The sequence below is a fragment of the Kitasatospora sp. NPDC093806 genome (genome assembly GCF_040683335.1).
Lineage (GTDB): Bacteria > Actinomycetota > Actinomycetes > Streptomycetales > Streptomycetaceae > Kitasatospora.
On sequence record NZ_JBFBDO010000023.1, the window covers coordinates 1 to 92,002 of the forward strand.

A 92,002-nucleotide genomic window follows, 5' to 3' on the forward strand; every position below is an offset into this window, starting at 1 on the left:
AGCGGGCCGTCTTGAGCGGGCCGTCTCGGTCGGGCCGTCCCGTCAGTGGGCCGTCTTGAGCGGCAGCACGGCGCGGATCCGGAAGCCGCCGCCGGGGCGCGGCCCGACGTCCAGGCTGCCGCTGACCATGCCGACCCGCTCGCGCATCCCGATCAGGCCGTGGCCCTGGCCGTCGGTGCCGCCGGCGGCGAGCTGCTCGTCGGTGCTGCCGCGCCCGTCGTCCTCGACCAGGACGGCCAGCTCGCGCTCCCCGAAGTCGACCGCGACCCGGGCGTGCACGTCCGGCCCGCCGTGCTTGCGGACGTTGGTCAGCGCCTCCTGGACGATCCGGTAGACCGTCAGCTCGACGCCGCGGGGCAGCTCGCGCGGGTTGCCCGAGGTCGCGAAGTCCACCTGGAGGCCGGCCGTGCGGACCTGGTCCAGCAGCTCGGGCAGCTCCTCGACGCCCGGCTGCGGCACGTACTCCTCGCCGCGGCTGTCGGAGGTGCGCAGCACGCCGAGCAGCCGGCGCATCTCCACCAGCGCCTGGCGGCCGGTGGAGGCGATCGTGCCCAGTGCCTCCTTGGCCTGCTGCGGCGAGTTGTCCAGCACGTAGGCGGCGCCGTCGGCCTGGACGATCATCACCGAGACGTTGTGCGCGACCACGTCGTGCAGCTCGCGGGCGATCCGGGCCCGCTCGGCGGCGACCGCCACCTTGGCCTGGGCGTCCCGCTCGCGCTCCAGCCGGGCCGCGCGGTCCTCCAGCTCGACCAGGTAGGCGCGGCGGACCCGGGTCAGCCGGCCCCACGCCCAGCAGAGGATGAACGGGGTGGTCATCAGCCCGCCGATGAGCAGCGACTCGGGGATCGAGTAGTCGACGTAGTCGACGCTGTCGGGGTGGACCTGGGCCTTCATCGGGTGGAGCCGCCAGAACACCAGCGGCCCGGCGAGCAGCCCGGTGGCCAGCGCCAGCCGGGACGTCCAAGCGGTGCCGAACGCGGCGCCGGTGTAGGCGAACACCAGGTAGGCGATGCTGGAGGCCGCCGGGTTGACGTTCAGGGCGACCTGGGCGAGGCCGACCGCGGCCGCGGCGGCCACCGTCGCGTCGGGGAAGCGGCGGCGGAAGACCATCAGCAGGGGCAGCACGATGGCGATGGCGAGCTGGACCCCGAACTTCCAACCGCCGTTGCCGCTCCCCTCCTCGGGCAGGACGCCGAAGAAGAGCACCAACGCGGCCCAGACGGAGTCGACCACCATGGGGTGACGGCGGAGCCAGGCGTTGAGTCGATGCACAGGTCAAGCGTAGGCAGTCGCGCCTCGTGCCCAGGTCCGCCGGGAGGGCGATCCGGCCTACTCCCTAGGTCGGAGAGCGCCACGTACCGATGCCGTACGGATTGGGCGGGCACGGATCGGGTGTGTAGCGTCCCGCCGTATGAGCTGGATGCGGTGGGCGCCCGCGATGGAACGGGCCCTCTACGACCCCGAAGGCGGCTTCTACCGCAGGCCGGAGGGCCCCGCCGGGCACTTCCGCACCTCGGTGCACGCCTCGCCGCTGTTCGCCCGGGCGGTGGCCCGGCTGCTGCTCGAGGTGGACGCCGCCCTCGGCCGTCCGGAGGAGCTGGCGTTCGTGGACGTCGGGGCCGGGCGGGGGGAACTGCTGGCCGGGGTGCTGGCCGCGCTGCCCGCGGCGGTCGGGGAACGGCTGCGGGTGTACGCGGTCGAGCTGGCCGCCCGCCCGGCCGGGCCGCCGCCGGGGGCTCCGGCGTTCGAGGCGCCCCGGTTGTCCACAGGCCTGTGGACGGCGGAGCGCTGGGACGCGGTGGTGTGGACGGACGCCGTGCCGCGCGGCGTCACCGGGCTGCTGTTCGCCAACGAGTGGCTCGACAACGTCCCGCTGGACAGCGGCGAACTCGACGAGGACGGGGTGCTGCGCTACGTCGAGGTGGACACCGCGACCGGCGTCGAACGCCCCGGCGGGCCGGCCTCCGCCGCCGACGCCGCCTGGGCCGCCCGCTGGTGGCCCGCCGAACACCCCGGGGACCTCGTCGAGTTCGGCGCCCCCCGGGACGCCGCCTGGGCGCACGCCGTCGCCGGACTGGACCGCGGCCTGGCCGTCGCCGTCGACTACGGGCACACCGCCGGACAGCGCCCGCCGTACGCCACCCGCACCGGCTTCCGGGCCGGCCGCGAGGTGCCCCCGGTGCCCGACGGCTCCTGCGACGTCACCGCGCACGTCGCGCTGGACGCGGTCGCCGCCCCCGGTCTCCACAGCCTGTGGACGACGCAGCGGGACGCCCTGCGCGCGCTCGGCGTCAGCGGCGACCGGCCCGCCCTGGCGCTGGCCACCACCGACCCGGCCGGCTACCTGCGCGCCCTCGGCGGGGCCGGCGAGGGCGCCGAGCTGACCGACCGGGCCGGCCTGGGCGCGTTCGGCTGGCTCGCGCAGACCGTCCGGATGCCGGTACCGGAGAGCCTGGAGCCGCTGCCGGGATGGCAGACTCTCACCCCATGAGGGAGACCACGGTCGGCATCGGGGCGGGAGCCGAGAACTTCACGGGCACGGCGGGCAGCACCGACATGGTGCTCAACATCGGCCCGCAGCACCCGGCCACCCACGGCGTGCTGCGCCTGAAGCTGGTGCTCGACGGCGAGCGCATCGTCAGCGCCGAACCGGTGATCGGCTACATGCACCGGGGCGCGGAGAAGCTCTTCGAGGCCCGGGACTACCGGCAGATCATCATGCTGGCCAACCGGCACGACTGGCTGTCCGCCTTCGCCAACGAGCTGGGCGTCGTGCTCGGCGTCGAGCGGATGCTCGGCATGGAGGTGCCCGAGCGCGCGGTCTGGATCCGCACCCTGCTCGCCGAGCTGAACCGGGTCCTCAACCACCTGATGTTCCTCGGCTCGTACCCGCTGGAGCTCGGCGGGATCACCCCGATCTTCCACGCCTTCTCCGGCCGCGAGGACCTCCAGCACGTGCTGGAGGAGGCCTCCGGCGGCCGCATGCACTACATGTTCAACCGGGTCGGCGGCCTCAAGGAGGACCTCCCGGCCGGCTGGCTCGGCCGGGTCCGGGCGGCCGTCGCGGTGGTCCGCTCCCAGCTGCCGGTCTTCGAGGACCTGGTGCTGGGCAACGAGATCTTCCGCGCCCGCACCGCCGGCGTCGGCGTCCTCACCCGGGCGCAGGCCGAGGCCTACGGCGTCAGCGGCCCCATCGCGCGCGCCAGCGGCCTCGACCTCGACCTGCGCCGCGACGAGCCCTACCTCGCGTACGGCTCGGAGGAGCTGCGGCAGGTGCTCACCGTGGTCACCCGCGAGGAGGGCGACTGCCTGGCGCGCTTCGAGTGCCTGCTGGAGCAGACCGTCAACGCGCTCGACCTCGCCGACGCCTGCCTCGACAAGCTCGCCACGCTCGCCCCCGGGCCGGTCAACCTGCGGCTGCCCAAGGTGCTCAAGGCCCCCGAGGGCAGCACCTACGCCTGGACCGAGAACCCGCTCGGCGTCAACGGCTACTACCTGGTGTCGCGCGGCGACAAGACGCCGTGGCGGCTGAAGCTGCGCTCGGCGTCCTTCAACAACATCCAGGCGCTGACGGAGCTGCTGCCGGGGACGCTGGTCGCGGACATGGTGGCGATCCTGGGGTCGATGTTCTTCGTCGTCGGGGACATCGACAAGTAAGGGGGCAGCTGCGCCCGGGAAGCTTCTTCCCGGGCGCAGCCTCTTTCGCGTTCGCGGGGAAGCTTCTTCTTCGGGGCAGCTTCTTCCCCGGAGAAGCCACTTCGCCGAGGAAGCTTCTTCCCCGGGGAAGAAGCTTCCTCGGGGCGGCTACTTCTTCGGGGACTTCGGCTTCTTCGTCGGGTCCGCCGGGTGCGGGGCCACCTTCCGGTCGCCCTTGGTGGCGATCCGCTCCTCGCACAGGCCGGCCAGCACCTCGTACGCCGCCTTGCCCATCAGCTCGGTGAGCTCGGGGCGGTAGCTGACGAACACCGGGTCGGCGCCCTGGTGCGCGTCCGGGCTGCCGGTGCACCACCAGTGCAGGTCGTGGCCGCCCGGGCCCCAGCCCCGGCGGTCGTACTCGCCGATGGTGACCTGGAGGTAGCGGGTGTCGTCCGGGCGGTCGATCCAGTCGTAGGTGCGGCGGACCGGCAGCTGCCAGCAGACGTCCGGCTTGGTCTCCAGCGGCTCGCGGCCCTCCTTGACGGCGAGCGCGTGCAGGGCGCAGCCGGCGCCGCCCGCGAAGCCGGGGCTGTTCACGAAGATGCAGGCGCCGTTGACCCGGCGGGTCTGCCGGTCGCCGTCCTCGTCGAACATCGTGATGCCGCCGTCGGCCTTGATCCGGCCCTTGGCGTCGGTGCCGTGCGCGAAGTTCTCCCAGATGTCCGGGGTCAGCCGGGCCGCGTGGGAGGCGACGCGCTTCTCGTCGTCCTTGTCCGAGTAGTGCGCGCCCAGCGTGCAGCAGCCGTCGGACTCGCCCCGGCCCTCGCGGATGCCCTGGCAGCCCTGGCCGAAGATGCACGACCAGCGGGAGGTCAGCCAGGTCAGGTCGCAGCGGAAGACCTGCTCCTCGTCGTCCGGGTCGGTGAACTCGACCCAGGCGCGCGGGAAGTCGAGCGGGACCTCGGGGCGGGGCCCGGTGGGGAGCTCGGAGCGGAGGGTCGGCATCGCGAGGTCGACGGTCGGACCGCCGGCCTTGGGCTTGGTCTTCTTGGCGTTCTTGGACGTGTCTGCTGCTGCCACTCGGCAAGGGTAGAGCCTTCGCGGTGGTGCGAACCGCCCGTGGCCACGGCATTTACGGTGAGTTCACCGTCCGGTGGCCGGCTGTGGACGGTCCCCGGCGGGTGGGTGGCCGTCGTGAAGGGCGGGTGAAGAGCCCGCCGGTCCGCGGGGCCGGAGGGCGGCCGCGGTTCTAGGATGGCGGCCGGTCCGCGACGGGGAGGTACGGGGATGGCCGGCGGCAACAGCTTCGTCATCAAGCCGTGGGAACTGCACGGTGAGGCCAGGGAGTTCGAGCGGATCGCGCAGGACTTCGGGAAGGCCGCCACCGCGCTGGAGCAGGGGCTCGCCGCGCTCGGCAGCCCGTGGGGGCTGGACCGGCCGGGCACCGGGTTCGCCACCGTCTACCGGGAGGCGCACGGCGGGCTGCTCGGCGGGCTGCGCGGGCTGGCCGGGCGGCTCGGACAGGTCGGCGCGGGGCTGCACGGCATGGCCGAGCGGACCGCCGACGCCGACAGCTCGGCGGCGAGCGGGTTCGGCGGGGGCGTCCCGGGTGCTCCGGGCGGGCCCGGTGTGGCCAAGGACCGGTCGGCCTGACGCGGTCGGCGGGGCCGCGCATCGATCGGGGCTCCGCGCGCGTCCTTCCGGGGAAGGCCCGTACGGCGACGGCCCGTGTGTCGCCGACCCGTACGTCGACGGCTCGTACGTCGATGGCCTGTACGCCGATGGCTCGTACGTCGAACGCCCGTACGTCGAAGGTCCGCATGTCGAAGGGGAAGCGCGTGGCCCGGAAGCTGTCCGAGGAACTCGTCCCGCTGCTGGCCCGGACCGGCCACCAGTGGCCGCAGGCCGACGAGGAGGGGCTGCGCAAGGCGGCCGGGCTCTGGCGCGAGTTCGGCAAGGAGGCGGAACGGCTCGCCAAACGCGGCGGTGAAGCCGCCGCCCGGGTCACCGGCGACAACTCCGGCCGCGCGGTGGAGGCCTTCGACACGTACTGGCGCGCGTTCCGCAGCGGTGGCAAGGGCCACCTGGACGACGCGCACTCCGCCGTCGGGCTGGTCGCCGGCGCCTTCGACCAGGCCGCCCGCGCCGTCGACGGCTGCAAGGCCGACATCGTCGCCACCCTCAAGGAACTGGCCGCCGAGCTGAAGAAGGCGGAGGAGCAGGCGGCCCGGGCCAAGGCCGCCGCCGCCCAGCTCGCCGCTGCCACCACCGCCCAACCTCCGTCGACGGGTACGGGCAGCACTGCGGGGGGCGTCTTCGAAGGGGTGCGGCAGAACGTCGCGGCGGCGTCCGCGGCGGTGCGGGACGCCGCCACCGACCAGCTCGCGCAGGCGGCGGAGGCCGCCGCCGTCGAAGCGGCCAAGCTGAAGATCGGCGGGCTGCTGGACGAACTCGGCCGGACGATGAAGGACGGTCTGGGCGGTGTGCTCCGCGAACCGGCCGTGATCGCGCTGCTCCGCCTCGGACCGGGCCTCGGGGGCGGTGTCGGTGCCGGTGTCGGCGGGGGCGTGCGGACGGCCGCGTACCTTGGCGTCGGCGGCGCCTTCGACCCGTCGGCCGTCGGACTGCCCGCCGTCCTCGGCGAACCGGGCGTGCTCGGCGGCGCGGGCGGTGCCGGCCTCGCGGTGGTGCTCGGCCCGGACGGCCGGCCGGTGGTGGGCGTCCCCGGGTTGGCCGTGAAGCTCGACGAAGCCGGCCGGCCGGTGCTGGACGAGCACGGCAGCCCGGTCATCGTCCGCTCCGACGGCACGCCGGTGGCGGACGCGAGCGGGCTGCTCGTCGTGCCCGGGGCGGACGGTCGGCCGGTGGTCGGGGTGGAGAACCTGGCCGTGAAGCTGGACGAGCACGGGCGGCCGGTGCTCGGCAAGGACGGGCAGCCGGTGCTGACCGGGCAGGACGGCAGGGAGATCACCGGGGTCCCGCTGGCCGGACTCGCGGCAGCTGCGGCGGCCGCGGACCCGGACGGGCGGCACGGGCACGGCGCCCCGGGTGGCGGGTCGGGTGGCGGGTCGGGCGGTGAGCCGGGTGCCGGGGAGGGCCGTGGGCACGGGCGCGGCGCGGACGGCGGGCCGGTGGGCAGGCTGGTGGGCGGGCCGGTGACGGTGGTGTCGGCGGTGGCGACCGGGGTGGACACGGTGGTGGGGGCGGGAGCCTCCGGCGTCCCGGGCCCGGGCCCGGGCGGGGGTGGGGGTGGGGGTGGCGGCGGGAGCGTCGGTGTCGCGGACGGTCCGACGGGCTGGCCCGGGCCGGTCGCGGGCCCAGGCGGTTCCGGTTCCGGTGGCGGGGGCGGCGGTGGCGGGGACTGGGCCCCGTCCCGACACGGCGAGGGGCGTCCGGTCGTCCCCGGTCCGGCTCCGGCCCACCACGCCGGCGGGTCCGGCGGCGGTTCGGGGGGCTCGGGCGGCTCGGGCGGTGGCGACTACCTGCTGCCGCCGGCCGTCGGCCCGGCACCGTCGCCGAGCCCCGGACACAGCGGCGCCAGTGGCGTTGGCGGGGGCGGCGGGGCCGCCGGGGGTGCTCCGGTGACCGTCCGCACCGACTCGGTGCTCGCGCCGCCCGCGCCCCATCCCGGCTACGACGCGCCGACGACGGGCCCGGGCGCCGGCTGGTCCGCCGGGCCGTCCGCCGGGACCCACTCCACCAGCGGCAACTCCGGCGCGTACGGCGGACCGGTCGGCCCGGGACCGCTGGCCGTCGGGGCGCCCGCCGCCCCGTTCGCGGCCGCACCCGGTGGCCCGCCCGGCGCCGGTGGGCACGGGCCCGCCCCGTTCGGCAGCGGCATCGGCGCGGGCGCTCCCGTCGGCGCGCCCGCCCCCGTACCCGGCGCGCCTGCGGGCCCCGTCGCCGGACCTCGCCCGGCCACCGGCTCCCCGCACCCGTTCGCGGGCCCCGTGGTCACCCCGGTGCCGTTGCCGCCGACCGCCCCACCGCCCCCGACGGCCCCGCCGTCGGTCGGCCCGGGGACGACGCCCGGCCCCGGCCCCGGCCCCGGCCCGCTGCCCGGTACCGGCGCGGGGCCCGTCCCCGGGCGGCCCGACGACCACCCGGACCATCACCCGCACCGCCGCCCGGACGGCGCGCCCGCCGACGGCCGGTCCGCACTCGTCTGGGGCGTGGTCCCGGTGGCCACCGCGCACGCCACCGCCCTGCACCTGGCGATGCGCACGCTGCACGGCGGGGCCGCGCCCGGCGAGCCCGTGGTCGGGCTGCGGACCATCGCCGACAGCCGCCCGACCGGGTCGCCCGGCGGGCTCGGCCCGGTCGACCCCGAACACCAACGCGAGCTCGAACGCCGGGTGCCCCGGGACGCCGATGGTCTGCCCGTCCGCCACCCCGACCCGGCGGCCGGCGGCTGGACCGAGGTCGTCAACGACGGCGGCCACCGCGCACCGGGGCGGGCGAACAACAGCCTGGAGATCGCCCTGTCCGCCGTCGACACCTTCACCGGCCGGCCGACCTGCGCCGCCCCGCGGATCGCCACCGAGGGCGACGCGGGCGAACGCGGCGGCCGCGACCGCGCCGAACGCGAACTCGGCGCACCCTTCCGCGACCTCGGCGACGGCGCCCAGGCCTTCGACCGCCTGGCGGGCGAACTCCGCCGGGCCGGCCACGGCGCCCAGGCCGTACTGCTCACCCTGGACGGCCACGGCCGCCCGCACGCCTGGAACGCCGTCAACCACCGGGACAGCGTCACCTACCTCGACCACCAGGCGGGCCGTCAGGCGGCCGACCCCCTGCACCCCGCCGACCACGGCCTCTGGGCGATCGCCCTCACCCCCGAAGGCCGCCCCCTCGACCTCCTCGCCCCCACCCCGTGAACCCCGCGCGGTCCCGGTCGGCTCCCAAGTTTTATGTAGACCGGTCGACAGATTTCCCAGATGTAGACCGGTCTACATATTCGGGGTGGGGAGAACGGGGAGAGCGACGGCGAGGGCGGCCGGCGGCTCGGGATTATGTAGACCGGTCTGCCGATTTTTCGCATGTAGACCGGTCTACATATTCGCCGGGCCCGCCGCCGCTCCCGTTGCTCCCTCTACTCCCGCTGCTCCCGCTCCGGGCGGGAGCAGCGACGGCGCAGGGGCGGGAGCGTGGCAGGACGGCCTATGTAGACCGGTCGGTAGATTCCTTTTCTGTAGACCGGTCTGCATATTTCCCAGGTGGCCTGGGGTGTGGAGCGAGGAGGCAGCAGTGGGTGCGGTGGAGCTGACGCGGGCGGCGGCGATCGAGGCGGCGCACCGGTGGATCAACGGGGACCTGCCGACGGGGCGGCCCCGGCGGGTGTGCGCGCACGAGTTCGAGCTGGGCTGGGTGGTCTGGGCCGAGCCCCCGCCGGTGCGGGTGGACCCGTTGACGGGCGAGCGGCGGGCGCCCGAGGAGATCGGGGCGGCCTGCGCCGTCGTGGACCGGGTGGACGGCCGGTTCACGGTGTGGCCGTCGGTACCGGTGGCCGAGGTGGTCGAGCTCTACCGGGACTTCGTCGGCGCGGGCGCGTACGACCCGGCCCGGCCGCCGGCCACCGGTCGCGGCACCAGGGCGGAGCTGACCTACCGTGACGGGCTCGGCCGGGAGCGGGTCCTGGCGCTGCGTTCGGCCCCCGGTCTGCCGCATCCCGCGCTGCGCGGCTGGTGGTGGCTGCGCGAGCAGGGCGTACGGGCCGAGGACGTGCTCGCCGTCCACACCGATCTGCGGCTGAGCGCCCTCCCCGGCGGCTACTGGGCGTACGCGCTGGCGGCCGAACTGCCCGCCGCGCGGATCGGGTTCGACCTGCCGTACGGCCCCCGGTTCGAGCACCGGGCGGCGGCCGTCCGGGCACTGCCGGTGGAGCCGGGCACCGCCGGGCCGGCCCGCAACCGGGTGCCGTTCCCACGCGCCCTACCGTCCCGCCCGGCTGAGCCCCCGTTCGTCGACTCGCCGCCCGCCGAGCGGCTGCCCGCTGAACCGGACGCCCAGGTGGAGCACGCCCTGGCGGAGCGGTTGGCGGCGCGGTTCGGGCCGGGCGGCGTCCGGCGGTTCGGGGCGGCGGACATCACCCGGGCCGACCTGCGGGCGGACGACGCCCGGGTGTTGCTGACGGTCGGGGTGCCGGTGGCGGTCGACGGCTACTTCGCGCTGCACGACCCCCGCCCGGACGCCGTCCTCGGCGGCGCCCACTCCACCGCCGCCCACCCGACCACCGCCGCCCACCCGACCGCTCCCGCGTCGCTGCTCCCGCCGGTGGCCGAGTACCTGGCGGCGGCGGGCCGGGGCAGCCGGGTGGCCGAGCGGGAGCGCCGGGCGCTGGCCCCGCAGTTGGTGCTGGGGACGGACGGCTGGGCGCTGATCACCCTGGACACCGCCTGCGGGGCCGTCCGCGCGGTCGACCCCGACTACGGCACGGCCCGGCACTGCAACGGTTCGCTCGCCGCCTTCGTCCGCTCCCTCGAACTGTTCGCCGGCCGGCTGCCGGGCCTGCGCGGCCTGGACCCGGAGGCCGCCGGGGCGGCGGTCGCCGAGTTGCAGCGCGGGCTGGCCGCGGTGGACCCGGAGGTCTTCGCCGATCCGGAGAACTGGTGGGCGGTCATCGTCGAGCAGCTCTGGGACGGCCTGCTCTGACGCCCGCGCCGGAGCAGGCGCTGACGCCCGCTCGCCCCGCCCTGAAACACCCCCGCCCACCCCTCGTGAACGCCGGAACAACTCCCTCCGAATGCCCGGAGAACGCCCCGCCGCACCACCCCGCCGCCGCGATCGGCACCCCGACCAGGACCCGGACCAGCACGAACACCGGCAGAGCCGGTCTCTCCCGGCCCCGGATCGCGTAGCGTGGAGAGTTATGCGACTCGGTGTGCTCGACGTAGGTTCCAACACGGTCCACTTCCTCGTGGTGGACGCCCATCCGGGCGCCGCCCCGCTGCCCGCCTACTCCCACAAGGCCGAACTGCGGCTCGCCGAACTCCTCGACCAGCAGGGCGCGATCGGCGCGGACGGGGTGGAGAAGCTGGTCGGCATGGTCGCCTCCTCGCTGCGCGTCGCCGAGGACAAGGGCGTGGTCGACATACTGCCGTTCGCGACCTCCGCCGTGCGCGAGGCCGCCAACGGCGAGGAGGTGCTCCGCCGGGTCGCCGAGGAGACCGGCGTCGAGCTGCGGGTGCTCTCCGGGCAGGACGAGGCCCGGCTGACCTTCCTGGCGGTGCGCCGCTGGTTCGGCTGGTCGTCCGGCCGGCTGCTCAACCTGGACATCGGCGGCGGCTCGCTGGAGATCGCCTGCGGCCTGGACGAGCAGCCGGACGTGGCCTGTTCGCTGCCGCTCGGCGCGGGCCGGCTGACGGCGGCGTGGCTGCCCGGCGACGTCGCCGACCCGGACCGGCTGCGCGAGCTCAGACGCCACATCCGGGCCGAGATCGCGAACGTCGTCGGCGAGATCTCCCGGCTCGGGGCGCCCGACCACGCCGTCGCCACCTCCAAGACCTTCAAGCAGCTCGCCCGGATGACCGGCGCCGCCCCGGCCGACGCCGGCCCGTACGCGGACCGCCGGCTCACCCGCAGCAACCTCTCCGCCTGGCTGCCCCGGCTGTCCGCGATGACGGTCGCCGAACGGGCGCAGATCCCGGGGGTCTCCGAGGGCCGGGCCAAGCAGCTACTGGCCGGGGCGCTGGTCGCCGACGCCGCGATGGACCTGTTCGGCCTGGACGAGCTGGACGTCTGCCCGTGGGCGCTGCGCGAGGGCATCATCCTGCGTCGGCTGGACGCCATGGACAGCCCCGCCGACCGCCGCCGGCCCGCGCTCACCCCCTGACGGCGGGGCGCGCGGCCGCCCGCGCGCCCGCCGATCGGCTCCCCGTTCCGGGCGCGGTCCGCTTACGCTGTCTCCCGTGGTGCAACCAGCGGGCGAGGACGGTACGCGGGAGGGCCGCGCTCCCGAGGACGGGCAGCCGCGGCGGGAAACCTCGGCGGGCCCGGACGGCCCTGCCGCATCCACCTCACCGGGCCCATCCACTTCACCCGGCGCACCCGCTGTACCCGCCGCATCCGCCCGCAAGCTCGGCAAGGCGGTGAAGGGCGTCCGCGCGGCGAAGGAGGCCGCGGGCGGCGTCGCCGAGAAGGCGGCCCGCAAGGCCGCGACCAAGGCGATCGAAGCGACCAAGGCCGGCAAGGCCACCAAGGCCGGCAAGGCCACCAAGGCCGGCAAGGCGACCAAGGCCGCCGCCAAGGCCGCGAAGACCACCGGAACAGCCACCGGAACGCCCACCGCTACGCCCGCCAAGACGACCGCGAAAGCGTCCCGCAAAGCCCCCACCGCAGAGCCGCCCCAGCCCACCCGCACCGCCCGCGCGGCCGGCGCCGCCAAGGCCGCCGTCCAGTCGGTGAAGTCCGTCAAGGCCGCCCGCCAGGCCGCCGCCCGCCCCCCGCTGCTGCGCACCACCGACCGCCTGGTGCTGCCCCCGCACCCGACCCTGCACATCCCGGACACCAAGGTGGCCCTGTCCACCGCCTCGGTCTACCCGGCGAACACCGCGATCGCCTTCGAGCTCGCCGCCAGGCTCGGCTACGACGGCGTCGAGGTGATGGTCTGGAACGACCCGGTCAGCCAGGACATCGAGGCGCTGCGCCGCCTCTCCGACGCCCACGGCGTCCCGATCCTCGCCGTGCACGCGCCGTGCCTGCTGATCACCCAGCGGGTCTGGACGACCGACCCGTGGACCAAGCTGGTCCGGGCCCGGGCGGCGGCCGAGAAGCTCGGCGCGAGCGCGGTGGTCGTCCACCCGCCGTTCCGCTGGCAGCGGCAGTACGCGCGCGAGTTCGTCGAGGGCGTCCACCGGATGGCGGGGGAGACGGACGTCCGGTTCGCGGTCGAGAACATGTACCCGTGGCGGTACAAGGACCGGGAGATGCTGGCGTACGCGCCGGGCTGGGACGTCACCGAGGAGGAGTACCGGCACTTCACCATCGACCTGTCGCACGTCGCCACCTCGCGGGTGGACGCGTTCGAGATGGTCGAGCGGATGGGGGACCGGCTCGCCCACATCCACCTGGCGGACGGCTCGGGCTCCGGCAAGGACGAGCACCTGATCCCGGGCCGGGGCAAGCAGCCCTGCGCCGAGCTGCTGGAGCACCTCGCCCGGACCGGGTTCGACGGCCACGTGGTGCTGGAGGTCAACACCCGCCGGTCGGCGTCGCCCGCCGAACGCGAGGCCGATCTGGCCGAGGCACTGGCCTTTACCCGCTTGCACCTCGCCACCCCCGCCCGCGTACGCTGACGGCACACGAACTGCCGTACTCAGGGGGAGACATGGCGAACGGAACCGACAGCACGGACAGCAGCACGAACAGCAGCACGGACAACCCGGACCTCAAGCACCTGGCGCTGTCCTTCGGCTCGGTGGCGGCGGAGTACGACCGGGCGCGGCCGTCGTACCCGGACGCGCTGTTCGACGAGCTGGAGCGGCTGGCGGGGCGCGCTCTCAAGGGCGCCCGGGTGCTGGACGTCGGGGCGGGGACGGGGATCGCGACCCGGCTGCTGGCCGGGCGCGGCGCGGACGTGGTCGCCGTCGAGCCGAGCGACGGGATGGGGGCGCAGTTCCTGGCGAGCAGCCGGGGCCTGCCGCTGGTCCGGGGCACCGGCGACGAGCTGCCGTTCCACGACGACTCGGCCGACCTCATCACCTACGCCCAGGCCTTCCACTGGACCAGGCCCGAGCTCTCGATCCCGGAGGCGGTCCGCGTCCTGCGGCCCGGCGGGTCCATCGCCGTCTGGTGGAACGTCAAGGACGAGACCGTCCCGTGGGTCCGCGCCCTGGACGGGCGGATGGCCGCGCGGCTGTCCGACCGGTACCACGGGTACGGCCGGATCGACGAGCACACCAGTCACTTCGCCCCGGCCGGTCTGGAGGCCGCCTCCGCCGTGCTGCGCTGGGAGCGGCAGATCACCGTCGACGACCTGCTCGCGGACCTCAGCTCCCGCTCCTACCTGGCCTCGCTCGACCCCGCGCGCCGCGCCGCCGTGCTCGCCGACGAGCGGGTCGCGCTGCTCGCCGAGTTCCCCGACGGCCGGCTGACCGAGCCCTACGTGCTGAGGCTCACCGTGGCCCGCACCCCGGCCTGACCCGGGCCGTCGCGCGCACCACGCACGGAGCACAGAGCTCGAAGCACAGAGCCCGAAGCACACAGCACGCAGCACGTAGCACAGAGCCTGAAGCACAGAGGGGGAGACATGGCAGGAGACCAGGAGTTCCGCGACCTCGCCGGGCACTTCGGCGCGGTGGCGGCGGAGTACGAGCGGGCACGGCCGTCGTACCCGGACGCGCTGTTCGACGAGCTGGAGCGCCTCGCGGGCCGCCGCCTCGCGGGCGCCCGGGTGCTGGACGTCGGGGCGGGGACGGGGATCGCGACCCGGCTGCTGGCCGGGCGCGGCGCGGACGTGGTCGCCGTCGAGCCGAGCGACGGCATGGGGGCGCAGTTCCTCGCCGCGAGCCCCGGCCTGCCGCTGGTCCGGGGCAACGGCGACGAGCTGCCCTTCCACGACGACTCGGCCGACCTCATCACCTACGCCCAGGCGTACCACTGGACCAGGCCCGAGCGCTCCGCCCCGGAGGCGATCCGGGTCCTGCGGCCCGGCGGCGCCCTGGCCGCCTGGTGGAACGTCGCGGACCCGGAGGTGCCCTGGGTGCGGTCGGCCAACGAGCGGCTGTCCGAGCTGCTGCCCGAGGCGTACCGGCAGTTCGACGAGCTCAACAGCGTGGCCGAGCAGTGGGCGCCGTACGGGCTGGAGGTCGACACCGTGGTGCTGCGCTGGGAGCGCCGGGTCACCGTCGACCATGTGATCACCGACCTGTCCTCGCGCTCCTACGTCGCGGCCCTGGACGCCGACCGGCGCCGCGCCGTGCTGGAGGGCGAGCGGGAGGCGTTGCGCGCGGAGTTCCCGGACGGCTGGGTCACCGAGCCGTACCTGCTCGACCTGACCGTCGCGCGCACCCCGCGCTGAGCGCGGCCCGGCCCACCCGCGCAGACGCCCCGCCCCGCCCACCGGCCGACCGCATCGCGGACACGGCGTCCGCCGCCCGGACGGCGGGCGTAGGCTCGACAGACACAGTGTGGCTCCGCACCCTCCATCCGCGCGGGGCCGCCAGTCAGCCTCCGAAGGAGTGGAGCACAGTGCCCGAGCTGAGGTCCCGTACGGTCACCCACGGTCGCAACATGGCAGGCGCCCGGGCGCTTCTCCGGGCGGCCGGCGTAGCCCGCGAGGACTTCGGCAAGCCGATCATCGCGGTCGCCAACTCCTTCACCGAGTTCGTCCCCGGCCACACCCACCTCCAGCCGGTCGGCCGGATCGTCTCCGAGGCGATCAAGGAGGCGGGCGGCATCCCGCGCGAGTTCAACACGATCGCGGTGGACGACGGCATCGCGATGGGCCACGCCGGCATGCTCTACTCGCTGCCCTCGCGCGACCTGATCGCCGACTCGGTCGAGTACATGGTGAACGCGCACTGCGCCGACGCGCTGATCTGCATCTCCAACTGCGACAAGATCACCCCCGGCATGCTGATGGCCGCGCTGCGCCTGAACATCCCGACGGTGTTCGTCTCCGGCGGCCCGATGGAGGCCGGCAAGGCCACCCTGGTCGACGGCACGGTCCGCAAGCTGGACCTGGTCGACGCGATCTCCCAGGCGGTCAACGAGAACGTGTCCGACGAGGACATCGCGATCATCGAGGAGAACGCCTGCCCGACCTGCGGGTCCTGTTCGGGCATGTTCACCGCCAACTCGATGAACTGCCTCACCGAGGCGATCGGCCTGTCGCTGCCCGGCAACGGTTCCGTCCTCGCCACCCACACCGCCCGCCGCGCCCTCTACGAGAACGCCGGCCGGACGGTCGTCGAGATCACCAACCGCCACTACGGCCAGGACGACCCCTCCGTCCTGCCCCGGGCGATCGCCACCCGCGCCGCGTTCGAGAACGCGATGGCCCTCGACATCGCCATGGGCGGCTCCACCAACACCATCCTGCACCTGCTCGCCGCCGCCCAGGAGGCCGAGCTGGACTTCGACCTGCGGGCCATCGACGCGATCTCCCGCCGGGTGCCCTGCCTCTCCAAGGTCGCGCCCAACGGCTCGTACTACATGGAGGACGTGCACCGGGCCGGCGGCATCCCGGCGATCCTCGGCGAGCTCTACCGGGGCGGGCTGCTCAACGAGGACGTGCACACCGTCCACTCCGACTCGCTCGCCGAGTGGCTGAAGACCTGGGACGTCCGCGGCGGCTCGCCGTCCGCCGAGGCCGTCGAGCTGTGGCACGCGGCCCCGGGCTGCGTCCGCTCCGCCGAGGCGTTCTCGCAGTCCGAGCGCTGGGAGTCGCTGGACACCGACGCGGCCCGGGGCTGCATCCGCAGCGTCGAGCAGGCCTACTCGGTCGAGGGCGGCCTGGCCGTGCTGTACGGCAACCTCGCCGAGGACGGCTGCATCGTGAAGACCGCCGGTGTCGACGAGTCGATCTGGACGTTCAGCGGCCCGGCCGTCGTCGTCGAGTCGCAGGAGGACGCGGTCGAGGCGATCCTCACCAAGCGGATCAAGGAGGGCGACGTCGTCGTCATCCGCTACGAGGGGCCCAAGGGCGGGCCGGGCATGCAGGAGATGCTCTACCCGACGTCCTTCCTCAAGGGCCGGGGCCTGGGCAAGGCCTGCGCGCTGGTCACCGACGGCCGCTTCTCCGGCGGCACCTCGGGCCTGTCGATCGGGCACGCCTCCCCGGAGGCCGCGTCCGGCGGCACGATCGCGCTGGTCGAGGACGGCGACGTGATCGCCATCGACATCCCCGGCCGGACGATCTCGCTGGAGGTCCCCGCCGAGGTGCTGGACGAGCGCCGGCGGGCGCTGGAGGCCGGGGGCGGCTACCGGCCGAAGAACCGCGACCGCCAGGTCAGCCAGGCCCTGCGCGCCTACGCCGCGATGGCGACCTCCGCGGACAAGGGCGCCGTCCGGGACGTCAGCAAGCTCGGCTGACCCTCCCCGCATCGACGAGGAGCCGTCCCGGCCACCGGGACGGCTCCTCCGCGTCCACCGGCCACCGGGTGATAATCGGCCGTGTGACCGAGGAACCCACCCCCACCACCTCCCAGCCCGTCGGCGGCGCCCCCGAGCCGGAGCCGATCCGCTGGTTCGGCACCAGCTGGGTCGACCGCGGCGGCGACTACCGGCTGCGCCGCGTCCTGGTACCGGTCGGCGCCCTGCTCGCGGCCGCGGCCGGGGCCTTCGTGCTGCGGCTCGCCGTCGACGGCATCCGGGTGGCCGACAACGGGGGCTTCCTGAACACCCTGCTGGTCGCCGCCGTCGCGGTCTGCTCGCTGCTCGCCGCGCTCCGCACCTGGAAGCTGCTCACCGAGGGCAAGGACCGGCTGACCGGCTGGATGGCGGAGGACAAGTCGCTCGGCGTGGTCTGGGTGATCGGCGGCGTCGGCGCCCTGCTCGCCTACTTCGTCCGCAGCCTGCGCGAGGCGCCGGGCGAGGCGGTCCAGCGGGCCCGCTACGAGCAGGCGCTCGCTCAGCACGATCGCCGTCAGGCCAACCGCAGCGGCCGGCCCGGCACCAAGGCGCCGGGCCGGACCAAGCGCAGGCGCTGAACCCCGGACGGGGGCCGGCCGCCGTCGGTCAGCTGCGGCTGACGGTGCCGCAGACGCCGTCCTCGCGGAGCTCCCGGCTGCGGTCGTACGGGTCCTCGGTCGGGCCGGACCGGTTCGGGTCCGGGGCCTCGACGACGGCGAACTGGTCGAACTGCGGGTGGTAGTAGCCGTCGGTGGCGCCGCACTCGCTGTTGCCGGACTCCGACTGGCCCGACTCGAAGTAGATCTTCTTCGACTCGACCTCGAACTTCGCCGGGTCGTGGAAGCGGAAGGTCTCGACCCGCCGCACGATGGTCCGGGCGGTCCAGGTGTCCCCGGCCACGTCCGCGACCGTCGTCACCGAGCCGGCCGGCGTCACCAGGCCGACCGGCTTCGCGGTGCCCGTGCCGCCACCCGTGCCGCCGCCCGTACCGCCGGGCTGCTGCGGCGGGGCGGACTTCTTCGGCGCGGCGGCCCGCTTGGCGGCGTCCGGTCCGGGCCGCAGCGCGTACACGTAGGTGAAGTCGGTGTGCACCAGCAGCCCGCGCTTGCCGTCGCCCTCGAAGCTGATCGAGCCCTGCGTCTTCACCGTCTCGGTGACGGGGATCGCGTCCCGCCCGTCGAAGCGGCTGAACCAGGCGGTCGGGTCGGACTCCGCCGTCGGCTTGGCGAGCGCCGCCTCGGCCTTCTCCCGGGAATCGGAGTTGAGCAGGGCGAGCCCCGCCTCCGGGCGGCCGCCGGCGATCACCTTCGGGTCCAGGTTGCTGGCCGCCAGGTAGTCCCGGACCAGCTGGAGCTTGGCGGCGACCTGGTCGGCGTTGAACACGCCGGTGGCGGCGGCCGGCGGCAGGACGTACGCCTCGGCGCCGTTCGGCCAGCCCTCGGCGGGGGAGCCGGCCCACGGGCGGTCGACGGTCGGCTGCTTGGGGTCGACGGCCGGCGGCGCGGCGGTCGGCCGGGCGGTCTCCGGGGCGACGGTCGGCGCCGGGCCGGGCGCGGCGGCCGTGTCGCCGGACCCGTAGTGCGTCTGGTACCAGGACCGCAGGCCGTCGACGTTGAGCGCGGCGAGCACCAGGGCGACGGCCAGTGCCACGAACAGCGGCGTGCGCCACTCGGGCCGACGGCGCGGCGCCGCGTTGCCCCACGGGTCGACGGGGCGCGGCTTGCGGCCGAATCGTTTCTTCGGCCGCGGGCCGTCGTTCACCGAGCGGCGGCCGCCCGGGTCGACCGGCGGGGTGTGCTGCCACTGGGCGGCGAGCATCCGGGTGCGGCCCGACTGCTCCTTGACGGCGGCACCCTTGACGAACTCCTCGTCGAGCACGAGGTCGGCGAACGGGTCTCTCCCGTCCTCCCCGGACGGGGTGGTCCCGCCCGGTTCCCGGCCCTCGGACGGGCGCGGTTCTGGGTCTTCGGCGATCGGCATCGCGCCAGTATGCCGACGGGGTGTGACGGGTGGTCGATCGGGGGCACACCGTCCGGTGAACGACCGCACGGTGTGCACGGATCAGCCCGAAATGTCCGCCCGCTGACCCCGGCTCAGCCCTTCTCGCGGGCCCGTTTCACCGAACCGACCACCCCCGCGACGGTCACCAGCAGGGCGGCCGGGAACAGCGAGACGAAGAAGGCCTCGAACAGGCCGGCGTCGCCCAGGAACAGCTGCGCCAGGGTGTTCAGCAACAGCAGTCCGCCACCCGCCGGCAGCGCCGCCTGCCACGGGTGCTCGTTCGCCCACTTGTGCAGCCGCCGGTCGCCGGTGTCCCGGCGCAGCCGGCCGCCGACCGTGCCGACCAGGAAGAAGAAGAACAGCGCGAAGCCGGCCGGACCGGCCAGCATGCCCAGTGACCAGTCCCCGTCGATCAGATCGATCACCAGGTCCGTCACCCCCACCACCGCACCGACCCCCGCGGCCGTCCGCCACGGGCCCAAGGTCGCCGCGGCGACGGCGACCTGCCGGTTCTCACGTCGGGACATCTCTCCGTGTGCCATGTCTCCACGGTGCGCCCGCGCCCATCCCCGGGCCATAGGGGAGAACCCGGGTTTTCGCCCAAGGCGCCCCCCTAGGGGTCCTCACCTCCCCGGCCCCGCGCGGGCCTTCCGCGGGCCTTCCGCAGAGTGGACGGTCCCGCCGCCGGCGGGCTGGTGGTGCGAGGATGGCCGCGGTGCCGGAACGCGGCACCGGAGGCAAGGAGCGGCCATGACCAGCAGCGCGGCGCGCGCACAGAAGATCGCCTTCCTCGGCACGGGCAAGATCGGAGAGGCCCTGCTCTCCGGCCTGCTGCGGGCCGGCAAGGACCCGGCGGACGTCCTGGTGACCGCCCGCCGTCCGGACCGGGCCGCCGAACTGGCCGCCCGCTACGGGGTCGGGGTGGTGGGCAACGCCGAGGCGGCCAAGCTCGCCGACACCCTGATCCTCGCGGTGAAGCCGCAGGACATGGGCGCCCTGCTGGACGAGCTGGCCCCGCACGTCGACCCGGACCGGCTGGTGATCTCGGCGGCGGCCGGCGTCCCCACCGCCTGGTTCGAGGAGCGGCTGGCGCCCGGCACCCCGGTGGTCCGGGTGATGCCGAACACGCCCGTGCTGGTGGACGAGGGGATGAGCGTCATCTCGGGCGGCTCGCACGCCACCGAGGCGCACCTGGAGCGGGCCGAGGAGATCTTCCGCTCGGTCGGCAAGGCGCTGCGGCTGCCGGAGTCCCAGCAGGACGCGGCGACCGCGCTCTCCGGCTCCGGCCCGGCCTACTTCTACTTCCTGGTCGAGGCGATGACCGACGCGGGCATCCTGCTCGGGCTGCCCCGGCAGGTGGCGCACGACCTGATCGTGCAGTCGGCGATCGGCGCCTCGGTCATGCTCCGGGACTCCGGCGAGCACCCGGTGAAGCTGCGCGAGGCGGTCACCTCGCCGGCCGGGACCACCATCGCGGCCATCCGGGAACTGGAGAACCACGGGGTGCGGGCCGCCCTGCTGGGCGCCCTGGAGGCGGCCCGGGACCGCTCCCGGGAGCTGGCCTCCGGCGGCAAGTGACCCGTGCCGCGGTCCCGGTAGGGTCGAACGCATGGCCTACGACCTGGTGATCTTCGATAACGACGGCGTCCTGGTGGACAGCGAGCCGCTCTCCAACCGGCTGCTCGCCGAGTACCTGACCGAGCTCGGCTACCCGACCACGATCGAGGACTCCTACCGGGACTTCATGGGCACCGCGGCCCACCGCGTCCACGACGTGATCGCCGAGCGGCACGACGGGGCGAGGCTCCCGGAGGGCTTCGACGAGCTGTTCCACGGCCGGGTCTTCGACGCCTTCGCCGCCGAACTCGCCGCCGTCCGGGGTGCGGAGGCGCTGCTGAAGGAGCTTCAGCGGCGCGCCGTGCCGTACTGCCTGGCCTCCTCGGCGCACCACTCCTGGATCCGCTCCGCGCTGGACGTCACCGGACTGCGCGGGCACTTCCCGGAGGAGCGGATCTTCAGCGCCCAGGACGTCGGCGTCGGCAAGCCTGCCCCCGACCTGTTCCTGCACGCGGCCCGCACCCTCGGCGTCGACCCGGCGGCCTGCCTGGTGCTGGAGGACAGCCCGAACGGGGTGCTCGCCGCCCGCGCCGCCGGGATGGACGTGTACGGCTACACCGCGCTGACCGACCCGGCGAAGCTGACCGCGGCGGGCGCCACCGGCCTGATCGCCGACCTCGCGGAGGTCCCCGCCCTGCTCGGCTAGGTCTCGGCCAGGCCCCGGCCAGGGCTCGCTCCGGTCCCGGCCGGGGCCGGAACCGCCCGACCGGGTGTGTGCGCACCCCCTCCCGCGATCGCCCGGTACCGCCTACGCTCTCCGCCACCACCGCCGTACCGGCCAGTAGTGAGGTGCATGTGCGTACCGAGAGTGCCGCGATCACGCCCCGGCTGCGAGCCGGACGGGCCGCGCTGGCCGCGGCCTTCCTGCTCCAGGGCGTCACCTTCGCCCTGCTGGTGACCTGCATCCCGGAGCTCCAGGACCGGTACGGGCTGGGCGACGCGCTGCTGCCGCTGTTCCTGGCGGCGGTGCCGGTGCTGGCCGGGGTGGGCTCGATCGCCTCCGAGCGGCTGGTCCGGCGGACGGGCGCGCGGGCCGTGCTGCGGGTGGTCCAGCCGGCCGTCTGCGCCACCCTGGCGGCCGCCGGCCTCGGTGACGAGCTCTGGCAACTGGCCCTCGCACTGGGGGCGTTCGGACTGCTGGTCGGCGCGCTGGACGCCAGTATGAACATGCTCGGGGTCGGCCTGCAGCACCGCTACGGGCGCTCGGTGATGCTCGGCTTCCACGCCGGGTTCAGCCTCGGCGGCATCCTCGGCGCCGCCGTCGCGGGCCTCGGCGCGCACGCCGGGCTCGGCCTGCCGGTGCTGTTCGGGACGGCGGCCGGGGTGATCGCCCCGCTCGCCCTGCTGGCCGGCACCCGGTTCCCCGGGCCCGCCGAACTCGGTGACGCGGTCCGCGCGGCGGCCGAGGCGGCGGCCCGGTCGGTGCCGTGGCGTCCGCTGCTGCCGCTCTGCCTGGCGATGGCCTTCGCCTACATCGCCGACGCCTCGGTCTCCAACTACAGCGTCAAGTACCTGACCGACGGCCTGCACAGCCCCGAGGACCTCGCCAAGCTCTCCTACCTGGGCTACATGGTGGCGATGCTGCTGGGCCGGGCGCTCGGCGACCGCGCGGTGCAGCGCTGGGGCGCCGTCCCGGTGGTCCGTTCCGGCGCCGCGCTGGCCGCGCTCGGCTTCGCGCTGGCCGCGGCCGCGCCCGGTGCCTGGGCCGGGATCGGCGGGTTCACCGTGCTCGGCTTCGGGATCTGCGCGATCATCCCGCAGGTGTTCGCGGCCGGCGGGCGGCTCCTCCCGGCCGATTCGGACGCCGCCGTGGCCCGGCTCAACCTGTTCAACTACGTGGGTTTCCTGATCGGTTCGCCGCTGGTGGGCGCGCTGGCGGAGGCGAGCTCGTACCGCTGGGCGCTGCTCGCGCCGATGCTGCTGGTGCTCGCCGTCCTGCCGCTCGCCGACCGCTTCGCCCCGGCCCCGGCGGTCCTCGCCCCGGCCCGGGCGAACGCCTAACCCGGAGGGGTCTCCCGGATCTCCTCCAGCGACTCGTGCAGGACCGCCTTGGCGCGGGTGAACCAGTCGGCGATGACGGCGACCTCGTCCGGGGTGTAGTCGGCGAAGAGGCCGCCGATCCGCTGGTAGAACGGCCCGTACACCTCCAGGATCCGGGCCTGCGCGTCGGCGGCCAGGACCACCCGCACCCGTCGGCGGTCGCCGGGGTCGGCCTCGCGCCGGGCGTACCCGGCCTTCTCCAGCCGGTTGAGCACGCCGGTCACCGCGCCGGTGGTCAGCTGGGCGCGCTCGGCCAGGTCGCCGGCGGCCAGGGCCTCGCCGGCCAGCGCGGCCTCGATCACGAAGCCGAGGCAGGTGAGGTCGGTGACGTTCAGCCCGAGCCGCGACGCGATGTCCTGCTGGCCGAACTGCGCGAGCGCGATCATCCGGTCCATCGCGTAGAGCGCCTGCTCGGCCGTCGCCTGCGGGCGCGGCTTGCCCTCCACGGGAGATCTCCTTAGCATCTAAGTTACTTATCTCGTGAGATAAAACATCTGGGCGCGGGACACGGGCCCGCGCACCCACCCATCTCACCAAACGAGGAGGAGACATGGGCGCACACGGTGATCACGACATGGGCCACACCGTGGCCGGCTGGACCGGGACGGCCGTCACCACCCTGGGCTCCGCCGTCGCCGGCGCGGCCTTCGTGGCCGGCTCGGCCCCCGGCCTCTGGGCCGGCGGGGTGCTGGCCGCGCTCGGCGGGGTCGCCGCCTGGGTGCTCCACCTGGCCGGCTGGGGCAAGGCCACCGGTCCGCGCCCGCCCGGCGGGCGGCACTGGCGCACCCCGGACCCGGCCGGCCGCCGCGGCCACCCCGACTGCCTCGGCTGCCGGCTGGCCGGCCGCCGCCCCGGCCCGGCCCCCATGCCCACCCCTGCGGTCGCACCTTCCCCGGCGGTAGTCCCCGGGAATGCCCGGAACTGACCCCCGGCCGACCGGCGGCCTCCGTACCCCCGTCGTTCAAGCCCCCGTTGCCCGGCCGCACCGCCCCCACCCACTACGGTGGAGGCCATGCCCGAAGCCGAGCGTGACACCCCCTGCGGCCTGCACCTCTTCTGGGACGAGGCGGTCACCGCCTACGACTTCGGCCCAGGCCACCCGATGGACCCGGCCCGGCTGGCGCTCACCATGCGCCTGGTGGAGTCCCTCGGACTCGACGGCGGCCCGGGCGTCACCGTCCGGTCCGCCCCGCCCGCCGGCGAGTCCACCCTCCGCCTGGTGCACACCGCCGAGTACGTCGACGCGGTCAAGTACGCCGCCGCCCACCCCGAGCGGCAGGACCCGAGACACGGCCTCGGCACCGACGACAACTGGGCCTTCCCCGCCGTCCACTCCGCCTCCGCGCTGATCGCCGGCCAGTCGGTCGCGGCCGCCGAGGCGGTCTGGCGCGGCGAGGCCCCGCACGCCGTCAACTTCGCCGGCGGCCTGCACCACGCCATGCCCGACAAGGCCTCCGGCTTCTGCATCTACAACGACCCGGCGCTCGCCATCGCCCGGCTGCTCGAACTCGGCGCCGAGCGGGTCGCCTACGTCGACGTCGACGTCCACCACGGCGACGGCGTCCAGCAGGCGTTCTGGGACGACCCCCGGGTGCTCACCGTCTCCCTGCACGAGCACCCCGCCACGCTCTTCCCGCAGACCGGCTGGGCCACCGAGACCGGCGGCCCCGGCGCCCCCGGCTCCGCCGCCAACCTCCCGCTGCCGGCCGGCACCGGCGACGCCGGCTGGCTGCGCGCCTTCCACGCCCTGGTGCCCGAGCTGCTCGCCGCCTTCCGCCCCCAGGTCCTGGTCACCCAGCACGGCGCCGACACCCATCTGGAGGACCCGCTCGCCCACCTCGCGGTCACCGTGGACGCCCAGCGGGCGATCGCCCAGGAGCTGCACGAGCTGGCCCACGAGCACGCCGACGGCCGCTGGATCGCCCTCGGCGGGGGCGGCTACGCCGTCGTCGACGTCGTCCCGCGGAGCTGGACCCACCTGGTCGCCACCGCCGCCGGCCGGCCGGTCGACCCGGCCACCGAGACCCCGGAGTCCTGGCGCGCCGAGGTCTACCGGCGCACCCGCCGCCCGGCGCCGCTGCGGATGACCGACGGCGCCCGGCCGGTCTGGCGCGACTTCGACGCGGGTTACGATCCGGCCGACCGCCTCGACCAGGCGATCCTGGCCACCCGCCGGGCCGTCCTGCCGCACCACGGGTTGATGCCCTGACCGGCCGCCCGACCGCTCCCGAACCGGGGCCCCCGGTTGTGGAGGACCGGTGCCCGAGGGCGCCGGGTGCGCACAGGCCCTAGTGCAGACCGCCGATCGGCTACGTACTGCAACGGGCTTATCCCTCACCGTACGAGGACTGCGCTTCTCCCTCTTCCCACTGGTACCACCCATAACTACTCTGGGGATACACGTGTGCCGGTGGAGTCACCGGAGGGGAAGCCGGTGCCTTGCACACGGGTAAGGGTCGGGTGATGGTCATGAGTTCCGGCGAACGCCCCTTGCAGGACGTCGTCTTCCTGACCGTGGCCGAGGTGGCCGCGGTCATGCGGGTCTCCAAGATGACGGTCTACCGGTTGGTGCACAGCGGCGAGCTGCCGGCCATCCGGGTCGGCCGCTCGTTCCGGGTGCCCCAGCAGGCAGTGCACGAGTACCTCAAGGAGTCCTACGTGCGGCTTGAGAGCGCGTAGGCAGGCCGGCCGGAGCGGGGCCCGTCACGACGGGCCCCGCTCCCGTTCGCCCCGGATTCGCCGCCCGTTCGCCGGCTCCGGGGGCCACGATTACGGCCCTGGGCGAGTGGACGGTAGGCTAGGCCCTCCGTCAGTCGTATGGACTCCGTCTCTCACGGGCGAGAGTCTCAGTGAGCGAGGGTTGTTCCGTGGGCTCTGTCATCAAGAAGCGTCGCAAGCGTATGGCCAAGAAGAAGCACCGCAAGCTTCTGAAGCGGACCCGCGTTCAGCGTCGCAACAAGAAGTAAGCGCCCTCGGTCGCGCCTTGCGCGCCAAGCGCTTCGCACCGCCCGTCCAAGCCCTCGCGGCCTGGGCGGGCGGTGTCGTTTCCCGGCCCGCCCGGGCGGCACGGTACGGTGCACGCAGGTCGCCGGGGCCGAGGAAGCGGGGTGCAGCGCGGTGGGAACGGTCGTGCTCGTCACCGGCGTGGCCCGGCACCTGGGCGCCCGCTTCGCCGCCGAGCTGCGCCGCCGGCCCGGCGTGGACCTGGTGGTCGGCGTGGACGTGCAGCCGCCGCGCCCGGCGCTGCGCGCGCTCGCGGAGCCGGACGGCCCCGCCGCGCCCTACCGCTTCCACCAGCTCGACCTGCGCCGTCCCGCCGTGGCCCGGGTGATCGCCGAGCACGGCGTCGACACCGTCGTCCACCTCGCGGTCAGCGCCACCGGACTGGGCTCCACCAACCGCTCCGCGGTCAAGGAGTCCAATGTGATCGGCACCATGCAGCTGCTGGGCGCCTGCCAGAAGGCGCCGGGGGTGCGCCGGCTGGTGGTGAAGTCGACCACCGGCGTGTACGGCTCGGCGCCGCGCGATCCGGCGGTGTTCACCGAGCGGACCCAGCCCAAGAACCTGCCGGGCGGCGGCTTCGCCAAGGACGCGGTCGAGGTGGAGGGCTACGTCCGCGGCTTCGCCCGCCGCCGTTCCGACGTCGCGGTGACGGTGCTGCGGTTCGCCAACATCGTCGGCCCGGGCGCCGACACCCCGCTCGGCGAGTACTTCGGGCTGCCGGTGCTGCCGACCGTGCTCGGCTACGACCCGCGGCTGCAGTTCGCGCACGAGGACGACGTGGTCGAGGTGCTCTGCCGGGCCGCGTTCCCGGCCGAGCCGGGCACCGTCAACACCGGCACCTTCAACGTGGCGGGGGAGGGTGTGCTGCTGCTCTCCCAGTGCGCCCGCCGACTGGGTCGGCCGACCCTGCCGCTGCTGCTGCCGGCGGTCAGCTGGATGGCCGGGCTGGCCCGGCAGACCCGGCTGCTGGACGTCTCGCCCGAGCAGCTGCGGCTGCTCACCCACGGCCGGGTGGTGGACACCGCGCGGCTGCGCGAGACCTTCGGCTACCGGCCGGCGTTCACCACCCCGGAGGCCTTCGCCGACTTCGCGGCCGCCCAGGCGCCGGGCCTGCTGCCGCCCGGGCGGCTGACCGCCGTCACCGACGGCCTGGCCGCGCTGCTCGGGCCGGAGGCCGGCCGCCGGGGTGCCCCGTCCGCCCCGTCCGATCCGGACACCCCCGCCCGACCGCACCGACCGAGGAGCTGAACCCGCATGAGTGCCGCCGCCGAGAACGCGCCGGGCGAGGCGAAGGTCATCCCGATCGAGTCCGCCCCCAGCTGGACCGAGCCGCCGGCCGCCCCGGCCCTGGCCGACCGGGTCGCCGACGCGGTCGGCGGCGCGCTGGCCGGGCGGCTCGGACCGGCCGCGACCCGGCTGTTCGGCAAGGGCTGGGAGGGCCGGGCCGCCGACGGGCTGGCCTTCCTGCGCCGCCGGATCACCGGCGACTACGAGGTGGACGAGTTCGGCTTCGACCGGGAGCTGACCGAGGAGGTGCTGCTCGGGCTGCTCCGGCCGCTGGCCGAGAAGTACTTCCGGGTGGAGGTGCGCGGGATCGGGAACATCCCGGCCGAGGGCGGCGCGCTGATCGTCGCCAACCACTCCGGGACGATCCCGCTGGACGCCCTGATGACCCAGGTGGCGATACACGACCACCACCCCCGGCAGCGCCACCTGCGGATGCTCGCCGCCGACCTGGTGTTCGTGCTGCCCGGCGTCAACGAGCTGGCCCGCAAGGCCGGGCACACGCTGGCCTGCAACGAGGACGCCCAGGCGCTGCTGGAGCGCGGCGAGCTGGTCGGGGTCTGGCCGGAGGGCTTCAAGGGGATCGGCAAGCCGTTCGCCGACCGGTACAAGCTGCAGCGGTTCGGCCGCGGCGGCTTCGTCTCCTCGGCGCTGCGGGCCCGGGTGCCGATCGTCCCCTGCTCGATCGTCGGGGCGGAGGAGACCTACCCGATGATCGGCAACTTCAAGACCCTGGCCCGGCTGCTCGGTCTGCCGTACGTGCCGGTCACGCCGACCTTCCCGTGGCTGGGGCCGCTCGGGGCGGTGCCGCTGCCGACCAAGTGGATCATCGAGTTCGGCGAGCCGATCCCGACCGACCGGCACCCGGTGGAGGCGGCGGACGACCCGATGCTGGTCTTCGACCTGGCCGACGAGGTGCGGGAGACCATCCAGCACACCCTCTACCAGCTGCTGGTGCAGCGGCGCTCGGTGTTCTTCTGACGGTCGCCGGCCCCCCGGCGGCCGCGGCCCCTCCAGTGATCGCGGGAATGGGCCCCGGCGGACGCATCGTCCGCCGGGGCCCATTCGCGTGCTCGACCCGCTCAGCCGCTCGACCGCTCAGCCGCCGAGGATCCGCAGCCCGGGCAGCAGGCCGGGGATCAGCGGCGGCACCTCGACCCCCTGCGGCTGGCTGCCGCCGGTGGTCGCGCTGGGCGCCTCGGAGGGCTGCGCCGGGGCCTGGTCCGGCGCCGGCGCCGGGGCGGCGTCCGCGCTGGGCGAGGGCTTGGACCCGGTGAGCCCGCTGGTGAGGTTGTCGACCAGCCCGCCGACCGGGGCCGGGACGACGTTGGGCTCGCTGCTCGGCTGCGGCGCGGCCGGGGCACCGGGCGCCGCAGGGGCGGCCGGCGCGGTCGCGGCCGGGGCCTGCGGGACGGCGCCCGCCTTGCCGCCGTTGGCGCCGGCGGCCGGTCCACCGCTGGAGCCGCCCTGGACGGGGGCGCCGGCGGGTGCCTGGTTGCCGCCCGCGGCCGGGGTGCCGACCTGTCCTGCGGAGCCCGCCCCGCCCTGGTTCGGCGTGCCGTCGCCCGCCCCGCCGCCGGCCGTCGCACCGCTCTTCGCGGGCGGCTCGGCCATGCGCAGGGGCGCGACGTCCTGGCTTATGTCGTCGAACAGCTGCTCCACCAGGTGGGCCTGCGGGGTCAGCTGGACGGGCAGCTTGGACTGGACCTCGGCCCAGGTGCCGTCCTCGTCCTGGGCGAAGCCGGCCAGCGCGCGCATCGGGTCGAGCGACCCGTTGTTGCGGTAGATGGCGCGCAGCAGGTCGCGGCCCTTGAGCGCGTCGGCGTGCATGTCGTCGAGGGCCTTGCGGACCTGGTCGACGGTGCCCGGGCTGAGCGAGCCGCCGGATCCGGTGCGGCCGATCAGCGACCGGGCCTCGCCGAGCCGGGTGGCCGCGTTGTCGAGGAGCAGTTCGCCGCGCTCGCTGTCGGATTCCGCGAGGTTGAGCCGGAGGCCCTCCAGGCCGCGCTTCATGCCGTACAGCGGGTCGCCGGGAAGGGCGTTGGCACTGGCGGCCGCGGCACCGGTGAGGCTGCCGACGGCGAGCCCCGCGACCAGTCCGCCGATCGCGAACCGGCGGCTCCACCGGCCGCGCGGCGCGGTGCGGATCGCCCGGTGGCGGCGCTGGCGGGGCACGGTGGCGCCCGGACCGCCGGCGAAGGCCTGCTCGAACGCGGCCATCAGCTGGGCGCGTTGGACCGTCCTGGCCTCGCGGTCGAGCTCCGGACCGGGCAGCGAGCCCAGCGCGCCGACCATGTCGATGAGTTCCGCCATCGCGGCCGAACCGGCTTGTCCGGCCGTGGTGTTGGCCGTTCCGCCGCCGTCGGTGGCGCGTTGCTCCGCCTGGTGGGCCTCCAGCGCCTCGGCGAAGGCCTTCGCCCGCCGGTGCTCCAGCACGTTTGCCGTCACGGGCCACACCTCCCTTCGTCGTTGTCGACACCCCGGCCTGCCGGACGGTTGCCCCGGCAAGCCAAAGCCACTCCATCGGGTGAGAGGTCGCAATTCGACTTGACCGTACGCCTGGTGGAGGCTTGCACGCTGGCCAACGAGTGGTGCGGGCGGTCGGTTACGCACGGCTGATCATCGGACCGACCGTTCACCCGGACGTGTCGGGCCGCCGTCGAGGGTGACGGCCCGCTTCCTATCTCCCCCGCCGCTTCCCCGGAGCCCTCCCCGGCCCGCCGCCGGCTCACCGCGCGTCGGGCGGGAGGAGGCGGGCCAGGGTGCGCACCGCGCGGTACTGGAGGGTCTTGATGGCACCCTCGTTCTTGCCCATGATCCGGGCCGTCTCGGCGACCGACAGGCCCTGCAGGAAGCGGAGCGTCACACACTCCTGCTGCTGCGGGTTGAGCCGGCGGACCGCCTCCAGCAGGGCGGCGTTGGAGAGCGACTCCAGCACCGAGTCCTCGGGGCTGCGCTCGCACTCGTTGGAGTCGAGCATCTCGCCGGTGGTGACCTCCAGCCGGAAGCGGCTGGACTTGAAGTGGTCGGCGACCAGGTTGCGGGCGATGGTCACCAGCCAGGCGCCGAAGTCCCGGCCCTGCCAGGTGAACGTGCCGATCCGGCGCAGCGCGCGCAGGAAGGTCTCGCTGGTGAGGTCCTCGGCGGTGGCCCGGCTGCCGACCCGGTAGTAGATGTAGCGGTAGACGGTGTCCGCGTAGTGGTCGTAGAGCCGGCCGAAGGCCTCGCTCTCGCCGGCCTGGGCGCGCTCGACCAGCTCCATGATCGGGTTGTGCTCGGTCTCGTAGCCGGGACCGGTGGTGGTGCGGGCGCGGCTGCGGCCGCCCGTGCCGGTGGTCCCGGTCCGGCCGCGCGAGCCGGTGCCGGCCGAGCCGGCGGCGGTGGTGCGCAGCAGCGGGCCGCCGCCCGGGTGGGGCTGGCCGGCGCCGAACGGGACTCCGGCGGGCACCAGTTGGGGCGTCGCGGCGAGCTGGCTGCGGAGCAGGGTGCGCAGCAGGTCCAGGCCGGTGGAGATCTGCCGGGGCGGCACCGGGCGGCCGCGGAGGCTGGTGCGGGAGCGCAGGGGCGCGGACGACGGGCGGGAGGGTGCAGGCGCGTCGTTCCGGACGGGTGGGTACACGGGACTCCCAGAGGCAGAACTGTGGACGGATCACCTCCGCCTGCGCGGAGAGCACGGCCGAACCGCCCGGTCGTGCTGGGTCGGGTGGGTGACGTGCATCCAGGAGAGAATAACGCTTTGTGCAATGACAGCTACACCGTGTGGTCGAAGTGGTCGTTTGGGATCCGCATTGGGTGCATAAACGGCCGACACTGACCGAACATGCCATCGATCGTCTGGCTCAACGTGACAGAAGCAGTGCGCCAGGTGACCAATTCGGCGGTGTCACGGGCGGTTTCCCAGTCTCGGGCCCGGATAACCCCTGACTTTCCCGGACTGGCGAACGATCAGAACCGGTCACCGGCAGGCGAGTTCGGTCCACTGCGGCGGATCCGCCTCCGCCGCGCCCGAGTTCGCCCGTACGAGCGGCCTCGTCAGCGCGCGAATTGACCGGACTCACCCCGGTGGGGCCCGGATCGGACGGTCGGGGGGCGCGGTGCGTCAGGCGCGGTGCCGGCGGTGCAGCGCGACCCCGGCCGCCGCCGCGCCCGCGGCCACCCCGAGCGCGGCCGCCGCCGGCAGTCCCACCCGGGCCGCCTTCCGCCCGGTCCGGAAGTCCCGGACCCGCCAGCCCTGCGCGCGGGCGTGCCGGCGCAGCGCGCCGTCCGGGTTCACCACGTACGGGTGGCCGACCAGCGAGAGCATCGGGATGTCGTTGGCCGAGTCGCTGTACGCGGCGCAGCGGTCCAGGTCCAGCCGCTCCCGGCGGGCCAGCGCGCGGACCGCCGCCGCCTTGGCCGGGCCGTGCAGCAGCTCGCCGACCAGCCGGCCGGTGTACGCGCCGTCGCGCGCCTCGGCGACGGTGCCGAGCGCGCCGGTCATGCCCAGCCGGGCCGCGATGATCCGGGCCACCTCCACCGGCGCGGCGGTGACCAGCCAGACCCGCTGCCCGGCGTCCAGGTGCATCTGGACCAGCGCGCGGGTGCCCGGCCACACCTTGTCGGCGATGACCTCCTCGAAGACCTCCTCGCAGAGGGCCTCCAGGTCGGCGGTCCGCTTGCCCGCGACCAGGCCGAGCGCGGTGTGCTGGGCGTCGGCCATGTGGTCCGGGTCCTCGGCGCCGTGCACCCGGAACCAGGCCTGCTGCCAGGCGAACCGGGCGATGTCGCGGCGGGTGAGGAAGCCGCGGCGGTAGAGGCCGACCCCGAGGTAGAAGATCGCCGCCCCGCGCAGGATGGTGTTGTCGCAGTCGAAGAAGGCGGCGGCGCGCGGGTCGTCCGGCTCGGGGGTGTGGTTCCCGGCGGGCGCCTTGGGGGTCCGGCCGCGCCTGGCGGGCGGCTCCTCCTCGGCGGCGGGCGGCTCGGGTGCGGCCCGCAGGGCGGCCTCCGCGGCTTCGGCGGCGGCCTCGCCCGCCAGGGCGGTCCGCGAGCTGGTGGAACGCCTTGCCTGGGTGAGCCTTCGGAGCACGGCCATGTCATCGAGCATAGCCAGCGACTCGCGGAGCAGCCGTGACGACGGCGTGCCCGCCGGGTGAACAGAGCGGCGCACTTCCTCCCCGTAAGGGCGGCGCACAATGGCGGGGTGAGCCCACTGCTGCGACGTGACAAGAACCGGGGTCCGAAGCCCGCCGAGCGGACCGTGACCCTGGTGGCCAAGCCCGGCTGCCACCTGTGCGACGACGCCCGGGAGGTGATCGTCCGGGTGACCGGCGAGCTGGGCGCGAGCTTCGAGGAGAAGGACATCACCCAGGACGAGGAGCTCTACCGGCGCTACTGGGAGCAGATTCCGGTCACCCTGATCGACGGCCGCCAGCACGACTTCTGGCGGGTGGACGAGAAGCGCCTCCGCACCGCCCTCGGCGCCTGACCCTCCCACCCCGGCCCCACCTCGCCGGAGGCGAGCCCGTCCCACCCCGGCCGCCCGCCACTCCCGGCCGGAGGCGCGCCGCCCCCCGCCATCCGGCGGGGGCGGTTCGCCGAATCGTTGTGAAGAATCCCCGCGCCCGGCTTGGGGCGCCCCCCGCGGATCGGCTTACGATCGAACTCGTTTGCGCCCATGGGGGGCTGAGCACGCGAGGAGTGCCGCCATGCTTCCCGGCCCGCCCCCAGGCACGCCCGCCGACCCGTCGGCCGGCCGCGGGGGCTTCGCCGTGGTGGACGTGGAGGCGACCGGCCGCAGCCCCTGGCGGCACCGGGTGGTCGAGGTGGCCGTGGTGCTGCTCGACGAGCGGCTCCGCCCGGAGGGCGAGTTCTGCACGCTGCTGGACCCGCTCGGCCCGGTCGGCCCGACCCATGTGCACCGGATAGCGCAGGAGGACGTCGAGGGCGCCCCGCGGTTCCGCGAGATCGCGCCGCGGCTGCTGGAGCTGCTGGCGGGCCGGGTGCTGGTCGGCCATCACGTCACCTGCGACCGCGCGTTCCTGGATCGCGAGTTCGCCCGGATCGGCGTGGCGCTGCCGCCGGTGCCGCTGCTGTGCACCATGCGGCTGGCCCGCGACCGCCTGCCGGAGGCCGGCGGCTTCGGCCTGGCGGCCTGCGTGGAGGCGGCCGGGCTGGGCTCGTTCGCGGCGCACACCGCGCTGGGCGACGCGCTGGCCACCGCCCGGTTGCTCCGGCACTGCCTGTCCGCGCCGTCCGACGGCCCGGACACCCCCGGCGCCCCCGGTGCCACGGGCCCCTCCGGCGAGTGGGCGGAGCCGTTGCGGGAGGCGGCCCGGCTGCCGTGGCCGCGGCTGGGGCGGGCGCGTTCGCGGCCGTCCGGCGAGCCCGTTCCGCTGGTGCCGCGGGGGGCGCCGAACCGCCTGCTGTACGGGCCCAGGACACCCCCCGCACCGCCCCCGGCGCCGGTCCGGAAAGCGAGCGGTGCTATGGGGTCTTCGGCGTGATGCGCATCACTGTGCGGGGACAAATCGGACACCATCTTTGTGCACACGTTCACAAACGCATAGCCTGGCTGCCAAAGCCCAGCTTCACCCACAGGAGCACCGTGGCAATCGGCCGATCACCACAGAGCAGTTCGCAGACGCCCGACCAGGGCGCCGCGCGCCGACCCTCGCGTGCCCGGGGAATCCCGGAGGCGACGGTCGCGCGCCTGCCCCTCTATCTGCGCGCGCTCACCGCGCTCTCCGAGCGCTCGGTGCCGACCGTCTCCTCCGAGGAACTCGCCGCCGCCGCCGGCGTGAACTCCGCCAAGCTGCGCAAGGACTTCTCCTACCTGGGTTCGTACGGCACCCGCGGGGTCGGTTACGACGTCGAGTACCTCGTCTACCAGATCTCCCGCGAGCTGGGCCTGACCCAGGACTGGCCGGTCGTCATCGTCGGCATCGGGAACCTCGGCCACGCCCTCGCCAACTACGGCGGCTTCGCCTCCCGCGGGTTCCGGGTCGCGGCCCTGCTGGACGCCGACCCGTCCGTGGTCGGCAGCACCGCGGCCGGCCTGCCGGTGCGCCACATGGACGAACTGGAGTCCATCGTGGAGAGCCAGCACGTCTCGATCGGCGTCATCACCACCCCGCCCGGCGCGGCCCAGCAGGTCTGCGACCGGCTGGTCGAGGCCGGTGTCACCAGCATCCTGAACTTCGCCCCGACCGTGCTGACCGTCCCGGACGGCGTGGACGTGCGCAAGGTGGACCTCTCCATCGAGCTGCAGATCCTCGCCTTCCACGAGCAGCGCAAGGCCGGCGACGAGCCGGACCGCACCGAGTCCGTGCTCGACCGCGCCCCCGGCCCGGTCCGCGCCGCCGCGGCCAAGCTGCGCCGCGCCGCCGGCGGCGGCACCGGCAAGCCCCGGACCGGCGCCGAGCCGGCGAAGGACGGCGACCCGGCGGCGAAGACCAAGCCCGGCAAGCCCGGCGAGGGCGATCTCTCCGCGGTGATGCCGGCATGAGCACCGAATTTCGTGGGACCAGGGGGCGGGCGTGAGTCTTCTCGTCGTAGGGCTGAGCCATCGCACGGCCCCGGTCGGCGTGCTGGAGCGGGCCGCGCTGACCGGTGAGGTGCCGACCCGGCTGCTGCACGACGCGGCCGCGTCCGCGACCGTCGCCGAGGCCGCGCTGCTGAACACCTGCAACCGGATCGAGCTGTACGCGGACGTGGACAAGTTCCACGCCGGCGTCGCCGAGCTGTCGCTGCTGCTCGCCCACCACAGCGGCGTGGACCTGGAGGAGCTGACCTCGCACCTCTACGTCCACTACGAGGACCGCGCCGTCCACCACCTGTTCTCGGTGGCCTGCGGCCTGGACTCGATGGTGGTCGGCGAGGGCCAGATCCTCGGTCAGCTGCGCGACTCGCTTGCCCGGGCCCAGGAGGAGCACACCGCCGGGCGCGGCCTGAACGAGCTGTTCCAGCAGGCGCTGCGGGTCGGCAAGCGGGCGCACAGCGAGACCGGCATCGACAAGGCCGGCCAGTCGCTGGTGACCTTCGGCCTGGAGCAGGTCGCGGCCGGCGCGGGCGCGATCGCGGGCAAGCGGGCGCTGGTGGTCGGCGCGGGCTCGATGAGCTCGCTGGCCGCCGCCACCCTGGTCCGCTCGGGCGTGACCGACCTGCTGATCGCCAACCGGACGCCGGAGCGCGCCGAGCGCCTGGTCGAGATCCTCGGCGGGGACGTCGCCCGCACGCTGGAGCTGGCCAAGGTGCCCGAGGCGCTGGGCGACGTCGACCTGGTGATCTCCTGCACCGGCGCGGCTGGCGTGGTGATCAAGGCCGAGGACGTCGCCGCCGCCGTGGCCTCCCGCACCGCGGCCGAGCCGCTCGCCTTCCTCGACCTGGCCATGCCGCGCGACGTCGACCACGCCGTGCACGAGCTGCCCGGCGCGCTCCTGGTCGACCTGGAGAGCCTGTCGCACGCGCACGCCGCCACCCCCGGCGCCGGTGACGTCGACGCCGTCTCCGGCATCGTCGCCGAGGAGGTCACCGCCTTCGGCGCCGCCCAGCGGGCCGCCCGGATCGCCCCGACCGTGGTGGCGCTGCGGGCGATGGCCTCCGAGGTGGTCGCCGCCGAGCTGGGCCGGCTGGACTCCCGGCTGCCCGGCCTGGACGAGCGCTCCCGCGCCGAGATCAGCCAGACCGTCCGCCGCGTGGTCGACAAGCTGCTGCACGCCCCCACCGTGCGGGTGAAGCAGCTTGCCGCGGAGCCCGGCGGCGCCTCCTACGCGGACGCGCTGCGCGAGCTGTTCGACCTCGACCCGGCGGCCGTGCACGCGGTCTCGGGCACCCCGATCGGCGCCCAGCAGCCTGCGGGCGGAGGCGCCAGATGACCCGTCCATCCCACGAGTACCACCGGGACGATCACCCCATGAATGGTCAACCGCTCACCGGCCAGGCTCCGGACGCGACCACGGCACCGCTGCGGCTCGGCACCCGGCGCAGCGCGCTCGCCATGGCCCAGTCGGGCATGGTCGCCCGCGAGGTGACCCGCCTCACCGGGCGCCCCGTCGAGCTGGTGGAGATCACCACCTACGGCGACACCTCCCGCGAGGCGCTGGCCCAGATCGGCGGCACCGGCGTGTTCGTCTCCGCGCTGCGCGACGCGCTGCTGGAGGACCGGATCGACTTCGCCGTCCACTCGCTGAAGGACCTGCCCACCGCCGCCCCCGAGGGTCTGGTGCTGGCCGCCGTCCCCGAGCGCGAGGACAGCCGCGACGCCCTGGTGGCGACCGAGGGCCTGGCCCTCGGCGAGCTGGTGGAGAAGCTGGCCGGAGCCGGTCGCCCGGCCCGGATCGGCACCGGGTCGCCGCGCCGGATGGCGCAGCTGAACGCCTGGGCCCGGGCCCGCGGCGCCCAGCTGGAGACGGTCGCGATCCGCGGCAACGTGGACACCCGGATCGGCTTCGTCACCTCCGGCGAGCTGGACGCGGTGGTGCTGGCCACCGCCGGCCTGAACCGGCTCGGCCGGGACGCCGAGATCACCGAGCACCTCGACCCCGAGCTGATGATCCCGGCCCCGGGCCAGGGTGCCCTGGCGGTCGAGTGCAAGGCCTCGGACGTCGCCCTGGCCGCCGCGCTGTCGGCCCTCGACCACGCCCCCACCCGGGTCGCGGTGGCCGCCGAGCGCGCCCTGCTGGCCGCCCTGGAGGCCGGCTGCTCCGCGCCGGTCGCGGGCCTGGCCACCTGGGGCCACCGATACGAACTGCGGCTGGAGGGCGTGGTCGGCACCGTCGACGGCGCCACCCTGCTGAAGATGTCCGCCAACGGTCCGATCGTCCTCGACGAGACCGCCGAGCAGCAGGCGGCGGCCCTCGGCCGCGCGCTGGCCGCCCGGCTGCTCGACGCGGGCGCGGCCGCCCTGATGGGGGAGCGAGCCCGATGAGCCCCACCGCCGCCACCGACAGCCCGTTCCCGGCCGACAGCCCGTTCGGGGGCGTGCTCCCCGCCGAGGGGCGCTGCACCTTCCTGGGCGCCGGTCCCGGTGACCCGGGTCTGCTGACCCTGCGCGCGGTCGAGGTGCTCGGCTCGGCCGACATCCTGGTCGCCGACCCGCTGACCGCCGCCGCCGTGCGCAGCCACTGTCCGTCCGGTGTGCAGGTGCACACCCCGGGCGCCGAGGGCCCGGACTTCGTGCTGGCCGAGCTGGTCGGCGAGGCCGTGCGGTCCGGCAAGCACGTGGTGCGCACCGTCGACGGCGACCCGGGCCTGGACGGCTGCGCCGCCGAGGAGATGCTCGGCTGTGCCGGCGCCGGGATCGCCTTCGAGGTGATCCCGGGGGTCGCCCAGTCGGTCGGCGTGCCGGCCTACGCGGGCGTGCCGCTGCGCGGCGCGGCCGGTACCGACGTCCGGTTCGTGGAGGGCGCGGCGCTGCTGGCCGGCTCCCCGGTGGACCTGGGCGCGCCGGAGACCACCCTGGTGGTCCGCACCACCCTGGGCCAGCTGCCGGCCACCGCCAACGCGCTGGTCTCCAACGGCCGCAAGCCGGACTCGGCGCTGAGCGCGACGCTCTCCGGCACCACGACCCGTCAGCGCACCTTCACCGCGACGCTGGCCACCATCGCGGCGGACCTGAAGACCGCCCGGGTGCTGCCCTCGCCGGTCTCCGCCCCGGTGGACCCGGCGACCCCGGTGATAGCCGTGGTCGGTGAGCAGGTCGCCCACCGGGCCTCGCACTCCTGGTTCGAGACCAAGCCGCTGTTCGGCTGGAACGTCCTGGTGCCGCGCACCAAGGAGCAGGCGCACGGCCTGTCCGAGCAGCTGCGCTCGTACGGCGCGGTGCCGCAGGAGGTGCCGACCATCGCGGTCGAGCCGCCGCGCACCCCGCAGCAGATGGAGCGGGCCATCAAGGGCCTGGTCACCGGCCGCTACGAGTGGATCGCCTTCACCTCGGTGAACGCGGTGCGCGCGGTCCGGGAGAAGTTCGAGGAGTACGGCCTGGACGCCCGGGCGTTCGCCGGGATCAAGGTCGCGGCGGTCGGCGAGACCACCGCGCAGGCGCTGGTGGACTTCGGCGTGAAGCCGGACCTGGTGCCCTCCGGCGAGCAGTCCGCGGCCGGGCTGCTGGAGGACTGGCCGCCGTACGACCCGGTGTTCGACCCGATCGACCGGGTGCTGCTGCCGCGCGCCGACATCGCCACCGAGACCCTGGTGGCCGGCCTGGTCGAGCTGGGCTGGGAGGTCGACGACGTGACGGCCTACCGGACCGTGCGCGCCTCGCCGCCGCCGGCCGAGACCCGGGAGGCGATCAAGGGCGGCGGTTTCGACGCGGTGCTGTTCACCTCGTCCTCGACCGTGCGGAACCTGGTCGGCATCGCGGGCAAGCCGCACAACGTGACGGTCATCGCCTGCATCGGCCCGGCCACCGCCAAGACCGCCGAGGAGCACGGCCTGCGGGTCGACGTGATGGCCCCGGCGCCGTCGGCGGCCGCACTGGCCCAGGCGCTGGCAGACTTCGGGGCCAAGCGCCGTGACGCCGCGACCGCCGCCGGCGAGCCGGTCTACCGGCCCAGCGAGCGCCGTCCCGGCTCGCGCCGCAAGGCCGCGCGCTGACCACCCGCCGGGGGCGGCCCACCCCGTCGCCCCCGGCACCCCGACACACCGTTCGGAGAGAGAAGCCGTGTCCGCTGAATTCCCGTACGTCCGCCCCCGTCGGCTGCGCTCGACCCCGGCGATGCGCCGGCTGGTCGCCGAGACCCGGCTGCACCCGGCGGAGCTGATCCTGCCGCTGTTCGTCCGCGAGGGCGTCCGCGAGCCGGTCCCGGTCACCTCGATGCCGGGCGTGGTCCAGCACACCCGGGACACCCTGCGCAAGGCCGCCGTGGAGGCGGCCGAGGCGGGCCTGGGCGGCGTCATGCTGTTCGGCGTCCCCGAGGTGCAGGACGCGGTCGGCAGCGAGGGCACCAACCCGGACGGCATCCTGCAGCAGGCGATCCGGGACGTGGTCTCGGAGGTCGGCGACTCCCTGGTGGTCATGTCGGACCTGTGCCTGGACGAGTACACCGACCACGGCCACTGCGGCGTGCTGGCCGCGGACGGCTCGGTGGACAACGACGCGACGCTGGAGCGCTACGCCGAGATGGCCCGGGTGCAGGCGGACGCGGGCGTCCACCTGGTCGGCCCGTCCGGGATGATGGACGGCCAGATCGCGGTGGTCCGCAAGGCCCTGGACGAGGCCGGCCACCAGGACGTGGGCGTGCTCGCCTACACCGCCAAGTACGCCTCGGCGTTCTACGGCCCGTTCCGGGAGGCGGTCGGCTCCTCGCTGAAGGGCGACCGCAAGAGCTACCAGCAGGACCCGGCCAACGCCCGGGAGTCGCTGCGCGAGCTGGAGCTGGACCTCGCCGAGGGCGCCGACCTGGTGATGGTGAAGCCGGCCATGGCCTACCTGGACATCCTGCGCCAGGTCGCCGACGCCTCGCCGGTGCCGGTCGCCTCGTACCAGGTGTCCGGCGAGTACGCGATGGTGGAGGCGGCCGCGGCGAACGGCTGGATCGACCGGGAGCGGATGATCCTGGAGACGCTCACCTCGATCCGCCGGGCGGGCGCCGAGCAGATCCTCACCTACTGGGCGGTCGAGGCCGCCGCGATGATCAAGCAGTCCTAGCGCGCACGCCGAAGGCCGGGCCCCTCCTGCGCGGAGGGACCCGGCCTTCGGTGTGTCGCGGGTTACCAGCCGCCGATGTGGGCGAAGCCCTCCTCGCCGCCGACCAGGTCGGTGGCGGTGGCGGCGCCCCAGCCGTGCTCGCCGGTGTGGATGTTCGAGGTGTGGGCGATGCCCCACCACTCGCCGGCCGCGAACACCGGGTCGGCGGAGGCGACGAACTCGCCGCCGCCGGCCAGGCCGACGTGCGCGGACGCCGGGGTGGCGAGTCCGGCCAGCGCCAGCGCGCCGAAGGCGGTCAGCGCGACCTTGCCCAGCTTGCTCTTCATGGATCTGCCCTCTCTTCCGGAGCGTCCGGTCCGGACGCTCTGCGTCTGACGTGTGCTCTGCTCCGTTGCCGGGCAGGCGCCCTGACACGGGAACACACGGTGCCGTCCGCCGCGGCGCCCCACGCGCCGTGCCGACGGCCTGTCACCCGGCCGGCCCGCACCGGGGGAGCGGGCCGGCCGGACGTCTGGTCCGATACGCCCGGAGGGCCCGGGGACCAGACGTCCCCGGGCCCTCCGTCGCGCCGTGCGGCTGGGTCAGCCGATCAGGTGCGAGACACCCGCGTCGCCCGAGGACTGGGTGTTCTGGCCGACGTTGCAGATCTGCTTCGGGGTGCTGTTGAGGACCGGCACCTCGACCGGGACGGCCACGCCGAGGACGGCGACCGCGATGTTGTGGACCTCCGGCAGGCAGATGTTCGCGTTGTCGAGGGTGTGGAAGTTCGGGCTGTGGTCGCCGTGGGTGCCGGTCTGGTTGGTGCCGCCGTTGCCCTGGACCGAAACGGCCGAGCCGTCGGAGTCGGCGATGGCGGAGGCCGAGCCGGCGGACATCGCGATGGCGGCGGCGGCGAGGCCGGCGGCGGCGAGGGACTTCTTGATCATTTCTGTGTTCCTCTCAGGGGTGAATCGGGGAGCGATTCGAAGGTTGGTTCAGGAGGGGTGACGCAGCTTGGGACGAGCGGGTCAGCCGATCAGGTGGGAGACGCCCGAGTCACCCTTGGTCTGGGTGCCCTGACCCTGGGTGCAGTACTGCTTGCCACCGCTGTTGGCGATCGGGACCTCGACCGGGACGGCCACGCCGAGGACACCGACGGCGATGTTGTGGATCTCGGGCAGGCAGACGTTCGCGTTGTCCAGGAAGTGGAAGTTCGGGCTGTGGTCGCCGACGGTGCCGGTGAAGTTGGTGCCACCGTTGCCCTGGAACGACCCGGCGGCGCCGTCCGAGTCCCCGATGGCGGAGGCCGGCGCCGCGGTGGCCGCCAGGGCGGCGACGGCCAGGCCGGCGGCGGCGAAGGACTTCTGGATCATGGGGAGATCCCTCTCTGAAAAGCTCTCGGTTTCCGTGCGGTTTCCGTGCGATACAACGCGTACAACGCCCAGACCCGGTCTGCGGTCACTGACGTCCAGATCAAAGAATGACGGCACGGAAGGTTACGGGGATTTTTGAAAAGAGTCCGGGAGGCGCGGCGGCCGACGGTTTTCCGGTCGGATTATTAACCCGAACCGGTTAACCGCCGCAATCCGGGATCCCGGTGGATCGTTGAGCCCATTGCTTTCGGCTGCGCGCGCGCGGCCCTTCCCCCAGAGATCTCCAGTACGGACAGGCAGAACGGTGAAAAGCATGAGGTTCTCCAAGCGGGCCGGCGCGATGCTGCTGGCGGTCGGTGCGGGCGTGCTCGCGTCCCAGGGGGCGGCGTCCGCCGCCGCCCAGCTCAGCCCCGAGCAGGTCGGGGCGCTGGAGGACAAGCTGGCCACCCAGCAGGTCCCGCTGGACGTCCCGCTGGCCCCGCTCGACAGCCGGATCTCCGGCGGCATCCCGACCTCGCTGGTGATGCCCCCGGCGCCCGGTCACACCACCGGCGACGCGCTGATCCCGGAGCGGCTGGTGCCCGCCCTGGGCACCGGCAAGGTCGGTCCGACCGCCAAGGCCGAGCTGCCGCTGCCGCTGCTCGACCAGGGCGCCGACCTCGGCGAGCTGCTGCTGGACGCCCCGGCCGCGCCGCTGCACGCCGACACCCCCGGGATCGGCCTCGGCAAGCCGCTCGCGTACGCCCAGGACGGCACCGGCCAGCTGGCCGACGGCCGGATCAAGGTGGACGAGATCGACCCGCGGCTGGTGACCGGCGCGGTCCAGGCCGTCCCCGGCGCCAAGGCCACCCTCGGCACCGAGGACGAGCGGATCTCGGTCACCGACTCGGTGGACAACCTGGCCACCACCGCGACCGCCACCACCACCGGCGTCGTCCAGGAGACCGGGCTGGCCGGGCTCGCCCAGCTGTAGCCGCGGCCGGGACGCGCGCGAGCCCGGCACCTCCCGTCGCGGGGGAGGTGCCGGGCTCGCGCGTGCGTCCGGCGGGCCGGGCCGGGCTCAGCCGGGCAGGGTGCCGAGCAGTCCGCCGACCAGCGGCAGGTCGCGCGGTCCGCCGCCGGCGCTGAGCGGACCGGTCAGCGTGTCGGTGCCGATCGGGGCCAGGCCGGAGTTCTCCGGCTGGACGGTCGCGCCGTTGTTCAGCACGTCGGCCGAGGAGTTGGCCCACGGGTCCAGGCGGAGGTCCTTGACCGGCGCGACGGCGTAGCCGAGCCCGGCGGTCGTCCCGCCGAGCGCCTGGTTGACGTCGGTCTTCGCCAGGGCGGCGCCGCCCTCGTTCGGGGCCGCGTGCGCGGCGCCCGCGCCGGTGCCGAGCAGCACCACGGCGCCCAGGGCGGCGGCGAGGCCGGCCCCGCTCTTCTTCGAAACCATGCGGATCACCTTCGGGGGGAGTGGGTCCCGGGGCGACCGGACCGCGCCCGGGTACGCCGAACCGCCCCCCGGCCGGTGGGCCGGGGGGCAGTGCGGTCGGAACGCGTGCCGATCGGGGATCAGCAGTCGTCGTCGTGCTGGTGCTGCGGCGCCTCGGCGTTGATGCAGGTGTTGCCGAACGCCGGGTTCAGCAGGCCGACGATGTCGACGGAGTTGCCGCACAGGTTCACCGGGACGTGCACCGGGACCTGGATCTGGTTGCCGGAGACGACACCGGGCGAGCCGGCGGCGACGCCCTCCGCACCGGAGCTGGCGGCGGCACCGCCGGCCGCACCCAGCACCAGGCCGGCGGCGGCGGCGGAGAGGACGGCGGCCTTCTTCACGTTCTGCATGGGGGTTGATCTCCTCGATCACACACGGGTTGAGCGGGCCGCACCCCGCGGTCGGCGGGGTGCGGCACGAATGCGGTGGAACCGTGGCCGCCGGTGCGGCGGCCACGGTTCAGCCGGCGTTGACGCAGGTGTTGCCGAACGCCGGGTTCAGGATGCTGATGATCCCGATGGAGTTGCCGCAGACGTTGACCGGGACGTGCACCGGGATCTGGATCTGGTTGCCGGAGAGCACACCCGGAGAGCCGGCGGCGACACCCTGGGCGCCGGAGCTGGCGAACGCGCCGCCGGCCGCGCCGACCACCAGGCCGGTGGCGGCGAGGGACAGGGCGGCGGCCTTCTTGAGGTTACGCATGGTTCTTCCTCCGTTTTCTGCCCGACCGTCTGTGGAAAATAGTCGGGAGCCGGGCCAGGTGAAATCCTGGCCCGTTGGCTTCTGGGAATGCCGTGATTGTCACTCGGGCGGCCCAGATGGCGCGTGTCGCCCATGGCTCGGGCGATGAGTGGCCGCCGCGGTACCGGGCGTCGCGAACAATTCCCGCACGGCCGGGAAGAATTCGAATCGACGCGCGACCGGGAGGAATTCCGGACGGGCTTGGACCGGCGGCGGATCTCCTCGTCGTTGCGGGCGGGTGGAGCGTGTTCCGACAGGGAGAACGAGGCAGTGCGCGCGGGGAAACGGTCGGATGTGGTGATCACCCGAATGCCTGTCGGATGGGGTCCGTTCCTCCGGATGGGTGACAGTGGGGGTGCCCTAGCAACCGGGCTGATCGGGTCTCGTTGGAGATGTCGCACTCCCCGTGCATCTCTGTCGAACAGTCAGGAGGCTCCCATGAGCATCAAGAAGACGGCCGCCGTCGGCGCCGCTGTGGCCGGTCTCGTCGCGGCCGGTGCCGGCACCGCGATGGCCAGCTCCGGCGCGGAGGGCGTTGCCGCCGGTTCCCCCGGTGTCATCTCCGGCAACCAGCTGCAGGTTCCGATCCACATCCCGGTCAACCTCTGCGGCAACACCATCAACGTGATCGGCCTGCTGAACCCGGCCTTCGGCAACACCTGCGTCAACGCGGGCTGATCAGCGGCCGGCCCGGCCGGTGCGAGCCGCCGTCTCCGCGCTTCCCTCCTGGGGCGCGGGACGGCGGCTCTCGGCGTTCCGGCCCGTGTCCGGGTCAACTGCCGGTGCTGTCACGGGCCTTGTTGCGTTACTTGTCAGTACCTAGAATGTGAGACCTGCTCACCTTTCCTCGCTCCAGAAGAACTCCTCACCGTCCGGCGCCCCCGGCCGGGCGGCCCCCACCCGCAAGGAGTCGCGTGTGATCAGGTCACTCAAGTTCCTCGGGGCGCTGCGGCTGCTCGCGGCGGGCTCGCTCGTCGCCGCCCTCGGCCTGGCCGGCACCCCGGCCGCGCTCGCCGACGGAGCCCCCGCCGCCCCCGCGGCCACCGGCCGTCCGGCCGCGATCGTCGCCCTCGGCGACAGCGCCATCTCCGGGGAGGGCGCCGGCACCGACACCGGCGACGCCTACTTCCCCGAGACCGACAGCCCCACCAACTACTGCCACCGGCACCCCAAGTCGGAGATCTTCGTCACCGACATCCCCGGCGTCACCCCGATCGACCTCGCCTGCTCCGGCGCCCAGACCGGGGACCTGGTCAGCGACCCCGAGCTGGCGAAGATCACCGGCCCCGGCAGCGGCGACTTCGGCGAGCCCAAGCAGGACGTCCAGCTGGCCGGCGTGGCCGCCCGGTACGACGTGAAGCTGGTCGTGGTGACCATCGGCGCCAACGACGACTTCGACTTCAGCGGCATCATGATGCACTGCCTCGCGCAGTACTTCCCGGTCCCCAAGGACCAGGGCTGCCGCGACACCATCGGCAGCGCCGAGATCGCCCAGCGGGCGCAGCGGGTCCAGCCCAAGGTGGTCGCCGCGCTGCGGAACATCCGCCAGACCATGCGGACGGCCGGCTACGCCGACGACTCCTACCAGCTGGTCTACCAGTCCTACTTCAACCCGATCACCCCGGACATCCGGCGCAACGACTACCTCGGCAAGATCGCCGACGGCTGCCCGGCCTTCCCCGAGGACCTCGCCTGGGGCCACAACTACGTGGTGCCGCTCTTCAGCGACATGCTGCGCGGCGCGGCCGAACAGGTGCCCGGCGTCCGCTACCTCGACCAGCGCCGGGTCGCCTTCGGTCACGAGGTCTGCGCGGAGTGGACCAGCTCCCCGTACGAGTACACCAACGGGGACGTCATCAACCTCTCCGAGTGGGTCCGCAACGGCTGCGACCAGCAGATCGGCATCCCCGGCCTGTGCATGAACATGGTCCGCCAGTCGTACCACCTGCGGGTGGCCGGCTACCGGGGCGAGGGCGTCTGCCTCGGTCAGTTCTACGGCCGGACCGACCTGAGCCAGGCCTACTGCACCCTGAACCAGCGGAACACCACCTCCATCGAACCGCTCACCCCCGGCAAACCGATCGCCGACCTGCCCGAGGACGGCGCCTGGTACCAGCTCACCAACGCCGCCGACGGCCGGGCGCTGGACCTCACCGGCGGCGGGACGTACGGCGACGCGACCAACGGCCGGGCCGCCATCACCTATCCGGCCACCGGCGGGCTCAACCAGTCCTTCGTGCTGGAGGCCAAGGCGGGCGGCTCCTACGAGCTCGACTTCAGCGGCAACCGGGACATGTGCCTGGACGCCAACGGCGGCTCCACCGCCCCCGGCACCCGGATCCAGCAGTGGCGCTGCAACGGCGGCGGCAACCAGCACTGGGTGGTTCAGCCGGCCGGCGACGGCCTCTGGAAGCTCGCCGACTCCCAGGACCGGGGCAAGCTCGTCACCGCCACCGGCCGGTTCGACGCCAAGGGCAACCCGCTGGTCGAGCTCGCCGCCGACACCGGCGCCCCCGGCCAGCTCTGGCGGCTCACCAAGCTCGGCATCGTCTACCTGCACGGCTGATCCGCCCCGCTCCGCCCCGTTCCGCCCCGTTCCGCCCGGGGAGTCCGCCGCCGTCCACGCGGCGGGCTCCCCGGCTCCGCAAGGCCCCGGTGTCGTAGGCTCGGCCGGCGTCGCGGTCTCGCTCGGCGCACCGGTCACGACTGCGGCGGGGAGTCCAGAGCTGATGAGCACGGCATCGAGCACCGAGTCGGCGGGCGGTGGCGCGGGACTGCCGCCGTCCACCCCGTCGTCGCCCCCGCCGTCCCCGGAGACGGGGGAGCGGCCGGCCGGGACGGAACCGGTCCAGGGGCGGTTCGGTGCCCTGGTGGACCGCTTCGCGCCCGCGCTCGGCGCGTACGCGGTGGTCAAGGCGACCGGCCTGACCGTCTTCCTGCTGCTGCTCTCGCACACCGAGGACTTCCTGAAGAAGGACCCGGGCCGCGGCGGCGGCGCCCGCCCGTGGGACGTGCTCGGCACCTGGGACGGCATCTGGTACCAGCGGATCGCCGAGAACGGCTACGACCCGCAGCTGATCCCGCTGCACGGCTACCCGCTGGCCAGCTACTACGAGAACTCGGCCGCGTTCTTCCCGCTCTACCCCTGGCTGATGCGGCTGGTCGGGGCGGTCACCGGGCTCGGCCCGTACGGCTCCGGCATCGTCGTCTCGGTGCTGGCCTCGTTCGTCGCCGCGGCCGGGATCTTCGCGATCGCCGAGCGGCTCGGCGGCTTCCGCGCCGGGGTCACCGCCGCGGTGATCTGGGGGCTCTTCCCGGGCTCGGGCGTGGAGTGGGCGGTCTACTCGGACTCGCTGTTCGTCGCCCTCTCGGCCTGGGCCTGCTACTGCGTGATGACCCGCCGCTGGCTGACCGCGGGGACGCTCGCCCTGGTGGCCGGCCTCAACCGGCCGACCGCGGCCGCGCTGATCGCCGCCGTCTCGATCACCGCGCTGGTGGCGCTGATCCGGCGCACCGACGGGGTGGCCCGCCCGCTGACCGCGATGCTGATGACCCCGTGGGGCCTGCTCTGGTACGTCGCCTGGGTCGGCTACCGGATGGGCGACTGGACCGGGTACTTCAAGCTCCAGCGCGGGGCCTGGAACCGCTACTTCGACTGGGGCGCCTCCACCGCCCGCAGCACCCTGGACACCGTCACCGGGCACTGGACGTTCTGGCAGTCCAACCCGGCGCCGGACCTGATCGCGGTGGCCCTGCTGATCGCCCTGCCCGGGCTGCTGGTGCTGCTGCTGCGGCTGCGCCCGCCGCTGGTGCTGGTGGTCTACACGCTGCTGACCGTCTTCACCGCGCTGAGCAGCAACCAGATCTACGGCAACATCTCGCGCTACCTGCTGCCGGCCTTCCCGCTCTGCATCGGCCTGGCGGTGGCGCTGCGCCGGCTGCGCCCGACCACGATCGCCGGACTGTTCGCGATGCCGGCCGTGGCGGCCGGCTGGTACGCCGGCTACGCCCTGTTCGAGCTGGGCATTCCGTAACCGCACGGCCCGGGGCCGTCCCGCACGGGATCATCCGGCTACGGACGGCGTTGCTAACCTCGACGGCATGACGACCAGCCCGCCCGTGCGCCAGATCCGCGACATCTCCGGCCTGCTGGACCACGCCAGCCATGTGCTGGCGACCCGGATGGCGGCCGCCTTCACCGAGCTCGGCATCACCCCGCGCGCGTACTGCGTGCTCTTCCACGCGCTGGAGGCCGAGCGCACCCAGATCCAGCTGGCCGAGCTGGCCGACCTCGACAAGACCACCATGGTGGTGACCGTCGACGAGCTGGAGAAGGCCGGACTGGCCGAGCGCCGGCCGTCCGCCGCCGACCGCCGGGCCCGGATCATCTCGGTGACCGAGGCCGGCGGGGAGGCCGTCGTGCGGGGCACGGCGATCGCCGACCGGGTGCACCGGGAGGTGCTGGAGTCGCTGCCGGAGGACGAGCGGACCGTCTTCGTCTCCGCGCTGACCCGCCTGGTCGGCGGCCCGCTGGCGGAGCCGGTGGAGAGCGAACGGACGGTCCGCCGGGCCCGCCGCTCCCGGGGCTGACGACAGGAAGCAGAACATCCCCACAGGGATCTTCCGCAGAGAGATAGTCCACAACAAAATCATTTGTTAGTGTCTTACCCGGTACTCGACGAACCGGGAGACCTTCCATGACCACGCACGCGCCCGTCGCACCCGCGACCGGCCAGGACCGACCCCTCCGCTCCCGAGCGCTCGCCCTCGCGGTGCTCTGCGCGGGGATGCTGATGATCGTCCTGGACGGCTCGATCGTCACCGTCGCCCTGCCGGCCATCCAGCAGGACCTCGGCTTCACCCCCTCCGGCCTCACCTGGACGGTCAACGCCTACCTGATCGCCTTCGGCGGACTGCTGCTGCTCGCCGGCCGGCTCGGGGACCTCGTCGGCCGCAAGAAGGTGTTCGTCGCCGGACTCCTCCTCTTCACCGCGGCCTCGCTGCTCTGCGCGGTCGCCGCCGACCAGGGCACGCTGATCGCCGCCCGCTTCCTGCAGGGCGTCGGCGGGGCGCTGGCCTCCGCGGTCAGCCTCGGCATGATCGTCACGCTCTTCCCCGAACCGGGCGAGCGCGGCCGCGCCATCGGCGCGTTCAGCTTCGTCGGCGCGGCCGGCGCGTCCATCGGCCAGGTGCTCGGCGGCGTCCTCACCGAGGCGCTGGACTGGCACTGGATCTTCCTGATCAACCTGCCGCTCGGCCTCACCGCCGCTGGGCTGGCCGTCCGGGTGCTGACCGCCGACCGGGGCCCCGGGCTGCGGGCCGGCGCCGACGCCCTCGGCGCGGTACTGGTCACCGCGGCGCTGATGCTCGGCATCTTCACCATCGTCGGCACCGCCGAGCACGGCTGGACCTCCGCCCGCACCCTCGGCCTCGGCCTGCTCTCGGTCGCCCTGCTGGCCGGCTTCCTGGTCCGGCAGGCCCGCGCGGCCCACCCGCTGCTGCCGCTGCGGATGTTCCGCTCGCGCGCCGTCTCCGCCGCCAACGCGGTGCAGGTGCTGGTCATCTCCGGGATGTTCGGCTTCCAGATCCTGGTCGCCCTCTACCTGCAGAACGTGCGCGGCTACGGCGCCGCGGCCACCGGGCTCGCCATGCTCCCGGCCGCCGTCGCCATCGGCGCCGTCTCGCTGCTGCTCTCCGCCCGGCTGAACGCCCGGTTCGGCGAGCGCAACGTCCTGCTGGCCGGATTGGCCCTGTTGGTCGGCGCGCTCGGTCTGCTGCTCCGGCTGCCGGTCGAGGCCGGCTACCTCACCGACCTGCTGCCGACCATGCTGCTGATCGGCGGCGGCGGGCTGGTGCTCTCGGCCCTGGCCGGGCTGGGCATGTCCGGCGCGGGCGAGGCCGACGCCGGCACCGCCTCCGGGCTCTTCAACACCACCCAGCAGGTCGGTGCCGCGCTCGGGGTGGCCGTCCTCTCCACCCTGGCCACCTCCCGCGCCGACGCCCTGGCCGCCGCCGGCGAACCCCTCGCGGACGCCCTCACCGGGGGCTTCCGGCTCGCCTTCGCGGTGTCCACCGGACTGCTCGCGCTGGCCTTCGTGGTCACCGCGACGGTGCTCCGCCGGGCGAAGTGACACCCGGGGTGGGGTAGCGCGGGTTCCGGGGGGAGCCGGGGCGGATCCCGGGTGGGTTCCGGGGGGATCCCGGGGGCGGGACGGGTGCGTACGGGGGCGGAGGGCCGGTCGCCCGGCGCGGCGGTAGGCCGTTTCCGGTCGGCTTGTATGCTCCACCTGGCGCCCGGGGGGACCTCCAGGCCGCCGATCGTTCGATGGCACAGCCGTGAGAGGTGCGGGGATGTCGGGTCGCCGAGACAGGAGTCAGCCCAACGTGGCCCGGCCGCGTTCGGAAGGCTCGACCGGCTCGGCGGGCTCCACCGGCGCCCGGAGCGGCTCCGGCACGGGCTCCACGGGCTCCACGGCCGCGAAGGGCGGCGCCGCGGGCGCCGCCGGGTCCACCGGCTCGATCCCGGCCCCCCGGCCCGGCGGCCGGGCCGAGGCCCGGCGCGCCGCCCAGGGCAAGGCGGGCGCGGGCGCCGCGAAGGAGGCGCCCCCCGTGACCGGTGGCCGGGCGGCCGCGCGGGCGGCCAGCCGGAAGCCGAAGAAGAACGTCAAGAAGATCGTCGCCTGGTCGGCGGCCGGGGTGCTGGTGCTGATAGCCGGCACCGGTGGCGCGATCTACTTCAAGCTCAGCGGCAACATCAAGACCATCGACTCGGACGCGATAGCCAAGGACCGCCCGCCGGAGGCGCAGGCCGACGCCAACGGCAACAAGCCGGTGAACATCCTGCTGATCGGCTCGGACAGCCGCGGCGGCGGCAACTCGGACCTCGGCGGCGGCGACGCCGAGGGCGCCCGCTCGGACACCACGATCCTGCTGCACGTCTACGCCGACCACAAGAACGCGATCGGCGTCTCGATCCCGCGCAACACCCTGGCCACCATCCCGCCGTGCAAGCTGCCCAACGGGAAGTGGACCAAGGAGCAGAAGGGCGAGAACGTCCTGTTCAACGCCGCCTTCGAGGTCGGCGGCAGCCCCGACGGCAACCCGGCCTGCACCCAGAACACGGTCGAGAAGCTCACCGGGATCCGGGTCGACCACACCCTGGTCGTCGACTTCGCGGGCTTCGCGGCGATGACCAAGGCCGTCGGCGGCGTCGACGTCTGCCTGCCGAAGGCCATCTTCGAGGGCGACATCAACCCGAACCTGCCCAAGAAGGGCGCCCAGATCCTCCCGGCCGGCCGGCAGAAGGTGGAGGGCCAGAAGGCGCTCGACTACGTCCGGCTGCGGCACGGCCTCGGCGACGGCTCGGACATCGGCCGGATGAAGCGTCAGCAGGCCTTCATGAGCTCGATGATCAGCACGGTGAAGAAGAAGGGCCTCGAACCCACCACCCTGCTGCCGCTGGCGGACGCCGCCACCAAGTCGCTGCGGGTCGACGAGGGGCTCAACACGGTCGACAAGCTGATGTCCTTCGCGCTCTCGCTGAAGAACATCGACCTGCACGACCTCAAGTTCGTCACCCCGCCGTGGCGCTACCACGAGGCCAACCTCGACCTGGTGAAGCCGGACGTGGACAAGCTGTGGGAGGCCATCCGCGCCGACCGCACCCTCGACGGCAAGGACGCCACCGGCCAGCAGCCCGACGCGCCCGCGACCCCGGAGGCCCCGGCCACCCCGGAGGCCCCGCCGACGCCGACCCCGACGGCCGCGGCCCGCACCACGACGGCGGCCCCGGTCAAGGTGGCGGTCTACAACGGCACGACCGTCAACGGCCTGGCGGCCAAGGCGAGCGAGGCGCTGAAGGCGGCCCAGTTCACCGTCACCGGCACCAGCCAGGCGAAGAGCACCAACAAGGCCACCACCACGATCGAGTACGGGGCCGGGCAGAAGGCCAACGCCGAGAAGGTCGCCGCGCTGTTCCCCGGGGCCACGCTCACCAGCACCTCGGCGGCCGGCGTCAGCGTCGTCCTCGGCAAGGACTACGCCGACGCCAACGGCGGCGCCGCCACCCCGGGCGCCCCGGCGGCCCCCGCCGCACCCGCCCCGCTGCCCAGCTCGGTCACCGAGGAAGCCCGCTCGGCCGACGACGACATCTGCGCCAACACCACCTACGGCTCCGGCGGCTGACCCTCCGAAAGCTCACCGAAGGCTCACCGAAGCACCACACGCGGACCACGCGCAGGGCCCCGGCCGGGGAGGCCGGGGCCCTGCGCGCGTTCACGGCCGGCTCAGGGCCAGACCAGGCAGTAGAGCTGGTGGCCGGCCTCGTGCAGGCGGTTGGCGAAGTCCTGCCACTCGTGCAGCATGCTGTAGATCACGAAGGCGTCGCGCGGGCCGCGGCGGTCGGGGACCGTGGACCAGATGAAGGCGGCGGCGCCGAGCTCGGTCTCGTCCGCCTTGCGGAGCGGCTCGACCACGTTGTGCGGCAGCTGGACGACGGCGTAGTCCGGGTGCAGCACGACCAGCTCCAGCGGCGGCACCTGGTGCAGCGGCACGCCCTGGATGCCGGTGAGGACCATCGCGCTCATGGTCTCCGGCTTGATCTTGGTGGAGAGGTGGCCGTTGGGGGAGCCACTGGTCTCCATCAGGTCGCCCAGCCGGCCGAGCGAGCCGAGCTCGCCCGCGTCCAGCCCGAGGCCGCCCGGCCCCAGCGCGGTCGGGACCCGGGCCGCGGTCGCCCGGTCGGGTGCGCCGAAGTACTTGTACGTCACCCCCACGCGTCCCTCACCCCGCCTCTCGCGACCACGGCCGCCACGCCCCGTTCCCGCTCCCGTACCCCCGCGTGCGGCTTCGGCGGGCCGGCGGGGGCCACCCGCGGCCTCGTCGTAGCCGTCCTGCGCCTCGGACACTCGGACCATCCTCACCGGAATTCGCCGGAATCGACAGACCCCCGCACGCCCGGCGTCCCACCGGACGTGCTCCTTACCCGTCATGCGCCGCCGTACCCAGTCGCGGTACGCGGCAGTCCTCTCCACACCCCTGCATCGACCCGGAGTTCCGCCGACCCGTGCGGGCGGAGGGACTCCGGAGACACTCCGGGTACATAGTCTGACTGGTCCGGGGAGCCGGCGCAGCCAGGGGTCCCGTTGTACGGATAACCGTACAGACTCGGGCGCCCGGATCATCGTTCCAGATGATGAGGTCCGACATGCAGAGGTGAAGGACACGATTTGAGACCATGTCTCCCGTGAGCTACCCCTACGAAGCACCTCAGTCCCAGTCGCTCTTCGAGCGCGCCTCGGTCGTCACCCCCGGCGGCGTCAACTCCCCGGTGCGCGCCTTCCGCGCCGTCGGCGGTACGCCGCGCTTCATGGTGTCCGGTACCGGCCCCTACCTGACCGACGCCGACGGCCGCGAGTACGTCGACCTGGTCTGCTCGTGGGGGCCGATGATCCTCGGCCACGCGCACCCGGCCGTGCTGGACGCCGTCCAGCGGGCGGTGTCGCTCGGCACCTCCTTCGGCACGCCGGGGCAGGGCGAGGTCGAGCTGGCCGAGGAGATCGTCGCCCGGGTCGCCCCGGTCGAGCAGGTCCGCCTGGTCTCCTCGGGCACCGAGGCCACCATGTCCGCGATCCGGCTGGCCCGCGGCTTCACCGGCCGAGCGAAGATCGTGAAGTTCGCGGGGTGCTACCACGGTCATGTGGACGCTCTGCTGGCCGCCGCCGGTTCCGGCGTCGCCACCTTCGGCCTGCCGGACACCCCGGGCGTCACCGGCGCCCAGGCCGGCGACACCATCGTGCTGCCGTACAACGACCTCGCCGCCGTCGAGGAGGCCTTCCGGGCCCACCCGGGCGAGATCGCCTGCGTGATCACCGAGGCCTCGCCCGGCAACATGGGCGTCGTCCCGCCGCTGCCCGGCTTCAACGGGGGCCTGGCCCGGCTCTGCCGGGAGAACGGCGCGCTGTTCATCTCCGACGAGGTGATGACCGGCTTCCGCGTCTCCAAGGCCGGCTGGTACGGCCTGGAGGCGGCGAACGAGGGCTGGGCGCCCGACCTGCTGACCTTCGGCAAGGTCATGGGCGGCGGCTTCCCGGCCGCGGCCTTCGGCGGCCGCGCCGACGTGATGGCCCACCTCGCCCCGGTCGGCCCGGTCTACCAGGCCGGCACCCTGTCCGGGAACCCGATCGCCACCGCGGCCGGCTTGGCCCAGCTGCGGCACTGCACCGACGAGGCGTACGCGACCGTCGACCGGGTCGCCGCCGAGGTCTCCGGCCTGGTGGCCGCCGCGCTCGCCAAGGAGGGCGTGGCGCACCGGCTGCAGACCGCCGGGAACATGTTCTCGGTGTTCTTCACCGAGGACGCGGTCACCAACTACGCCGAGGCGAAGACCCAGGAGGCCTTCCGCTTCACCGCGTTCTTCCACGCGATGCTCGCCGCGGGCGTCTACCTGCCGCCGTCCGCCTTCGAGTCCTGGTTCGTCTCGGCCTCGCACGACGAGCGGGCGATCGAGCGGATCGCCGCCGCCCTGCCCGCCGCCGCCCGCGCGGCCGCCGAGGCCACGGCCTAGTCCACCCCTAGCCCAGGAGTACTGAGAAGTGAGCGCCAAGGACATCACCGTCGTCCACCTGATGCGGCACGGCGAGGTGCACAACCCGGAGGGCGTGCTGTACGGCCGCCTCCCGGGCTACCGGCTGTCCGAGCTGGGCAAGCAGATGGCCGAGCGGGTCGCCGAGGACCTGGCCGGCCGGGACATCACCCACGTGGTGGCGTCCCCGCTGGAGCGCGCCCAGGAGACCGCCGAGCCGATCGCCAAGGCGCACGGCCTGGAGGTGGCGAGCGACGGGCGGCTGATCGAGGCGGAGAACGTCTTCGAGGGCAAGACCTTCGGAGTGGGCGACGGCTCGCTGCGCAACCCGGGGTACTGGAAGTACCTCACCAACCCGTTCAAGCCGTCCTGGGGCGAGCCGTACCTGGAGCAGGCGGTGCGGATGATGGGCGCGCTGGCCGCCGCCCGGGACGCCGCGCGCGGGCACGAGGCGGTCTGCGTCAGCCACCAGCTGCCGATCTGGATCGTCCGCTCGTTCGTGGAGCGCCGCCGGCTCTGGCACGACCCGCGCAACCGGCAGTGCTCGCTGGCCTCGCTGACCAGCTTCACCTACGAGGGCGACCGGATCGTGTCGGTGGGCTACCGCGAGCCGGCCCGCGACCTGCTGCCGGCGCACCTGGTCGGCAAGGGCCGCAAGGGCGACAAGCCGGTGGGCAAGAGCTTCGGCGCCTGACCCGGGGCACGCCTGATCAGGGGTACGGCCGATTCCGGGGTACGCCCGGGTACGCCAAGGAGACCCTGGACGCGCGGGGCACCCCCAATGGTTCCCGATCCGGCGTAAAAGCGGTTTAAGTAAGACCTGGGTCACACCCCCGCGACACCCCGCGGAACGGTCCCGCCGCAGGTCAGAGGGGGTCCGGCAGACAATGTCGGACCCCCCCGATCCTGCCCGGGACTCCATGCGAAACTTTTCACATGTCTGGCATGACGCGCCCCCGCCCCCGTCTCGCCGCCGCGGCCGCGGTCACCGCCGCCGCTGCCGCGCTGGTCCTCACCGGCTGCAGCTCCTCCGGCTCCTCGGGCGGTGGCGAGGGTCAGATCGGCTTCGTCACGGCCAAGGGCACCAACATCTCGACCGCCGCCGTCGGCCACCGCCAGGACGCGCCGGACATCGGCGGCAACACCCTGGAGGGCACCCCGGCCAAGCTCTCCGACTACCGGGGCAAGGTCGTCGTGCTGAACGTCTGGGGCTCCTGGTGCGGCCCGTGCCGCTCGGAGGCCGACGACCTGCAGCGGGTCTGGGAGAAGTACCAGGGCCAGGGCGTGCAGTTCCTCGGCATCAACACCCGGGACACCGAGGTCAAGAACGCCATCCGGTTCGAGCAGGAGAAGGGCGTCACCTTCCCCAGCCTGTACGACCCGGCCGGCGCCGAGCTGCTCAAGTTCCCCAAGGGCAGCCTCAACCCGAACTCCATCCCGACCACCCTGGTGGTCGACCGGGACGGCAAGCTCGCCGCCCGCGCCGTCGGCGGCCAGACCGACGACGGCCTGGAGGCGATGCTCCAGCCGATCGTGGCGGAGCAGCAGCGGTGAGCGCGGCCGTCCAACTGGCCGACAACATCGGGACCATCCAGAGCGGCGCCCTGCTGGTCGCCGCGCCGATCGCGCTGGCCGCCGGGCTGCTGTCGTTCTTCTCGCCCTGCGTGCTGCCGCTGGTCCCCGGCTACCTCTCCTACGTGACCGGCTTCTCGGCCGCCGACCTCGCCGACGCGCGCGGGGCCCGGCGCGGCCGGATGCTGGCCGGGGCGGCGCTGTTCATCCTCGGCTTCACCGCGGTCTTCGTCTCCGGCGGGGCGCTGTTCGGCCAGTTCGGCGACACGCTGAAGGAGCACCAGGCGGTCATCAGCAGGGTGCTGGGGGCCGTCACCATCGTGATGGGCCTGGCCTTCATGGGCCTGGTGCCCGGGCTGAGCATGCGCGAGGTGCGCTCGCACCGCCGCCCGGTGATCGGCCTGCTCGGCGCGCCGCTGCTCGGCGTGGTCTTCGGGGTGGGCTGGACGCCGTGCATGGGCCCGACCCTGGGCGCGGTCACCAACCTGGCGCTCAACCAGGCCGACGCCCAGCGCGGTGCGCTGCTGATGTTCTTCTACTGCATGGGCCTCGGCGTACCGTTCATCGTGGCCGCGGTGGCCTTCCGCCGGGCGCTCGGCGCCTTCGGCTGGGTGAAGCGGCACTACCCGCTCGTCATGCGGATCGGCGGCGGCATGCTCGTCGCGGTCGGCCTGCTGCTGGTCACCGGGGTCTGGGACTCGATGGTGAACGAGCTGCAGGTCCAGTTCGGCGGCTACGAGATCGGAATCTGACCCGTGAGCAAGACCACGACCGACCGCGAGCCGCTCCCGGCCGCGGCCCAGGGCGAGGCCGAGGACGCGGCCGAGCGGCTCACCACCGCCCCGGTCGAGTCCGACGGCCCCACCGGCATCGGCGCGTTCGGCTGGCTGCGCTGGATGTGGCGCCAGCTGACCTCGATGCGGGTCGCGCTGATCCTGCTGTTCCTGCTGTCGCTCGCGGCCATCCCCGGCTCGCTGATCCCGCAGAACGGCCAGAACCAGTTCAAGGTCGAGACCTGGAAGGCGCAGCACACCACGGTCGCGCCGATCTACGAGAAGCTCCAGCTGTTCGACGTCTACAGTTCGGTCTGGTTCTCGGCGATCTACATCCTGCTGTTCGTCTCGCTGGCCGGCTGCATCGTCCCGCGCACCTGGCAGTTCGTCGGCGTGCTGCGCGCGCAGCCGCCGGCCGCCCCGCGCAACCTGACCCGGATGCCGGTGTACGCGGCCTGGCGGACGGACGCGGACGCCGCGGCCGTCAACGCCGCCGCGCACCGGCTGCTGCGCAAGCGGCGGTTCCGCGCGCACCTGGACGGCGGCGCCGTCGCCGCCGAGAAGGGCTACCTGCGCGAGGTCGGCAACCTGGTCTTCCACCTGTCGCTGTTCGCGCTGCTCGGCGGCTTCGCCTGGGCGAGCCTGGCCAGCGGCACCGGCGGCAAGCTGCTGGTCGAGGGCGACGGCTACTCCAACACCATCACGCAGCTGGACGACTTCACCGGCACCCGGTTCTACGGGCAGGACGACCTCGACCCGTTCTACGTGAAGCTGGCCGACTTCACCTCGAAGTTCCAGTCCAAGGGCAGCCAGATCGGCAGCGCCCGGGAGTTCACCGCGCACGTCGAGTACTACGAGGGCAGCGACTCCTCGAAGCTCAAGCGGGGCACGATCGAGGTCAACCACCCGCTGGAGATCGGCGGCAGCAAGTTCTTCCTGATCGGGCACGGCTACGCCCCGGTCATCACGGTGCGCAACGGGGCGGGCGACGTCGTCTACACCGGCGCGACGCCGTTCCTGCCGCAGGACGGCAACCTGACCTCCACCGGTGTCATCAAGGTCTCCGACTACGGCGCCAAGGACGGGCAGAAGACCCAGCTGGGCCTGTCCGGCTTCTTCCTGCCGACCGCCCCGGTGGCGTTCGACCGGAACACCGGCCCGCGCTCGCTGTTCCCCGGGGACGCGGACCCGGCGCTGGTGCTCAACGCCTACGCGGGAGACCTGGGCACCGACTCCGGCCTGCCGCAGAACATCTACCAGCTCAACACCAAGAAGCTGACCCAGCTCCAGCAGGACGGCGAGCCCGCCAAGGCGCGCCTGAAGCCGGGCCAGGGCTGGACCCTGCCGGACGGCTACGGGACGGTCACCTTCGAGGGCTACAAGCAGTGGGCCAGCTTCAACGTCTCGCACCGCCCGGGCAACGGGATCGCCTTGGTCGGCGCGGTGGCGGCGATCCTCGGGCTGATCGGTTCGCTGTTCGTGCAGCGGCGCCGGATCTGGGTCCGGGCGGTGGCCCTGCCGGACGGCGGGACGCTGGTCGAGCTGGCCGGGCTGGGCCGCAGCGAGTCGGCGAAGATCGCCGAGGAGCTGGCCGAGCTCGCGGTGGACCTCCAGGACGACGCGCCGGCGCTCGACGACGAGTCCGCCGAGTCCGCCGAGTCCGATGAGTCCGACCGCAGCACCACCGAGGCCGACGAGGCCTCCGCACCCTCCGCACCCTCCGAATCCGCAGTCCCCGCCGACCAGAACTCCAAGGAGTAGACGGTGCACCTCGCCTCGTCGGTCGACCCGCAGCTGGCCGACCTGTCCAACAAGCTGATCTATTCGGCGATGGCCGTCTACCTGATCGCCATGTTCGCCTACATGTTCGAGTGGACCTTCGGCTCGAAGGGCGCCGTCGCCGTCCGCTCCACCGAGCAGGCGGGCCTGGCCGGGACCCTCGCCGAGGCGGAGGCCAAGGCCAAGGGCGCCAAGAAGGTCACCGTCACCGTCGCCTCGGCGAGCGGCGGCACCACCACGCTCACCCGCACGGCGCTGGCCGGCGAGGGCGCGACGGTGGTGACCAGCGGGCGCGGCGAGGACGAGGTCGACGGCCCCGGCGCGGCCGGCACCAGCGAGAAGGCCGACCTGTCCGGCCGGATCGCGGTCTCGCTCACCGTGCTCGCCGCCCTGCTGCACGTGGGCGGCGTCATCACCCGCGGCCTCTCGGTGTCCCGCTGGCCGTGGGGCAACATGTACGAGTTCTCCTGCGCCTTCGCGCTCGCCATGACGGTGGCCTTCCTCGGCCTGCTGGCCGCGAAGAAGCCGGTCCGCTGGCTCGGCCTGCCGGTCACCCTGGCCGTCGTGCTCACCCTGGGCATCGCGACCCAGGTGCTGTACACCGAGTCCGAGCAGCTCGTCCCGGCGCTGCACTCGTACTGGCTGGCGATCCACGTCTCCACCGCGATCGTCTGCGGCGGCGCCTTCTACGCGGCGTTCATCACGACCCTGCTGTACCTGGGCAAGGACTCCTTCGACAAGCGGATGGCGGCAGGCCTGGCCAAGGGCCCGCTCGGCACCTCGCCGTCGATCTGGCGCCGGCTGCCCGCCGCGTCGACCCTGGACAAGCTGTCCTACCGGATCAACGCCCTGGTCTTCCCGCTCTGGACCTTCACCATCATCGCGGGCGCGATCTGGGCCGAGGCCGCCTGGGGCAAGTACTGGGAGTGGGACCCGAAGGAGACCTGGTCCTTCATCACCTGGGTCGCCTACGCGTGCTACCTGCACGCCCGCGCCACGGCCGGCTGGAAGGGACGCAAGGCCGCCTACCTGGCCCTCGCCGCCTTCGCCTGCTGGCTGTTCAACTACTACGGCGTGAACATCTTCGTCACCGGCAAGCACTCCTACGCGGGGATCTGACCGGAGAACGGAACCACCCACCGGCCCGGCGCTCCGCAGCAAGGAAGCCGGGCCGAGGTGTGACAGGGGTAGTTCGTGCCGGCCGCCCGGTCCGGCACGGGGAGGAACTGAGGAGGAAATCGCGCAATGGAGTGCGACGAGGTCATGCTGACCGTCCGAATCACCGCCGCCGAGCACCTGCTGCTCCGACGGCTCGCCCAGGGGCACCGGAGCGACGTGTCCGAGGTGGTGGCCGACGGGCTGCTGGACATCATCCCCACGTTCAGTTCGCCGGCCGACGCGTACCGGCTGCTGGGCGCCCTCGCGGCCCCCGCGCCGTGCGCGCTGACCGTCTGGCTGCCGACGCCGCTGGCCGACCTGCTGGTGCCCGGGGCGGCCCGGATCGCCCAGGTGACGCAGGTCCGGATCGGTTCGGCCAGCGCGATGCTGGGCGCCGCGCTGCGGCTCTGGCTGGCCCAGGACCCGGGGCGGCTGGCGGAGAACCTGAGCGTGATGCACGCCGGCCGGCCGTCGGCGCTGGTCGCGGCCTGAGAGCCGCTCGGCGGCCGGCTCGCCCGCCGGGTCGGCCGCTCGGTCGGTAGCCGGGCCGGGGGCCGGCCCGGTCGGCCATGGGGCGGCCCCGGTGGGTCGGTCAGCTGGCGAGCGGCAGGTTGCGGCGGGCCGGCGGCGCCGCGACCGGCCCGCCGTCGGCCGGCGCGGTGAGCAGCCGGCACTCGGCCACCGTCCGGCCGTCCTGCACCAGCATGACCCGGACGGGGGCCCGCCGGCCGGTGCCGGTCCCGCCGGTCCCGCCGGCCGGCTCCTCGCCGCCCTCCCGGACGGCGCGCACCACACAGGGGCGGTCCGGCGCGATCGGGTCGTGGAAGGACGTGACCAGGTCCACCGGAACCACCCGGTCCGGGTGGTTCAGCCGCTGCGCGGCCTGCCGGGCGGCCTCCAGGACGAGCATCCCCGGCAGGTGGTCGGGCGCCGGGTCCAGCGGGTCGAACAGCACCGGGTGGGCGGCGTCGGCGCGCAGCAGCCAGCTGCCGGGCAGCAGCGCCGGGCCGAGCACGACGTCGCCGGCCTGCTGGCGGCCGACCAGTTCCGGCGCGGTGGCCGAGTCCGGGACCCGGGGCCGCTGACCGGGCGGCCGGCCGGGGCCGCGCAGCCGGGCGTACGCGGCGGGGGAGAGCACCCGCAGCCCGCCGAAGCCGCGCCCGACCGGACGGCCGTCCCGTTCGATCTCGGCGTGCACCCGGAGGGCGGCCAGCCGGCCGTGCCGCATCCGGACGTCCTGACAGGTGATCCGGAGCATCAGATCGGTCGGGGCGGCGGTGACGTCGAGGCCCCCGAGACCCGCCGGGCCGAGCGTGTAGCCGAGCTCGTCGAGCGCGTAGTAGTGGTCGCGGGGAACCCCGAAACCGACGTGGCCGACCAGTAGAGCGGCTTGCCGGATGGTCTCCGCCATCAGCACCGGGTCGTGGTGCCGGTCGCCGGGCAGCCGGTAGAAGCCGTGCAGCCGGGGCCATTGGGCGCCGAGCAGGAAGTCGTACGGGCCGGTGGCCTGCCAGCCGGTGATCAGGACCTCGGCGACCGAGGCGCGGTGGACCAGGTGGCGGGAGACGGTGCGTTCGTGGAAGTCGTAGCGGGAGCGGCCGGAGTGGCCGGGGCCGGGGTGGGGATACGGAGCGTCGCCGTCCATCGCGGTGAACACTGGCATGACTGGCCCCACTCCCGGGTGTCGGTCGGCCGGCCGTACGAGCGGCCTGGGCAAAACATACAGGCCACCCGGTTTCTGCTGCGCCTGAGGGGTGGTCACTGGCGCACCCCCGGCGTGCTCACCGTACCCGCGCGCTGGGCTGCGGGAACGTCCGGCCGGTCAGGCCCGGACCTTGGACGGGGGCCGGTCCCCCCTGGACGGCGGGGGCCGTTCAGGGGCTAGATTAGATACCAACCATGCGGTTTCGGGCGGGCGCGGCGGCCGCCGCCGGTCCGCAGACGGGCGCGCCGCACCACCGACGGCGGCGCCGTGACAGCAACCGGGCGAGCCGGAACTCGCCGCGGCCGGGGCCGGAGGGGCCGAGTGGCTAAGCAGGAACGGGCGGGGCGTACCAGGCAGGCCGTGCTGTTCGCCGCGGCGGACACCTTCGCCGACGCGGGCTTCGAGTCGGCCAGCCTGGTCGACATCAGCCGCCGGGCGGGCGTCAGCAAGGGCGCGCTCTACTTCCACTTCGTCTCCAAGCAGGCGCTCGCCGACGGCGTCCGCTCCGCGGCCGCCGACACCATCGGGCTGGCGGTGCTGCGCGCGCTGCGCGGAACCGGACCGGCCGTCCAGGAACTCGTCGACCTCACCCACGAACTGGCCCGGCTGCTGCGCGAGGACGTGGTGGTCCGGGCCGGCGTCCTGCTCGGCCTCGGCGGCCGGCCGGCCGCCTGCGGGGTCGGCGCGGTGGTGGCGCCGGCCGGCACGCCCCCGGAGCCCTCGGCGGACGCCTGGTGGAGCCTGACCGCCGTCTTCCGGACCCTGCTCGACCGGGCCGGGATGGCCGGGGAGCTGCGGGCCGGGCTGGACCGCGGACAGGCCGCCGAACTGCTCACCACGCTGGCGGCCGGGCTGGTCCTGTTCGCCGCCGAGTGCACCGGCCGCCTGGCCCCCATCGCGGTCACCGGCCTCTGGACGGCGGCCCTCCCGGCCCTCGTCCCGCCGGACCAGCTGGCGGCGTACCGAATATAGGCGGGCTGCTATTCGCCCGCTCGCCTCCGGGCCCTCCTGACCCGGCGCCGACGGTCGGCGGGCACGGCGCCACCTCCTCCGTCGGCGGCTTGGCCCTTCTCCCTTTCGGCACCGGCGGGCCCTTCGGCTCGGGGCGGGGTCGCCCGCTCGCCCTGAGACGAGCCTCGGGGCGGGGTCGCCCGCTCGCCCTGAGACGAGCCTCGGGGCGGGGTCGCCCGCTCGCCTCCGGGCCCTCCCGCCCTATGCCGGGGTGCGGTCGTGGGTGTCGAGGCGGGGGAGGGCGTGCGGTTCGACCAGGCCGGGCAGCAGGAGCGTCCAGAGGTCGGCCATCCGCCGGAGCAGGTCCCGGCGGTCGGTCAGCACCTGGGAGCTGAGCTGGATGCCGGTCACCGCGCCGGTGATCACCCCCGCCGCGGCCGCCGGGTCCACCCCGGCGTGCAGCTCGCCCGCGTCCCGGGCGCGCTCCAGCAGTTCGCGGGCCGCGTCGTGCCAGCCCTGGTAGGCGCCGATCTGCGGCTGGGTGAAGCTGCCGTGCTCGATGGTCAGCCGGATCGCGCCGCGCAGCACCGGGTCGTCGAGCAGCGAGTGCGCGAAGGCGTACCCGAGGTCGATGAGGGCCTGCACCGGGCTCTCGGCGGCCGGCCGCCAGGTGGCGAGCCAGGCCCCCTGTCCCTCGATGACGGCCAGCGCCAGCTCCTCCTTCGAGGGGAAGTGGAAGTAGAGCGCGCCCTTGGTGACCCCGGCCCGGTCCAGGATCTCCGCCATGGTGGCGGCCGCGTAGCCGCGCTCGTCGAACACCGCGGCCGCGGCGAGCAGCACCGTCTGGCGGGTCGCCAGCGCCCGGGCCTGCCTGGCCATCGCAGCCTCCCTGGATCGTTCTGGTCGTCGGAGCGGCTGATCCTATGGGTGCGGGCGCGACGCCGGTCCGCGTACCGCGCGGTAAGGGCCCTTTCGAGCCGTCCCGGGAGGGCGCCCCGGCAGGCACCCCCGGAAGGCGCCCCGGAACGCCGACGGCCGGCCACCCCCGTGGAAGGTGACCGGCCGTCGTACGGATGGCGCACGAGCCGTCAGGCGGCCTGCTGCCAGCTGACCGGCGAGTAGTAGGCCGGGCGGCGCTCCAGGCGCTGCCAGTTGGCGATCGGCTCGATCGGCGCGGCGGCGGCCGCGGCCTGCTGGGCGGCCGCGGCGCGGGCCATCAGCACGGCGGTGAGGGCGGCGAGCTCCTCGTCGGTGAGCGAGCCGCGGACGATGTGGACGAGTGGTTCGGCGGAAGCGGTCATGGTCCGGTGTTCTCCCGGCGGAAGGTGTGAGGGATGGTCGTCGGCGCGTCCGGCCGTGCTGCTCGCGGCCGGGCGGCACTTGCTACATCGGAGGGTTGCCGTGCTTGCGGCTCGGCAGGTCCGCGTGCTTGGTGCGCAGCATGGCCAGCGAGGAGGCCAGGACCTGACGGGTCTCGGCCGGGTCGATGACGTCGTCCACGAGGCCGCGCTCGGCCGCGTAGTACGGGTGCATCAGCTCGTTCTTGTATTCCTTGATCTTCTGGGCGCGCATGGCGTCCGGGTCGTCGGCGCCGTTGATGTCGCGGCGGAAGATGACGTTGGCCGCGCCCTCGGCGCCCATGACGGCGATCTCGTTGGTGGGCCAGGCGAAGGAGAGGTCGGCGCCGATCGAGCGCGAGTCCATGACGATGTACGCGCCGCCGTAGGCCTTGCGCAGGATCAGCTGGATGCGCGGCACGGTGGCGTTGCAGTACGCGTAGAGGAGCTTGGCGCCGTGCCGGATGATGCCGTCGTGCTCCTGGTCGACGCCGGGCAGGAAGCCGGGGACGTCGAGCATGGTGACCAGCGGGATGTTGAAGGCGTCGCACATCTGGACGAAGCGCGCGGACTTCTCGCTGGCGTTGATGTCGAGGACGCCGGCCAGCGACTGCGGCTGGTTGGCGATGATGCCGGTGACGTGGCCGTCGATCCGGGCGAGCACGCAGAGCACGTTGGTGGCCCAGCGCTCGTGGACCTCCAGGTACTCGCCGTGGTCGACGATCTCCTCGATCACCTTGCGCATGTCGTACGGCCGGTTGCCGTCGGCCGGCACCAGGTCGAGCAGCGAGTCGTTGCGGCGGTCGATCGGGTCCTCGCTGACCACGGCGGGCGGCATCTCGCGGTTGTTCTGCGGCAGCAGCGAGAGGAGGTAGCGGACCTCCTCGATGCAGGACTGCTCGTCGTCGTAGGCGAAGTGCGCCACGCCGGAGACGCCGGAGTGGACGTCGGCGCCGCCGAGCCCGTTCTGGCTGATCTTCTCGCCGGTGACGGCCTGGACGACGTCGGGGCCGGTGATGAACATCTGCGAGGTCTCGCGGACCATGAAGACGAAGTCGGTCAGGGCCGGCGAGTAGGCCGCGCCGCCGGCGCACGGGCCGAGCATCACGGAGATCTGCGGGATGACGCCGGAGGCCCGGGTGTTGCGCTGGAAGATGCCGCCGTAGCCGGCGAGGGCGGTGACGCCCTCCTGGATGCGGGCGCCGGCGCCGTCGTTGAGGGAGACCAGCGGGGCACCGGCCGCGATGGCCATGTCCATGATCTTGTGGATCTTCTGCGCGTGGGCCTCGCCGAGCGCGCCGCCGAAGATCCGGAAGTCGTGGGCGTAGGTGAAGACCGTCCGGCCGTGCACGGTGCCCCAGCCGACGATCACGCCGTCGGTGTGCGGCTTCTTGGCCTCCAGGCCGAAGCCGGTGGCGCGGTGCCGGCGCAGCGGCTCGACCTCGTGGAAGGAGCCCTCGTCGAGCAGCAGCTCGATGCGCTCCCGGGCGGTCAGCTTGCCCTTGGCGTGCTGGGCCTCGGTGGCCTTCTCACTCGGACCGCGGCGGACCTGCTCACGCAGTTCGTGCAGCTCCGCGACCCGGCCGCGGACGTCCGCCGGGATCTCCGGGGTCTCGTCGCCGACCGGTGCCTGGTGCACAACCGTCATCTCGAACCACTCCAAGGGTGAGGGAACTGTCCGACAGCCAACGTCTGCATGCCCCCGGCTGCGAATCACTTCTTCACTTATGACTGTACGAGGGGCCGCGCGCTGGTTTCGGCGTCGATTCCGTACAAGGTCGCGTCCGTTTAGATGTCAGGGCTGCACAGAAACCGTAGCGTTTCAGCCCCTCCGGCGGGTAGCTGTTCGATTACCGCGGGCTGTCGCGCGGATGGCCGCCGGGTGCCCTACCGGCCAGGAAACCCGCAGGTCAGGGCGGTCGCGACGGGCCGCGAACGGCTTGTGTCAGGTGCCGTTCAAGGGGTGCCCGGGGCGGCCGGGAAAGTTGGGCCGACGGGTCGTCGGTGGCCGGAGAGTCGTAGGGATGCGCCAAAAACACCGCAGCCCACCCGGCGGGTGCCGGGTGGGCTGTCCGGGCGACCCCCGGTCAGCTCTTACGACCCTCTTCCGGGTCTTCCTTGCCGCGGAGCTCGTTCTCGCGGCGGCGCAAATCCGCCTCCCACTGCTTGAGCATGTCCTCGTGCTCGTTGTTGTTCTTCTTCAACGAGGCCAGGAACTCGGGGTCGTCGTCCGGCGCGAGCGGTCGGCCGCCGCGCGGACGGCCGCCCTCCGGATAACCGCCGGCGCCGTGGCCGTCGGAGCCGTAGCCGTCCGCCGCCCCGGTGCGCAGGACCCCGCGCTGCTTGCCGGCCACCAGCCAGGCGATCGAGCCGACCAGCGGGAAGAGCAGCACGATGATCACCCAGACCACCTTGGGGAGGTGCTTCACCTCGTCCTCGGGCGTGGTCAGGCAGTCGATGAAGGCCCACACCCACAGGGCGAGCGGGAGCACGAAGGTCAGAATCCTCAGCACGGCGGCGATCTCCCCCGGCGATGGCGGTGACGGGCGGGCGGCGCCCTCAGCGCGGCGGGCCGGCCCCACCGGGGGCGGCGACCGCTTCAAGGGGGCCCTTGACACAGGCCAGGCTAGCGGGTGGCGGATACTGGCTGGCATGGCATACGACGATCTCCGCTCGTTCCTGCGGGCCCTCGACCGCGAAGGCGACCTCAAGCGCATCAAGGCGGAGGTGGACCCCTATCTGGAGATCGGCGAGATCGTCGACCGCGTGCAGAAGGCCAAGGGCCCGGCCCTGCTGTTCGAGAACGTCAAGGGCTCCTCGATGCCGCTGGCGATGAACGTCTTCGGCACCGAGCGCCGGCTGGCCAAGTCGCTCGGCCTCAAGGGCCCGGAGGACATCTCCGAGAAGATCGCCGGTCTGCTGAAGCCGGAGCTGCCGCAGGGCTTCACCGGCTTCCGGGACGCCTTCGGCAAGCTCGCCTCGATGGCCCACGTGCCGCCGAAGAACGTGAAGTCCGGCGACGCCCCCGTGCACGAGGTCGTGCTCACCGGTGAGGACGTCGACCTGGACGCGCTGCCGGCCCTGTTCACCTGGCCGAAGGACGGCGGCTCCTTCTTCAACCTGGGCCTCACCCACACCAAGGACCCGGACACCGGCGTCCGCAACCTCGGCCTGTACCGCCTCCAGCGGCACGACAGCCGCACCCTCGGCATGCACTGGCAGGTCCACAAGGACAGCCACAACCACGCCGCCAAGGCCGCCGCGCGCGGCGAGCGGCTGCCGGTCGCGATCGCCTTCGGCTGCCCGCCGGCCGTCACCTACGCGGCGACCGCGCCGCTGCCGGGCGACATCGACGAGTACCTGTTCGCCGGCTTCGTCGCGGGCGAGCGGGTCAAGATGGTCGACTGCAAGACCGTCCCGCTCCAGGTCCCGGCCGACGCCGAGCTGGTCCTGGAGGGCTGGCTGGAGCCCGGCGAGATGCTGCCCGAGGGGCCGTTCGGCGACCACACCGGCTTCTACACGCCGCAGGACCCGTTCCCGGCGCTGAAGATCGACTGCGTGACGATGCGCCGCCGCCCGATCCTGCAGTCCATCGTGGTCGGCCGGCCGCCGACCGAGGACGGCCCGCTGGGCAAGTTCACCGAGCGGTTCTTCCTGCCGCTGCTGAAGATCATCATCCCGGACATCGTCGACTACGACCTGCCCGAGGCCGGCGGCTTCCACAACTGCGTGATCGTCTCGATCGACAAGAAGTACCCGAAGCACGCCCAGAAGACCATGCACGCCATCTGGGGTGCCCACATGATGTCGCTGACCAAGCTGATCATCGTGGTGGACTCCGACTGCGACGTCCACGACTACCAGGAGGTCGCCTGGCGGGCCTTCGGCAACGTCGACTACAGCCGCGACCTCACCGTGGTGGAGGGCCCGGTCGACCAGCTCGACCACGCCTCGTACCAGAAGTTCTGGGGCGGCAAGGCGGGCATCGACGCCACCCGCAAGCTGCCCGAGGAGGGCTACACCCGCGACGGCGGCTGGCCCGAGATGGTCACCTCCGACCCGGCGACCGCCGTCCTGGTGGACCGCCGCTGGAAGGAGTACGGGCTCTGATGAGCACCGCCGCCGCACTCCCCGACGTCCCGCCCGGCAAGGTCAAGGCCTTCCTGCGGCTGGTCATGATCGAGCACTCGGTCTTCGCCCTGCCCTTCGCCTACATCGCGGCGCTGACCGCGATGTTCCTCGCCGACCGGCGGGTGCACTGGGGCGAACTGTTCATCGTCACGGTCTGCATGGTCGGGCTGCGCACCTTCGCGATGGCCGCCAACCGGATCATCGACCGCGAGATCGACGCCCGCAACCCGCGCACCGCCGGCCGCGAACTCGTCACCGGCGCCGTCTCGGTGCGGACCGCGTACGTCGGCTCGGCGATCGCCCTGGTGGTCTTCCTCGGCGCGGCCGCCCTGCTCAACCCGCTCTGCCTGGCGCTCGCCCCGGTCGCCGTGGTGCCGATGGTCGTCTACCCGTACGGCAAGCGGTTCACCGACTTCCCGCAGGCGATCCTCGGGCTCGCCCAGGCGATGGGCCCGGTCGGCGCCTGGCTGGCCGTCACCGGCACCTGGTCCTGGGACGCGGTCGTGCTCGGCGCGGCGGTCGGCATCTGGATCGGCGGCTTCGACCTGATCTACGCCTGCCAGGACGTCGACTCCGACCGGGACGGCGGGGTGCGGTCCGTCCCGGCCCGCTTCGGCATCCCGGCCGCCATCCGGGGCGCGCGCGCCTGCCACGTGCTCACCACCCTGCTGCTCGGCTGGTACGCGGTGCTGACCGACGCGGGCGTGGCGTTCTGGATCGGGCTGCTGGTGGTGGCCGGTGCCTTCGTGTACGAGCACACCATCGTCAAGCCGCACGACCTGTCGAAGCTGAACCGGGCGTTCTTCCAGACCAACGGGTTCGTCGGGATCTCGCTGTTCTTCTTCGCCCTGGTGGACCTGGTGGTGCGCGGCCTCGGTATCTGAGGCCGCGCCCCCGGGTCCGCTACTTCCCGCCCTCGTCGAGCGTGTGCTTGACGAGGGCGTTCGCGTGTCCGTGCCCGATCTCGTGCTCCGCCTTCAGCCAGGCGACCAGCTCCATGTGCTTGGTCAACGGGGAGGAGCGGATCAGCTCGATCCAGTGCGAGACGGGGTGGCCGTACTTCTTCTCGATGGACGGGAAGTAGCTGGCGGGGCCCTTGGGTGCGGGGGTGGTCATGGCGGGGTCTCCTGTGGGTTCCGGGTCCGGTTTCCGATGATGATCTTCACGCATGGAGCTTGGTGAGGACAGTGGTCAGCCAGCCGAGCCCCAGCGCGGCGCCGAGGGTGAACGTCAGCACGGTGACGCCCGAGGCGGCGAAGCCGGCCAGCACCGCGACCGTGACCAGCCGGGAGGCGACGGCCCAGCGGCGGTCCAGGTGCCGGGCGAGGACGAGGAACGCGGCGCACAGCGCGAGGAAGCCGACCATCCCGCCGAACATGTGCACCGTGCCGTGCCCGCTCAGCTCCGTCACCCGCTCCTCGGGCGCGCCGACCGGGAACCCGGCGCCGGGGTCGGCGGCGAAGAACCCGTCCAGGACGAACGTCGCACCGAACAGCCCGACCAGCCGCGGCGCCCAGGTGCTGCCCGGCAGCGCCCGGCGCAGTCCGACGGCGCCCGCGACGAGCAGCGCGCCGGTGAGGAGGAACGCGGCCTGCTGGATCCAGCCGAGCTCGCCCAGGCTGAGCTGGCTCAGCGCGTTGCGGGTGAAGTCGAAGCCCTCCCGGGTCAGCCCGCCGGTGACGCCGACGGCGAGGAAGAGCGGCCCGGCGACGGCGCCGGCGGTCAGCAGCGGGCGGGCGGTGGGCGCGGGGATCGCGAGCGTGTTCGTCATGCCAGTAGGACCGGGGGTAGGGCGGGAACTCATCGGACCGGTGGATGTGACGTGGGTCACGTAATGATGCGACAAGCCCACTATCGCTGTTTGTGTTTCGAGCGCCGCTGCGAGTAGTTAGGGTGGCCGCCGTAAGCCCGAACACCGGTTCCTTGAAGGGATTTGGCAATGGCTACGGAGTTCAATCCCTCGCGCTCGGCCCGTGCGTTCTGGGGCCAGGAGGTCAAGCGCCACCGCGAGGGAGCGGGGATGTCGCAGGAGGCGCTGGGGAAGATCCTGTTCTGCTCGGGGGCGTACGTCGGACTGCTGGAGACCGCCGTCCGGAATCCGCAGGAGGGCCTGTCCAGGCTGCTGGACGAGCACATGAAGACCGGCGGGCATTTCATGCGGGTCTACGAGATGTTCAAGAAGGCCTCGCGCTACGCCGAATACTTCGAGCACGCGGCGGAGTTGCAGACCTTGGCGACGGCGATCAGCGAGTTCGCCGCACTCTTGGTGCCGGGGCTGCTGCAAACGCCCGACTATGCACGTGCGCTGTTCGAAGCGGCGCAGCCGCTGCGGAAGGCGGCCGAGAACGAGGAGATGGTCGCAGCTCGGATGTCGCGGGCCGGCCTGCTCGACCGGGAGAAGGCCCCGATGTACTGGGCGGTCCTGGACGAGGCGGTGATCCGGCGGCCCATCGGCGGTCCGGCTGTCATGGGTCGGCAGATGGCGCACCTGGCCGAGCTGGTCCGCAACAGGAAGGCCCTCGTGCAGGTGGTGCCGTTCGCTGCGGGAGCGCACGCGCTGACCGAGGGTTCGCTCTGCCTCATGGCATTCGACGAGGCGCCTCCGACGGCCTATGTCGAAGCCGCGATGACGGGGAATCTGATGGATGAACCGGCGCTGGTAGCCCGGCTCACGCTGTCCTACGATCTGGTCAGGGCTGCCGCGTTGTCGCCGGAGGCGTCCCTGGCCCTGATCGAATCGGCGGCGGAGGACTACGCGAATGCACCCAACCGAGCAGTGGCGCAAGAGTAGTTACAGCGGTGGCAGTGACAGCAACAACTGCATCGAGGTGGATGACGCGCGTCCCGGTTCGGTTCGTGACTCGAAGGACCCGGACGGGCCCCGTCTCCGCTTCGCCCCGGCCGCCTGGCAGGCCTTCGTGACCGCCGTCGCCGACGGGGAGTTCGGCATCGTCTGACGCGTCGACCTGCCACGAATGGACCGTGCACGCCCGGCCGGGTTTCCCCGGCCGGGCGTTCTGCGTCCGAGGGGTGCGGATCAGCCAGACCGTGCGGTCCGTCCGGTGGTGCCGGGTGTCCGATTCGTGGTGTGACATCCCTTCGGGGCCGGTGTGCCACGCCGCAGTTTCCGCGAATAGTGCAGGTCAGCGGCTCGAAGGGGTCGCGAGCAGCGGGGTGGCCGGAATTCTCGTGAAATATAACCTGTGACATTGTTCTGATCTCCAGCCGGTGACAGGATCCACGCCAAATCTCCTTCCTCCAGGCCCGACCCCACGTCGGGCCGCCCCCACTCACGAAGGATTCGGCGTGCTCCTGCGCACCAGACTCTCCATGCTCGCAGCCGGCGTCGTCGCCTGTTGCGCCACGGCCACCGCCGTACTGCCGGCCCAGGCCGCCTTCGCGGCGCCCCCGGTCGCCACCGCCGCTCCGGCCCCGACCAAGACCCCGGCCCCGACCAAGCCCGGCCCGATCGGTCTCACCGCCCCGACCGTGACGACGGGGTCCGAGGAGCTCGCCGAGCCGGCCGCCCCGCTGCCCCCGGCGCTCATCGGCGCGACCAGCCTGACCGATCCGGCCGCCACGGCCGAGGCGAGCGCCCCCGCCGCGTTCAAGTCCCTCGCCGCGCCCAGCTGCACCCCGGCCGACTTCGCCGCCCTCACCGGGGCCGACCTGGTCGCGTTCATCAAGAGCCAGACCGTGGAGTGCGTCAAGACGCTGTTCACCACCGGCGACGGCTCCCCCGGCGTCTTCGAGCAGTCCCGGATGCTGTCCGTCGCGGCCGCCCTCAAGGACCTGACGGCCGGCTACACCGGCGACAACTCGACCGGCATAGCCCAGCTGGTGAAGTTCCTGCAGGTGGGCTACTACATCCAGTTCCGCCACCCGGCCGAGACCGGCCCGTACACCGGCGAGCTCACCACCGCCGTCACCTCCGCCCTGGACGCGCTCTTCGCCGGCACCCGCTGGCGCGACGTCAGCGAGGAGAACGGCCGCGTCCTCAAGGAGGTGGTGTGGCTGACCGACAGCGCCAACGTCCAGGCCCGCTACACGGCCGCCTACAAGCGGATCCTGGACGGGTACGACAACACCTACAACGCGTTCCCGCAGATGGTCAGCGCGGTCAACTCGGTGCTGTACTACCCGCTCTGGGCCGGCTACCGGAACCAGGACTTCACCCGGGCGCTCGCCGCCGACCCGGCGCTCGTCAACTCGCTCGCCGACTTCGCGATCAAGCACCGCGACCTGCTCGGCGGCTCCAACGCGGTGCTCGACACCAACGCGGGCAACGACCTGGCCCGGTTCGCCGGCACCAGCCCCGCCGCCGAGGCCCTGGCCAAGCCGCTGGTCAAGAAGGTGCTGGACTCCGCCCCGCTGCTCACGTCCTTCGGGTCGCTGTACGTGTACACCGCCGTCCAGGCCTCGTACTACAACAGCGGCCAGTGCTCCTACTACGGCATCTGCGACCTGCCGGCCAAGCTCACCTCGGTGGTCCTGCCGAACCAGCTGGTCTGCGACAACCGCACCCTCCAGGCGCAGGCCCTGTCGGCCGCCGAACTGGCCACCGTCTGCGAGAGCCTGCGCAAGCAGGACGCCTTCTTCCACGGCGTGGCCAAGGACAACGGGCCGATCCCGGACCAGTACGCCAAGACCGTCACCTTCGGGATCTTCGCCAACAAGGCCGAGTACACCACCTACTCGTGGGCGATCTTCGGCAACAGCACCGACAACGGCGGCCAGACCGTGATGGACACGACCGACCCGAACCGGCGGGCCGCGACCGTGATGTACCAGAAGGCCTGGAACCTCAACGACCCGGCGCGGGTGTGGAACCTCAACCACGAGTACACCCACTACCTCGACGGCATCTACAACCTGAAGGGCAAGTTCGCGACCCAGACGTCCGTCCCGGACCTCTGGTGGATCGAGGGCCTCGCCGAGTACGTCTCGTACACCTACCGCGGCGCCTCCGACACCGACGCGATGGCCCAGGCGGCCAAGCACACCTACCCGCTCAGCACCCTCTTCCAGAGCACCTACGCCAACTCGGACTCGACCCGCACCTACCCGTGGGGCTACCTGGCCGTCCGGTACATGGTCGAGAAGCACCCGGCCGACGTGCAGGCGATGCTGGAGCGGTTCCGGGTCGGTGACTACCCCGGCGGCTACGCCGTCTACAACAGCCTCGGCACCTCCTACGACGCCGACTTCGACGCCTGGCTCACCGCCTGCGCCGCCGGCGCCTGCTACGCCGCCGGTCCGACCGCGCTGTTCGACACCACGGTGAACGGCGCCACCGTCAGCGCGAGCGAGCGCTCCGTGCAGACCGGCCCGGGCCGGATCACCGCCTGGCACTGGACCTTCGGCGACGGCACCTCCTCGGAGGAGCGCAACCCGAGCCACACCTACGCGCTGCCCGGCTCGTACAGCGTCGCCCTGACCGCCACCGACGACAGCGGCCGGATCGGCACCACCGTGGCCACCGTCACCGTGACCGCCCCGGTCTCCCTGCCGGCCTGCGCCGAGCAGCGCACCGACGCGATGGGCCGGAACTGCGCCCGCGCCGATCGCGCGGCCACCAAGGGCAACACCGACTACCTGTACGTCTACCTGCCGGCCGGGACCACCACGCTGAAGGTCTCCGCCACCGGCGGCACCGGCTCCGCCTTCCTCTACTACAACGCGGACACCTGGGCGTCGCCGACGGCCTACACCGCCGCCTCGACGGTCAACGGCACCACCCAGACCCTCACCGTCACCAACCCCACGGCCGGGTACCGCTACCTCAGCCTGTACGCCGTCACCGACTTCAGCGGCGTCACCCTCACCACCCAGTTCTGACCCCACGGCGGTTCCGAGCGCCCGGCCGGACCCACCGGCCGGGCGCTTCCGTGCGGACCCTAGGATCCCGTCCATGATCAACGACAACGCGGACTGGAAGTCCGACCGTATCGGCAGCGCCCTGCGCGGCGAGAACCCCACCGTCATCCGCCGCCTCGACGCCGGGTTCGCGGTGATCGGCGACGTCCAGTTCCTGCCCGGGTACGCCGTGCTGCTCACCGACGACCCGGACGTCCAGCGCCTCTCCGACCTGCCGCGCCCGCGCCGGCTCGCCTACCTGGCGGACCTCGACCGGCTCGCCGAGGCCGTCGAACGCGCCTGCGGCGCGGCCGACCCGGCGTTCCGGCGGGTCAACCTGGAGATCCTCGGCAACACCGACCCGATGCTGCACGCCCACGTCTTCCCCCGCTACGACTGGGAGCCCGAGGACCTCGTCCGCTTCCCGGTCTGGCTCTACCCGCACGACCGCTGGACCGACCCCCGCTACGCCCTCGCCCCCGCCCACGACCCCCTCCGCGCCGCCATCGGCGCCGAACTCGACGTGCTGCGGTAACCGCGGCGGGGGCGGACCACTCGATCTCGTGAATTTGGGCGGGTGAGGGCCGGGGGCGGGGTCAACTCGGGCCTACGCTGCGGGATATGGACATCGTCATTCCACTTTACGAGGACTTCGAGCCGCTCGACGCGGTCGGGCCGTACCAGATGCTCTCCCACCTTCCCGGGGCCGCGGTGCGGTTCGTGGCGGTGGGGGAGACCAAGCAGGTCAACGACTCGCTGGGCGGGCTGCACCTGGACGTGGGGGCCCGGTACCAGGACGTCGACGCGTGCGACGTGCTCGTCGTGCCGGGCGGGCCCGGGGCCAGGCGGCTGCTGACGGACGGCGCGTTCGTCGACTGGGTGCGCCGGATGCACGCGGGCACGCAGTACACCACCTCCGTCTGCACCGGCGCGCTGGTGCTCGGGGCGGCCGGGCTGCTCGACGGCCTCGACGCGACCACGCACTGGGCGTCCGGCAAGGACCTGGCGCAGTACGGGGCCACGTACACCGGCGAGCGGGTGGTCCGGCAGGGCCGGATCATCACGGCGGCGGGCATCTCGGCCGGCTTGGACATGGCCCTGCACCTGGCCGCCCTGCTCACCGACGACACCACCGCCCAGGCGGTCCAGCTGCACGCCGAGTACGCCCCCGAGCCGCCGTTCGACTCCGGGACCTGGGAGAAGGCCTCGCCCGCCGTCCGGGAGCTGGTCCACCAGCTGCCGTGAGGGATCAGCGGCCCCCGGGCCGGTGGGCATGCCACCGGCCCGGGGGCCGCGGCCGGGTCTACCGGCTCAGGAAGGACTCGATCGAGACCGCCAGCGCGACCGGCGTCTCGTGCATCGGGTAGTGGCCGCTGTCGGCGATCTCCTCCAACTCGGACCCGGGGTAGTGGCCGAGGAAGGCGGCGCGCATCGCCTCGGCGCTCAGCAGCGTGTCGTGCCGGCCCACGATCACCTTGACGGGCAGCGGGTTCCCGGCGACCCGGTCGACCAGGTCGGCGGCGGTCCAGTCGCGGACGTAGGCGCCGAAGGCCTCGCGGGTGGACAGCTCCAGCGAGCGGGCCGTCATCAGGTCGAGCCAGACCCGGCCGGCCCGGTTCCCGGTCACCCGGTCGAGGATCGCGTACCGCTTCTCCCGGTCCTCGGCCGCGCCGAAGAACAGCTTCTCGTCGTCCGGGCCCATCGGGTACGGGCCGGGCGGGACGGGCGTCAGGCCGACCAGCTTCCGCACCCGGTCCGGGGCCTGGGCGAGCACCTGCTGCGCGGCCTTGCCGCCCATCGAGTGCCCGACCAGCGAGAAGCTCTCCCAGCCGAGCTGGTCGACCAGCGCGAGCGCGTCGTCCGCGATCTCGGCCAGCGTGTAGGCGCCGGGCACGTCCTTGCGCTCGCCGTAGCCCCGGTAGTCGAGGAAGGCGTAGCTGAAGGCGGCACCGTCCAGGTAGTCCGGGAACGGGCCCCAGCCGGCGCTGGTGCCGAACCAGTCGTGCAGTACCAGGACCTTGTGGTCGCCGGTGCCGATCAAGCGGTGAGGAATCGTCATGCCCGCTGTGCTGCCCAGGGGCGGGCGCCGCCGAACGCCCGCCGGAGCCGCGCCGGAGTGCGCCTCAGAGCGCGCGCCGGTACGCCACACCCGCGCGCCCCCCGACGGTCTGCGCGCCGACCTCGGTGAATCCGGTGCGGGCCAGCACGGCCCGCGAGGCGGCGTTGTCGAGTGTGGTGACGGCGGTGAGCGCGGTCAGCCCGTACTCGGCGGCGGCGATCCGGCACAGCAGTTCGACGGCCGCTCGCGCGACCCCGCGCCCGGCGGCGGACTCGGCCACCCGGTACCCGAGTTCGGCGCTGCCGTCGGTGGCGTCCACCAGGTTCACCCGGCCGACGATCCGCCCCTCGGCGTCCAGGACGAGGTGGAAGTGGCAGATGCCGTCGGCCTGCTCGGCGAGCAGCGCGTGGTGGCGGGCGGCGAAGCCGTCGGGGGTGAAGTAGGCGTCGCCCCGGTCGGGCACCGAGCGTCCGAAGTACGCCCGGTTCTCCCGCTCGAACGCCAGGACGGCGTCCGCGTGCTCGGCGGCGAGCCGCACCAGCCGGATGATGCCGTCGGCGAGCGACCCGAGGCCCGAACCCTCTCCTGTGATCATCTGCTCATCGTCATCCCCGACGGGACCACTGTCCAGCCTGCGCGCGGTGGCGGGAACGCGCTGGACGGGTCCGTGTGGTCGGCGCGATGATCGCCGTCGATCCGTCCCCCTCGAAGGAGCTTCCGATGATCGGCACCCTGCAGTGCGTCGTCCTCGACTGTCCGGATCCGGCGGTGCTGGCCCGGTTCTACGCCGGGCTGCTCGGGGGCGAGGTGGACCGGCCGGATCCGCGCTGGTCGTTGGGGGAGGACTGGTCGACCCTGCACACGCCCGGTGGGCTGGTGCTCTGCTTCCAGCGGGTCATCGGGCACCGGCCGCCCCGCTGGCCGGACCCGGAGCACCCGCAGCAGGCCCACCTCGACGTCGACGTCCCCGATCTGGCCACCGCGGAACCGGCCGTGCTCGCCCTCGGCGCCACGCTCCTGCATGACGCCGGGGGCTGGAGGATCTACGCCGACCCCGCCGGCCACCCGGTGTGCCTGCTCCCGGCCGGGTGACCGCACCTCAGGAGATGCGCCGGATCCGGTGGACGGCGAAGGCGAGGAGCAGGGCGGTGAGGGTGAGGAAGATGCCGGTCTCGACGGCCTGGAAGGTCCAGAAGCGGCCGGGGGGCTGGTACTCGCGCCAGTTGGTGTAGGGGCCGGGGCCGAGGCCCTGGTCGGCGAGGCGGGGCAGGCAGCTGGCGAGCGAGCCGTCGGACTCGGGGCCGCAGCCGATCTGGCCGTCCGGGACGACCAGGGCGCCGGTGCCGTTGCGGACGCCCTCCGCGTAGACCCAGGACCCGTTGAAGCGGTTGGCCATGAGCACGCTGTCGATGCCGTAGGTGAGGGTGCGCGGGGCGAGGAAGTGCGGGCGGAGCAGGACCTCGACCACGGCGCGGACGGCGATGAACGCGACGAGGGAGATGCCGATCGTCGGCAGCACCTTGCGGCTCATCGTGCCGACGAGGATCCCGAGCGCCACCGCGAAGAGCGTGTAGCCGATCGGGGCGATGCCCTGGACGTCGAAGACCAGGTAGCGCAGGCGCCCGAGGCCGTTGGCGGCGAACGGGGCGAGCCACCAGGCGGCGCCGAGCGAGTACGCCACGGAGAGGACCAGGGCGACGGCGCCGATCAGCCCGAACTTGGCGAGGATCCAGGTGCGCCGGTTGATGCCCTGGGTCCAGACCATCCGGTGGGTGCCGCTCTCGATCTCCCGGGCGACCAGCGGGGCGCCGAGCAGCAGGCCGACCGCCGCCGGCAGCAGGACGAACAGGATGGCGACGAAGGTCAGGCTGCGGTACTTGCCGTCGAACTGCGAGCTCAGCGCCTGGCAGGAGTCGCCGCCGACGAGGTCGGCCTGGCCGAGGGCGCGCAGGCAGGCGCCGAGGCCGGAGTCCTCGAAGGTGGCGCGCGTGGTCAGGCCGGTGGGGAGCAGGACGGCGATGAGGACGGCGAGGGTGACGGCCGTCCACAGGGCCTGCTTGCGGTGCTGGCGCCAGGTGAGCCAGATCATGCGGTCACCTCCGAGGAGGCGGCGGCCGGGGCGGCGGCGCCGAGGTGGGCGAGGACGAGGTCCTCCAGGGTGATGTCGTGCACGGCCCAGCGGCTCTCGTCGACGGGCCCGTCCAGCCGGGCGAGCAGGGTGGACTGCCGTTCGGTGTGGCTGGCGTGGATCACCGCGGCGACGCCGGGGACGCCGCTCCCCGCGGTGATCCGGGGGCCGGTCAGCCGGCGGTGCGCGGCGAGCAACTCGTCGACGGGGTCGGAGAGCTGGACGCGCGAGGTGTGCAGCAGGACGAGGTGGTCGCAGACCCGTTCGAGGTCGGCGAGCAGGTGCGAGGAGAGCAGGACGGTGGTGCCGTAGTCGCCGACCGCGCCCATCAGCTCCTGCATGAACTCGTGCCGGGCGAGCGGGTCGAGGGCGGCCACCGGTTCGTCGAGCAGCAGCAGGCGGGGCCGTTTGGCGAGCGCGAGCCCGAGGGCGACCTGGGCGCGCTGGCCGCCGGAGAGCCGGCCGACGGGCCGGTCGAGCGGGATGCCGAGCCGGGTGAGCCGGTCGCGGGCGACCTTGGCGTCCCAGCGGCGGTTGAGCCGGCCGCCCATGGTGATGAGCTCGGCGGCGGTGAAGTCGGGGTAGAGCGGGGTGTCCTGGGCGACGAAGCCGATGTCGGCCAGGGCGCCGGGGTTGTTGTGCGGGTCCTGTCCGAAGACCCGGACCGTGCCGGTGTCGGGCCGGAGCAGGCCGACGGCGAGGTGGAGCAGGGTGGACTTGCCGGCGCCGTTGGGCCCGACCAGGGCGGCGATCCGCCCGGTGGGGAGCTCCAGCGAGCAGTCCTGGAGGGCCTGGGTCCGGCCGTAGTGCTTGCCTAATCCGCTTGTCTGCAAAGCGACTTCCGTCATGTCTTCCCCCTGGATGGCGGTTCCGGCCGGTGGCGTCAGGCCTGGCCGGAACCGTGGGTGGGCGGCCGGTCGAGTGCGGTCCGCAGGGTGGTGTCGATGAGCGCGGCGATGTCCTCGCGGGCGAGTCCGGCGGCCCTGGCCTTGTCCAGCCAGACCACCAACTCCGCGCGCAGCTCCGCCTGGTGGGCCAGGGCCGGCCCGGCCAGGGTGCGGACGAGGAAGGTCCCCACGCCGGGCCGGCCTTCGGCGAGCCCTTCCAACTCCAGCTCGCGGTAGGCCTTGAGCACGGTGTTGGGGTTGATCGCCAGGGCCTGGGCCACGTCGCGCACCTTGGGGAGCCGGTCCCCCGGTTGCGCGAGTCCGACCCGCAGTGCCTGTTTCACCTGCAGGACCAGCTGCATGTACGTGGCCACCCGGGAGCGGCCGTCGAGCACGAACTCGATCACCAGTTGTTCTCCTGTCCTACGACAGTAAGACAGGATAGTCGTAGCTCAGTCAAGTGGTGTGGCGAGGCGGATGGTTGAGGAGGGAGTGCCGGGAGGGGGTCAGGCCAGGGAGAGGACGTCGCCGACGGTGAGGCGGCCGGGGGCGGCGACCTCGGCGAGGGCGTCCAGACGGGTGTCGTGGAACTGGGCGATGGCCTTGAGGATCTCCGGCGCGTGCGGCAGGCCCGGCTGGGCGGTGGTGGTCATCACGCAGCGCTCGCTGGAGCGGACGAAGGCGAGCCGGGCGCCGGAGCGGGAGCCGGCCCGGGCCTCGCGGCCGAACCACTCGTCCTCGACGAAGGCCGGGGTCCCGGGCGGGGTGCGCAGCAGGATGTTGGGGCGGAACCGGCGGACGTCCACCACGGCGGAGGGCGCGGCCTCGGCGACCCAGTCCAGGGTGGCGGTGGTGAGCACGCTGACCGGGAGCTGGTCGAAGTGCGAGATCGCGTCCTCGCGGGCGAGTTCGACGTTGTCGAGCTGGAGGTAGGCGCGCAGGAAGGCGGTCGGGTCGGCGACGGGCCGGCCGAGCGGGTCGAACAGCTCGGGGCCGTCGAGCCGGTGGCCGAGCCGGGAGGAGAGGCGGAGCAGGCCGTCCATCCGGCGGAAGCGGCGGGTGTTCTTGCCCGAGCCGAACTTGCCGTTGCCGTCGCGGACGGCGTAGAGGCGGTCACCGGCGAGCCCGCGGTCGTCCACCGCGACGGAGTCGAGCCGCTCGCCGCCGGTGGACTTCACGGGGTAGCGCCAGAGCTGCTCGATGACTCCGATGATCTCTGCCATGGCCGGACAGCGTACCGCCGCGCTCCGGGGATGGTCTAGACCAAGTGCCTTGTCGGGCAAGCACTTGCTCGGCTCGGTCCGGCGCCCGGGCCCGCCCGCTCACCCCAGCCGGGCCACCGCCCGGACCGGCGCGCCGTCCGCCGCCACCAGCCGGAGCGGGAAGAGCGAGACCTCGACTGGCCGCCCGTCCCGCTGCGCCTCCAGCAGCGGCCGCAGATCGGTCAGGTTCTCCGCGATCACCCCGCCGCCCGGCGCCCCGAGCAGCACCCGGTGCGCGGCCAGGGTGGGCTCCTCGGCGGCCGGCTGGTCGTGCTCGTCGGTGAGGTCGGCCAGCAGCGCCGCCACCGCCGGGTCGCCCGGGCCCGGATCGGGCGTGGGGTCGACGCTGAGCGCGTCCACGCCGACCGTGCGCACCCCGGCGGCGACGATCGCCGCCGCGGCCCCGGCGGTCAGGCTCGGGTGGGCGAGGTAGGCGTCGGTGCCCCAGTGCCGGGCCCAGCCGGTGGCCAGCAGCAGCACGGTGCCCTCGCCGGCCCGCTCCAGCGCGGGGGCGAGCTGCTCGGCGGTGACCTCGGCGCGCGGCTCCAGGCCGCGCAGGTCGGCGACCACCGCCGGGCCGGTGAACCGCTCCAGCGGCAGGCCGTCCAGGGTGGGCCAGGTGACGTCGACGTGGTACGGCGCGTCGACGTGGGTGCCGGACTGCGAGCCGAGGTGCAGGGCGAGCACGTTCACCCCGGCGGTGGCGGTGGTGAGCGCGGGCTCCAGGACCACGGCCGGATCGCCGGGGTAGACCGGCATCGCGGTGGTCACCTGGTGGGTGAGGTCGACGAGGGTCGCTGCCATGCCGCCCATCCTCCCAGGAGGGCCGGGCGGCGGGGCAGCCGTGCGAGGGGGGAAAGTAGGCGCTGGAGCGAAAACCCGGCGAAGGCCCGGAGCCGGACCGAAGAGCCGGAGCCGGCCCGGAGAGAGTAGGCAGCATGGAGCACCCGCAGCAGTCCGTCCGCCGGCCCTGGGTCGTGGGGGTGTCCGGAGCGTCCGGCACGCCGTACGCGGCCTCGGTGATCCGCGCGCTGCTGGCCGCCGGCGAGGCCGTCGACCTGGTGGTCAGCCGCGCGGCCCGGCTGACCATCCTGGACGAGACCGGCATCTCGTTCCGGGACGCGCACTGGCGCACCGACCTGGCCGCCTGGCTGGGCGTCCCGGAGGACGGCCTCGACGACGTCCGGTACTGGTCGGCGGGCGACTTCGCGGCCGGTCCGTCCAGCGGCTCCTACCCCGCGAAGGGCATGCTGGTGGTGCCCGCGACCACCGGCGCGGTGGCCGGGATCGCGCTCGGCCTCAGCAAGGACCTGCTCCAGCGGGTGGCCAGCGTCACCCTCAAGGAGCGGCGTCCGCTGGTCGTCTGCGTCCGCGAGGCGCCACTCAACGGGGTGACGTTGAAGCACCTGGTGGAGCTGGACGCGCAGGGCGCGGTCGTGCTCCCCGCCTCGCCCGGTTTCTACGCCGGCGGCTCCACCGTCCGCGAGCTGGTCGACTTCGTGGCCGGCCGGGTGCTGGACGCGGTCGGCGTGCCGCACGCCCTGTACCGGCGCTGGGAGGGCGAGTTGGGCGCGGCGGCGCGCGAGACGGAGCGTTCGTCCTGAGTTCCGGACCGGCGCACGCGGCCGGTCGGTCTGAGGGGGAGTGAGGCGGCGGAGGACGGGAGAGTATCTTCTCTGCGATATCCGGGTTGGTCCGAGCATGGCGCCTTTGAATCCGGATAATGATCTGTGGGTCTGGTGAGGTTCGGAAGGACGCGGACGGTATATGGACACGGTGGACAGGCAGCTCATCCAGGCGCTCCGGGAGAACGGCCGCGCGTCCTACGCCGAGCTGGGCCGGCTGGTCGGACTCTCCGGCCCGAGCGTCACGGACCGGATCAACCGGTTGGAGCAGGCCGGTGTGATCACCGGCTACCGCGCGACGGTCAACCCGGCCTCGCTCGGTTTCGGCGTCACGGCGTTGATCGGCCTCCAGCTGACCGACGCGGCCGACCACGAGGACGTCGCGTTCCGGCTGAAGGACCTGGGCGAGGTCGAGGACTGCTGGTTCATCGCCGGCGACGACTCGTACATGCTCAAGGTCCGGGTGCCGGACGTCGAGGGCCTGGAGTCGGTGGTGAAGCGGATCTCGGGCACGAAGGGTGTGGCTCGCACCCGTACGACCGTCGTACTCTCCACCAAGTGGGAAAGCCGGGTCAGCGAGCTCCCGCTCGCCGACGGGGAGTAGCCGGGCCCGGCCCGGGACGGACGAAGGCGGCGGGGGAATGACGGACATGGCACTGGTCTCACTGGCGGAACTGCACGCGGCCCGGGAGCGGATCGCCGGGGTCGCCGTGCGCACCCCGCTGGTCCCCGCCCCCTGGGCGGCGGACGGCGGGCGAAAGCTCTGGCTCAAGCCGGAGAACCTCCAGCCGACCGGGGCGTTCAAGACCCGCGGCGCCTACAACCGGCTCGCCGCGCTGAGCGAGGACGAGCGGGCCCGCGGCGTCGTCGCGCAGTCCAGCGGCAACCACGCGCAGGCGGTGGCGTACGCCGCGCAGCTGCTCGGGATCAAGGCCGTCATCGTCATGCCGGACACCTCGCCCGCGGTCAAGGTCGCCGGCACCCGCTCGTTCGGCGCCGAGGTGCTGCTGGTCACGCCGGAGGAGCGGGACACCGTGCCCGGCGAGCTGGCCGAGAAGCACGGCTACGTCTGGGTGCCGCCGTACGACGACCGGTTCATCATCGCGGGCCAGGGCACGGTCGGCCTGGAGATCGCCGAGGACGCCCCGGCGGAGCTGGACACCGTGCTCGTCCCGGTCAGCGGCGGCGGGCTGATCTCCGGCACGGCCGCCGCGCTCAAGCTGACCCGCCCGGGCATCCGGGTGGTCGGCGTCGAGCCGGAACTGGCCGCCGACGCGCAGGCCAGCCTGCGGGCCGGCGAGCGGCTCTCCTGGCCGGTCGCCGACACCTACCGGACCATCGCGGACGGGCTGCGCACCCCCTCGGTGGGCGTCCTGCCGTTCGAGCACCTCACCGCCTACGTGGACGACATCGTCACCGTCACCGAGGACGAGATCCGCGCCACCGTCGCCCTGCTGGCCCGGCGCGGCCGGCTGGTCGCCGAGCCGTCCGGCGCGGTCGCCCCGGCCGCGTACTTCCACCGCGCCGCCGAGATCGGCGGGACGGCGGTGGCGGCCGTGGTCAGCGGCGGCAACATCGATCCGGCGTTGCTGTCGGAGCTGCTCGCGGGCTGACCGGAACGGGGGCGTACGCTCGTTCCGGCAACGATTCGAAGTCGGAGGAGGCGGGGCACCGCATGGACGCAGGGCTCAAGCGCGAGCTGGAGGCGAAGGTCTACGCGGGTGAGCGGCTGACCCGCGAGGACGGGATCGCGCTCTACGAGAGCGACGACCTGGCCTGGCTGGGCGGGCTCGCCCATCACGTGCGGACGCGGAAGAACGGCGATGTCGTCCACTTCAACGTCAACCGCCACCTCAACATGACGAACGTGTGCAACGCGTCCTGCGCGTACTGCTCGTTCCAGCGCAAGCCGGGCGAGAAGGACGCGTACACGATGCGCATCGAGGAGGCCGTCCGGCTGGCCAAGGCGATGGAGGTCGACTCCCTCACCGAGCTGCACATCGTGAACGGCCTGCACCCGACCCTGCCGTGGCGCTACTACCCGCGCTCGCTGCGGGAGCTGAAGGCCGCGCTGCCGAACGTCTCGCTGAAGGCCTTCACCGCCACCGAGATCCACTGGTTCGAGAAGATCAGCGGCCTGCCCGCCGACGAGATCCTCGACGAGCTGATCGACGCCGGTCTGGAGTCGCTGACCGGCGGCGGCGCGGAGATCTTCGACTGGGAGGTCCGCCAGCACATCGTCGACCACGACACCCACTGGGAGGACTGGTCGCGGATCCACCGGCTCGCCCACAGCAAGGGCCTCAAGACGCCGGCCACCATGCTGTACGGCCACATCGAGGAGCCCCGCCACCGGGTGGACCACGTGCTGCGGCTGCGCGAGCTGCAGGACGAGACCGGCGGCTTCCAGGTCTTCATCCCGCTGCGCTACCAGCACGACTTCCACGACTCCAAGGACGGCGTCGTCCGCAACCGGCTGATGGACCGCACCGAGATGGCCACCGGCGCCGAGGCGCTGAAGACCTTCGCGGTCTCCCGGCTGCTCTTCGACAACGTGCCGCACGTCAAGGTCTTCTGGGTGATGCACGGCGTCACCACCGCCCAGCTGGCGCTCAGCCACGGCGCGGACGACATGGACGGCTCGGTCGTCGAGTACAAGATCACCCACGACGCGGACAACTTCGGCACCCCGAACAAGCTGAACCGCGAGGACCTGCTCGGCCTGATCCGGGACGCCGGGTTCCGGCCGGTGGAGCGCAACACCCGCTACGAGGTCATCCGCGAGTACGACGGCCCCGACCTGGGCCGTCGGGAGACCCCGCAGGCCATGCGGCTCTGACGCCGAGACCGCCCGGGCCCCTCGTCGGGCCCGGGCGGTCGTGTCTTCACCGGGTCCGCACGGCCCCCGGGTTTCCCAACGGGGCCTCGGTTTGGCAGGATCGGCCACATGTCCGGTTCCCATCGCGCCACCCCGTACCCGTCGTACGAGCCGATGTACGAGCCGGTGTACGAGGTACCGCAGCAGCAGTACGAGGCGTCGTACGAGACGCCCTACGAGCCGTTGTACGAGGACCAGGGCCACCTCGGGGACGGCTACCGGAGCCTCGCCGAGCACGACGTCTACGACCAGCCGTTCCAGGCGTACGGCGCCGAGCCGGAGCCGACGGTGGCGCCCGAGGCCGTCCCCCTGCCGCCGCAGCGGACCGCCGCGCCCGCCGCCGGGTCCCGGGCGGCCGCCCGCGGCCACCGGCGCAAGCCCAAGAAGAAGCGCACCGGCCGGGCCGTCACCGCCGGCACCGCTCTGCTGCTGGCGGCCGCCGCCGGCTGGTACACGGTCGGCAACGACCCCGCCGAGCCCGGCCCGGCCAGTGCCGGCGGCCCCGGCCCGGAGGGCGTCAGCGCCCCGGACCGGCCCGTCCCCGCGGAGCCGGTGGCCGACCAGGCCTCGCCGACCGCCGCCCCGGCCGCCCAGGCCGCCGACGCCCGGCAGGCCGACACCCCCGCCGCCGGCCGCAGCGAGGCCCGCGCGGACGGCTCGGTGGCCGCGATACCCGGCCTCGGCGCCGCCTTCACCGCCCGGATACCCGCCGCGACGACGCAGGTGGTGCTCGCCTCCGGCGAGGGCAAGGACACCAACCGGGCCGCCGTCACGCTGTGGACCCGCACCGCCGAGGGTCGCTGGCTGGCCGGCGAGACCTGGCAGGGCCACAACGCGTTCAAGGGCTGGACCACCGACCACAACGAGGGCGACCTGCGCAGCCCGATCGGCGTCTACGAGCTCACCGACGCCGGCGGCCGCAAGGCCGACCCGGGCAGCCGCCTCCCGTACGACAAGGACCCCAACTTCGTCGTCTCCGGGACCGGCTTCGCGGGCGAGCAGCTGGCCGGCTCCTTCGACTACGTGGTCGCGATCAACTACAACCGGGTGGCCGGCAACTCCCCGCTGGACCCGCGCCGCCCCAACGGCTCGTCCAAGGGCGGCGGGATCTGGATCCACGTCGACCACGGCGGTCCGACGCACGGCTGCGTGTCCGTTCCGGAGGAGAAGATGGCCCAGCTGATCCGCACCCTGGACCCGGCCGCCCACCCGGTGATCGTGATGGGCGACGCGGCCTCGCTGGCGGCCTGACCCCGCCCGGAACGCCGTCCGCCGCCCCGGTTCGGCCCGCTGACCGGCCCCCGGACCGCCCGCCCGGCCGGGCCGGGGCCCAGGCGCCGCAACGCCACTTGTCGGCCTCCTACAGCTTCCCGGCGCGGATCCTGTAGCCGGTCGCGCCCGACTGACCAGTGGGTAACCGGGTTGAGTGGGCAGTATGACCGGTTCGCGCATCGTGGCACTCGGCCACTACCAGCCCCCCAAGGTCCTCACCAACGACGACCTGGCGAAGCTGGTCGACACCGACGACGAGTGGATCCGCAGCCGGGTGGGCATCCGGCAGCGGCACATCGCGGAGGACGAGACCGTCGTCGACCTCGCCACCGAGGCGGCGCAGAAGGCGCTGGCCAACAGCGGCCGGTCGGCCGCCGAGGTCGACCTGGTCGTGGTCGCCACCTGCACCGCGGTCGAGCGCAGCCCCAACACGGCCGCCGCCGTCGCGGCCCGGCTCGGGGTGAAGGCGCCCGCCGCGTACGACATCAACACGGTCTGCTCGGGCTTCTCCTACGCGCTGGCCACCGCCGACCACGCGATCCGGGCCGGGGCGGCGCGGCGCGCCCTGGTGATCGGCGCCGAGCGGATGTCGGACACCCTCGACTGGACCGACCGCTCCACCTGCGTGATCTTCGGCGACGGCGCCGGGGCGGCGCTGGTCGAGGCCCAGGAGGAGGGCGCCGAGCCGGGCATCGGTCCGGTGGTGTGGGGCTCGGAGCCGGAGCGGGGCGACGCCGTGGTGATCACCGGCTGGGACCCGGTGATCAGCCAGCAGGGCCAGTCGGTGTTCCGCTGGGCCACCACGCAGATCGCCCCGCTGGCCCGGCAGGCCTGCGAGAAGGCCGGGATCGACCCGTCCGAGCTGAAGGGCTTCGTGCCGCACCAGGCCAACCTGCGGATCATCGACGCGATCGCCAACCGGCTGGGGGTCACCGACGCGGTGGTCGCCCGGGACGTGGTGGAGTCCGGCAACACCTCGGCGGCCTCGATCCCGCTGGCCTTCTCCAAGCTGGTCGAGCGCGGCGAGCTGGCCCCGGGCGACCCGGTCCTGCTGTTCGGCTTCGGCGGCGGCCTCGCCTTCGCGGGCCAGGTCGTGCGCTGCCCCTGACAGCACACATGCCGGTGGGCGGTCACCCTGACGGGGTGGCCGCCCACCGGCATGTCGTGGCGCGCTGCGGACCGCCGGCGGACCTCCCCCGAGGACACGGCCGCCGTCCGTCGTACCCCGGACAGGAGGCCGGGGCGCGCGCGAAGCGGAAGGGTGGGTTGGAGCGGATCGGTCTACTTGGGCGCCTTCTTGCCGGTGACGCCCAGGTACACCAGGGGAGCGAGGTTGGGCTTGAGGTCCTTGACCTTGACGCCCCAGGAGGTGAAGGCCTTCTGGTGCTCGGCCGCCGAGGCGAGCAACGAGACCAGAGACCCGGCGACGGCGGCCGGATCCAGCGACTTGTCGGCCTGTCCCTTCGCCTGGAGTTCCTTGACGGCTTCCGTGAGCGGCTTGGCGACCGCGTTGAGGACCGTCATGCGGATCTTGAAGAACCGCTTGTCCCCTTCGGCGGCACCGAGCGTGACCACTCGGAGAATGGCGTCGTTCTTGCGCCAGAAGGCGAGGAATCCGTCGACCAGTTCTTCCGAAGTGGCCGTGCCGGACTTCCCTGCCCAGGACTTTCCGGCCACCAGCTCTTTGAGGGTGTCGGCGTCCTTGGCCATTTCCTCGGCGATTTCGAGGACGGCGCCCTCGACATCCGGGAAGTACTGGTAGAAGGTCGCGGGGGAGGTACCCGCCATACGGGCGACGTCGATGACCTTGACGTCCCGATAGGGCGACGTGCTGAGCATCTCGCGGAGGCAGTCGAGCAGCTTCTGCCGCGTCTCCTGTCCGCGTCGCCCGGCGACGCGACCGTCGACGGTGCGAACTTGTCCTGTCATGCCGTCAGCTTACCGTGGCCCGATCTTGGCGCGATTCGGTGATGTGACAATTACTCCGCACGGGGGTTGGTATAGGGCTTCGGGGGGCTTCGGACGGATATAAATCGGCCCCCGGAGGCCCTCTTGACGCCCCCCCGTGCACTGTCGACGCCATAGGGTGACGACCCCTCCGCTGAGGGGTGTTCCGGTAACGGAACGTGACCATCTGGGGTGGGGTGTGAGCTGCCCCTCCTGGGACTCCCGGGCGTGTCGCGCGCAAGCCACCGCCGGAGCGCACGTCAGAATCCGGCCGTTCCGGAGCCGCTGACCGGGCGGTGGGCCCGCCCGGGGGCCGCATACCGCTCTGGGCGGGGGAGGTTGGAGATGGACCGGGCGGCATTGGAGAATCGGGTCCGGCACCACGCGGCGGGTGTCCGGCACCACGCGGGCGGTGCGGAAGACGGGGAGGTGGCAGCGGGTGGACCAGCTGACGGCGCACGATCCGAGGCGGATCGGGCCCTTCGAGGTGCTGGGGCGGCTCGGCGCGGGGGGAATGGGCCTGGTCTACCTGGCGCGATCGCCCGCCGGTCGGCGAGTGGCGATCAAGACCGTGCGGGCCGAGCTGGCCGAGGACGAGCTGTTCCGGGTCCGGTTCGCCCGTGAGATCGCGGCGGCCAAGACGGTCGGCGGTTTCTACACCGCGGCCGTGGTCGACGCGGACGCGGACGCCCGGGTGCCCTGGCTGGCCACCGCGTACGTCCCGGCGCCGTCCCTGGAGGACCTGGTCACCGAGTGCGGGCCGCTGCCGGTCGGGGCGGTGCGCTGGCTGGTGGCCGGCATCGCCGAGGCGCTGCAGTCGATCCACGCCGCCGGGCTGGTCCACCGCGACCTCAAGCCGTCCAATGTCCTGGTGGTCGAGGACGGCCCCCGGGTGATCGACTTCGGCATCGCCGCCGGGGTCTCCAGCACCCGGCTCACCATGACCAACGTCGCGGTCGGCACCCCGGCGTACATGTCGCCCGAGCAGGCCCGGGACAGCCGCGGCGTGACCGGCGCCAGCGACGTCTTCTCGCTCGGCTCGCTGCTGGTCTTCTGCGGCACCGGGCACCCGCCGTACCGGGGGGCCAACCCGGTCGAGACGGTGTTCCAGCTGCTGCGCGACCAGCCGGACCTGTCCGGCCTGCCGGTCGAGCTGGTGGACCTGGTGCGGGCCTGCATGCGGCCCTCCCCGGAGCACCGGCCGACCCCGGAGCAGATCCAGGCCGAGCTGGCCCCGCACCTGTTCTCCCGGGACGACGCCTCCGGCGAGGCCGGGGACTGGCTGCCGCCCGACGCGCTCGCGCTGATCGAGCGCAAGCGCGGCCGCCGCCAGCCGCCGCCGGTGGCCGTCCCGGCCGCCCCGGTGCAGCCGCCGGTCGTCCCCCAGCCGGTGCCCCAGCCCGGGCCGCAGCCGGTGCCGCACCACCCGCCGCACCAGCAGCACCAGCCGCACCGGCCGGTCCCGCCGCAGGCCGGGCCGGTGCACACGGCGCCGCTCGGCCCGGACGCCGAGGTGGCCACCGAGAAGCTGGCCGCCCCCAGCCGGCACCGCCGGCCGGGCGCCGACGGGAACGACGCCGAGGTGCAGCTGCCCGGCGCCCTGGTCCGGATAGGACCGGGGCCGCGCGCCGAGCAGACCGGCTCGGGCGCCGCGCCCGCCGAGACGGACTGGGTCCGGCGGATCACCCCGCCCCCGGTCCGGGCCGCCGCCCGCTGGCGCCCCTGGCGGTTCCGGATGTCCAACGACGTCTGGGGCACCCCGGTGGTCGCCGACGGCACCCTGTTCGTCTCCAGCTTCGAGGTGCACGCCCTGGACATCGGCTCCGGGCAGCGCCGCTACAAGACCCGCGACGTCGCCTGGGCGCTCGCCGTGGACGCCGGCCGGGTGCACGCCGCCGACGGCCCGCACCTGTACACCGTGGACGTCGCGGACGGCACCGAGCGCTGGCGGCACTCGCTGGACGGCTGGGTGTACTCGCTGGACGCCGCCGAGGGCGTGCTCTGCTGCGGCGTCCGGGGCGGCGGGGTCCAGCTGCGCTCGGCGGCCAACGGCGCCGAGCTGTGGCGCGCCGACGACGCCCAGCAGGACTACGAGAACCCGCAGTCCGGCCCCGCCCTGGTGGGCGGCGCGGCCTACTACTACGGCGGCGGGCGGCTGCGCTGCGTGGACCCGCGCGGCTCCGGCCTGCGCTGGTCGGTCCCGGTCGGCGAGGACGTGCCGTCCCGCCCGGTCGAGCGCTCCGGCGTGCTGTACGTGACGGCCGGCACCCGGGTCTACGCGCTGGACGCGGCGAGCGGCGCCGAGCGGTGGCGGTTCGAGGCCCCGGTGGTGCTGTTCACCCCGCCGGCGCTGGACGCCGACGCGGTCTACGTCGCCGACTACCTCGGCACCGTCTACGCGCTGGACGCGGCCACCGGCCGGGACCGCTGGCGGGCCCGCACCGGCACCCGGCAGGGCGCCGAGCCGGTGGTGGTCGGGGACGGCATGGTGCTGGTCGGCAGCGGCGAGACGCTGTACGCCTTCGAGGCGGGCAGCGGCCGGGAGCGCTGGCGGTACTCCGCGCGGGGCGAGATCGTCGGCTCCCCGGCGGTCGCCGACGGGCTGGTCCACCTGGGCAGCCGGGACCACTCGCTGCACACCCTGGACCTGGCCGGCGGCCAGCTGCGCTGGGAGCTCGGCACCAAGGGCGAGCTGACCGGCTCGCCGGTGGCGGTCGGCGGGAAGGTCTTCGTCGGCAGCAAGGACCGCTGCGTGTACGCGCTGGACGCGTTCTACGGCACGGCGGTGCCCTCGCACTGAGGGCGGCGGGGGCGGGGGTGGGGCGGGGGCCGGAGCCCCCGCCGTGCGTCCCGCGTGCGGGCCTCCGAGGGGCCTACGCGCGGGCCTCCGGGTGGCGGTGGCACCAGCCCTCCCAGGCCGAGGCGACCATCTCCTCCACCCCGTGCCGGGCGGTCCAGCCCAGCTCGTGGTGGATCAGGTCGGCCGAGGCCACCACCCGGGCCGGGTCGCCGGCCCGGCGCGGGGCGATCTCCGGGGTGGTGTCGTAGCCGGTGACCTTGCCGATCACGTCCAGCACCTCGCGGACGCTGACGCCCTCGCCGCGCCCGATGTTGAGGGTCAGCCGGGTCGTCCCGGCCGGGTCGGCGGCCAGCCGGCGGGCCGCCGCGACGTGCGCCGAGGCGATGTCGGCGACGTGGATGAAGTCGCGGACGCAGGTGCCGTCCGGGGTCGGGTAGTCGGCGCCGAAGACCCGGGGGGCCCGGCCGGCGGTGAGCCGTTCGAAGACCATCGGGATCAGGTTGTAGACGCCCGCGTCGGAGAGCTCCGGCGCGGCGGCGCCGGCCACGTTGAAGTAGCGCAGCGACGTGGTGGACAGGCCGTGGGCCCGGCCGACCGAGGAGACCAGCCACTCACCGGCCAGCTTGGTCTCGCCGTACGGGTTCATCGGCGCGCAGGGCGCGGACTCGGTGACCAGGTCGACGTCCGGCATGCCGTAGACGGCGGCGGAGGAGGAGAACAGGAAGCGCCGCACCCCGGCGTCGACCACCGCCTCCAGCACGGTCTGCAGGCCGGTGAGGTTCTCCCGGTAGTAGTAGAAGGGCCGCTCGACCGACTCGCCGACCTGCTTCTTCGCGGCGAAGTGCAGCACGCCGCGCACGTCGTGCTCGCGCAGCGCCGCGTCGACGGCGGACCGGTCCAGGGTGGAGCCCTCGATCAGCGGGACGCCCGCCGGCAGCCGCCCGCCGGCGGCCGTGCTGAGGTCGTCCAGCACCACGACCCGCTCGCCGGCGGCCACGAGCTGCTGCAGCACGTGCCTGCCGATGTATCCGGCACCACCGGTGAGCAACCAAGTCATGGCCGGAATCCTATGTCCGCCGCGGGTCGGAGACGGTGGGCGAGTCGGTGCGGGCTATTCGGACATTTCGGTGAAATGCTGACAAAGATCTCTGCGTCGCGTTCGCGCGGCCCGCCGTGGCCGTGCGCTGAGGATTCCGGAGGCCGTCCCGGTGAACCGCAAGAAGGAACCCACCCGTCCGATTCCGGCCGGGCCGCGCCCGACCGGGCCGAAGGCGTTCGGCGGGCACCCGCGCGGGCCGGGGGCGGTCGCCGTCGCCGTGCTGGCCGCGCTGGCGCTGGCCGGGGCGGCCGGGTGCAGCAGCGGTTCGTCGTCCGCGTCCTCGTCGGGTCCGTCCTCGGGCGCGTCCGCGGCGCCGTCCGGGGTCTCGGCGGCGCCCGCCGACCAGCCGGGCGGCGCCAACCAGCTCCAGGACGCCTACCAGAAGGTGATCAAGGACGTGCTGCCCTCGGTGGTGCAGATCACCACCGGCACCGGCCTCGGCTCCGGGATCGTCTACGACGACAAGGGCGACATCGTCACCAACGCCCACGTGGTCGGCTCGGCCACCGCCTTCACCGTCACCCTGGCCGGCAGCACCAAGCCGCTGGACGCCACGCTGGTCGCCAGTTACCCGGACTCCGACCTCGCGGTGATCCGGCTGGGCAGCCCGCCGAACGGACTCAAACCGGCCAAGTTCGCGGACTCCACCAAGGTCGAGCTGGGCCAGATCACCCTCGCCATGGGCAGCCCGCTGGGACTCTCCAGCAGCGTCACCCAGGGCATCGTCTCGGCCACCGGCCGGACCGTCTCCGAACCGCGCGGCAACGGCTCGCCGGGCGCCACCATCGGCAACATGGTGCAGACCTCGGCCGCGATCAACCCCGGCAACAGCGGCGGGGCGCTGGTCAACCTGGACAGCCAGGTGATCGGCATCAACACGCTGGCCGCCACCGAACCGGAGGCCAACGGCGCCGCCGCCCCGGGCATCGGCTTCGCCATCCCGGCGTCCACCGTGACCAGCATCGCCGACCAGCTGATCAAGGACGGCAAGGTCACCAACTCCGGCCGGGCCGCGCTCGGCATCACCGCCCGGACCTACTTCGACCAGAGCTTCCGCCCGGCCGGCGCCGCCGTGGTCGCGGTCTCGCCCGGCGGCCCGGCCGCCTCGGCGGGGCTCCAGCCCGGGGACGTGATCACCAGGATCGGCGACACCGCGGTCGACTCGCTGAACTCGCTCACCACCGCGCTGGCCTCGCTCGCGCCCGGCTCCAAGGCCACCGTCGGCTACACCCGGGACGGCCAGGCCAAGACCGCCGAGGTCACCCTCGGCACCCTGGAGAGCCCGTAGCGGCCCCCTAGGCCCCCGGACGGCGGCCGGCCCGCACCGCGCAAGGGTCTGCGGCCCGGCCGCCGTCCG

Annotated in this window: 89 protein-coding genes; 58 read left to right on the plus strand and 31 right to left on the minus strand. The window is 73.6% G+C overall.

Annotation, left to right across the window (positions count from 1 at the left end):
* Nucleotides 1–42 precede the first annotated feature (42 nt).
* On the minus strand, nt 43–1,272 hold the full coding sequence (locus AB0N76_RS14385) for a sensor histidine kinase (protein ID WP_363556802.1): 1,230 nt from the start codon (nt 1,270–1,272) through the stop codon (nt 43–45).
* Between the two features lie 139 nt (nt 1,273–1,411).
* Here AB0N76_RS14385 and AB0N76_RS14390 point away from each other — a divergent pair, with 139 nt between their 5' ends.
* Both AB0N76_RS14390 and AB0N76_RS14395 read left to right on the plus strand, forming a co-directional pair.
* Complete coding sequence (locus AB0N76_RS14390; protein ID WP_363556804.1) at nt 1,412–2,491, plus strand: SAM-dependent methyltransferase; 1,080 nt, start codon at nt 1,412–1,414, stop codon at nt 2,489–2,491.
* Entirely contained in the window at nt 2,488–3,657 is a 1,170-nt protein-coding gene (locus tag AB0N76_RS14395) for an NADH-quinone oxidoreductase subunit D (protein WP_363556806.1), read from the plus strand. Before AB0N76_RS14390 ends, AB0N76_RS14395 begins: the two co-directional genes overlap by 4 nt.
* 147 nt (nt 3,658–3,804) lie before the next feature.
* Here the strand turns inward: AB0N76_RS14395 and AB0N76_RS14400 are convergent, their stop codons facing one another.
* Nucleotides 3,805–4,641 (minus strand): hypothetical protein, encoded by an 837-nt coding sequence (locus tag AB0N76_RS14400; RefSeq protein WP_363556956.1) that lies wholly within the window; start codon nt 4,639–4,641, stop codon nt 3,805–3,807.
* Between the two features lie 282 nt (nt 4,642–4,923).
* Here AB0N76_RS14400 and AB0N76_RS14405 point away from each other — a divergent pair, with 282 nt between their 5' ends.
* From AB0N76_RS14405 to AB0N76_RS14445, 9 genes are all read left to right on the plus strand, one after another.
* A complete protein-coding gene (locus tag AB0N76_RS14405) occupies nt 4,924–5,289 on the plus strand; it encodes a hypothetical protein (protein WP_363556808.1) in 366 nt (121 codons plus the stop codon).
* Nucleotides 5,290–5,474: 185 nt separating this feature from the next.
* Nucleotides 5,475–8,513, plus strand: coding sequence for a toxin glutamine deamidase domain-containing protein (locus AB0N76_RS14410; protein WP_363556810.1), 3,039 nt, complete (start codon nt 5,475–5,477; stop codon nt 8,511–8,513).
* Nucleotides 8,514–8,883: 370 nt separating this feature from the next.
* Nucleotides 8,884–10,287 (plus strand): SUKH-4 family immunity protein, encoded by a 1,404-nt coding sequence (locus AB0N76_RS14415; protein ID WP_363556812.1) that lies wholly within the window; start codon nt 8,884–8,886, stop codon nt 10,285–10,287.
* Nucleotides 10,288–10,504: 217 nt separating this feature from the next.
* Nucleotides 10,505–11,467, plus strand: a complete 963-nt coding sequence (locus AB0N76_RS14420) for a Ppx/GppA phosphatase family protein (RefSeq protein ID WP_363556814.1) — start codon at nt 10,505–10,507, stop codon at nt 11,465–11,467.
* Between the two features lie 658 nt (nt 11,468–12,125).
* Nucleotides 12,126–12,929, plus strand: a complete 804-nt coding sequence (locus AB0N76_RS14425; protein WP_363556958.1) for a sugar phosphate isomerase/epimerase — start codon at nt 12,126–12,128, stop codon at nt 12,927–12,929.
* 32 nt (nt 12,930–12,961) lie between these two features.
* On the plus strand, nt 12,962–13,774 hold the full coding sequence (locus tag AB0N76_RS14430; RefSeq protein WP_363556816.1) for a methyltransferase domain-containing protein: 813 nt from the start codon (nt 12,962–12,964) through the stop codon (nt 13,772–13,774).
* Between the two features lie 108 nt (nt 13,775–13,882).
* On the plus strand, nt 13,883–14,653 hold the full coding sequence (locus AB0N76_RS14435; protein ID WP_363556818.1) for a methyltransferase domain-containing protein: 771 nt from the start codon (nt 13,883–13,885) through the stop codon (nt 14,651–14,653).
* 170 nt (nt 14,654–14,823) lie between these two features.
* On the plus strand, nt 14,824–16,668 hold the full coding sequence (ilvD, locus tag AB0N76_RS14440; protein ID WP_363556820.1) for a dihydroxy-acid dehydratase: 1,845 nt from the start codon (nt 14,824–14,826) through the stop codon (nt 16,666–16,668).
* An 83-nt stretch (nt 16,669–16,751) separates the two neighbouring features.
* Complete coding sequence (locus AB0N76_RS14445; RefSeq protein WP_363556822.1) at nt 16,752–17,285, plus strand: hypothetical protein; 534 nt, start codon at nt 16,752–16,754, stop codon at nt 17,283–17,285.
* A 28-nt stretch (nt 17,286–17,313) separates the two neighbouring features.
* On the opposite strand, the gene AB0N76_RS14450 is transcribed toward AB0N76_RS14445, so the two are convergent.
* Both AB0N76_RS14450 and AB0N76_RS14455 read right to left on the minus strand, forming a co-directional pair.
* Entirely contained in the window at nt 17,314–18,687 is a 1,374-nt protein-coding gene (locus tag AB0N76_RS14450; protein ID WP_363556823.1) for a hypothetical protein, read from the minus strand.
* A 113-nt stretch (nt 18,688–18,800) separates the two neighbouring features.
* Complete coding sequence (locus tag AB0N76_RS14455) at nt 18,801–19,250, minus strand: hypothetical protein (RefSeq protein ID WP_363556825.1); 450 nt, start codon at nt 19,248–19,250, stop codon at nt 18,801–18,803.
* 208 nt (nt 19,251–19,458) lie between these two features.
* Between AB0N76_RS14455 and proC the strand changes: the two genes are divergently transcribed.
* From proC to AB0N76_RS14470, 3 genes are all read left to right on the plus strand, one after another.
* Nucleotides 19,459–20,286 carry a pyrroline-5-carboxylate reductase gene (gene proC / locus AB0N76_RS14460; protein ID WP_363556827.1) on the plus strand — a complete coding sequence of 276 codons (828 nt, stop codon included), beginning with the start codon at nt 19,459–19,461 and terminating at the stop codon, nt 20,284–20,286.
* Between the two features lie 31 nt (nt 20,287–20,317).
* A complete protein-coding gene (locus AB0N76_RS14465) occupies nt 20,318–20,971 on the plus strand; it encodes an HAD family hydrolase (RefSeq protein ID WP_363556829.1) in 654 nt (217 codons plus the stop codon).
* 149 nt (nt 20,972–21,120) lie between these two features.
* Nucleotides 21,121–22,326, plus strand: a complete 1,206-nt coding sequence (locus AB0N76_RS14470) for an MFS transporter (protein WP_363556831.1) — start codon at nt 21,121–21,123, stop codon at nt 22,324–22,326.
* Here the strand turns inward: AB0N76_RS14470 and AB0N76_RS14475 are convergent.
* Nucleotides 22,323–22,811: a MarR family transcriptional regulator gene (locus AB0N76_RS14475; RefSeq protein WP_363556833.1), complete on the minus strand. Its 489-nt coding sequence runs from the start codon at nt 22,809–22,811 to the stop codon at nt 22,323–22,325. The genes AB0N76_RS14470 and AB0N76_RS14475 overlap by 4 nt on opposite strands.
* A 104-nt stretch (nt 22,812–22,915) precedes the next feature.
* Here AB0N76_RS14475 and AB0N76_RS14480 point away from each other — a divergent pair, with 104 nt between their 5' ends.
* The 6 genes from AB0N76_RS14480 to AB0N76_RS14505 all read left to right on the plus strand — a co-directional run bounded on the left by AB0N76_RS14480 (nt 22,916) and on the right by AB0N76_RS14505 (nt 27,633).
* Complete coding sequence (locus tag AB0N76_RS14480) at nt 22,916–23,290, plus strand: HGxxPAAW family protein (RefSeq protein WP_363556835.1); 375 nt, start codon at nt 22,916–22,918, stop codon at nt 23,288–23,290.
* Nucleotides 23,291–23,377: 87 nt separating this feature from the next.
* Entirely contained in the window at nt 23,378–24,574 is a 1,197-nt protein-coding gene (locus AB0N76_RS14485; protein WP_363556837.1) for an acetoin utilization protein AcuC, read from the plus strand.
* 260 nt (nt 24,575–24,834) lie between these two features.
* Complete coding sequence (locus AB0N76_RS14490) at nt 24,835–25,044, plus strand: helix-turn-helix domain-containing protein (protein WP_045937940.1); 210 nt, start codon at nt 24,835–24,837, stop codon at nt 25,042–25,044.
* 188 nt (nt 25,045–25,232) lie between these two features.
* Nucleotides 25,233–25,331, plus strand: a complete 99-nt coding sequence (locus AB0N76_RS14495; RefSeq protein ID WP_003948845.1) for an AURKAIP1/COX24 domain-containing protein — start codon at nt 25,233–25,235, stop codon at nt 25,329–25,331.
* Between the two features lie 151 nt (nt 25,332–25,482).
* Complete coding sequence (locus tag AB0N76_RS14500; RefSeq protein ID WP_363556839.1) at nt 25,483–26,616, plus strand: NAD-dependent epimerase/dehydratase family protein; 1,134 nt, start codon at nt 25,483–25,485, stop codon at nt 26,614–26,616.
* A 6-nt stretch (nt 26,617–26,622) separates the two neighbouring features.
* Nucleotides 26,623–27,633 (plus strand): lysophospholipid acyltransferase family protein, encoded by a 1,011-nt coding sequence (locus AB0N76_RS14505; RefSeq protein WP_363556841.1) that lies wholly within the window; start codon nt 26,623–26,625, stop codon nt 27,631–27,633.
* Between the two features lie 117 nt (nt 27,634–27,750).
* On the opposite strand, the gene AB0N76_RS14510 is transcribed toward AB0N76_RS14505, so the two are convergent.
* From AB0N76_RS14510 to AB0N76_RS14520, 3 genes are all read right to left on the minus strand, one after another.
* Nucleotides 27,751–29,100 (minus strand): DUF5667 domain-containing protein, encoded by a 1,350-nt coding sequence (locus AB0N76_RS14510; protein WP_363556843.1) that lies wholly within the window; start codon nt 29,098–29,100, stop codon nt 27,751–27,753.
* Between the two features lie 280 nt (nt 29,101–29,380).
* Nucleotides 29,381–30,181 (minus strand): ECF subfamily RNA polymerase sigma factor, BldN family, encoded by an 801-nt coding sequence (locus AB0N76_RS14515; protein WP_363556845.1) that lies wholly within the window; start codon nt 30,179–30,181, stop codon nt 29,381–29,383.
* A 570-nt stretch (nt 30,182–30,751) separates the two neighbouring features.
* Complete coding sequence (locus AB0N76_RS14520; protein ID WP_363556847.1) at nt 30,752–31,723, minus strand: HAD-IB family hydrolase; 972 nt, start codon at nt 31,721–31,723, stop codon at nt 30,752–30,754.
* Nucleotides 31,724–31,831: 108 nt separating this feature from the next.
* On the opposite strand from AB0N76_RS14520, the gene AB0N76_RS14525 reads away from it, so the two are divergent.
* From AB0N76_RS14525 to hemB, 7 genes are all read left to right on the plus strand, one after another.
* On the plus strand, nt 31,832–32,116 hold the full coding sequence (locus AB0N76_RS14525; protein ID WP_363556849.1) for a glutaredoxin family protein: 285 nt from the start codon (nt 31,832–31,834) through the stop codon (nt 32,114–32,116).
* A 220-nt stretch (nt 32,117–32,336) separates the two neighbouring features.
* A complete protein-coding gene (locus AB0N76_RS14530; RefSeq protein WP_363556851.1) occupies nt 32,337–33,134 on the plus strand; it encodes a 3'-5' exonuclease in 798 nt (265 codons plus the stop codon).
* 101 nt (nt 33,135–33,235) lie between these two features.
* Nucleotides 33,236–34,135: a redox-sensing transcriptional repressor Rex gene (locus AB0N76_RS14535; protein ID WP_363556853.1), complete on the plus strand. Its 900-nt coding sequence runs from the start codon at nt 33,236–33,238 to the stop codon at nt 34,133–34,135.
* A gap of 31 nt (nt 34,136–34,166) precedes the next feature.
* Nucleotides 34,167–35,504 (plus strand): glutamyl-tRNA reductase, encoded by a 1,338-nt coding sequence (locus tag AB0N76_RS14540; RefSeq protein WP_363556855.1) that lies wholly within the window; start codon nt 34,167–34,169, stop codon nt 35,502–35,504.
* Between the two features lie 38 nt (nt 35,505–35,542).
* Nucleotides 35,543–36,556 (plus strand): hydroxymethylbilane synthase, encoded by a 1,014-nt coding sequence (gene hemC / locus AB0N76_RS14545; protein WP_363556857.1) that lies wholly within the window; start codon nt 35,543–35,545, stop codon nt 36,554–36,556.
* Nucleotides 36,553–38,223 carry a bifunctional uroporphyrinogen-III C-methyltransferase/uroporphyrinogen-III synthase gene (locus AB0N76_RS14550; protein ID WP_363556859.1) on the plus strand — a complete coding sequence of 557 codons (1,671 nt, stop codon included), beginning with the start codon at nt 36,553–36,555 and terminating at the stop codon, nt 38,221–38,223. The genes hemC and AB0N76_RS14550 overlap by 4 nt, the downstream gene beginning before the upstream one ends.
* A gap of 67 nt (nt 38,224–38,290) precedes the next feature.
* Complete coding sequence (hemB, locus tag AB0N76_RS14555; protein ID WP_363556861.1) at nt 38,291–39,277, plus strand: porphobilinogen synthase; 987 nt, start codon at nt 38,291–38,293, stop codon at nt 39,275–39,277.
* Nucleotides 39,278–39,339: 62 nt separating this feature from the next.
* On the opposite strand, the gene AB0N76_RS14560 is transcribed toward hemB, so the two are convergent.
* The 3 genes from AB0N76_RS14560 to AB0N76_RS14570 all read right to left on the minus strand — a co-directional run bounded on the left by AB0N76_RS14560 (nt 39,340) and on the right by AB0N76_RS14570 (nt 40,629).
* The gene (locus AB0N76_RS14560) at nt 39,340–39,603 is read right to left on the minus strand and encodes a hypothetical protein (protein WP_363556863.1); all 264 of its coding nucleotides are present in this window, start codon (nt 39,601–39,603) and stop codon (nt 39,340–39,342) included.
* 255 nt (nt 39,604–39,858) lie between these two features.
* Nucleotides 39,859–40,203: a hypothetical protein gene (locus AB0N76_RS14565; protein WP_030304792.1), complete on the minus strand. Its 345-nt coding sequence runs from the start codon at nt 40,201–40,203 to the stop codon at nt 39,859–39,861.
* Between the two features lie 81 nt (nt 40,204–40,284).
* Nucleotides 40,285–40,629 carry a rodlet layer protein gene (locus tag AB0N76_RS14570; RefSeq protein WP_363556865.1) on the minus strand — a complete coding sequence of 115 codons (345 nt, stop codon included), beginning with the start codon at nt 40,627–40,629 and terminating at the stop codon, nt 40,285–40,287.
* Between the two features lie 313 nt (nt 40,630–40,942).
* Between AB0N76_RS14570 and AB0N76_RS14575 the strand changes: the two genes are divergently transcribed.
* Nucleotides 40,943–41,602 carry a hypothetical protein gene (locus tag AB0N76_RS14575; protein ID WP_363556867.1) on the plus strand — a complete coding sequence of 220 codons (660 nt, stop codon included), beginning with the start codon at nt 40,943–40,945 and terminating at the stop codon, nt 41,600–41,602.
* Nucleotides 41,603–41,689: 87 nt separating this feature from the next.
* Here the strand turns inward: AB0N76_RS14575 and AB0N76_RS14580 are convergent, their stop codons facing one another.
* The 3 genes from AB0N76_RS14580 to AB0N76_RS14590 all read right to left on the minus strand — a co-directional run bounded on the left by AB0N76_RS14580 (nt 41,690) and on the right by AB0N76_RS14590 (nt 42,805).
* A complete protein-coding gene (locus AB0N76_RS14580) occupies nt 41,690–42,061 on the minus strand; it encodes a hypothetical protein (protein WP_363556869.1) in 372 nt (123 codons plus the stop codon).
* A 119-nt stretch (nt 42,062–42,180) separates the two neighbouring features.
* A complete protein-coding gene (locus tag AB0N76_RS14585) occupies nt 42,181–42,453 on the minus strand; it encodes a chaplin (protein WP_363556871.1) in 273 nt (90 codons plus the stop codon).
* A gap of 109 nt (nt 42,454–42,562) precedes the next feature.
* Nucleotides 42,563–42,805 (minus strand): chaplin, encoded by a 243-nt coding sequence (locus AB0N76_RS14590; protein WP_363556873.1) that lies wholly within the window; start codon nt 42,803–42,805, stop codon nt 42,563–42,565.
* A 477-nt stretch (nt 42,806–43,282) separates the two neighbouring features.
* Here AB0N76_RS14590 and AB0N76_RS14595 point away from each other — a divergent pair, with 477 nt between their 5' ends.
* The 6 genes from AB0N76_RS14595 (at nt 43,283) to AB0N76_RS14620 (ending at nt 51,028) form a co-directional block, all read left to right on the plus strand.
* Nucleotides 43,283–43,522 carry a chaplin gene (locus AB0N76_RS14595; protein ID WP_363556875.1) on the plus strand — a complete coding sequence of 80 codons (240 nt, stop codon included), beginning with the start codon at nt 43,283–43,285 and terminating at the stop codon, nt 43,520–43,522.
* 238 nt (nt 43,523–43,760) lie between these two features.
* Nucleotides 43,761–45,410 (plus strand): RICIN domain-containing protein, encoded by a 1,650-nt coding sequence (locus AB0N76_RS14600; RefSeq protein WP_363556877.1) that lies wholly within the window; start codon nt 43,761–43,763, stop codon nt 45,408–45,410.
* 163 nt (nt 45,411–45,573) lie between these two features.
* A complete protein-coding gene (locus tag AB0N76_RS14605) occupies nt 45,574–46,878 on the plus strand; it encodes a hypothetical protein (protein ID WP_363556879.1) in 1,305 nt (434 codons plus the stop codon).
* Nucleotides 46,879–46,945: 67 nt separating this feature from the next.
* Entirely contained in the window at nt 46,946–47,434 is a 489-nt protein-coding gene (locus tag AB0N76_RS14610; RefSeq protein WP_363556881.1) for a MarR family winged helix-turn-helix transcriptional regulator, read from the plus strand.
* A 107-nt stretch (nt 47,435–47,541) separates the two neighbouring features.
* Nucleotides 47,542–48,975 (plus strand): DHA2 family efflux MFS transporter permease subunit, encoded by a 1,434-nt coding sequence (locus AB0N76_RS14615; RefSeq protein ID WP_363556883.1) that lies wholly within the window; start codon nt 47,542–47,544, stop codon nt 48,973–48,975.
* Nucleotides 48,976–49,228: 253 nt separating this feature from the next.
* The gene (locus AB0N76_RS14620; RefSeq protein WP_363556885.1) at nt 49,229–51,028 is read left to right on the plus strand and encodes an LCP family protein; all 1,800 of its coding nucleotides are present in this window, start codon (nt 49,229–49,231) and stop codon (nt 51,026–51,028) included.
* A 101-nt stretch (nt 51,029–51,129) separates the two neighbouring features.
* Here the strand turns inward: AB0N76_RS14620 and AB0N76_RS14625 are convergent, their stop codons facing one another.
* Nucleotides 51,130–51,618 carry a hypothetical protein gene (locus AB0N76_RS14625; RefSeq protein WP_030304763.1) on the minus strand — a complete coding sequence of 163 codons (489 nt, stop codon included), beginning with the start codon at nt 51,616–51,618 and terminating at the stop codon, nt 51,130–51,132.
* 461 nt (nt 51,619–52,079) lie between these two features.
* Here AB0N76_RS14625 and hemL point away from each other — a divergent pair, with 461 nt between their 5' ends.
* From hemL to AB0N76_RS14660, 7 genes are all read left to right on the plus strand, one after another.
* Entirely contained in the window at nt 52,080–53,408 is a 1,329-nt protein-coding gene (gene hemL / locus AB0N76_RS14630) for a glutamate-1-semialdehyde 2,1-aminomutase (RefSeq protein WP_363556887.1), read from the plus strand.
* A 61-nt stretch (nt 53,409–53,469) separates the two neighbouring features.
* Nucleotides 53,470–54,120 (plus strand): histidine phosphatase family protein, encoded by a 651-nt coding sequence (locus tag AB0N76_RS14635; protein WP_363556960.1) that lies wholly within the window; start codon nt 53,470–53,472, stop codon nt 54,118–54,120.
* Nucleotides 54,121–54,362: 242 nt separating this feature from the next.
* Nucleotides 54,363–54,980 (plus strand): TlpA disulfide reductase family protein, encoded by a 618-nt coding sequence (locus AB0N76_RS14640; protein WP_363556889.1) that lies wholly within the window; start codon nt 54,363–54,365, stop codon nt 54,978–54,980.
* Nucleotides 54,977–55,750 (plus strand): cytochrome c biogenesis protein CcdA, encoded by a 774-nt coding sequence (locus AB0N76_RS14645; RefSeq protein WP_363556891.1) that lies wholly within the window; start codon nt 54,977–54,979, stop codon nt 55,748–55,750. Before AB0N76_RS14640 ends, AB0N76_RS14645 begins: the two co-directional genes overlap by 4 nt.
* 3 nt (nt 55,751–55,753) lie before the next feature.
* The gene (locus AB0N76_RS14650) at nt 55,754–57,532 is read left to right on the plus strand and encodes a cytochrome c biogenesis protein ResB (protein WP_363556893.1); all 1,779 of its coding nucleotides are present in this window, start codon (nt 55,754–55,756) and stop codon (nt 57,530–57,532) included.
* A 3-nt stretch (nt 57,533–57,535) separates the two neighbouring features.
* Nucleotides 57,536–58,669 (plus strand): c-type cytochrome biogenesis protein CcsB, encoded by a 1,134-nt coding sequence (gene ccsB, locus AB0N76_RS14655; RefSeq protein ID WP_363556895.1) that lies wholly within the window; start codon nt 57,536–57,538, stop codon nt 58,667–58,669.
* A 144-nt stretch (nt 58,670–58,813) separates the two neighbouring features.
* Entirely contained in the window at nt 58,814–59,200 is a 387-nt protein-coding gene (locus AB0N76_RS14660) for a hypothetical protein (RefSeq protein WP_363556897.1), read from the plus strand.
* Between the two features lie 100 nt (nt 59,201–59,300).
* Here AB0N76_RS14660 and AB0N76_RS14665 read toward each other — a convergent pair whose 3' ends face one another.
* Nucleotides 59,301–60,371 carry a ScbA/BarX family gamma-butyrolactone biosynthesis protein gene (locus tag AB0N76_RS14665; protein ID WP_363556899.1) on the minus strand — a complete coding sequence of 357 codons (1,071 nt, stop codon included), beginning with the start codon at nt 60,369–60,371 and terminating at the stop codon, nt 59,301–59,303.
* Nucleotides 60,372–60,734: 363 nt separating this feature from the next.
* Between AB0N76_RS14665 and AB0N76_RS14670 the strand changes: the two genes are divergently transcribed.
* Nucleotides 60,735–61,385 (plus strand): ScbR family autoregulator-binding transcription factor, encoded by a 651-nt coding sequence (locus AB0N76_RS14670; RefSeq protein WP_363556901.1) that lies wholly within the window; start codon nt 60,735–60,737, stop codon nt 61,383–61,385.
* A gap of 240 nt (nt 61,386–61,625) precedes the next feature.
* On the opposite strand, the gene AB0N76_RS14675 is transcribed toward AB0N76_RS14670, so the two are convergent.
* From AB0N76_RS14675 to AB0N76_RS14690, 4 genes are all read right to left on the minus strand, one after another.
* The gene (locus AB0N76_RS14675; protein ID WP_363556903.1) at nt 61,626–62,243 is read right to left on the minus strand and encodes a ScbR family autoregulator-binding transcription factor; all 618 of its coding nucleotides are present in this window, start codon (nt 62,241–62,243) and stop codon (nt 61,626–61,628) included.
* Between the two features lie 209 nt (nt 62,244–62,452).
* Nucleotides 62,453–62,665, minus strand: a complete 213-nt coding sequence (locus tag AB0N76_RS14680; RefSeq protein ID WP_363556905.1) for an acyl-CoA carboxylase subunit epsilon — start codon at nt 62,663–62,665, stop codon at nt 62,453–62,455.
* An 82-nt stretch (nt 62,666–62,747) separates the two neighbouring features.
* Nucleotides 62,748–64,349, minus strand: coding sequence for an acyl-CoA carboxylase subunit beta (locus tag AB0N76_RS14685; protein WP_363556907.1), 1,602 nt, complete (start codon nt 64,347–64,349; stop codon nt 62,748–62,750).
* A 439-nt stretch (nt 64,350–64,788) separates the two neighbouring features.
* A complete protein-coding gene (locus AB0N76_RS14690; protein ID WP_363556909.1) occupies nt 64,789–65,214 on the minus strand; it encodes a PLD nuclease N-terminal domain-containing protein in 426 nt (141 codons plus the stop codon).
* A 139-nt stretch (nt 65,215–65,353) separates the two neighbouring features.
* Here AB0N76_RS14690 and AB0N76_RS14695 point away from each other — a divergent pair, with 139 nt between their 5' ends.
* Both AB0N76_RS14695 and mqnP read left to right on the plus strand, forming a co-directional pair.
* Nucleotides 65,354–66,811, plus strand: coding sequence for a menaquinone biosynthesis decarboxylase (locus AB0N76_RS14695; protein ID WP_363556911.1), 1,458 nt, complete (start codon nt 65,354–65,356; stop codon nt 66,809–66,811).
* The gene (mqnP, locus tag AB0N76_RS14700; protein ID WP_363556962.1) at nt 66,808–67,716 is read left to right on the plus strand and encodes a menaquinone biosynthesis prenyltransferase MqnP; all 909 of its coding nucleotides are present in this window, start codon (nt 66,808–66,810) and stop codon (nt 67,714–67,716) included. Before AB0N76_RS14695 ends, mqnP begins: the two co-directional genes overlap by 4 nt.
* Nucleotides 67,717–67,735: 19 nt before the next feature.
* Here the strand turns inward: mqnP and AB0N76_RS14705 are convergent, their stop codons facing one another.
* The gene (locus tag AB0N76_RS14705; RefSeq protein WP_363556913.1) at nt 67,736–67,948 is read right to left on the minus strand and encodes a DUF4287 domain-containing protein; all 213 of its coding nucleotides are present in this window, start codon (nt 67,946–67,948) and stop codon (nt 67,736–67,738) included.
* Nucleotides 67,949–67,994: 46 nt separating this feature from the next.
* Nucleotides 67,995–68,603, minus strand: a complete 609-nt coding sequence (locus tag AB0N76_RS14710) for a DUF998 domain-containing protein (RefSeq protein WP_363556915.1) — start codon at nt 68,601–68,603, stop codon at nt 67,995–67,997.
* A gap of 168 nt (nt 68,604–68,771) precedes the next feature.
* On the opposite strand from AB0N76_RS14710, the gene AB0N76_RS14715 reads away from it, so the two are divergent.
* The 5 genes from AB0N76_RS14715 (at nt 68,772) to AB0N76_RS14735 (ending at nt 73,933) form a co-directional block, all read left to right on the plus strand.
* Nucleotides 68,772–69,623: a DUF5753 domain-containing protein gene (locus tag AB0N76_RS14715; protein WP_363556917.1), complete on the plus strand. Its 852-nt coding sequence runs from the start codon at nt 68,772–68,774 to the stop codon at nt 69,621–69,623.
* A gap of 37 nt (nt 69,624–69,660) precedes the next feature.
* Nucleotides 69,661–69,789, plus strand: coding sequence for a DUF397 domain-containing protein (locus tag AB0N76_RS14720; protein WP_363556919.1), 129 nt, complete (start codon nt 69,661–69,663; stop codon nt 69,787–69,789).
* A gap of 349 nt (nt 69,790–70,138) precedes the next feature.
* Entirely contained in the window at nt 70,139–72,670 is a 2,532-nt protein-coding gene (locus AB0N76_RS14725; RefSeq protein ID WP_363556921.1) for a collagenase, read from the plus strand.
* 73 nt (nt 72,671–72,743) lie between these two features.
* Entirely contained in the window at nt 72,744–73,223 is a 480-nt protein-coding gene (locus tag AB0N76_RS14730) for a diadenosine tetraphosphate hydrolase (protein ID WP_363556923.1), read from the plus strand.
* Nucleotides 73,224–73,309: 86 nt separating this feature from the next.
* Complete coding sequence (locus AB0N76_RS14735) at nt 73,310–73,933, plus strand: DJ-1/PfpI family protein (protein WP_363556925.1); 624 nt, start codon at nt 73,310–73,312, stop codon at nt 73,931–73,933.
* A 58-nt stretch (nt 73,934–73,991) separates the two neighbouring features.
* Here AB0N76_RS14735 and AB0N76_RS14740 read toward each other — a convergent pair whose 3' ends face one another.
* Together AB0N76_RS14740 and AB0N76_RS14745 are read right to left on the minus strand one after the other, a co-directional pair.
* Complete coding sequence (locus tag AB0N76_RS14740) at nt 73,992–74,747, minus strand: alpha/beta hydrolase (protein WP_363556927.1); 756 nt, start codon at nt 74,745–74,747, stop codon at nt 73,992–73,994.
* A 64-nt stretch (nt 74,748–74,811) separates the two neighbouring features.
* Nucleotides 74,812–75,342, minus strand: a complete 531-nt coding sequence (locus AB0N76_RS14745; protein ID WP_363556929.1) for a GNAT family N-acetyltransferase — start codon at nt 75,340–75,342, stop codon at nt 74,812–74,814.
* Nucleotides 75,343–75,467: 125 nt separating this feature from the next.
* Here AB0N76_RS14745 and AB0N76_RS14750 point away from each other — a divergent pair, with 125 nt between their 5' ends.
* Complete coding sequence (locus AB0N76_RS14750; RefSeq protein WP_363556931.1) at nt 75,468–75,839, plus strand: VOC family protein; 372 nt, start codon at nt 75,468–75,470, stop codon at nt 75,837–75,839.
* A 7-nt stretch (nt 75,840–75,846) separates the two neighbouring features.
* On the opposite strand, the gene AB0N76_RS14755 is transcribed toward AB0N76_RS14750, so the two are convergent.
* The 5 genes from AB0N76_RS14755 to AB0N76_RS14775 all read right to left on the minus strand — a co-directional run bounded on the left by AB0N76_RS14755 (nt 75,847) and on the right by AB0N76_RS14775 (nt 79,828).
* A complete protein-coding gene (locus AB0N76_RS14755; RefSeq protein ID WP_363556933.1) occupies nt 75,847–76,836 on the minus strand; it encodes a hypothetical protein in 990 nt (329 codons plus the stop codon).
* The gene (locus AB0N76_RS14760; protein WP_363556935.1) at nt 76,833–77,723 is read right to left on the minus strand and encodes an ABC transporter ATP-binding protein; all 891 of its coding nucleotides are present in this window, start codon (nt 77,721–77,723) and stop codon (nt 76,833–76,835) included. The genes AB0N76_RS14755 and AB0N76_RS14760 overlap by 4 nt, the downstream gene beginning before the upstream one ends.
* 35 nt (nt 77,724–77,758) lie before the next feature.
* Nucleotides 77,759–78,169, minus strand: a complete 411-nt coding sequence (locus tag AB0N76_RS14765; protein ID WP_363556937.1) for a GntR family transcriptional regulator — start codon at nt 78,167–78,169, stop codon at nt 77,759–77,761.
* Between the two features lie 99 nt (nt 78,170–78,268).
* Nucleotides 78,269–78,985, minus strand: coding sequence for an MOSC N-terminal beta barrel domain-containing protein (locus AB0N76_RS14770; protein ID WP_363556939.1), 717 nt, complete (start codon nt 78,983–78,985; stop codon nt 78,269–78,271).
* A gap of 99 nt (nt 78,986–79,084) precedes the next feature.
* On the minus strand, nt 79,085–79,828 hold the full coding sequence (locus tag AB0N76_RS14775) for a cyclase family protein (protein ID WP_363556941.1): 744 nt from the start codon (nt 79,826–79,828) through the stop codon (nt 79,085–79,087).
* 134 nt (nt 79,829–79,962) lie between these two features.
* On the opposite strand from AB0N76_RS14775, the gene AB0N76_RS14780 reads away from it, so the two are divergent.
* The 6 genes from AB0N76_RS14780 to AB0N76_RS14805 all read left to right on the plus strand — a co-directional run bounded on the left by AB0N76_RS14780 (nt 79,963) and on the right by AB0N76_RS14805 (nt 85,907).
* On the plus strand, nt 79,963–80,628 hold the full coding sequence (locus AB0N76_RS14780; RefSeq protein WP_363556943.1) for a UbiX family flavin prenyltransferase: 666 nt from the start codon (nt 79,963–79,965) through the stop codon (nt 80,626–80,628).
* Between the two features lie 163 nt (nt 80,629–80,791).
* Nucleotides 80,792–81,253: an Lrp/AsnC family transcriptional regulator gene (locus AB0N76_RS14785; RefSeq protein WP_350561705.1), complete on the plus strand. Its 462-nt coding sequence runs from the start codon at nt 80,792–80,794 to the stop codon at nt 81,251–81,253.
* Between the two features lie 46 nt (nt 81,254–81,299).
* On the plus strand, nt 81,300–82,262 hold the full coding sequence (locus AB0N76_RS14790) for a threonine/serine dehydratase (protein WP_363556946.1): 963 nt from the start codon (nt 81,300–81,302) through the stop codon (nt 82,260–82,262).
* Nucleotides 82,263–82,324: 62 nt separating this feature from the next.
* Complete coding sequence (gene mqnE, locus AB0N76_RS14795) at nt 82,325–83,488, plus strand: aminofutalosine synthase MqnE (protein ID WP_363556948.1); 1,164 nt, start codon at nt 82,325–82,327, stop codon at nt 83,486–83,488.
* A 327-nt stretch (nt 83,489–83,815) separates the two neighbouring features.
* The gene (locus AB0N76_RS14800; protein WP_363556964.1) at nt 83,816–84,778 is read left to right on the plus strand and encodes a L,D-transpeptidase family protein; all 963 of its coding nucleotides are present in this window, start codon (nt 83,816–83,818) and stop codon (nt 84,776–84,778) included.
* 184 nt (nt 84,779–84,962) lie between these two features.
* Nucleotides 84,963–85,907, plus strand: coding sequence for a beta-ketoacyl-ACP synthase III (locus AB0N76_RS14805; RefSeq protein WP_363556950.1), 945 nt, complete (start codon nt 84,963–84,965; stop codon nt 85,905–85,907).
* A gap of 173 nt (nt 85,908–86,080) precedes the next feature.
* Here the strand turns inward: AB0N76_RS14805 and AB0N76_RS14810 are convergent, their stop codons facing one another.
* Nucleotides 86,081–86,728, minus strand: coding sequence for a TetR family transcriptional regulator (locus AB0N76_RS14810; protein ID WP_266311629.1), 648 nt, complete (start codon nt 86,726–86,728; stop codon nt 86,081–86,083).
* A 457-nt stretch (nt 86,729–87,185) separates the two neighbouring features.
* On the opposite strand from AB0N76_RS14810, the gene AB0N76_RS14815 reads away from it, so the two are divergent.
* Nucleotides 87,186–89,546 (plus strand): serine/threonine-protein kinase, encoded by a 2,361-nt coding sequence (locus AB0N76_RS14815; protein ID WP_363556952.1) that lies wholly within the window; start codon nt 87,186–87,188, stop codon nt 89,544–89,546.
* 73 nt (nt 89,547–89,619) lie between these two features.
* Here AB0N76_RS14815 and galE read toward each other — a convergent pair whose 3' ends face one another.
* Entirely contained in the window at nt 89,620–90,603 is a 984-nt protein-coding gene (gene galE / locus AB0N76_RS14820; RefSeq protein ID WP_363556954.1) for a UDP-glucose 4-epimerase GalE, read from the minus strand.
* A gap of 259 nt (nt 90,604–90,862) precedes the next feature.
* Between galE and AB0N76_RS14825 the strand changes: the two genes are divergently transcribed.
* The gene (locus AB0N76_RS14825) at nt 90,863–91,933 is read left to right on the plus strand and encodes a trypsin-like peptidase domain-containing protein (protein WP_363556966.1); all 1,071 of its coding nucleotides are present in this window, start codon (nt 90,863–90,865) and stop codon (nt 91,931–91,933) included.
* Nucleotides 91,934–92,002: the final 69 nt, after the last annotated feature.

Bases quoted from the DNA above. Each gene is read 5' to 3' on its own strand.
- AB0N76_RS14395 (WP_363556806.1), top strand. From the start codon at position 2,488: ATGAGGGAGACCACGGTCGGCATCGGGGCGGGAGCCGAGAACTTCACG.
- AB0N76_RS14400 (WP_363556956.1), bottom strand. From the start codon at position 4,641: ATGCCGACCCTCCGCTCCGAGCTCCCCACCGGGCCCCGCCCCGAGGTC.
- AB0N76_RS14490 (WP_045937940.1), top strand. From the start codon at position 24,835: ATGAGTTCCGGCGAACGCCCCTTGCAGGACGTCGTCTTCCTGACCGTG.
- AB0N76_RS14780 (WP_363556943.1), top strand. From the start codon at position 79,963: ATGGAGCACCCGCAGCAGTCCGTCCGCCGGCCCTGGGTCGTGGGGGTG.
- AB0N76_RS14685 (WP_363556907.1), bottom strand. From the start codon at position 64,349: ATGACGGTTGTGCACCAGGCACCGGTCGGCGACGAGACCCCGGAGATC.
- AB0N76_RS14775 (WP_363556941.1), bottom strand. From the start codon at position 79,828: ATGGCAGCGACCCTCGTCGACCTCACCCACCAGGTGACCACCGCGATG.
- AB0N76_RS14455 (WP_363556825.1), bottom strand. From the start codon at position 19,250: ATGGCACACGGAGAGATGTCCCGACGTGAGAACCGGCAGGTCGCCGTC.
- AB0N76_RS14740 (WP_363556927.1), bottom strand. From the start codon at position 74,747: ATGACGATTCCTCACCGCTTGATCGGCACCGGCGACCACAAGGTCCTG.
- AB0N76_RS14565 (WP_030304792.1), bottom strand. From the start codon at position 40,203: ATGATCAAGAAGTCCCTCGCCGCCGCCGGCCTCGCCGCCGCCGCCATC.
- AB0N76_RS14750 (WP_363556931.1), top strand. From the start codon at position 75,468: ATGATCGGCACCCTGCAGTGCGTCGTCCTCGACTGTCCGGATCCGGCG.
- AB0N76_RS14635 (WP_363556960.1), top strand. From the start codon at position 53,470: ATGCGGCACGGCGAGGTGCACAACCCGGAGGGCGTGCTGTACGGCCGC.
- AB0N76_RS14590 (WP_363556873.1), bottom strand. From the start codon at position 42,805: ATGCGTAACCTCAAGAAGGCCGCCGCCCTGTCCCTCGCCGCCACCGGC.
- AB0N76_RS14450 (WP_363556823.1), bottom strand. From the start codon at position 18,687: ATGCCGATCGCCGAAGACCCAGAACCGCGCCCGTCCGAGGGCCGGGAA.
- hemC (WP_363556857.1), top strand. From the start codon at position 35,543: ATGAATGGTCAACCGCTCACCGGCCAGGCTCCGGACGCGACCACGGCA.
- AB0N76_RS14390 (WP_363556804.1), top strand. From the start codon at position 1,412: ATGAGCTGGATGCGGTGGGCGCCCGCGATGGAACGGGCCCTCTACGAC.
- AB0N76_RS14680 (WP_363556905.1), bottom strand. From the start codon at position 62,665: ATGACCGCTTCCGCCGAACCACTCGTCCACATCGTCCGCGGCTCGCTC.
- AB0N76_RS14520 (WP_363556847.1), bottom strand. From the start codon at position 31,723: ATGGCCGTGCTCCGAAGGCTCACCCAGGCAAGGCGTTCCACCAGCTCG.
- AB0N76_RS14550 (WP_363556859.1), top strand. From the start codon at position 36,553: ATGAGCCCCACCGCCGCCACCGACAGCCCGTTCCCGGCCGACAGCCCG.
- AB0N76_RS14790 (WP_363556946.1), top strand. From the start codon at position 81,300: ATGGCACTGGTCTCACTGGCGGAACTGCACGCGGCCCGGGAGCGGATC.
- AB0N76_RS14805 (WP_363556950.1), top strand. From the start codon at position 84,963: ATGACCGGTTCGCGCATCGTGGCACTCGGCCACTACCAGCCCCCCAAG.
- galE (WP_363556954.1), bottom strand. From the start codon at position 90,603: ATGACTTGGTTGCTCACCGGTGGTGCCGGATACATCGGCAGGCACGTG.
- AB0N76_RS14430 (WP_363556816.1), top strand. From the start codon at position 12,962: ATGGCGAACGGAACCGACAGCACGGACAGCAGCACGAACAGCAGCACG.
- AB0N76_RS14785 (WP_350561705.1), top strand. From the start codon at position 80,792: ATGGACACGGTGGACAGGCAGCTCATCCAGGCGCTCCGGGAGAACGGC.
- AB0N76_RS14810 (WP_266311629.1), bottom strand. From the start codon at position 86,728: ATGACAGGACAAGTTCGCACCGTCGACGGTCGCGTCGCCGGGCGACGC.
- AB0N76_RS14435 (WP_363556818.1), top strand. From the start codon at position 13,883: ATGGCAGGAGACCAGGAGTTCCGCGACCTCGCCGGGCACTTCGGCGCG.
- mqnE (WP_363556948.1), top strand. From the start codon at position 82,325: ATGGACGCAGGGCTCAAGCGCGAGCTGGAGGCGAAGGTCTACGCGGGT.
- AB0N76_RS14675 (WP_363556903.1), bottom strand. From the start codon at position 62,243: ATGGCCAGGCAGGCCCGGGCGCTGGCGACCCGCCAGACGGTGCTGCTC.
- AB0N76_RS14580 (WP_363556869.1), bottom strand. From the start codon at position 42,061: ATGGTTTCGAAGAAGAGCGGGGCCGGCCTCGCCGCCGCCCTGGGCGCC.
- AB0N76_RS14505 (WP_363556841.1), top strand. From the start codon at position 26,623: ATGAGTGCCGCCGCCGAGAACGCGCCGGGCGAGGCGAAGGTCATCCCG.
- AB0N76_RS14465 (WP_363556829.1), top strand. From the start codon at position 20,318: ATGGCCTACGACCTGGTGATCTTCGATAACGACGGCGTCCTGGTGGAC.
- AB0N76_RS14480 (WP_363556835.1), top strand. From the start codon at position 22,916: ATGGGCGCACACGGTGATCACGACATGGGCCACACCGTGGCCGGCTGG.
- AB0N76_RS14610 (WP_363556881.1), top strand. From the start codon at position 46,946: ATGACGACCAGCCCGCCCGTGCGCCAGATCCGCGACATCTCCGGCCTG.
- AB0N76_RS14705 (WP_363556913.1), bottom strand. From the start codon at position 67,948: ATGACCACCCCCGCACCCAAGGGCCCCGCCAGCTACTTCCCGTCCATC.
- AB0N76_RS14640 (WP_363556889.1), top strand. From the start codon at position 54,363: ATGTCTGGCATGACGCGCCCCCGCCCCCGTCTCGCCGCCGCGGCCGCG.
- AB0N76_RS14660 (WP_363556897.1), top strand. From the start codon at position 58,814: ATGCTGACCGTCCGAATCACCGCCGCCGAGCACCTGCTGCTCCGACGG.
- AB0N76_RS14755 (WP_363556933.1), bottom strand. From the start codon at position 76,836: ATGATCTGGCTCACCTGGCGCCAGCACCGCAAGCAGGCCCTGTGGACG.
- AB0N76_RS14595 (WP_363556875.1), top strand. From the start codon at position 43,283: ATGAGCATCAAGAAGACGGCCGCCGTCGGCGCCGCTGTGGCCGGTCTC.
- AB0N76_RS14735 (WP_363556925.1), top strand. From the start codon at position 73,310: ATGGACATCGTCATTCCACTTTACGAGGACTTCGAGCCGCTCGACGCG.
- hemL (WP_363556887.1), top strand. From the start codon at position 52,080: ATGTCTCCCGTGAGCTACCCCTACGAAGCACCTCAGTCCCAGTCGCTC.
- AB0N76_RS14710 (WP_363556915.1), bottom strand. From the start codon at position 68,603: ATGACGAACACGCTCGCGATCCCCGCGCCCACCGCCCGCCCGCTGCTG.
- AB0N76_RS14770 (WP_363556939.1), bottom strand. From the start codon at position 78,985: ATGGCAGAGATCATCGGAGTCATCGAGCAGCTCTGGCGCTACCCCGTG.
- proC (WP_363556827.1), top strand. From the start codon at position 19,459: ATGACCAGCAGCGCGGCGCGCGCACAGAAGATCGCCTTCCTCGGCACG.
- AB0N76_RS14730 (WP_363556923.1), top strand. From the start codon at position 72,744: ATGATCAACGACAACGCGGACTGGAAGTCCGACCGTATCGGCAGCGCC.
- AB0N76_RS14560 (WP_363556863.1), bottom strand. From the start codon at position 39,603: ATGAAGAGCAAGCTGGGCAAGGTCGCGCTGACCGCCTTCGGCGCGCTG.
- AB0N76_RS14575 (WP_363556867.1), top strand. From the start codon at position 40,943: ATGAGGTTCTCCAAGCGGGCCGGCGCGATGCTGCTGGCGGTCGGTGCG.
- AB0N76_RS14585 (WP_363556871.1), bottom strand. From the start codon at position 42,453: ATGCAGAACGTGAAGAAGGCCGCCGTCCTCTCCGCCGCCGCCGCCGGC.
- AB0N76_RS14485 (WP_363556837.1), top strand. From the start codon at position 23,378: ATGCCCGAAGCCGAGCGTGACACCCCCTGCGGCCTGCACCTCTTCTGG.
- AB0N76_RS14715 (WP_363556917.1), top strand. From the start codon at position 68,772: ATGGCTACGGAGTTCAATCCCTCGCGCTCGGCCCGTGCGTTCTGGGGC.
- AB0N76_RS14615 (WP_363556883.1), top strand. From the start codon at position 47,542: ATGACCACGCACGCGCCCGTCGCACCCGCGACCGGCCAGGACCGACCC.
- AB0N76_RS14530 (WP_363556851.1), top strand. From the start codon at position 32,337: ATGCTTCCCGGCCCGCCCCCAGGCACGCCCGCCGACCCGTCGGCCGGC.
- AB0N76_RS14420 (WP_363556814.1), top strand. From the start codon at position 10,505: ATGCGACTCGGTGTGCTCGACGTAGGTTCCAACACGGTCCACTTCCTC.
- AB0N76_RS14405 (WP_363556808.1), top strand. From the start codon at position 4,924: ATGGCCGGCGGCAACAGCTTCGTCATCAAGCCGTGGGAACTGCACGGT.
- AB0N76_RS14745 (WP_363556929.1), bottom strand. From the start codon at position 75,342: ATGATCACAGGAGAGGGTTCGGGCCTCGGGTCGCTCGCCGACGGCATC.
- AB0N76_RS14695 (WP_363556911.1), top strand. From the start codon at position 65,354: ATGGCATACGACGATCTCCGCTCGTTCCTGCGGGCCCTCGACCGCGAA.
- AB0N76_RS14665 (WP_363556899.1), bottom strand. From the start codon at position 60,371: ATGCCAGTGTTCACCGCGATGGACGGCGACGCTCCGTATCCCCACCCC.
- AB0N76_RS14760 (WP_363556935.1), bottom strand. From the start codon at position 77,723: ATGACGGAAGTCGCTTTGCAGACAAGCGGATTAGGCAAGCACTACGGC.
- AB0N76_RS14605 (WP_363556879.1), top strand. From the start codon at position 45,574: ATGAGCACGGCATCGAGCACCGAGTCGGCGGGCGGTGGCGCGGGACTG.
- AB0N76_RS14570 (WP_363556865.1), bottom strand. From the start codon at position 40,629: ATGATCCAGAAGTCCTTCGCCGCCGCCGGCCTGGCCGTCGCCGCCCTG.